The following is a 108,483-nucleotide window of genomic DNA, read 5'->3' as shown; positions in this document are numbered from 1 at the left end:
TGTACAAGAAGAAGGGCTGAGCGCATGGCCGCGAACCTCTCCGCCCTGCTCTACGTCGTCTCGGGCGTCCTCTTCATCATGGCCCTGCGCGGGCTGTCGCATCCGACGACCTCGCGCCAGGGCAATCTCTACGGCATGGTCGGCATGGCGATCGCCGTGCTGACCACGGTGATCTTCTATCCGCCGGCCGGCTTCTCCGGCTGGCTGCTCGTCATCCTCGGCATCGCCATCGGCGGCGGCATCGGCGCCTTCATGGCCAAGCGCGTGCAGATGACGCAGATGCCGCAGCTCGTCGCCTTCTTCCACTCGCTGGTCGGTCTCGCCGCCGTGCTGGTGGCGGCCGCCGCGCTCTATGCGCCCGAAGCCTTCGGTATCGGCCAGGTCGGCAAGATCAAGGGCGCCAGCCTGTTCGAGATGGGGCTCGGCGTCGCCATCGGCGCGATCACCTTCACCGGTTCGATCATCGCCTTCCTCAAGCTCGACGGGCGCATGAGCGGCAAGCCGATCATGCTGCCGCAGCGCCATGCCATCAATATCGGCCTCGGCATCGCGCTCGTGGTGATGCTGCTGATCTTCCTGCAGACGGAAAGCCATGTCCTGTTCTGGCTGATCGTGCTGGTCTCCTTCGCCCTCGGCATCCTGCTGATCATCCCGATCGGCGGCGCGGACATGCCGGTCGTCGTCTCGATGCTGAACTCCTATTCGGGTTGGGCGGCGGCGGGCATCGGCTTCACGCTCGGCAACATGGCGCTGATCATCACCGGCGCGCTGGTCGGCTCCTCCGGCGCGATCCTGTCCTACATCATGTGCAAGGCGATGAACCGGAGCTTCATCTCCGTCATCCTCGGGGGCTTCGGCGGCGACGATGCCGCGGCCGGTCCGGGTGGCGCGGTGGAAGCGCGCCCGGTCAAGCAGGGCTCGCCCGACGATGCCGCCTACATCATGAAGAATGCCGGCAAGGTCCTGATCGTTCCGGGCTATGGCATGGCGGTGGCGCAGGCCCAGCACGCGCTGCGCGAGATGGCGGACCTCCTCAAGAAGGAGGGCGTCGAGGTCAAGTACGCGATCCATCCGGTGGCGGGCCGCATGCCCGGCCATATGAACGTGCTGCTGGCGGAAGCCAATGTGCCCTATGACGAGGTCTTCGAGCTCGAGGACATCAACTCCGAGTTCGGCCAAGCCGACGTCGCCTTCGTCATCGGTGCCAACGACGTTACCAACCCGGCTGCCAAGACCGACAAGTCCTCGCCGATCTATGGCATGCCGATCCTCGACGTCGAGAAGGCCAAGACCGTGCTGTTCATCAAGCGCGGCATGGCGGCCGGCTATGCCGGCGTCGAGAACGAGCTGTTCTTCCGCCCCAATACGATGATGCTGTTCGGCGACGCCAAGAAGGTCACCGACGAGATCGTCAAGGCGATGGCGCACTGAGCGCCCGCCATAGCAATGACGCAAAGGGCCGGCTTCCATGCCGGCCCTTTTTTATTGGAAGCTCCATGCCTGAACTGCCGATCCGCTCTTTCGAACCGCAGGACCGCGAGGCGGTCATCGCCTTGCACTGGGAACTCAACCGCCATGAGCAGACCGTCTCCGGCGACCGTGCGCTCGAGCGGGAGGATGCCGTGGCCTGCCTCGCCGATGACGAGAAGCAGATGGCCAGCCGCGGCGGTGTGGCGCTGGTCGCGCTGATCGACGGCGCGGTCGCCGGCTATCTCTGCTGCGTCCTGACCAATGGCGGGCCGTTCCTGCGCGCCGAGCTGCGGCGGCAGGCCTATGTCACGACCCTGGTGGTCGGCGAGCCCTATCGCGGACGCGGCGTCGCCGCGGCGCTTCTGGGCGAGGCGGAGCGCTATGCGCGCGGGCAGGGCGTCGCGGCGCTGGGTGTCGGCGTGCTCGCGGGCAATGCGGGCGCTGAGCGGCTCTACCAGCGCTTCGGCTTCGCGCCGCATGCCGTCGAAATGGTCAAGCGGCTGCGATGAGGCGCCTCCTCGCCATCGTCGCGGTCGCCCTGGCCTGCGCCTATGCCGGCGTGCTGGGCCTGCTCTACGTCAAGCAGCGCGATCTGCTCTATCCGCGCAATCCGGCGCGTGCCGAAATCGCCGCGGCGAATCTGCCCGGCGTCGAGGAGGTCCGGCTGACCACGGCCGATGGCGAGACGCTGATCGCCTGGGTGGTGCCGCCGCGCGAGGGCAAGCCCGTGCTGCTGTTCTTCCATGGCAATGCCGGGAATTTCGGCGGGCCGGGACGGCAGGCACGCTTTCGGGCGCTGACGCAGGACGGGACCGGGCTGTTCGCAGTGAACTATCGCGGCTATGGCGGCTCGACGGGCGCGCCGAGCGAGGCGGGGCTGGAGCAGGACGCGCTCGCCGCCTATGACGCCGCCATGGCCCGCTTCGGCGCCGACAAGCTGGTCGGATATGGCGAATCGCTCGGTACCGGGGTGATTCTCAAGCTCGCCGCCAGCAAAGCGCTCAGGGCCGTGATTCTCGAGGCGCCCTACATGTCGACCGCCGCGGTGGCGCAGCAGATCTATCCCTATGTGCCGGTCGCGCTGCTGATGCACGACCAGTTCCGCTCGGACCTGGCGATCGGCAAGGTGCGTGGGCCGGTGCTGGTCCTGCATGGCGTGCGCGACACCGTGATCCCCTACAGCCAGGGCGAGGCGCTGTTTGCGCTGGCGAATGCGCCGAAGCGCTTCGTCCGCTTCCCGGAAGGAAACCACGGAAATCTGGTTTCGCAGGGCTCGGTGCCGGAAATCCGGCGCTTCCTGGCCGATGCCGCGGCCGGCGCGCTGGCCGGCAGCGAGATTCTGGTCGCCGCGACGCCTTAGATCGCCGCGCGTCCGTTGGGGCGCGGTCACGGCGATCGATCTGATCGTCATCGCATCGGAGTTTTCCGAAAAGGGGACTCCACTTTCCGGTCGGATGCTACAGGCCGGCGGCGGCCGACCTGGTGCCGCTACATCCGGAACAGGCCGCCGCCGCCGAGACGGCTCTGGCCGGCGCGGGCGGTCTGGTTGTTGCCGTCGAGGCCGAGCGCGCGCTGATAGGCCTCGCTGGCCTCTGTCTTCTTGCCGAGTTTCTCGAAGGCGAAGCCGCGGCCGGCCCAGGCGTCGGCGTTGCGGTTGTCGACGTTCAGCGCGGCGGTGAAGTCCTCGAGCGCCGATTCATACTTTCCGAGCGCGTTCAGGCTCTGGCCGCGCGCGATATAGGGCGGTGCGTTGTAAGGGTTGCGGTCGATCACCGAGTCGAAATCGGTGACGGCATGCTGGTGCTGACCCTCCTTCTGGTAGACCAGCCCGCGCGCATGGAATGCCTCGGCCGATTCCGGATTGAGGCGGATCGCGGTGTTCAGATCGGCCAGCGCCTGCTGGCTGTTGCCCTGAGCGCGCAGCAGATTGGCGCGGCCGATATAGGCCGGGCTGTAATTCGGATTAGCGGTGGTGGCGCGGTTGAAATCCTGCAGGGCGCCGTCGTTGCGGCCGGTCTGGCGCAGGGCCAGCGCGCGATTGGTGAAAGCCGGCGCGAAGTTCGGGTCGAGCTGGGTCGCCTTGCCGAAATCGGAGATCGCGTCCGAATAGCGGCCGATGCGAGCATAGGCGGCGCCCCGGGTATTATACGCCTGCGGATCGTTCGGGTTGCGGTTGATGACTTCGGTCAGCGAGCCGATGTTGACGCTTGCCGTTTCCGTGTTCTCGGTCTGCAGCTCGGCGATCCCGGCGCCGGAATTCATGCTGACCGTGTCGCAGCCGGCCAGTGCGGTGGCGAGGCCCATAGCGACCAGCCAGTTCCGGCCTCGGAAGATGCTCTGTCTCATCACTCTCGGCTCATGTCCCTTCTTGTGCCGCCCGCTCCCGGCGCAGCGCTGATCCGCGATCAAACGCCGAAAGCGTGACAACTTTTGGTTAACGCGGCCCGAAAAAGCAACAACGCCCGCGAAAGCGGGCGAAGGTCGGATGACGGATCAGGACTGTTTCGGCCGCAGCCGGCGCCGGACTGTTGGGGCCGCTCAGGGGCGCTTCGGCTTCACCGGCGCGGGCAGCAGGCCCTCGCGCTGGAGCTTCTTGCGGATCAGTTTGCGGGCGCGGCGGACGGCCTCGGCCTGCTCGCGTGCCTTCTTCTCGGAGGGCTTCTCATAGTGCCCGCGGAGCTTCATCTCGCGGAAGATGCCTTCGCGCTGCATCTTCTTCTTCAGCGCGCGCAGCGCCTGGTCGACATTATTGTCCCGAACGAGAACCTGCACGTCTTTGGTCCGTGGTTATTGGGTTGGCCGGAATAGTGGGCGGCTGGCCTTCGACGAAAACCTGCCAGAACGGCCGTGCCGATATCAGAATTCCTAGACCCTGTCCACGCCGCAACGCCACGGAAATCGGATGATGACGCCGGATTATCGGGCCTTTCCGAGGCCGTTCAATCGACCGCGGGGATGATGCGCGTGACATGCCCCATCTTGCGGCCCGGCCGTGCCTCGCGCTTGCCATAAAGGTGCAGATGCGCGTTCGGCTCGGCCAGAATGGCGCGCCAGTCATGGACCCGGTCGCCGATCAGGTTCTCCATCGTGACATGGCCGCGCCGTGTCGTGGCGCCGAGCGGGAAACCGCAGACGGCGCGGATATGCTGGTGGAATTGTGAGGTCTGTGCGCCCTCGCTGGTCCAGTGGCCGGAATTATGGACGCGCGGGGCGATCTCGTTGACCACGACCTGCTCGCCGGAGCTGGTCTCGACGAGGAAGAACTCGACGGCGAAGACACCGACATAGCCGAGGGCCTCGCCGATCTGCCTCGCTGCATCGATCGCGGTTGCGGCTGCTGCGGTGCCGAGGCGCGCCGGTACGCTGGTCAGCGCCAGGATGTGATCGCGGTGCTCGTTCTCGCAGACGTCGAAGGCGGCGAAGCTGCCGTCGAGCCCGCGGGCCGCGACGACCGAGACCTCGCGGACGAAGCTGACGAAGCCTTCGAGAATGGCCGGGAAATGCCCGATCTCTTCCCAGGCCTGAGCGAGATCGGTGTCGGCGCCGATCTTGACCTGGCCCTTGCCGTCATAGCCGAAGCGGCGCGTCTTCAGCACGCTCGGCCGGCCGAGCGCGGCGACGGCCTGCTCGAGCTCGGCCAGCGAATCGACCGGGCGGAAAGGCGCGACGGCGAGCCCGAGCTCGGAGACGAAGCGCTTCTCGCTGAGGCGGTCCTGCGTCACCGCGAGCGCCCGGGCGCCGGGGTGCAGCGGGGTGCGCGCCGCGAGGAAGGCGGCGGTGGCCGCCGGAACGTTCTCGAACTCGTAGGTCACCACATCGACCGCGTCGGCGAAGGTCGCCAGTGCCGCCTCGTCCTCATAGGCGCCGATGGTGTGGCGGGCCGCGACCTCATAGGCCGGGCTGTCAGGCTCGGGTGCGAAGATATGGGCGCGGACGCCTAGATCGGCCGCGGCCAGCGCCAGCATCCGGGCGAGCTGGCCGCCGCCGAGGATGCCGAGCACGGCGCCGGGGGCAAGTCCGCTGGAATCGGGGCGTTTCATTGGCCGTCCACCGGCTGGAGCGCGACGGCCTCGCTCTGGCGCCGGCGCCAGGCATCGAGGCGCTCCGCGAGGGGGGCGTCGTTGAGGGCCAGAACGGCGGCAGCGAGGAGGGCGGCGTTGACGGCGCCGGCGCGGCCGATGGCGAGCGTTCCGACGGGGATGCCGGCCGGCATCTGCACGATCGAGAGCAGGCTGTCCTGGCCGGAAAGCGCCTTGGATTCGACAGGCACGCCGAAGACCGGCAGCGGCGTCAGTGAAGCCGCCATGCCGGGCAGGTGGGCGGCGCCGCCGGCACCGGCGATCACGACCTTGTAGCCCCTGGCCTTGGCGCCCTTGGCGAAGTCGAACAGGCGCTCCGGCGTGCGATGCGCCGAGACGATCAGCGCCTCATGCCCGATCTCAAGCGCCGTGAGGGTCTCGGCGGCGTGACGCATGGTCGCCCAGTCGGACTGGCTGCCCATGATGATGGCGACGGGAGGGGTCGGATCGGCCATGAAATGCTCGCTTCCCGGAAGGGAGGGGAAGGGGGCGATCTAGACCGGCGGGGCCGCTGCAAGCAAGGGCGGAATCGGCGGCAGGGCCGAATCCTTCCAGATCAGGCGATGATGTCGGGGGTGAGCTGGTCCTCGAGATGGGCGATGCGGTCGCGCAGATAGAGCTTGCGCTTCTTCAGGCGCTGGACCTGGATCTGGTTGATGGCGCCGAGCCGTTCCAGCGCGTCGATGGCGCTGTCGAGGTCGCGGTGCTCGTCGCGCAGCCGCACCAGCTCGGCCATCAGGACCTCGATCTCCTCGGCGCTCAACTCGAATCCCATAAGCCGTCTCAACATCGCCGCGATCGCTGCCGACTATGCGCAGGCCGGAGCGGCGCGGCAAGAGCGCCGCGACGGTGACGCAGGGTGGTCCGCTTCGAATCATCGGCTTTGGAAGAAGCCAGGAAGGGATCACGAAAACTCATGTTGCGCTGCACGGCTGCCCCGCAGACGTGAAGCCGGCTCTGTGTCAGAGTTGTCTTGCCAGAACGCTCATCAGGAGGATCCAGATGTCGCTGCAGACCCATCTCGCCGAGCTCGAACGCAAGCATCGCCAGCTCGAGGAGGCCATCGCCCAGGCGGTCGCCAGTCCCTCGTCCGACGATCTCGGCGTGGCCGAACTCAAGCGAAAGAAGCTGCTGCTGAAGGATGAGATCGAGCGCGTGCGGCAAACCATGCCGACACCGACGTTGCATTGAATTCCGGGCGGGCCGCCGGTCCGCATCAATCCCGCGCTCAGGCGCGATCACCGGCCCCGCAAGGGGCCGGCTTTTTTGTGCGGGCATGCTGTCCGGTCGGCTCCGGGCCTCACAATGCGTCCGCTCTGCCTGACGTCGTCAGAGCGCCCGCGCCATCTCGCGCAGCTTGAACTTCTGGATCTTGCCGGTCGAGGTCTTCGGAACTTCGGTGAAGACCACGGTGCGCGGGCATTTGAACGAGGCGAGCAGGGTCTTGCACCAGGCGACGATCTCGTCCTGCGTGGCCGTTTGCCCCGGCTTCAGCTCGACGAAGGCGCAGGGCGTCTCGCCCCATTTCTCGTCGGGACGGGCGATGACGGCGGCGGCCTGCACAGCCGGGTGCTTGTAGAGCGCGTCCTCGACCTCGATCGAGGAGATGTTCTCGCCGCCGGAGATGATGATGTCCTTGGAGCGGTCCTTGAGCTGGATATAGCCGTCGGGATGGACGACGCCGAGATCGCCGGAGTGGAACCAGCCACCCTCGAAGGCGGCCCTGGTCGATTTCGGGTTCTTCAGATAGCCCTTCATCACGACATTGCCGCGGAACATTACCTCGCCGAGGCTCTGGCCGTCGCGCGGGACCGGCTTCATCGTCTCGGGGTCGAGCACGTCGAGCCCTTCCAGCGCCGGATAGCGCACGCCCTGGCGTGCCTTGAGGGCCGCCTGCTCGGAGCCGGGCAGCGCGTCCCAGGCGCCGTTCCACTCGTTGACCACGGCCGGGCCGTAAACTTCGGTCAGCCCGTAGAGATGGACGACCTGGAAGCCCGCCTGCGCCATGCCGGCGAGCACCGCCTCCGGCGGCGGCGCGGCGGCGGTGAAGAAGTTCACCTTCTGGGGGAAGCTGCGGCGCTCGGCATCGGGCGCGTTGAGCAGCGTCGACATCACGATCGGCGCGCCGCACATATGGGTGACGCCATGGTCGGCGAGCGCGTCGTACATCGCCTTGGCCCGGACCTGACGCAGGCAGACATGGGTGCCGGCGAGCAGCGAGATCGTCCAGGGGAAGCACCAGCCATTGCAGTGGAACATCGGCAAGGTCCAGAGATAGACCGGGTGCCGGCCCATGCCGCCCGTCAGCACGTTCGAGGTCGCCAGGAGATTGGCGCCGCGATGGTGGTAGACTACGCCCTTGGGGTCGCCGGTGGTGCCGGAGGTGTAGTTCAGCGCGATCGCGTCCCATTCGTCACCCGGCAGCAGCCAGTCGAAATCGGGATCGCCCTTGGCGAGGAAGTCCTCGTATTCGACGCTGCCGAGGCGCTCGCCCGGGCCGTCAAAGACCGGGTCATCATAGTCGATTACCAGCGGCTTCACCTTGCAGAGCGCCAGCGCCTCCTTGACCGTCTTCGAGAATTCCCGGTCGGCGATCAACACCTTGGCGCCGCCATGATCGAGCGAGAAGGCAATGATCGCCGCGTCGAGCCTGGTGTTCAGCGTGTTGAGGACGGCGCCGCACATCGGCACGCCGTAATGGCATTCGAGCATGGCCGGGGTGTTCGGCAGCATCGCCGCGACGGTGTCGTTCTTGCCGATGCCGTGCTGCGCCAGCGCCGAGGCGAGCCGGCGGGTGCGGGCATAGAGCTCGGCATAATTGCGGCGCAGCGGGCCGTGGATCACGGCGATCTGCTGCGGGAAGACGGCGGCGGCGCGCTCGAGGAAGGGCAATGGCGAGAGCGGCTGGAAATTCGCGGGGTTGCGGTCGAGATCGGTATCGTAGGGCGATGCGGTCATCGGGGCGCTCTTCTGCCGGAATGTTGCCGCAGCTTTAACCATCGAGGCGCGGCCCTGTAATTCATCCCTTTTGCCGATGCGGCGCAATGTCCGGCCGGGAAGGGGGCGGGCGCGGCTCAGCCGAGGAGCGGCCGCAGCCCCTCATAGATCAGCTTCAGCCCGACTGCGACCAGCAGCCAGTAGATCAGCGTGTAGAAGCGCTCGGCCGGGACGCGCCGCACCAGCCAGACGCCGGCGAGCGTCGAGAGGATCGCGACCGGGAAGAGCACGGCCGAGGCGGTGAGGTTCTGCGGGCTGAACTGGCCGAGGATGAAATAGGGCAGCACCTTGATCCAGTTCATCAGCGCGAAGAACAGCGCACCGGTGCCGACGAAGACGGCCGGCGGCAGGCGCTGCGGCATCACATAGATCTGGAAGGGCGGCCCGCCGGCGTGGGCGATCATGCTGGTGAAGCCGCAGACCACGCCCCAGAAGGTGCCGGCCGAATAGTTCGCCTTGGTCACCGGGGCCGCGGTGGCTTTGCCGCCGAGCAGGCGGCGCAGCGCGAAGCCGATCGAGATCACCCCGACCGCGAACCCGACCGCGGCGTCGGAGACCTTCGCCGCCAGGAGATAGCCGGCAAGCACGCCGAGCAGCATGCCGGGGATCAGGGTCGCGAGGTTCCGTCGGTCGAATTCGCGGCGATAGGACCAGACGGTGACGACATCCTGCACGATCAGGATCGGCAGCATGATCGCCGCCGCCTGCACCGGCGAGACGATCAGCGCCATCAGCGGCAGGGAGAGCAGGCCGAGCCCCGAGAACCCGCCCTTGGAGAGGCCCATCAGCACGACGGCCGGGACCATGACGGCAAAGAAGGTGAGATCGAAGTTCATGGCCCATCACGGCTGCGGCCGGGCGGCCGGCGGGTGCGGCGCCTCCCATACGGGCTGCGCTGAAAGTCTGACATGCGGACGCTTGCGCCGAAGGGGAGAGAGTGGGCACGATCCAACGCGCCAAATCCGGCCCCCAGACGGCCCGCCCGGAGCCAAGCTCTAGGCCGAAAATCCGGCGAAGAGGAACGCATTTCATGACTGCCAGCCATGCAAGCCGCTACAGCGAAACCTATTCCGCCTGGCGGCGCGATCCGGAGGCCTATTGGGGCGAGATCGCTGGGGGTATCGAGTGGATCAGACCACCGCAGCGGATCTTCGACGGTGAGGCCGGCATCTACGGGCGCTGGTTCCCGGATGCGAGCTGCAACACCTGCTTCAATGCGCTCGACCGGCATGTCCGCGATGGCAGGGGTGAGCAGGCGGCGCTGATCTACGACAGCCCGGTCACCGGCACCAAGGCGGCTTACAGCTACGCGCAAATGCTCGACGAGGTCGCGACGCTCGCCGCCGTGCTGCAGGAATTCGGCGTCGGCAAGGGTGACCGCGTCATCATCTACATGCCGATGATCCCGGAGGCGGCCTTCGCCATGCTGGCCTGCGCCCGCATCGGGGCGGTGCATTCGGTGGTGTTCGGCGGCTTTGCCGCCAAGGAGCTGGCGACGCGGATCGACGACGCCAAGCCTAAGCTGATCCTGACCGCGTCCTGCGGCATCGAGCCGAGCCGCATCGTCGAGTACAAGCCGCTGCTCGACGGCGCGATCGATCTCGCCAGCCACAAGCCGCAGGCCTGCCTCGTGCTACAGCGGCCGCAGGCCGAGGCCTCGATGCATGCCTCGCGTGACCGCAACTGGCGCGCCATGGTCGGCGCCGCCCGGGCCAATGGTCGCAAGGCGGAGTGCGTCGAGGTCGCGGCGACCGATCCGCTCTATGTGCTCTACACCTCGGGCACGACCGGCAAACCCAAGGGCGTGGTCCGCGACAATGGCGGCCACATGGTCGCGCTGCTCGCGACGATGAGCCAACTCTATGATATCCGCCCCGGCGAGGTGATGTTTACCGCTTCCGACGTCGGCTGGGTCGTCGGCCACAGCTACATCGTCTACGGGCCGCTGATCCAGGGCGCGACCTCGATCCTCTATGAGGGCAAGCCGGTCGGCACGCCCGATCCCGGTGCCTTCTGGCGGGTGATCTCGGAATACAAGGTGGCGGCGATGTTTACCGCGCCGACCGCCTTCCGCGCCATCCGCAAGGAGGATCCTGAGGCGAAGCATCTTGCCGCCTATGACCTCTCGCATTTCCGCACGCTCTTCCTCGCCGGCGAGCGGGCCGATCCCGATACGCTGAAATGGGCGGAGGATGTGTTGAAGGTGCCGGTGGTCGACCATTGGTGGCAGACCGAGACCGGCTCCTGCATCGTCGGCAATCCGGTCGGCCTCGGCCTGCTGCCGATCAAGCACGGTTCGCCGAGCGTGCCGCTGCCGGGCTATGACGTGCAGTGCCTCGACGAGGGCGGAAGGCCGGTCGCGGCGGGGACGATGGGCGCGATCGTGCTGAAGCTGCCGCTGCCGCCCGGCGCGCTGCCGACGCTGTGGAACGACGATGCCCGCTTCCGCAGCGCCTATCTCGAGGCCTATCCCGGCTACTACAACACTTCGGATGCGGGCTTCATCGACGAGGACGGCTACGTCTTCATCATGGGGCGCACCGACGACATCATCAATGTCGCCGGCCACCGGCTCTCGACCGGCGGCATGGAGGAGGTGCTGGCCTCGCATCCGGCCGTCGCCGAATGCGCGGTCGTCGGCATCAAGGACGCCCTCAAGGGCGAGCAGCCCTGCGGCTTCGTCGTGCTCAAGGCCGGGGTGACGCAGGCGCCGGACCAGGTCGAGAAGGAGCTGGTCGGGCTGGTGCGCGACAAGATCGGCCCGGTCGCCGCGTTCAAGATCGCGATCACCGTCGGGCGCCTGCCGAAGACGCGCTCCGGCAAGATCCTGCGCGCGACGATGAAGAAGATCGCCGATGGCGAGGACTACGCGGTGCCGGCGACGATCGAGGACATCGCGGTGCTGGGCGAGATCGGCATTGCGCTGAAGGGCAGGGGGCTGGGCTGACGCCGCGCCGAAAAGTCTGGACCGTAGACGCTCTCGTCATTCCGACCGTAGCGCAGCGAAGCGCCGGAATCCATCGTTGGGAACAGCGCTCTATGATGGATTCCGGGTCTGCGCCGCGTCCGCGGCTTGCCGGGAATGACGGAGAGCTTGCCAGTCGCGAGTGATCAAAAGCCGATCGTCGCGCCGTTCCAGCGCAGCAGGCGGCCCGGCAGTTCCAGCCGCATCAGATCCTCGCCGATGATCAGCGGGCCGGCATAGCCGCCGGCACGGATCTCGCCGGCGAGGGCGGCTGTGTCGGCGCCGGGCGGGACGAGATGGGTCAGGGCCAGGGCTCCGGCGCCGGAGCGTAGCGCGAGCCCTGCCACGACCGCCGGGGTCATGTGATAGCTCTGCACAGAAGCGACGGTTTGCGCCGAGCGCACCCCGGCGACGACCGGCATCTGGCTGTCGATGAAGATCTCGCAGACCAGGAGGTCGCAGCCTTGCGCCGCCCGCTCCAGCGAAGGCGTCAGGCGGGTGTCGCCGGAGAAGACGATGCGGCTGCCATTGGCCGACAGTTCGAGCCCGAAGGCGGGTTCGACCGGGCGGTGGTCGACGAGGAAGGCTTTGACTTGGAGGGCGTCCAGTCCGGCGACGGGACCCTCGTGCAACTCCTCGAAGATGACTTCCAGGCCCGTGGCGTCGGGCCGCTTCTCGAAGGCGACACGCAGGGCGCGCTCGCGGGCGAAGGCCTCGTACTGCCCGCGCATATTGGCGAGCGCGGGGGCAGGGGCCAGCACGCGCCAGGGGCGGTCTCGGCCCTGATGCCAGGACGAAACCACCAACTGGTAGAAATCGACCAGATGGTCGGAATGTTCATGGGTGACGATCAGCGCGTCGATCCTGGCGCCGGCATGGCCGGCGGCGATGAGGCGCTGGCTGACACCCGAGCCGCAATCGATCAGGACGCTGGTGCCGCCGGCCTCGACGAGATGCGCCGGGCCGGCCCGGCGCAGGCTGACCGGCGGCGCACCGGTCCCCAGGAAGGTGAAGGCGAGATCGGCTGCGGACGGCGTCATCACCAAAGATTGGCAAAGCGAGGGAGCCTCGGCAAGCCGGATGAGGCCGGCTTGCCGGTCATGGTCGGTGCTTTTCCGGTTGGCGTTTGTGTAGTTCAAATACTATAAGTATTCTAGTTATGATTTCTATATATACGCTAGAATTGCTTCGTTCATGATCCTATTCTGCGGTCTCTTCGCAGGAAAGGAATTTGCTCATGAATGCCAGTCGCAGGGACCTCGTTCTCGCTTCGGCCGGGCTCCTCGCAGCCACGGTGCTGCCGCGGGCGACGGCGGCCGCCGAGCCGCAAGCGGCGGCGGTGGATGCCGGTCTCGCCTATTTCCGCAAGCGCAACGCCGAGCAGAAGCCGCTGGTGGCGGCGCTGACCAAAGCCCTGTCGGGCAGCGATCGCGCGGCTGCCGAGGCGGCTTATGTCGCCTCTCGTGCGCCCTACGAGGAGATCGAGGTGCTGGCGGCGAATTTCGAGGAGATCGACAAGGACATCGACTCCCGCGCCTATGCTCATGATCTCGGCGATACCGATCCGGGCTTCAAGGGCTTCCACAAGATCGAGGCGCTGTTGTTCGGTGAGGGCGATCTCGCGGCCGCGCTGCCGCTGGCGCGTGGGCTGGAAGCCTCGGTCGCAGCGCTCGACAAGGCGCTGAACGAGCGCGAGCGCTTCTCGGCCAAGGACAGTTTCAAGGGCATGATCGCGCTCGCGAACGAGATCGGCGCCAAGAAGATCTCGGGCGAGGAGGAAACCTGGTCGGACCGCAGCCTGCTGATCTTCCGCTACAATCTCGCGGGCATCGAGAGCCAGTACCGTCCCTTCGCCGTGAGCGTCGCGGCGAAGAAGCCGGCGCTGGCGCAGGAGGTCGACAAGAGCTTCGCGGCGGCGAAGGCGGTGGTCGATGCGCTCTATGGCGGCGAGCCCGGCGGGGCCGCCTATAGCCGGGTCGGCGCGCGCGAGCGCCGGGGCATCGTCAAGTCGTCCGTCGCCGTGCGCGACGGTCTGATTGCTGCAAGCGAGGAACTCGGGGCGGCCTGACGACCGCTCCGATCCTGTCCCGGCGCCGGGGAGGGCGACTCAGAACTCGTCGTCCTCTTCGACCGGGCGCTTCATCTGCTTGAGCTTGGCGAAGACGGAGTCGACGTCGATCGCCGCCTCTTCCTCGCGCTTCGGCTTGCTCATATCGGCGAAGGGCTGGCTGGCCGGTACGGGCTCCGGAGCCGTGGTCTCCTCGGCCGAGAGTAGGGTCGAGCCGGTCTCCGCCGCGAGCGCGGCCGGGCGATCCTTGGCGGCGCGGGCGACTTCGAAATCGAGGTCGATCTGCGAGGAGAGGCCGAGGCTGACCGGGTCGACCGGCGTCAGGGTCTGAGTGTTCCAGTGGGTGCGATCGCGGATCTGCGCGATGGTCGACTTGGTGGTGCCGACGAGGCGGATGATCTGCGCGTCCTTGAGCTCGGGATGATTGCGCAGCAGCCAGAGGATGGCGTTCGGCCGGTCCTGGCGCTTCGACACCGGGGTGTAGCGCGGCCCCTTGGCACGCTTGATCTCCGGTACCTTGACCTTGCGCTCGGCGAGCCTGAGATGGTGGTTCGGGTTCTTGGCGGCGCGCTCGAGTTCCTCGCGGGTGAGCTGGCCGGAGGTGATCGGGTCGAGCCCCTTGATGCCGGCGGCGACTTCGCCATCGGCGATGCCACGCACCTCGAGCGGGTGGAGTTTGCAGAACTCGGCGATCTGCTCGAAGGTCAGCGAGGTGTTTTCGACCAGCCAGACCGCGGTGGCTTTCGGCATCAGCGGCGATGTAGACACGGGCTCGTCTCCTGAAGTGTCGCGGGCAAAAGCTCTCATGCGCCGACCGGCCGCCCCGGCCGGTCATCCAAATCATCGACGATGAGGAGGATCGCGGCGTTATAGGCGAACAGCCGGCGACTGTCCACGGCGAGCCGCTTTCTTCTGCTGTTTTCGATCGACCGCCCGGTCTATCGTTTCAGCCTGCGATCGACCGAGAGCGAGCCCGGCCCTCCCGACATGATCGCGAGCGCCATGGCTGCCCAGGTCAGATGCAGCGGCCAGCCATCGGGGATGGTCAGCTGAATGATCGCGGTCATCAAAAGCAGGCAGAAGGCCGCGAAGCGTGTCGCGAGACCAAGGACGAGCAGACAGGGCAGCGCCAGCTCGGCGATTCCCGAGAGAATCGCCATGAGCACCGGCGCGGGGAAGGGGTAGGGGCCGCCCGGCAGATGAAGCATGAATTCATCGGTGAAGAACGTTACGGCGGTGTCGCCGATCTGGAGGAAGCCGTCCCATTTCAGTATGCCGGAACGCCAGAACGGCACGGCCAGGGCAAGGCGCAGTGTCAGTTGCACGAGAACATGGGGCGTCATTGCGCGGATCGCCGCATTGGCCATCTCGTTCAGAGTTGGGCTGCGTCCGTTTCTCGCGTCGATGGGCTTCGGCTCCGGCAAAGGAGTCATCGGGCGTCTCCGGGAGATAGGGCGGTGACGGCGCCAGCCTCGACGATGCCGGCAAGGGCCGCGGCGATATCGAAGTGGGGGTCGGAAGCGAGGACGGTCGCCATCGCCACGCCGAGCGTGAGGCCGGCGGCCAAGGCCTCGATGAGCGCCGCACCGCCGGCCGGAAGGCGTGTGACGATCACGTCGAGGTCCGGCCGGGTTATCAGCCCTTCTTCCGCTTCGGCGGCGTTGATCGCCCCGACCGGCTCGGGGGAGCGGTTGGCGGCGAAGATCGTGAGAGCCGCGTAGCGCGAGCGCACCACCCGTGTCGACGGATGAAGCGCGACCGAGACATCAGCCAGGCTTTCGGGCGGTATGGAGGCGAAGGCGCCCGGCGGCAGGGGCTCGGCATCCGCCGCGTGATAGGCATCGAGCCAGGCCCGCTCGATCCGGGCCGTGTCGGCCAGCCAGGGCATCGCTTCCGCATATGCGTAACCTGCGATGAAGTCGGGGAAATCGCGACCGTAATCGAAGAGGAGCGGCGATTTCGGTGGTGTCTGCCGGATGTGGAAGCGCGCCATGGCGCGGAAAAACTCATCCCCGGTGATGCGCCGTGTCGCGGGGTAGATCGCGGCCAGTGCGTCGATCAGGCCGACGGTCACGTTGTTGCGATAGACATTGTAGCGTTTGACCGCCTTCTTGCCGCCCGGACCGGAAACGAGCGCCGGGGTCTGGCGCTCGGGATCGTTCAAGCCGGGTGCGAAGGCCGAGGCATAGGAGCCGTCGTTCCCGGCGGACGGGCCGATGCGGATATCAGACCGCATGGCGCAAGCTCGCCTGGCCGGCATGGCGATCCAGCAGGCGCTGGGCCGCCATCGCCTCGGCCTTGAGTATGGGCCAATCCGGAATCTTGCTGTCCCACTCGATCAGCGTCGGGCGCGGGCCGCAGCGACCGAGCACGATCTCGTAGAGCCGCCAGACGCCGTCGGGCACCGGCCCGTCATGGCTGTCGATCAGCAGCAGGGCGTTCTCGTCGTCGCTCTGCTCGGCATGGCCGGCGAGATGAATCTCGCCGACATGGGCGAGCGGAAAATCGGCGAGATAGTCCAGCGCCGACGTGCCGTGATTGGTCGCCGAGACGAAGACGTTGCTGACGTCGAGCAACAGGCCGCAGCCGGTGCGCGCGACGATCGCCCGGATGAACTCGGTCTCGCTCATCGTCGATTCCTCGAAAATCAGATAGGTTGACGGGTTTTCGAGCAGGATCGTCCGGCCGATCGCCTCCTGCATCTGGTCTATATGGTCGCAGACCCAGGCCAGGCTCTCCGCCGTGTAGGGCAGCGGCAGGAGGTCGTTGAAGAACGTCGCCTCATGGGTCGACCAGGCGAGATGCTCCGATACCAGCGCAGGCTCGTAGCGCTCGACCAGCGATCTGAAGCCCGCCAGATGCTCCCGATCGAGCGGCTGGGGGCCGCCGAGCGACATGCAGACGCCGTGCAGAGACAATGGATTGTCCCTGCGTATGGCTTCCAGGGCGCGGTGCGGCGGCCCGCCCGCGCCCATATAGTTCTCGGCATGGACTTCGAAGAAGCCCCTTGGCCCCCTTTCGCTCAGGATGCTGCGAAGATGCTCGGGTTTGAAGCTCGTGCCCGCCAGGCCGGAGACGCCATGTTCCGGAAAGCGGAGAGGGTGGGCCGCGGGTGCGGGCCCGGATGCGAGATCTGCCGTCATGACGTCCTCTGCGCTTTCCGGTTCGTGGAGACAGCGATCAGAGCGGCTTCAGCGAGCCCTGCTTGCCGTTCGGCAGGGTGATCGAGGCGCAGGTGCCGCCGCGGACGAACTTCCAGGCATTGCCCTGGAAATCGACGGTGGAGGAACCCTGGCAGGTGGTGCCGGGGCCGGCGGCACAGTCATTCTGGCCCTTCAGGGCGACGCCGTAGCACTTCTCCTTCTTGGCCGCGACGGCGGCCTCGCCTTCGGCTTTGCTCAGCGGTGCGGCGCTCGCAAGCGAAGCCAGCGCCGTCGCCATGGCGCTTGCGAGAAGGGCGGAGCTGACGGCAGACTTGACGGTCATGGGAATTCTCCGACTAGAGTTGCAATCGTGCCCATGGAGCCGGACACAAAGCCTATACGCAGGGCGGGGACCGGCTGTTACAGCGCCGGGAGCTTTTCTGATCGCGTGCTCCGCAATCTCGGACGGGTGACAAATCGGAGGCGCGCGGACGAGCGCTTTCGGGCCCGGGGCTGCGACGGCCCCGGCCATATGCGACCGATCAAGGCGGCCGCCGTCGGCGATGGATGTAACAAGTTGCGACCCTGCTTCGTAGGAAGCGGAGAATGAACTCGTCGCTGCGCGAAAATGACTGGGCCATGTGGCTCCGCTTGGCCATGGCTGGCGATGCGGATGCCTATCGACGATTTCTGCAGGCAATCGCCCCGTTCGTCAGAACGGTCGTCCGTTCCGGCTGCCGTGGCTCGGGAAACGAAAGCGAGATCGAGGACGTCGTGCAGGAAGCGTTGCTGGCCATCCATCTCAAGCGCGGGACCTGGGATCCCGCGCGGCCGGTCGTGCCTTGGATCGCAGCGGTTGCCCGGCACAAGCTCATCGATACGATGCGCAGGCGAGGGCGGCACGTCAGCGTTCCGATCGAGGATGTCGCGGATCGTCTGCCGCTCGACGACACTGCGCCGGAGCTCAGTGCGAGTGAGATCGACAGGCTGCTTGCAGAGCTCAAGCCGGCGCAGGAAGAGATTGTCCGGTCGATCTCGATCGAGGGCGTTTCCATCCGGGAAACGGCCGGGCGCTTGCGAATGACGGAAGGGGCGGTCCGCGTCGCCCTGCATCGCGCGCTCAAGACGCTGGGCGCTCTTTACCGGGATCGCTTACGTGAAGACTGATGATCTCATCGCAATGCTGGCGAACGATGCCGGCCCGATCCGGCCGTTCCGCTCCGTCCTGGCGCTATCGTTCGGCGCTGCGGTCGTCGCGGCGGCGATCCTGTTCTTCGTCGCGATCGGTGTGCGGCCCGATTTTCAGGAGGCGATGCAGAGCGGGCGTTTCCTGTTCAAATTCGTCGTCACGGCCGCGCTGGCGAGCACGGCCCTGTGGAGCGTGTTCCGGTTGAGCCGCCCTGGCCTCGCCCGGTCCTATCCGGGGCTCCTGATGATGCTCGCGCCGGCGTTGCTTCTCGGCGCCGTGGCCGTCGAGCTGACGCGAATTCCCGAAGAGCAGTGGCTGCCCAGCCTGATCGGCGAGAACGCAATGTTCTGTCTGACCCTTATCCCGCTGCTCTCCGCGGGGCCGCTCGCCTGCATACTTGCCGGCTTGCGGCAGGGCGCACCGTCCGATCCGGGTCTGGCAGGCGCCCTGGCGGGACTTGTGGCGAGCGGTATCGGAGCGAGCTTCTATGCGGCGAACTGCACCGACGACAGCCCGCTCTTCGTGCTGGCCTGGTATCCGATCGCGGCTTCGATCGTGACCGGCGCCGGTTTTCTGATCGGGCGAAGGCTGCTGCGCTGGTGAGGCTTTCCAGGCAGGCGCGGGTCGCACCGGCCGTTCAGATCGTCAGCACGATCTTGCCGATATGGGCGTTGCTCTCCATCAGCGCATGCGCCTCCGCCGCCTGCGCCAGCGGGAAGCGGGCATGGATCACCGGCTTGCAGCGCCCCTGCGCCAGCAGGGGCCAGACCTTGGCTTCCAGCTCGGCTGCGATCGCAGCCTTCTCGGCGATGGTCCGCGGGCGCAGCGTCGAGCCGGTATGGGTCAGGCGCTTCATCATCAGACGGCGGAAATCGACCTCGGCCTTCGGCCCGTTGAGGAAGGCGATCTGGACGATGCGGCCGCTCTCGGCCGCGGCCTCGTAATTGCGCGCGATATAGTCGCCGCCGACCATGTCGAGGATCAGATCGACGCCGCGCTTGCCCGTCGCGACCTTGGCGGCGGCGACGAAATCCTCGCTGCGGTAGTTGATGGCGTGGTCGGCACCGAGATCGCGGCAGGCCCGGCATTTTTCGTCCGATCCCGCGGTTGCCAGAACCGTCGCGCCGAAGGCCTTGGCGAGCTGGATCGCCGTGGTGCCGATGCCGGATGTGCCGCCATGAACCATGAAGCTCTCGCCGCTCTTCAAGGCGCCGCGCTGGAAGACGTTGCTCCAGACGGTGAAATAGGTCTCCGGAATGGCGCCGGCCTCTTCCAGCGAAAGGCCGGCGGGAATCGGCAGGGCATTGCTCTCGTGGACGACGAGGTACTCGGCATAGCCGCCACCGGCGACGAGGCCGCAGATCTGCTCGCCCTGCCGGTAGCGCGAGACGCCTTCGCCGAGGCCGACCACGGTGCCGGCGAATTCGAGGCCCGGAATATCGGAAGCGCCGGGCGGAGGCGCATAGCCGCCCATGCGCTGCAGCACGTCCGGCCGGTTGATGCCGGCGAAGGCGACCGCGACCAGCACCTCGCCCGGGCCGGGCTGCGGCACCGCCCGCTGCTGCGGCTTCAGGACGTCGGGGCCGCCGGGGGCCTCGAAACCGATCGCGGTCATGGTCTGGGGCAGGGTGGTCATGGCGCTCTCCTGGCGAGGGGCGGTCGGCGCGCGGCGCGCGGCTGTGACCACCGAACCGGCATCCACTTTTCTGGACGATGCTTTAGTCTGCCCGTCGCAACCGTTGCAAGGCGAGGCTGCCATGGCTGGATTTATCGAGGACGATCGCCCGGCGCCCAAGCGCGTCCATGAGATCGGGCAGGATCTTTCGCAGCTTTCCGTGGCGGAGATCGATGAGCGGGTGGCCCTGCTGGAGGCCGAGATCGCCAGGCTGGGCGAGGCGCGCCTCAAGAAGACCGCTTCGCGCTCGGCGGCCGACGCCTTTTTCCGGAAGCGGGATTGAGCGGGGCGCGACGCGGCGGCGCTTCGATGTCGCTGTCTCCGGCGCCGAGGGCGCTACGTTCCGATATCTGACGATACTGTGCAGGATTGGTCAGTCGCTGTCGGGCGCGAGCGCCGGCCGCCCGTAGGCGGGCAGCGCCGCGGCTGAGATCACCGGAAGCAGCTCTCGTCCTGGCGGTGGCGGCCGCGTTGCGCGGCGGGCCCGGCGCTCCGTTCCGGGCAGGCTCGCGCTTGATGTCAGCCGCGGCGCCGGACGCCGCGGCCCGTCCCGGGGCGGATTTGACAGAGCGCGTGCCAGTTTCGGCGCGCACTTCGCCCACCGAGCAAAATACGGGAGGAATCAATGCCCTCGGACGCGGCGTTAACGGGCTCTTAACGATTCTAAATTATGAATCTGATCATCCAGTTTGTCTGGATGTCGAGTGGCTCCTGCCCACTCTGTTTGACGCCTCCCTGTTGACCTTCGAGCCGCCTCGGGCGGCTCTTTTTTTGGTTCGGAGGAGGTCCGCGGCGCGATCCGCATCGGCGCCGTCAACCTGCCATTATTAAGGTTAACGAAGCCTTGCCGCGGCAACGACAATGCTATGGCTTTATCTTTGCGGGGCTTCCGGCATGAAACGGCGCTGCGTCTCGCACACGCACGCCCTTGTGCCGAATGGAGACGTGCGATGAGCGATTTTCCGACGCTGAGGCTGGCGGTCGAGGATGGAGCGATCTCGTTCGCGCGCACCTTCGTCAAGTCGGAGGCCTTCATGCAGCTCTTTCGCGAAGGCATGGGCCTGGTGGAGCTGACCGCGAATTATCTCGACGGCGAAGGGCGCTCGGAATCAGCGGCGCTGCCGCGCGAGGTTTCGCTGGTCTATGCGACCGAAAGCATGCGCCTGACCACACGGCTGATGCAGATCGCCTCCTGGCTGCTGGTGCAGCGCGCCGTGGCCGAGGGCGAAATGACGGCGGAGCAGGCGCGTGCCGAGAAGAACAAGGTCCGCATCGCCGAGCCGATGCTGCAGCCGACCAGCGCCGAGGCGGCCCGCCTGCCCCTGCGCCTGCGTGAGCTGATCGCCCATTCGATCCGGCTGCAGGAGCGGATCGGCCATCTCGAGAACCAGATGTCGGAGGCTTTCGCTCCGGTCGCCGCCGTCAATCCGGTACGCGGGCAGCTCGCGAACCTGCAGGCGCGGCTCGGCGCCCTGGCCTGATCGGGGAGGGCGCTGCCCCATGCCGGGGCCGGAGCGCGAGCGCGGCCTGCGGTCGCGGCAGAGCCGGCCGCAGCGCCGGTCCTTGTGCGTGATCGCTTCTGAAAGCGCAGTATTCTTCCGCGGCCATTCGTCGCCGCGATGCAAAAAGCCCGGCCGTGAGGCCGGGCTTTTCGATTTCGGGCATCCGGCCCCGTAGGGCCCGAAAAGCCGGGAATTACTTCTTGCCGAGGGCGCCGAGCGCACCGAAGCGCGAATTGAAGCGCGAGACGCGGCCGCCGCGGTCCAGCATGTGCTGGGTGCCGCCGGTCCAGGCCGGGTGGGTCTTCGGATCGATGTCGAGGTTCAGCGTGTCGCCCTCCTTGCCGAGGGTCGAACGCGTGAAGTATTCGGTGCCATCGGTCATGACGACCTTGATGGTGTGGTAATCAGGATGAATGCCGGTCTTCATGGCGAATTCCTCAAGTTTCGAAAAGCGGGCGGCCGGAACGCGGCGCGCATCGCCGGCTCTTCGAACAATTCGTACGAGCCTGTCGTGAAGTCGCGTGGCCATAGCGCAGCCTTGGCTGCGGTGCAAGCTTTTCGGGATATGTGAGAGTGGCGAAAGAACTGGTGGAAGACCGCAAGCAGCGCCCGGATTTCAGCGCGCTGCGCTCGTTCTGGCCCTATGCAAAGGCGCAGAAGCGGCGGATCGCCTTCGCTCTGCTGGCTTTGGTCGTCGCATCGGGGGCGACCCTGGCGCTGCCTCTGGCGGTGCGCCGGGTCATCGATGCCGGCTTCTCGGGTGGCGAACAGCAGCTCGCCAACTCCTATTTCGCCCTGCTGATCGGCGTTGTCGCCGTGCTGGCGCTGGCAAGCTCGGCGCGATTCTACCTCGTCATGACGGTCGGCGAGCGCATCGTCTCGAATCTGCGCGCCGATGTGTTCGGCCATCTGACCCGGCTCGAACCGGCCTTCTTCGACGCCAGCCGGGCGGGCGATCTCGTCTCGCGGCTGACCGCCGATACCACCCAGATCAAGTCGACCTTCGCCTCGACGGCCTCGATCGCGCTGCGCAACGCCATCATGTTCCTCGGCGCGCTCGCCATGATGGTCGCGACCAGCCCGCGCCTGTCGGCGATCGTGATCGGCGCGATCCCGCTGGTCGTGCTGCCGCTGGTGTTCTCGGGCCGCAGCGTGCGCAAGCGCTCGCGGGCGGCGCAGGATCGGCTGGCCGACGCCTCGGCCTTCGCCTCGGAAGCGGTCGGCGCGATTCGCACCATGCAGTCCTTCGGGGCCGAGCGCGATACGGCGCGGCGCTTCCAGAATGCCTCCGAGGAGGCCTATGCCGCCTCGCGCGACGCGACGCGCTCGCGGGCCTGGCTCTCGGGCTTCGCGATCTTCCTGGTCAGCGCCAGCGTCGTCATGGTCCTGTGGGCCGGTGCGACCGAGGTCTTCGCCGGGCGGATGAGCGGCGGGCGGCTGTCGCAGTTCGTGCTCTATGCGGTGCTGGCGGCGAGCTCGCTCGGCCAGCTCTCCGAGGTCTATGGCGATATCTCTGCCGCGGCGGGCGCGGCCGGGCGGCTCGGCGAGATCCTGGCGACGAGGCCGGCGATCGCGGCTCCCACCCATCCCAGGCCGATGCCGCAGCCCGCAGCCGGAGCGTTGTCCTTCGAGAACGTCTCTTTCCGCTATCCCGGGCGGACGAACCTCGCCTTGGCGGATCTCGACATCGCCGTCCGGCCCGGCGAGCGCATTGCGCTGGTCGGTCCGTCCGGTGCCGGCAAGAGCACGGTGCTGCAATTGGCGCTGCGTTTCTACGATCCCTTCGCCGGGCGCGTCGTCGTCGACGGCGTCGCCGGGCCGGAGGCCGACCCGACCGATTGGCGCAGCCGTTTCGCGCTGGTGCCGCAGGAGCCGACCGTGTTCGGCGTCTCGGTCGCCGACAACATCGCCTATGGCCGCCCCGGCGCCAGCCGGGCCGAGATCGAGGAGGCAGCGAAGCTCGCCGCGGCCGATGATTTCATCCGCGCCTTGCCGGAGGGCTACGACACGGTGATCGGCGAGCGCGGCGTGACGCTCTCCGGCGGCCAGCGCCAGCGCCTCGCGATCGCGCGGGCGGTGCTGAAGGACGCGCCGATCCTGTTGCTCGACGAGGCGACCTCGGCGCTCGATTCCGAGAGCGAGCGGGCGGTGCAGGACGCGCTCGACCGGCTGATGCAGGGCCGCACCACTTTGGTCGTCGCCCATCGGCTCGCCACCATTCTCTCGGCCGACCGCATCCTGGTGATGGAGGAGGGCCGGGTCGTCGAGGAGGGCACCCATGCCGCTCTCGTCGCCAAGGGCGGGCTCTATGCGAGGCTGGCGGCGCTGCAATTCGGGCGCGAGGCGGCGTAGGGGCGGTCTCGATCTGAGCGAACCGATACAGTCATCAGCCCTTGTCCCGGGCGAGCGCCGCGAGGCCCGGGACCCATGTCTGCGCCTCGATCCGCAAAGGTCAGGCGTGGGCGAAAGCGGGCCTCCCGCCATGGCTTGCCCCCGGGATGGCTGGCGATCGGTCGCTCGGCCGTGCGGGCAGCGTGACGCGGCCTGAGGTGGCGCAGCGGAAACGGGGTGTTCAACAATTGCTGCCATGCCAACAGGCATGACTGCTTCCATGCGCAGGATCGTCGTCAAGGCGTCGATCGCGACCGTTCTTTCCATCGCCGCTTCACTGGGGCTCGCGATGAGCATCATTCCGCTATTGGGCGGCGTGGTGGACGGCAACGCCTGGCTGATGACGGTGCTGTGCCCGCTGCTGATCGCCTTTCCGGCAAGCGCCTACCAGTTCTGGCAGCACGAGCGGCTGCGCACGGCCCGTGACGAGATCGGCCGGCTGCATGGAGAACTGACGAGGGCCCATGCGGCCCTGGCCCAGCGGGCGCGGCGTGACGGCATGACGGGCCTGCTGAACCGGGAGAGTTTCTTCGGCGACGCCTCGCGCCTGTCCGCACAGGACGAGGGTGGCGCGCTGCTGGTCGTCGATGCGGATCACTTCAAGACGATCAATGACCGGTTCGGACATCCGGCCGGCGATGCTGCGTTGCTCGCGATCACCGCGGCGATGAAGGGCGTGCTGCGCAAGGGTGATCTCTGTGGCCGGATCGGCGGCGAGGAGTTCGCGATCTACCTGCCCGGCACGACCGATGCTGAGACGCGGGTGATCGCGGAAAGGCTGCGCGCGGCCGTCGCAGCCGTCCGGTTCGAGGCGCCGGACGGCACCCAGGTTCCCTTGAGTGTCAGCATCGGTGGTGCGCGGGCCGGTCCGGGGCGCAATTTCGAACAGGTGATGACCGAGGCCGACCGGCTGCTCTACAAGGCAAAGCGGCGCGGCCGCGACCGGGTGGCGTTCGCGGGCCGGGTGGCGCAGGCCGCTTGAGGGCGGCGAACCGCGCCTGTCATTCCGTAACGGCGGGAGCGCGAACAACCACTGGCCGACGTATCGAGGCTCCGGTCGTCATCGCCGCGGCAAGGCGTGCGCTCCGGGTTGATGCCTGCGGCAGAGCCTCAAGACGGAGGAAAGGCGCTATTCGGCGGCAGGGCTGAAGGCGGCGTCGGGGACGGCGATGAGGGCGACGACATTTTGCGCCATGTCGGCTGCGATTTCGGGAACGGCTTTCAATTGGCTCGGTGTGCGTGGAGCGGGGGGGGCGCGGCCTTCTTGCTCCGCATCTTCCAGCCAGAGCGCCAGCGCTTCGGGCGCATTCGCCATCGCCTCGTCCAGCGTGTCGCCGGCCGAAAAGCAGCCGGGCAGGTCCGGGAACCAGACGCCAACGGCGTGGTTTGGTCCTGCATCCTCGATGATGGCGACGTAGTGGGTCATCTCAATCGCGCGGCCAGCCTGCCTGCTTGTAAATCTTCAGCACGAGACCGGGTCCGAGAGCCTTCTTCGGATGCGGCACGACGATAGTGTCACGGATGCCGGACTTTTTGAAGACGTGGTGAGAGCCGGCGACCCGAACACATTGCCAGCCTTCGCGTTCGAGGCGGCGAATGATGTCGGCGCTGTTGTTGAGCATGTCCGTGATCTCCACGGACAAACTACATTTCCATAGCGCCGGCATTCTCAAGCGGGTGCGCTTGTCTCGCGCATCGTCTGTCGCAGTGCTGAACGTTCAATTCATTGTTTTGAAACAGGCGTGTTACCGAGCCGAGGAATATGCTCCTGGGGATAAATTGAACCGCTCGATCAGACGCTACCCCGCCTTCTGAACAAAACTATCCAGCACCATCTTCCGGCCGGCCTTGTCGAAATCCACCGTCAGCTTGTTGCCGTCGACGCTGGCGACCGAGCCGGGGCCGAACTTGACGTGGAAGACGCGGGCGCCGGGCTCATAGGCCGAGCCGCCGGTCGATTTCGCCGTCAGCTCTCCCTCGATCATCAGCGGGCCGCGCTTGCCGCCGCCGAAGCCGCGCTGGCCGGCATCGGAGAAGCCCGAGCCGCCGCCCGAGCCAAACTTCGCCTTGTTCTCCTGGGCGCGTTGCCAGCCCGGCGTCTGGTAGGAGGAGCCGAAGCTCTCCATGCGCTCGAAGCGCGAGGCGCCATAGCCGCCCTGGCCGTAGGCGGTCGGCGCCTGGACGACCTCGACATGGTCCTCCGGCAATTCGTCGATGAAGCGCGAGGGCAGGCTCGACTGCCAGAGACCGTGGATGCGCCGGTTCGAGGCGAAATAGAGTTTCAGCCGCTTGCGGGCGCGGGTCAGGCCGACATGGGCGAGGCGGCGCTCCTCCTCCAGACCGGCGCGGCCGCTCTCGTCGAGGGCGCGCTGGTTGGGGAACAATCCTTCCTCCCAGCCGGGCAGGAAGACGGTGTCGAACTCCAGCCCCTTGGCGGCGTGCAGAGTCATGATCGAGACGCGGGCGCCGGATTCGCCGCCATCGGCGTCCATGACCAGCGAGACGTGCTCGAGGAAGGCCGGAAGATCGGGGAACTCGTCGAGCGAACGGACCAGTTCCTTCAAGTTCTCGAGCCGACCGGCGGCGTCGGCCGAGCGGTCCTTCTGCCACATCTCGGTGTAGCCGCTCTCCTCCAGCACCAGTTCCGCGAGTTCGCCCTGCCGCATGCTCTCGGTCCGCGCCGACCAGCGGGCGAAGGCCTCGACCAGTTCGCGGAGCGCGGTTCGGGCCTTGGGCTTCAGCTCCTCGGTCTCGACCACGGCCCGCGCCGACTGCATCAGCGAGAAGCCGGTGGCCCTCGCATGGTTGTGCAGGAGCTGGATGGTAGCGTCGCCGAGGCCGCGCTTCGGGACATTGACGATGCGCTCGAAGGCGAGGTCGTCGGTGGCTGAGACGACGCAGCGCAGATAGGCCATGGCGTCGCGGATCTCGGCGCGCTCGTAGAAGCGCGGGCCGCCGATGACGCGATAGGGCACGCCGACATGGATCAGCCGCTCCTCGATCTCGCGCATCTGCGCGGAGATGCGCACCAGGATCGCGACCTCGCCGAGATTTTCGCCCTTGGACTGCATCGCCTCGATCTCGTCCGAGATCAGGCGCGCCTCCTCCTGGCTGTCCCAGGCGCCGGTGATGGTGACCTTCTCGCCGGCCTCGTCCTCGGTGCGCAGCGTCTTGCCGAGCCGGCCCTCATTGCGGGCGATCAGCTTGGCGGCGGTGGCGAGGATATGGCCGGTCGAGCGGTAATTGCGTTCGAGGCGCACCACGACCGCGCCCGGAAAATCGTTCTCGAAACGCAGGATGTTGTCGACCTCGGCGCCGCGCCAGCCATAGATCGACTGGTCGTCGTCGCCGACGCAGGCGATGTTGCGGCGGCCCTGCGCTAGGAGGCGCAGCCAGAGATACTGGGCGACGTTGGTGTCCTGGTACTCGTCGACCAGGATATAGCGGAAGCGCTCGTGATAGCTCGCGAGCACGTCGGGGTTTTCGCGGAACAGCGTCAGGCAGTGCAGCAGCAGATCGCCGAAATCGACGGCGTTCAGCGTCTTCAGCCGGTCCTGGTAGGCAGCATAGAGCTTGCCGCCCTTGCCGTTGGCGAAGACGCCGGCCTCGCCGGGCGGCACGTCCTTGGGGCTGAGGCCGCGGTTCTTCCAGCTGTCGATGAAGCCCGCCAGCATGCGGCCCGGCCAGCGCTTCTCGTCGATCCCCTCTGCCTGGATCACCTGCTTCATCAGCCGGATCTGGTCGTCGGTGTCGAGGATGGTGAAGTCCGAGCGCAGGTCGAGCAGCTCGGCATGGCGACGTAAAAGCTTGGCCGAGATCGAGTGGAAGGTGCCGAGCCAGGGCATGCCTTCGGCGACCGGGCCGACGAGGTTCGCGACACGCTCCTTCATCTCGCGCGCCGCCTTGTTGGTGAAGGTCACCGACAGGATCTGCGAGGGAAAGGCGCGGCCGGTCGCGATCAGATGGGCGATGCGGGTGGTCAGAACACGGGTCTTGCCGGTGCCGGCGCCGGCCAGCACCAGCACGGGACCGTCGGTCGCCTCGACCGCCTGGCGCTGCTCCGGGTTGAGGCCTTGCAGATAGCCGGCCGCAGGCTGCGCGGCGGCGCGCGCGGCGAGGCCGCCGGGGCGGGGCAGGGGGGCGGAGGTGAACTGGTCTGACAAGGGGCTGGCTTGGGTTTTCTGCGTGATCGTGATTCGTTCACGGTCAATATAGGGGCAGGCGGTCTGGATTGCTCGCCGCCGCGGAGGGTTTTCCGCGACGGCGTCTGGGGCACCCTAAACCCTCCCGTTCAGCGCGCTGGCAGGAGATGTTTCAGGCCTTGCGTGAAGCCGCGCGGCGCGATTGAGAGGTGATCCTCGTCGTCGAGGACCACCGATTTCCGGCTCAGATTGGGGTATTTTCGGCCGCGCAGCGCCGTCTCCAGGGTCCGGTTGTCGGCGACCATGTCGACGTTCTGGCTGTAGCGCCGGTCGCCTTTGCGCAGCGCCTCGTACTTGCCGACATAGAGATAGACCTTGGCCGGCAGATCGCGGTTCTGGGCGGCATAGCTCGCTTCAAGGCCCAGAGCGTGACGCTTGTCGTACCAGAGCGACGGGCTGCCGAGGATGTAGCCGCTGAACAGGCCGGGCTCGGTGAAGAGGATCTGCGCTCCCAGCAATGACCCGTAGGAGTGGCCGAGGAAGAGCGCCCGGGCCGGATGGGCGCGATAGCGGGCGGCGATGAACGGCTTCACCTGATCGCGCAGATAGGTCTGGTAGGCCCGTCCCTGGCCATGAACTGTGCCGGCCGGCGCACTGCTCGGCCCGTTCGGTGTCGGGGTGTAATCGCGCCGGCGGCTGGCCGCGCCATCCTCGCCCTTGGCATAGGACAGGCCGACCAGAATGAATTCCTCAAGTTTGGGGCCGTCGAGGTTCAGGCGGCGGCTGATCTGCCGGATGATCGGGAAGGCGTAGTCGGCATCGGTGACATAAAGCACCGGATATTTCCGCTGCGGCTCCCTGGCATAGGAAGGCGGCAGGGCGACGAAGACCTGATAGCCACGGCCGGAGACCGGATCGGGCACGTCCCAGACCTCGCTGTCGGCGACCTCGTAGGGTCGGCCTTCGCCCGGCTGAACCTTCGCGGCCGATTGGGGCTGGGCTTTCGCCGGAATGGTGACGAGCGCGAAGCCGGCGGCAAGGGGGATCAGCAGGGTACTCAGGACGCGTCGCAGCACGTGAAGGCTCTCTCATAGGCCCGCGCCGGTCATGGCGCGCGCGGCGAGGTGCCGGGCAAACTCGGGCGGCAATCGGGCAGGTTCGCAATTCCGGGGCGCCGGCATAATCTGGTGGTTAATCACGGGGCGGTTTGCGGATCGGAAGGGAAGCCCATGGCCCAGGTGTCGCACGCCCACCAGGTCACCAATCAGGTGCCGCCGCTGGCCGATTATGACGCCTATGCCGCCGATCCCGTATTGAAGGCGGCGGTCAGGGCTTTCGACGCCGGCTGGGCTGATGAGCGGCTGCACGAGGCCGGGCGGACGGTCGGCGCGGCCGAGACGATCGAGATGGCGCGGCTCGCCAACCGGTACGGGCCGGAATTGCGCAGCCATGACCGCTTCGGCAACCGCATCGACGAGATCCTATTCCATCCGGCCTGGCATGCGCTGATGGCCCGGGCCATCGGTCAGGAGACGCATGCGCTGGCCTGGAACAAGCCCGGCCCGGGGGCGCAGGTGGCGCGGGCCGGTCTGCAATATCTCTGGTATGGCTGCGAGAGCGGCATCTGCTGCCCGATCTCGATGACCTATTCCGCCATTCCCGTGCTCAGGCAGGACCGGGCGCGCTGGGCGGAATGGGGCGGGCTGATCTCCTCGAAAAGCTATGATGGCAGGCAAGGGCCGGCGGCGGGCAAGACGGGCGCCACTGTCGGCATGGCGATGACCGAGACGCAGGGGGGCTCGGATCTGCGCCAGACCCAGACCATCGCCTATGACAATCGCGACGGAACCTATTCGCTGCATGGCAGCAAATGGTTCTTCTCGGTGCCGCATTCCGACGTCTTCCTGACGCTGGCGAAGACGGAGGAGGGGATTTCCTGCTTCGTGGTGCCGGGCTGGCTGCCCGATGGCGTGCGCAACGGCATCGCGATCCAGCGCCTGAAGGACAAATGCGGCAACCGCTCGAACGCCTCGTCCGAGATCGAGTTCCGCGGCGCCATCGGCCATATGCTCGGCGATCCCGGCCGGGGCCTGCGGACCGGGCTTTCGATGAACCACAATACAAGGCTCGACATCGCCGCCGCCTCCGCCGGGTTGATGCGGCAGGCGGTTGCGCTCGCCGCGCATCATGCCCGGCACCGCACCGCCTTCCAGCGCCTCTTGATCGACCAGCCGATCATGCAGAACGTCATCGCCGACCTCGCGATCGAGGCGGAAGCCGCCGCCTGGCTCGCCTTTCGGCTGTTCGCGGCGGTCGACCGGCAGGAGCGCTCGGAGAGCGAGAAGTTGCTGGCGCGGATCGGCGCGCCCCTGGCCAAATACTGGGTGGCGAAGCGCACGCCCGCCGTGGTGGTCGAGGCGCTGGAATGCCATGGCGGCAACGGCTTCATCGAGGAGAACCCGATGGCACGGCATTATCGCGAGGCACCGCTCAACTCGGTCTGGGAAGGCTCGGGCAATGTCATCTGCCTCGATGTGCTGCGCTCGCTCGAACGTGAGCCCGGCTCATTGCAGGCACTGCTCAAGGAGCTGCATGCGGCCTCGGGGCAGGACAGGCGCTATGATGCGGCGCTACAGGCGCTGGAGGGCGACCTGCCCGAGCTCATCCGCCACGAGGGCCAGGCAAGGCGGCTGACCGAGCGGCTGGCGCTGATGCTGCAGGGCGCCCTACTTATCCGCCACGCGCCGCATGCGGTGGCGGACGCCTTCGTCGCGACGCGGCTCGCCGGGCGCTGGTCGGGCCATTTCGGCGATCTGCCGCATGGCGTCGACGCGGCGGCGCTGGCGCGACGGGCGGTGCCGGAACTGGCCTAGTCTCATCCGTCATGCTCGCCCTTGTGGCGAGCATCCACGTCTTGAACACCGCATTGCAGGAGGGAAGACGTGGATGGTCGGGACAAGCCCGACCATGACGGCGAGCGTGCTCACCCCACTTCAGGGGCGAAATCCATCGCGACGCCGTTGATGCAGTAGCGCAGGCCGGTCGGGGGCGGGCCGTCGGGGAAGACATGGCCGAGATGGCCGCCGCAATTGGCGCAGTGGACCTCGATCCGATGCATGCCGAAGCTGTAATCCTCGCTGGTCTCGACGGCGCCTTCCAGCGGCTGGTCGAAGCTCGGCCAGCCGGTGCCGCTCTCGAACTTCTTGTGCGAGCGGAACAGGGGCTGGTCGCAGCCGACGCAGGAGAAGGTTCCGGCACGCTTCTCGAAATTCAGGGCGCAGGAGCCGGCGCGCTCGGTGCCGTGGTTGCGCAGCACGTGATACTGCTCCGGCGTCAGTTTCGACCGCCATTCGGCGTCGGAGAGCTGGAACGGGAAGTCGTGATCCTGCTTCTTCTGCTTGGCGAACATGCTCGTCAGGCCCATGGTGATGCTCCTTTCTGCGCGGCTTGCTCCGGTCCGCCGGTATATGGCGATCGGCGAGGGCGATTGCAGCCTGCGGCAAGCCTACTCCCGATCACAAAGGCGTCGAGAGGCGGTGGCGCCGCAGCCTTGCCGCGTCACCCAACCGTCACGCGACTCCTCTAGTCGGCTCGCCATCGCAATCATGACATCGAGGCAGGCGTGACGCAGACGGTCAGGGCGGTCAAGCGCAACACCAGCCTCGGGCTCAACAGCGCGGTCCATCGCAGCAAGGCGCTGTCGCGCGCCGGTCTGCTGGAGCGGATGTTCACGCTCGCCTTCTCCGGCCTGGTCTATCCGCAGATCTGGGAGGATCCGGTCGTCGACATGGAGGCGCTGGCGCTGCAGCCGGGCGACCATCTGGTCGCGATCGCCTCGGGCTCCTGCAACATCCTGTCCTATCTCACCGCCGACCCGGCGAGGATCAGCGCCGTCGATCTCAACGGTGCCCATATCGCGCTCGGTCATCTCAAGCTCGCGGCACTGGCCGAGATCGACGATCAGCCGACCTTCCGGCGCTTCTTCGGCGAGGCGCAATCGCGGGCGAATGTCGAGACCTATGACCGGCTGATCGCGCCCCGGCTCGATGCGCTCTCGCGCGCCTACTGGGAAGGGCGGAGCCTGATCGGGCGGCGGCGGATCGAGGCCTTCGCCCGCAATTTCTACCGCCACGGCCTGCTCGGCCGCTTCATCGGTGCCGGGCATTTCCTCGGGCGCCGGCTCGGCTGCGATCCGCGGATCATGCTGCAGGCGAAGACGATGGAGGAGCAGCGGGCATTGTTCGATGCCCATCTCGCGCCGGTCTTCGAGAAGAAGCTGGTGCGCTGGCTGGTGCGCCAGCCGGCCTCGCTCTACGGGCTCGGCATCCCACCGGCGCAATACGAGGCTCTGGCGGCCGATGGCGATGCCGGAATTCTCGGCGTGCTGCGCCACCGGCTGGAACGGCTGGCCTGCGGCTTCGACCTGCAATCCAATTATTTCGCCTGGCAGGCCTTCGGCCGCGGCTATGGCCCCGGTCCCGAGGCTTCCGTGCCGCCCTATCTCGAGCCGCGCCATTTCGAGACGGTGCGGGCACGTGCCAGCCGGGTCGGCTACCATCAGGGCTCGGTCACGGCCTATCTTGCGCAGCAGCCCGCGGCGAGCTGCCATGGCTATGTCCTGCTCGATGCGCAGGACTGGATGAACGATGCCGAGCTGACGGCGCTATGGACGCAAATCACCCGGACGGCAGCGCCCGGGGGCCGCGTGATCTTCCGCACCGCCGCCGATGAGCGTCTGCTGCCGGGGCGGGTGCCGGAGGCGATCCTGGCGCAATGGCAGTACCATGAAGCCCGCAGCCGCGAACTCGGCGCGCGCGACCGCTCCTCGATCTACGGCGCCTTCCACCTCTACACGCAGGGCGGGGTGAAGGCGTGAGCGAGGTCCGGCAAAGCGATGATGCCGCCGGGCTGATGGACCGGATGTACCGCTTCCAGCGGCACATCTACGACGCCACCCGGAAATTCTACCTGCTCGGCCGTGATGAGCTGGTCGACAGCCTGCAGCCGCCGACGGGCGGCAGCGTGCTCGAGGTCGGCTGCGGGACGGGGCGAAACCTGATCAAGATAGCGCGCGCCTATCCGCAGGCGCGCTGCTACGGGCTCGACGTCTCCGAGGAGATGCTGGCGACGGCGCGCCGGGCGGTTGCGAGAGCGGGGCTTTCCGGCCGCATCACCCTGAGGCAGGCCGATGCGACGAGTTTCGAGCCGGAAGCGCTGTTCGGCCGGGCCGATTTCGACCGGGTCGTGATCTCCTATGCCCTGTCGATGATCCCGCCCTGGCGCGCCGTGCTGGCGCGGGCGCTCGCGACGCTGGCGCCGGGCGGTTCCCTCCATATCGTCGACTTTGGCGATCAGGCGCATCTGCCGGGGCCGTTCCGGGCTGTGCTCAATCGCTGGCTGGCGCTGTTCCAGGTCACGCCGCGGCCGGAGCTCGGAGCCGAACTGGAGCGGCTCTGCGCCGAAGCCGAGGCGAGCAGCGGCACGCGCCGGCTCTATGGCGGCTATGCTGTGCAAGGGCTCGCAACCCGGCGAGGCTGAGCCATCTGGACGGCGCGGCCCTTCGGCTGATACGCCATCCAGATGAGCGAAACGCAGGATCAGGCTGGGCCGTCGGAGCGTTTCGAGCGCACCTGCGATCGCCTGCGCCAGCTCTATCACGGCCGCACCCCGGCGGCGCTGCGCTTCCAGTTCGCGACCCTGATCGTCGATCTTCTGATCATCGGCTTCTTCATCGCGACGCCGCTGCTGCGCGACCGGCCGGCCTTTCTCTGGCTCGACTATACGGTCGCCACCATCGTGCTGATCGAGATCGTCGCGCGGATGCTGGCCGCCTCCAACATCCCGCGGCTGTTGCGGCAGCCCAGTATGCTGCTCGACCTCTTCATCCTGGCGACGCTGCTGGCCCCGCAATGGCTGGAGAATTTCGGCTTCCTGCGCATCCTGCGGCTCTGGTCGCTGTCGCAGCGCGGGTTGATCTGGTCGCAGCTGCGCGAGACCCGCTATCGCGAATGGGAGAATGTCGCGAGGGCGCTGATCAACCTCGTCACCTTCCTCTTCGTGGTCACCGGCTTCGTCTACACCTTCTTCTTCATGGGCCGGCCCGGCATCGATGGCTATGTCGAGGCGCTCTATTTCACCGTCGCTACGGTGACGACGACCGGCTTCGGCGACATCACCCTGCCAGGCATCGGCGGCAAGCTGACCTCGATCGTGGTGATGATCGTCGGCATCTCGCTGTTCGTGCGGCTGGCCCAGGCGGTGTTCCGGCCGCAGAAGGTGACCTTTCCCTGCCCGCAATGCGCCCTCCAGCGCCATGAGCCGGACGCGGTGCATTGCAAGGCCTGCGGCCATATCCTGAAAATTCCGGACCATGACGACTGAGGCGTCCGCTGCCCCTGTTCCTGTTCCTGTTCCTGGCCCGGCCGGTGCGGCAGCGGCGGGGCAGGGCGGCGGCCTCTACCGGGGTGCGAATGTCGAGGTCAGAAGCTCGCTCAGACCCGACCACAGGATCTGCACGCCGAGACAGAACAGGATGAAGGCGGAGAGCCGGACGGCGATTTCCGTGCCGCCTCTCCCGAGCAGTTTCTGCACGCGCACGGCATAGGCGAAGCAGAACCAGATGCTGAGCGCGATCACGAAGATCGCCAGCAGGCTCGCCAGCACGAAGAGGAGCTCGCCGGAGCCGCCGGTGAAGGTCACGCGCGACAGCCCGATGCTGATCGTGACGGCGATCGTGCCGGGGCCCGTCGTCAGCGGCAGGGTCAGCGGGTAGAAGGCCTGGGACATCAGGTCCGTGCGGGCGACATCGCCGGCGGACGCCTCGATATCCTTCTGGCTGCCTTCGTTGAGCAGCTTCCAGCCGGAGACGGCGACGATCAGCCCGCCGGCCACGCGCAGGATGGGGATCGAGATTCCGTAGAACTGGAGCACGAGCGAGCCGAGAAGGAACGAGCCCATCAGCACGAAGAGCGAGTTCACGGCGATGCGGCGGGCGAGAACGCGCCTGGTTTCGGCAGTCGCGCCCCGCGTCAGCCCGAGGAAGACGAGGGCCGAGCCCGGTGGGTTGACCACGGGAAAAATGGCCGCGAGCACGATCAGGAATGTGTTGACCGCAGCCGGCATGCGAACCTGCCCAAGATCGACAATCCCGGGATTATTGCACGCCGGGAGCGTCCTGCCGAATTCCCGGTCGCGCCCGTCGAGCGAGAGCGACGAGCGCCTGTCGAAAGCTCACGGCTAGTGGCGCGTCTCCCGCTCGCGCTCGCCGCTCATCGCCTCGACCGTGATCGCGGTCTTTACCGGCATGCCGATCATCCGGCCGATGATGGCCGGCAGCGGCATGCGGGCATGGGCGGCTTTCATCAAGGCGAGGCCGGCGAGGATATCGGCCGGGAAGGGCGTGACCTTGCGGCTCGCCATGTCGACATGCAGCGAGAGGTTTTCGGAGGTCGCCGCCAGCCAGCCCTCGCTGGCATGGCGCATCTCGAGATAAAAGTGCAGCCGCTTCTGGTCGAAGGCGATCAACTGGGCGGTGACGCGAACCTGGTCGCTCTCGGTCAGCTCGCGTTTGTAGAGGATGTGGCACTCGGCCGCGAAGACCGAGGCATTGCGCGTCTCGACATAGTCCTGGTTGAGGCCGATGAGCGAAAACAACTCGTCCACGGCCCGGTCGAACAGGACGTGGTAATAGGCCATGTTGAGATGGCCGTTGTAATCGATCCATTGCGGCTCGACCCGCATGTTCGACGAGACAAAGGGCGCGAAGAAAAGAGCGGTCGTGCGGGGTTCGTCATGCATGGGCGCCTCCTCTTGCTCTCGCTTCGTAACTCGCGAGTCCGCCCCGGAGCCCTGCGTCACAGACCTGCCCGGCTTCGCAGCTTGGCACTTGCCGTCGCTCACGGCGCGCGGGAAAACAGCGCCATGGCGGCTGCTCGAAAGCCGAACGATTCCAGACTAGGCGATCCTTTCAGGTTATGACAATGCACTCTCCCGACGCGATGGCTCAGACCCCCCCTGTCCCTGCCGCAGAGCTGCCGCCTTCAGCGCAGGCGATCGCCGCCGTCACCCAGGATCTCGCTGCCCGCTTCGGTAACCGTCTGGTAACCAGCCTGGCGGTTCGTCAGCAGCACGGGCACACGCTGACCTGGATTCCGAACCAGCCGCCGGACGCGGTGGTCTTCCCGCAGAGCACCGAAGAGGTCTCCGCCATCGTGAAACTTTGTGCGGCGCACGGTGTTCCGGTGATCGCGTTCGGAACCGGCACCTCGCTCGAAGGCCATGTCAACGCGCCCTATGGCGGCGTCTGCATCGACATGAGCCAGATGAAGAAGGTCGTGGCCGTCCATGCCGAGGATCTCGACTGCGTCGTCGAGGCGGGCGTGACGCGCAAGGAACTGAACGAGCATCTGCGCGACCAGGGCCTGTTCTTCCCGATCGATCCCGGCGCCGACGCCTCGATCGGTGGCATGGCGGCGACGCGCGCCTCCGGTACGAACGCCGTGCGCTACGGCACGATGAAGGACAATGTGGTCGCCCTGACGGCGGTGATGGCCGATGGCGCGATCGTGAAGACGTCGAGCCGGGCCCGCAAGACCTCGGCCGGCTACGATCTGACGCGGCTGCTCGTCGGCTCGGAGGGCACGCTCGGCATCATCACCGAGGTGACGCTGAAGCTGCACGGCATCCCCGAGGCGATCTCGGCCGGCGTCTGCCCGTTCCCGTCGGTCAAGGCGGCGTGCGATGCGACCATCGTCACCATCCAGTCCGGCTTGCCGGTGGCGCGGATCGAGCTCGTCGACGACGTGATGATGCGCGGCGTCAACCTGCACTCCAAGCTCGGCCTGCCGGAGACGACGATGCTGTTCGTCGAGTTCCACGGCTCGGACGAGGGCGTGAAGGAGCAGGCCGAGCGCTTCGGCGAGATCGCCGCCGAGTTCGGCGGCGGACCGTTCGACTGGGCGACCAAGGCCGAGGACCGCTCGAAGCTCTGGCAGGCAAGGCACGACGCCTACTGGGCGGCGCGCACGCTCCGGCCGGGCGCTGAATCGGTCGCGACCGATGTCTGTGTGCCGATCTCGCGGTTGGCGGACTGCGTCGAGGAGACCAAGCGCGACATCGAGGCGCTCGGGCTGATCGCGCCGATCGTCGGCCATGTCGGCGACGGCAATTTCCATACCCAGCCGATGGTCGACCTTTCCAACCCCGAGGAGGTGGCGGTCTGCCAGGACTTCATCGACCGTCTGGTCAAGCGCGCGCTCGCCATGGGCGGCACCTGCACCGGCGAGCATGGCGTCGGCCAGAAGAAGATGAAGTACCTCGAGGCCGAGCATGGCGCGCCCGCGCTCGCCGTCATGCGCCTGTTGAAGCGCTCGCTCGACCCGCAGAACATCCTCAATCCCGGCAAGATCGTCACGCTGTGAGATTATCTTTGGCGGCAGGAGGGTTATTTCTTCAGGGAGGTCGTGATCCCGCCGCGACTTGGGTGCATGATCACGCGCGTGATGAACGGAATGTTGCAAGAGCGTGCGTGAGGCCCTGACCTTCCTGGCCGGGCTTTTGGTGGCGGCGTTGCTGGCGGCGCTGCTCGGGCCCGGCTTTGTCGATTGGCGGGAGTATCGTGGCCATTTCGAGCAGCGGATCGGCGCGGCGCTCGGGCTGGAGACGCGCATTGCCGGCGATATCGGCCTGCGCCTGCTGCCTTCGCCGCGCCTGACGCTGCGGGCGGTGAAGCTCGGTGCGGCCGATGGTGAAAGCAGCGCCGCGACGATCGAACGCCTGACGGTCGAGCTCGCCCTGGCGGCGCTGGCGCGCGGCGATTTCCGCCTGACCGAGGCGGAAGCCGACGGCATGGCCCTGACCCTGATCGGCGATGCCGACGGGGCGGTGTCGATGCCGCCACGCCACGGTACGGGGTTGCCGGCGGCGACGGCGATCGACCGCTTCGCCATTCGTCGCTCGGCGATCATCTGGCGCGAGGCCGGCAAGCCGGCGAAGGTGCTCGCGCCGATTTCGGTCGATCTCGCCGCCGCCGGCCTCGGCGGCCCCTGGCGGATCGAGGGCGAGGTGGCGGGAGCTTCGCTGCGGTTCGCCACCGGTGAGGCCGAGGCCGATGGCCGCCTGCGTGCCAAGATCTTCGTCACCGGCGAGCAGAACCAGCTGTCCTTCGATGGCGCGCTCTCCCTGCCGATGGCTGGAGGGCGGCTGCAGCCGTCGCTCCAGGGGGCCTTCACACTGACGCCGGGCGGTGCGCTCAGCCTGTCCGGTACGGTCGGTGGGGGGGCTCGGCAGCTCGATTTCAGCAGCCTCGCGATTGAGATAGCCGGCGGGGCCGCCCGGCTCGAGGGCGAGGGCCACGTGCTTCCGGCGACGGGCTCCGGCGGGTTTCAACTGCGCGCGCGCCGCCTCGACGCCGACGCGCTGATCGAGGCGCTGGATCAGCGCCCGGGCTTCGAGCGCGCGCTGCAGGCCCTGCCTGGCGCCCTCGATCTCTCGCTCGATCTCGACCAGATCGCCTGGCGAGGCGAGGATCTCAGCGGCTTTTCCTTGCGCGGTCGCCTGGACCAGTCCGGTGTTTCGGGCGCGCGTGCCGGCCTCCGCATCGCCAATGCGACGCTGCAGGCGAGCGGCGACCTCGGTGAGGCCGGTTTTCGTGGAGAGCTTTCGCTGAAGGCCCCGGATGCACGGCGGGCGGCGCTGGCCCTGGCCCGGCTCGGCGTCGAGCCGGCGCTGGCAGATGGCTTCGCCGCCTTCCGCGAGTTCGAAGGCGCCGCGACGCTCGACTGGCGCAGCGGGCAGCTCGGCGTCGAGCGCCTGTCGGTCAAGACCGGCTCCGGCCAGCGCCTCGAGGGCTCGGCGGCGGTCACTCCCGGCAAGCTCGAAGCGAAGCTGCGGCTGGACGGGCTCGACCTCGCCAATCTGCCGCCGGGCGAGAGCCTGACCGGCCTTGCCGGCGGCCGCGATCTCGCGCTCGACCTGACGCTCGGCGGCGTGCGCTACCGGGCCACGGCGCCGGGTTCGGCCCGGCTCGCCTTGACGCGGCAGGGCAGTGACTGGCGGCTCAGCCGTTTGTCGGTCGAGGGCTTCGGCGGCGTGCGCGTCGAGGGCCAGGGCGCCCTGCTGCCGGATGGCGGCGAGATCAGCGGCCGGGTGCGTGCGCCACGTTTTGCTGCGCTGGCCGCTCTGGCCGGCGCGCTGCTGCCCGACCAGGCCCGGCGCATCCTGCCGCGCATCGAGGACGGGCTGGCCGGGCTCGACAGCAGCTTCAGATTGACCCGCGCCAGCAGCGGCGAGACCGGCCTCGTCGCGGAGGGAACGGCGCAGGCCGGAAAGCTCAGCCTGAACGCCGGTCTCGGTCGGACAGGAGACTGGACCGGCGGAGAGCTGCGCCTGGCGCTCGATGATCGCCGCCGGGCTTTTGCCGCCTTCGGCCTGCCGCGGCCGGCGCAGGGCGGGCCGGGCGAGCTCAGGCTCGATTTCGGCGCCGGCGGCCCGGCCGGTTCGCTGAGCGGCCCCGGGCTGGCTATGGTTCTGGAAGGAGCGGGGGAAGGCGTGAGGCTGAACCTGCAGGCCGAGGCACCCGGGCTGCTGATGCCCGAAGGGCTGGCGCGCCTGTTGCCCCAGGGCGTGATCGACGCTTCCGGAAAAATCCGGTTCGGCGAGGAGAGCATGCTCGAAGATCTCGTCGTCAACAGCGGCGGGCGCACGGCGCGCGGTGCGCTGGCGCTCGGCGCCGATGGCGCGATCGGGGGAAAGCTGGCGCTGCCGGCTTTCGCCTTGCAGCCGCTGCTGACGGCCACGCTCGGCAGCGCGTCGCCGGTACCGGGCAGCGTCTGGTCGCCGGCGCGCTTCCAGGCGGCGCCCGGGCTCGGAGAGATCAGGCTTGCGATTACGACGGAGCGGCTCGCGGTGAGCGAGCAGTTCGCGCTCGACAAGGCCGCGTTCCAGCTCGCGACCGGGATTGACGGGCTCTCGATCAGCGATCTGAGCGGGCGCCATGCCGGCGGCGAGGTTAGCGGTGGACTCTCGATCCGCCGCGAAGGCGGGCTGGCACAGCTCTCGGGCCGGCTCGGGCTGGCGGGACTCGACCTGGCGACGCTGACTGGGGGGGCGCTCACCGGCAAGCTCTCGGGCCGGTTCGAGGCCGGCGGCTCGGGCGAAAGCCCGGCGCGCCTGATCGCCGGGCTCGGCGGTGCCGGCTCGATCAGCGTCAGCGGTGCCGGGATGAGCCGCTTCGATCCGGCTGCTTTGTCTCGGGTGATCGCAGCCACGGGGGAAGACGCGTCCGAAAGCGAGACCGAACGGTTGCAGGACCGGATCGCAACGGCGCTGGAGCAGGCGAACTGGCCGCTCGGTGATGTGACGGTGCCGTTCACCCAGGCGGGTGGCGTGCTGCGTGTCCAGCCGGTCACCTTCGAGCGGGCCGGGCTACGCGCCGAGGCGAGCGGTACGGTCGACTGGCGGGCGATGAATCTCGACCTCAGGCTGGCATTGCGTCCGCTTTCCGCGCCGCCGAAGGACTGGCCGCAGCAATTGCCGCAGGTCGGCTTCGCCTGGCGCGGTCCGATCGCGGCGCCACGCCGCGAGGCCGATGTCGCGGCCTTGTCGAATGTCGTCGCGGCACGGGCGCTTGCCAAGGAGATCGAACGGGTCGAGGCCTTCGAGGCCGATCAGCGCGAGCGTGCCTTCTTCTCGCGGCGGCTCCGGGCCGAGCGCGAGATGCGCGAGAACGAGCGCAAGCTCGCCGAGTTCCTGAAAGCCGAGGAGGAGCGGCGTCTCGCCGAGGAGAAGCGGGCCGAGGAGGCGCGCAAGCTCGAGGAAGCCCGGCTCGCCGAAGATGCCCGCAAGGCCGAACTCGCAAGACGCGCCGAAGAGGCGCGGCAGGCCGAGGAGGCACGCCGGGCCGAGATCGCCCGAAGGCTGGAGGAGGCGCGGCTCGCGGAGGAGGCGCGCAAGCTGGAGTTGACGAAGCGACAGGAGGAAGCGCGCAAGGCCGAGGAAGAGCGACGCAGGGTCGAAGCCGAGGAACGGGCCAGGCAAGCGGCGATCCGGGCCGCGATCGAGGGCCGGTCCGGGCCGATGATCCTGCAGGGAGCGCCGCCCTCCTACATTCCGGGCGACCCCTATGTCAGGCCGCGTGGTGAAGCGCCGCCGCTTGCGCCGCCACTGGATATCCAGCCGGTGCCGCGTCCGCTGTCGCGCTCGCCAAACTGATTCAGCTCGCCGGGACGTCGATTCAAGCGCGCATCCAGTCCTTCTGGATTGCTTCGCCGCGCCCGCAATGACGGAGGGTCGAGAGGCGATCAGACGCCCCGCAGCAGTTTGAAGGCGATCGCCCACATGGTGGCGGCGACGATGCCGTCGAGAATGCGCCAGGCCGCCGGGTTGGCGAAGAGCGGGCGCAGCCAGCGCGCGCCATAGCCGAGCCCGAAGAAGAACAGGAAGGAGGCGGTCATCGCGCCGGCGGCGAAGATCAGCTCCTGCCCGGGAAACTGGCTGGCGATGCTGCCGATCAGCAGGACCGTGTCGAGATAGACATGCGGGTTGAGCCAGGTCAGGGCGGCGCAGGTCGCGAGGCTCGCCGACAGGCTGGCGCCGCCGGCGGTGCCGACCGCCAGGGCCTCGGAGGAACGCAAGGCCGAAAGCAGGCTGCGGGCGCCGTACCAGACCAGGAAGGCGGCGCCGCCATAGCGCAGGGCCGGCTCCAGCATTGGCAGCATCGCCGTCGCCTGCCGCAGGCCGACGACGCCGAGGAGGATCAGCACCGCATCGGAGAGGGCGCAGGTCAGGCAGACCGCGAAGACGTGCTGGTTGCGCAGGCCCTGGCGCAGCACGAAGCTGTTCTGGGCGCCGATGGCGACGATCAGGCTGAGGCCCATGGTGAAGCCGGTGACATAGACGGAGAGGGGCATCGGCGCGGTTTCCGGTTGGTGAGGTTCCGCCTAGGCTCGATACCGGCATTAGTGTAGTTAAATTTGATTATGCGAATTAAGCTCAGCTAAGGTCATGCTCGATTATCCGGCCATGCAGGCCGTATCCCTGGTGGTGCGGACCGGCAGTTTCGAGAAGGCTGCGCAGGCCCTGAACGTAACGCCCTCTGCCGTCTCGCAGCGCGTCAAGCTGCTCGAGGAGCGGATGGGCACCGTGCTGGTCATCAGGGGGCAGCCCTGCACCGCGACCGAAAGGGGCGAATGGCTCTGCCGCCATATGGAGCAACTCGGTCTGCTCGAAGAGGAGCTGATGGCCCGGTTGCCGGCGCTGGCCGAGCCGGATCAGCCCCAGCGACGCGCCACGCTGCGGATCGCCACCAATGCGGACAGCCTCGGGACCTGGTTCCTCGGCGCGGTCGCGGCCTTCGCCCGGCGCAGCACGCATCTTCTCGACATCGCCGTCGACGATCAGGACCATACGGCCGAGTGGCTGCGGCGGGGGCGCGTGCTCGCCGCGGTCACGGCGCTAGCCAAGCCCATTCAAGGCTGCCGCGTCACACCGCTCGGCTCGCTGCGCTATCTGGCGACGGCGAGCCCGGAGTTCATCGTGCGGCATTTCCCCGGGGGCGTGACGCTGGAGGCGCTCTCACAGGCGCCCTCGCTGGTCTTCAACCAGAAGGACCGGCTGCAGCGCCAGTGGATGCAGCTCGCCTTCGGCGCGAGTCCGGATCACCCCGTCCACTGGGTTCCTTCGACGCAGGGCTTCGTCGATGCGAGCCTTCTGGGCATCGGCTGGTGCGTCAATCCCGAACTGCTGGTGCGGGACCATATCGCGACCGGACGGCTGCATGAACTCGTGCCCGGCACATCGCTCGACATTCCGCTGTTCTGGCAGGTCAACCGGATCGCCTCGGACCGGCTCGCGGACCTGACGCACGCCATGGTCGAGACGGCACGCCAGGTTCTCGTCAATCCGCAGGGCTGAGCGGCGCAGCTCCGGCGCGGGCGCGGTAATGTGCGAGGACATGCAGGCGCAGGGCGGAGGAGAGATTGGCTTCGCCGCGGGCGAGATCGATTTCGGCGACCAGGCCGGCGAGCGGCCGGCCTTCGGCAGCGGCGATCTCCTTCAGCGCTTCCCAGAACGGTTCTTCGAGAGAGACGCTGGTTCGATGGCCGGCAATGGCGAGCGAGCGCTTGTGCAGGCCGCTCATGCCTCGCCCTTGTCGTCCTTCGTCGCGTCGAGGCGGTGCCCGTCGAGACGGGTCGCCTGCAACGTCTTTTCCGCCGCTGTCAGTTTGCGCTCGGCCTTGGTGCGGCCGAATTCGATCCGGTTCTGCGCGGCCTGCGCCTCGGCCGTCGCACGGTCGCGGGCCTTGCGGGCGCGCCGGAGATTGATGATCTCCGCCATGCCTCAGGCCGGGCCGAGCATGTGTCCGGGCACGACCGTACGGTCGAACAGCGCCGCCTCGACGCCGGCGCGCAGAGCCTCCTCGCGCAGCGTCGTGCCGTTGTGATGGGCCGCCTTGGCGATGGCGGCGGCCTTGTCATAGCCGATCGCCGGGGCGAGCGCGGTGACCAGCATCAGCGAGCGCGAGAGCAGTTCTTCCAGCCGCTCGCGATTGGGCTCGATGCCCTCGACGCAGTTGAGGCGGAAGCTCTCTGCCGCATCGGCCAGCAGCCGGGCGGATTGCAGAAAAGCCTGGGCGATCACCGGCTTGAAGACGTTGAGCTCGAAATGACCCTGGCTGGCGGCGAAGGCGATGGTCGCCTGGTTGCCGTGCACGCGGGTCGCGACCATGGTCAAGGCCTCGGCCTGGGTCGGGTTGACCTTGCCCGGCATGATCGAGGAACCCGGCTCGTTCTCGGGCAGGCTGAGCTCGCCGAGGCCCGAGCGCGGGCCCGAGCCCATCAGGCGGATGTCGTTGGCGATCTTGAACAGGTCCATGGCGAGCGCGGTCAGCGCGCCATGGCTGTAGGTCATCGCGCCATGGCTCGCCAGCGCCTCGAAGAGATTGTCTGCGGTGCGGAAGGGCAGGCCGGTCAGACGGGCGATCTCGGCCGAGAAGGCCTTGGCGAAATCGGGATGGGCGTTGAGGCCGGTGCCGACCGCAGTGCCGCCCTGGGCGAGGGCCAGCAGGCCGGGCAGGGTCTGATCGATCCGGGCGATGCCGAGCTCGATCTGGGCGACATAGCCGGAGAATTCCTGGCCGAGCGTGACCGGGGTCGCGTCCTGAAGATGGGTGCGGCCGATCTTGACGAGGTCGGCATAGGACTTGGCCTTGGCGTCGAGCGCGTCCTTCAGCCGGGTCAGGGCCGGCAGCAAGTCCCGCGAGACGGCAAGCGCCGCGGCGATATGGATCGCCGTCGGGAAGCTGTCATTGGAGGACTGGCCCTTGTTGACATGGTCATTGGGGTGCACCGGGCTCTTGGCCCCGAGGCCCGCGCCGAGGATCTCGTTGGCGCGGTTGGCCAGCACCTCGTTGGCGTTCATGTTGGACTGGGTGCCGGAGCCGGTCTGCCAGACCACCAGCGGGAAATGGTCGTCGAAGCGGCCGGAAAGCGCTTCGTCGGCCGCCTGGACGATGGCGGCCTCCAGCTTGTGATCGAGCAGGCCGAGGCGGGCGTTGACGATGGCGGCGGCCTTCTTGACCAGCACAAGCGCGTGCACGAGCGGCAAGGGCAGGCGCTCGGCCGGGCCGCCGATGCGGAAATTCTCGAGGGAGCGCTGGGTCTGCGCCGCCCAGTAGCGGTCGGCAGCGACGGAAATCGGACCGAAGGAATCGGTTTCGCTGCGATATTCGGTCATGGCCGGCTCAGGTCTTCTTGCGGAAGGCGTCGAGGCTGAGAACCTGCGCGCCACCTTCCCCCTCGGCCTCGGTTTCCTTGTCTTCGGCCTGCGCCTCGCCGGTTTCGCTGGCGGGCTTCGCGGCGGGGGGCGGCGTCGGCTTCGGCTTGCCGGCAAGCGCCAGGGCTGCCGGGGCGGCGTTCGGCTCGGTGCCGACGGCGCGCGGCCCCTTCGGAGCCTCCTGGGCATCCGGGGCGGCCTCGGCCTGCGCGTCCTGGGTCTCGAATTTCAGGCCGAACTGCACTGAGGGATCGAAGAAGGTGGTGATCGCATCATAGGGGATCAGCAGCCGTTCAGGCACACCCGAGAAAGACAGCCCGACCTCGAAGGCGTGTTCGCTGACGTTCAGGTCCCAGAACTGGTGCTGGAGCACGATCGTCATCTCGTCCGGGTGCTTCTCGCGCAGGCGCTGCGACAGGCGCACGCCCGGCGCCGTGGTCCGGAAGGTGATGTAGAAATGATGATCGCCCGGCAAACCGTCGCGGCCGGCCTCGGACAGGATCTTGCGTACCACGCCCTTGAGCGCGTCCTGTACCATCAGGTCGTAGCGGAGAATGTCCTTCGTCATCGCGTCCGGATTCCGTTTCGATCATGTCCTGCATGCCCGGACGCCGGGCATCCGGCACATGCATAAGAGGGCATGCCGCCCTTCATCAAAAAAAGTGGAGGCTTCTGTTGCCAGGCGCCTCCGAGCCCCGCCTTACGCGGCTAAGCGCAAGGGCTTTGGTTTGGGAACCAGCACCGCTTACGCGGCGACAGCAACCCGAGCATTGTTGTCGTTGGCAACTATGCTTTGGCCCGATAACGGCGGAACCATGCCGAGCAAAAGAACGACCTTTACACCCTCGTCGATCCTATTTCGCCCCCGCCGCAGCCCTGCAGCTTCGAGGCTGCAAGTTTCCTGCTGCTCGCGCCGCAGGGCTGGGGTGGAGGCGCCGGGTACCGCCCCCGGGTCCGAAAGGCTTATTCCGACGTCCGTTTATCGCCATAGCCGTTCTTGCGAGCGGCATGGCGAATATAGGCACTGTGATCGCGGGGGGAAAGAGAGCAGGAGGGTTTTCCGGCTCAATAATCGCCCGGCGGCACAAACATGGCCAAATGAAGCGCAACCTGCCGGAAAATCGGCGGAAACGGGCTCAGCGCAGCAGCGTTCCGTCATGCGCATTGATGTCGATGACGCGCTCGTCGCCCGATCGGTCGCGTCCGGCGAGCTCCCACCGGCCTTCGAGCAGCGCGATTTCCTCGACATGGACGAGGCCGGTATCGAAGGCGATGGCGCGGGCCTGCGCCTCGCTGATCCCCTCGATGGCGGCGGTCTTGGTTTCCCGTGGTTCGGCGGCGGCGCCAAGCGCCCCATTGGCCATGAAGGCCGCGACGGCCAAGGCAGCCAGCAACTTCGTTCTGCTCATGATTCAATCCTCATCAGCACGGGCCGATTTTGCGCAGGCCCGAAGCGCCCCTTGTCTGTCATCGGGCTCTCAGATTGGGGCGCGGGTCCGGCAATGCAGCGGAGCAGGGCGTCACAGACGATGCCGTTTTCGTGAGCGCCTGCGCGGGGCTGCGGGGCGGCATGCGCAAACGTCTCTGGACGGCGCCGCCACGGCTCTTTTGGAGCGGGCTCGAATCCGGCTAGATGCCGGCATGCGCCAGTATCACGACCTCCTGAAACGCGTTCTCGACGAGGGTGTCCGCAAGGACGACCGCACCGGTACCGGCACGCTCGCCGTGTTCGGCCATCAGATGCGCTTCGACCTCGCAGCCGGCTTCCCGCTGGTGACGACCAAGAAGCTGCATCTGAAATCTATCATCCACGAGCTGATCTGGTTCCTGCGCGGCGACACCAATGTGCGCTATCTCCAGGAGAACGGCGTCACGATCTGGGACGAGTGGGCCGATGCGAATGGCGATCTCGGCCCGGTCTATGGCCGGCAGTGGCGCTCCTGGCCGGCGCCCGACGGGCAGACCATCGACCAGATCGCCTGGCTGGTCGATGAGATCCGCCGCAACCCGGATTCGCGCCGCCTGATCGTCTCGGCCTGGAATCCGGCCGACATCCCGAAAATGGCGCTGGCGCCCTGCCATTGCCTGTTCCAGTTCTTCGTCGCGGACGGGAAGCTCTCCTGCCAGCTTTACCAGCGCTCGGCGGACGTCTTCCTCGGCGTGCCGTTCAATGTCGCGAGCTATGCGCTTTTGACCCATATGGTGGCGCAGGTGACGGGGCTCGGCGTCGGCGAGTTCGTCCACTCCTTCGGTGACACCCATCTCTATGTGAACCATCTCGACCAAGCGAAGCTGCAGCTCTCGCGCGAGCCGCGGGCGCTGCCGACGCTGAAGCTCAATCCGGCGGTGACGAAGCTCGAGGAGTTCCGCTTCGAGGACATCGCGATCGAGGGCTATGATCCGCATCCCGGCATCAAGGCGCCGATCGCGGTATGACGCTCTCCATTCGCCCCGCCCGGCCCGAGGACGCCGGCCTCGTGCTCGGCTTCATCCGCGAGCTCGCAGAATACGAGAAGCTGCTGCACGAGGTGGTGGCGAGCGAGGCCGACATCGCCAGGGCGCTGTTCGAGCCCGAGCCGAAGGTCTTCTGCGACATCGCGGAATGGGACGGGAAGCCCGCCGGCTTCGCGATCTGGTTCTACACCTATTCGACCTTCACCGGCCGGCACGGCATCTGGCTCGAGGACCTCTATGTGCAGCCCGAGTATCGCGGCCGGGGTATCGGCAAGGCGCTGATGGTCCGCCTCGCCCGGCGCTGCGTCGACGAGGGGCTGTCGCGCTTCGCCTGGTGGGTGCTGAACTGGAACGAGCCTTCGCGGGTCTTCTACCGCTCGATCGGCGCCGTCGCGCAGGATGAGTGGACGGTGAAGCGGCTCGACGGCGAGGCGCTGGCGAGGCTGGCGCAAGGTGGCTGAGTCGATGTCCGCAGACGCAGCGCAGCTGCCCGTCGTCCTGGTCGCGGCGATTGCCGACAATGGCGTGATCGGCAGCGAGAACAGCCTGATCTGGCGGCTGAAGACCGATCTGCGACGTTTCCGCGCGCTGACCATGGGCTGCCCGATCATCATGGGCCGCAAGACCTTCCTTTCGATCGGCAAGCCGCTGCCGGGCCGCGAGACGGTGGTGCTGACGCGCGATCCGGACTTCCGGGCCGAAGGCGTCGCGGTCGCGACCTCGCTGGAGGAGGCGCTCGCGATCGCGCAGCGGCTCGGGACGCAGAAGGGCGCCGGTGCCGTGATCATCGGCGGTGGTAGCGAGATCTACGCTCTCGCCCTGCCGCTGGTCGACCGGATGGAACTCACCTTCGTCCATGCTGCCCCGGCAGGCGACGCGGTGTTTCCGGCTTGGGACCGTGCCGCCTTCAGCGAGACTGCGCGCAGCGAGCATCCCGCCTCGGCCGATGACGAGCATGCCTTCAGCTTCGCCAGCTTCGAGCGGCGCATTTGAGCCCATTCGAGTGCCCACGCGACAAATGACTTACGTCGAAAGGGGCTTGCGTCGTTGACGAATCCGTGGCCGATGCCCAAGTCACAGCCCATCGCGCCGCCCGGCGCTGACAATGAACTGCCGTTCGGTTATTGCACGGTCGGTATTTAAAGTGAGGAACGGCTGAAGAATGCCTTGGAGCAACCAGAGCGGCGGTAGCGGGGGAAGCGGCGGCGGAGGTGGTCCCTGGGGCCAGCGCGGCGGCGGCAATGGCGGCGGTCCCTGGGGCGGCGGTCCATCGGGCGGCAATACGCCCCCCGATCTCGAGGAGATCATCCGGCGCGGCCAGGACCGGCTGAAGAATTTCATGCCCGGCGGCAATCTCGGTGGCCGTGGCGCGCTCGTGATCGGCCTCGGCCTCGTCCTCGTTTGGCTGGCGACCGGCATCTACACGGTGCGCCCGAACGAGGTCGGCCTCAACCTGATCTTCGGCAAATATGTTGGCAAGACCGGGCAGGGTCTGAACTACAACCTGCCTTATCCGATCGGCAGCGTGATCAAGCCGCAGGTCACCAACGTCATCACCACCGAGGTCGGCTTCCGGACCGTCGAATCCGTGCGCGCCTCGCGCCAGAGCGACGTGCCCGAGGAAAGCCTGATGCTGACCGGCGACGAGAACATCGTCGACATCGACGTGATCGTGCAGTGGCAGATCGATCCCGGCGCGCCTGAAGCCTATGTCTTCAACATTCAGGATCCGCCCGGAACGGTGAAGGCCGTGGCCGAGAGCGCGATGCGCGAGGTCATCGGCCGGCGCAACATCCAGCCGGTGCTGACCACCGACCGTGCCCAGATCGAGACCGAGGTGCGCCAGCTGATGCAGGACACGCTCAACTCCTATCGGGCGGGCGTGCAGATCAGGCTGGTCCAGCTCCAGAAGGTCGACCCGCCGCAGCAGGTCATCGACGCCTTCCGCGACGTCCAGGCGGCGCGCGCCGACCAGGAGCGCCTGCGCAACGAGGCCGAGACCTATGCCAATCGGGTCGTGCCGGAATCGCGCGGTCGCTCGGCTCAGCTGATCCAGTCCGCCGAAGCCTTCAAGGACCAGACGGTCAATGAGGCACTCGGCCAGATCAGCCGCTTCACCGCTGTCTACGAGCAGTACAAGAACGCACCGGACGTGACCCGCGAGCGTCTCTTCATCGAAACCATGGAGCGTGTCCTCGGCGGCATGGACAAGATCATCCTCGATCAGAACAAGTCCGGCAGCGGCGTCGTCCCCTATCTGCCTCTCTCCGAACTTGGTCAGCCCCGTCGTCCGGCCGGCCAGGCCCAGCAGCAGCAGGGAGCGGTGCGATGAACGGCTTCCTTCGCGTCGGCGCGCTCGCGCTGATCGGCATTGCGGCCGTCGTGTTCTACGTCGCGACCTTCGTGGTGCAGCAGACCCAGTCGGCCATCGTACTGCGCTTCGGCGCGGTGCGCAGCGTCGTCACCGCGCCCGGCCTCTATTTCAAGCTGCCGGCGCCGTTCGAGCAGGTGGTCTATCTCGACAACCGCATCCTCGACCTCGACCTGCCGGCGCAGGAAATCATCGCCGCCGACCAGAAGCGTCTCGTGGTCGACGCCTTCACGCGCTACCGGATCTCCGATCCGCTGCGCTTCTATCAGGCGGTCAACAACATCCCGCGCGCCAATTCGCAGCTGGCCTCGATCGTCAACGGTAACGTCCGTTCGGTGCTGGCCGAGGCGACCTTCACCTCGATGGTCCGCAATGACCGCTCGCGGCTGATGAACCGCATCCGCGACGACGTGAACCGCGAGGCGGCGCGCTTCGGCATGACCGTGGTCGATGTCCGCTTGCGCCGGGTCGACCTGCCGCAGGCCAACTCGCAAGCGGTGTTCCAGCGCATGCAGACCGAGCGTCAGCGCGAGGCTGCCGAAGCCCGCGCGCTCGGTGCCCAGCAGGCGCAGGAGATCCGGGCCCGGGCCGAGCGCGAGGCGACGATCATCGTCGCTGAGGCGCAGCGCAAGTCGGACGAGATCCGCGGCCAGGGCGAAGGCGAACGCAACCGCATCTTCGCCGAAGGTTTCGGCAAGGATCCGGAGTTCTTCGCCTTCTACCGCTCGATGCAGGCCTATGAAGCAAGCCTGAAGGCGGGCGATACGCGCATGCTGCTCTCGCCGGATTCGCCGTTCTTCCGCTTCTTCAACGATCCGGCCGGCGGCAAGCAGGGAGCGGCGCCTGCCGCTTCCGGCGCTGCTCCGGCGGCCGGCGCGGCCCGGCCCTGATCTCAAGCGGGCGTCGGGGCGGCATGACGGATTTCCTCGCGGCATTGGGCCTGGTCTTCGCCATCGAGGGGATATTGTTCGCCGCGATCCCGCATCTCGCCAAGGACGCGCTGCGCAGTGCCGCCGAGACGCCGCCCGATCGGATGCGGCTGATCGGCATCGTCTCGGCGATCATCGGCGTGCTGCTGGTCTGGCTGGTGCGCGGCTAGCGCCGGCAAGGCATATTACCGATCGGGCCGGCTCGGCCCGATCGGATTTTTTCCGGGGACGGCTGCCCTGCGCCCGCAGCTTTCCGCAGCCACGAGAAGCGGCGCCGGCCTCGCCGATCACGCGATCGCGTGATCTTGCGTCGCCCTTCCGCCGTATTTTGGCGTTCTGAGTTGCGTTCGGATTTCGGCTGCGCTGCAATGCCGGCAAGGCGCGACCTTCTCACGAGGACATCGATGGCAAGCAAATTCTCCCATGCCTCCCGCCTGACCCGTATCGCGCTCGTCGCCGGCGTTGCGCTCGGCGTTCCGCTTGCGGCGCCGGCTCTCGGTCAGGCGGCCTCGCCGCAGGTGCAGGGGCAGATCTCGCTGGCCGATCTCGCCGAGCGGGTGATGCCGGCCGTGGTCAACATCGCGGCGGTGACGACGAGCGAGACCCGCGGGCGCACGCTGCCGCAATTGCCGCAGCTCGGCCCCGACACCCCGTTCGGCGATCTGTTCGAGGAATTCTTCAACCGCCGCGGCCAGGGCGGGCAGCAGGGCGAGCGTCAGGCGCCGCAGCAGCGCCGCTCGCAATCGGCCGGCTCGGGCTTCGTGATCGATCCGTCAGGCATCGTCGTCACCAATAATCACGTGATCGGCGACGCCAACGAGATCACGGTGGTGTTCGGCGACGGGCTGCGCCTCAAGGCCGAAGTGGTCGGCAAGGACACCAAGGTCGACCTCGCCGTGCTGCGTGTGAAGCACGACAAGCCGCTGCCCTTCGTCAAGTTCGGCGATTCCGACAAGATGCGGATCGGCGACCCGGTGATGGCGATCGGCAACCCGTTCGGCCTCGGCGGCTCGGTCTCGTCGGGCATCGTCTCGGCCCGCAACCGCGACATCAACCAGGGCCCCTACGACACCTATATCCAGACCGACGCAGCCATCAACAAGGGCAATTCGGGCGGTCCGCTGTTCAACATGGCCGGTGAAGTCATCGGCATCAACACCGCGATCCTGTCGCCCACCGGCGGCTCGGTCGGCATCGGCTTCGCCGTGCCGTCCTCGCTGGCGATGAACGTCGTCGACCAGCTCAAGGAGTTCGGCGAGACCCGCCGCGGCTGGCTCGGCGTGCGCATCCAGAATGTCGACGAGGCGACCGCCGAGGCGCTCGGCCTCGGCACGGCGCGCGGCGCGCTCGTCGCCGGCGTCGACGACAAGGGCCCGGCCAAGCCGGCCGGCCTCGAGATCGGCGACGTGATCGTCAAGTTCGACGGCAAGGACGTCAAGGATTCGCGCGACCTGCCGCGCATCGTCGCGGCGACGCCGGTCGGCAAAGACGTGCCGATGCAGGTGATGCGCAAGGGCAAGGAAGTCACCAAGACGGTCAAGCTCGGCCGGCTCGAGGATGGCGAGAAGGTCCAGCAGGCCTCGGCCAACAACAAGCCGGCCGAAGCCGCCAAGCCCGCCGTGACCTCGGCGCTCGGCCTCGAGCTTTCGGCCCAGAGCGAGGAACTGCGCAAGCGCTACTCGATCAAGGACGGGCTCAAGGGCGTGGTGATCACCAAGGTCGACAGCAACTCGAACGCCGCCGACAAGCGCATCCTGGTCGGCGAGCTCGTGGTCGAGGTCGGCCAGGAGGCGGTGAACTCGCCCGAGGACGTGACCAAGCGCCTCGACGCCCTCAAGAAGGAGGGCAAGAAGTCGGCTCTGCTGCTGGTCTCGAACGCCCAGGGCGAAGTCCGCTTCGTCGCGGTCTCGATGAACTGATCACGGCTCTCGCCGGAAAATCGCAAAGGGGCGGGCGGAAGTCCGCCCCTTTTGCTTGGCCGGCTGGCGTGATCGCCCTATTGCAACGGTGCAGGGCGCGGGCAGAGGCGGAGATTCCGGCCGCTGCGGGAGGAACATGGCATGCGGATGAGCGAAATTCCCTTCGGGACGACCGACTGGTCGGACATCGAGCCGGAATACCATGCCGGGGAGCAGGGCCAGGCGAGCTGGCGCACCCGCCGCTTCGGGCCGCAGGACAATGCGATCCGGGTGCGGATGGTCGAGTATTCGCCGGGCTATGTCTCCGACCATTGGTGCGAGAAGGGGCATATCCTGCTCTGCCTCGAGGGTGAGCTCGAGACCACGTTGGCGGACGGGCGCGTCATGCTGCTGCGCGCCGGCATGAGCTATCAGGTCGCAGACAATGCCGAACCGCATCGCTCGCGGGCGCCGAAGGGCGCGCGGCTCTTCATCGTCGACTAGCGCTGATCGATTTCGCGCGGCAGTTCCGCGTCATTCCGGGGCGGCCGGCAGGGCCGAGCCCGGAACCCATGAACATCGCGCGCGTCCAGCGGAGCGCTGTATCTGCGGCACTCTGACCGGCTTGTTCAGTGTTCATGGGTTCCGGGCTCTTCGCATCGCGAAGCCCCGGAAAGACGGCGTGTTCAGCCGCCTTCAGTCCCTGACGATCTCATCGCCGCGATAGCCCTGGGCGTAGAGCAGGGCGGAGAGGTCGGCATGGTCGAGCCGGGCATCGGCCGCGGCGGCGACGGCCGGCTTGGCGCGATAGGCGGCACCGAGCCCGGCCTCGCCGAGCATGGCGAGGTCGTTGGCACCGTCGCCGACGGCGAGTGTCGCCTCATCGGGCAGGCCGAAGCGGCTGCGCAGCTCGACCAGCGTGTCGAGCTTGGCCTGCTTACCGAGGATCGGCTCGGCGACCGCTCCGCTCAGCGCCGAGCCGCTGCTGAGCAAGGTGTTGGACCGGTCCTCGTTGAAGCCGATCATGCGGCCGATCGGGCCGGTGAAGACGGTGAAGCCACCGGAGACCAGTGCCGTGTAATGGCCATGAGCCCGCATCGTCCGCACCAGGGCGCTGCCGCCCGGGGTCAGCGTGATGCGTTCGCGGATGATCTCGTCGACGACGGCGAGCGGAATCCCCTTGAGCAGCGCGACACGCTCGCGCAGCGCCGGCTCGAATTCGAGCTCGCCGCGCATGGCCCGCTCGGTGATGGCCGAGACCTTCTCCTTCAGCCCGACATAGGCGGCGAGCTCGTCGATGCATTCCTGGCCGATCATCGTCGAATCCATGTCGGCAAGGAACAGGCGCTTGCGGCGCGTCGCCGCCGGCTGGACGATGATGTCGACCGGGGCGCCGTCGAGTGCGGGGCGCAGCGCGGCTTCGAGCTTGCGCGCATCGTCCGCTTCCGCGAAGAGATCGGCCGCGATCTCGCCATCCAGGCGTTCGATCCGGGCCGGGGCGGGGGCGGCGTCGCGCAGGCGGGCGAGCAGCGCCTCGCCGAGCAGGGCCTGACCATGGGCGGAGACGAAGGTGGCAACGAGCGTCATGAGGGAGCCGGGCAGGAGGTGAGGTACAGCGCGGTGCTCATCGCAGGTCCGACGGCGAGCGGCAAGTCGGCACTGGCCGTCGCGCTGGCGCAGCGCTTCGGCGGTGTCGTGATCAATGCCGATTCGATGCAGGTCTATCGCGACCTCTCGGTGATCACGGCGCGGCCGACCCGGGAGGAGATGGGAGACGTCCCGCACGATCTCTACGGCCATGTCAACGGCGCCAGGAACCATTCGGTCGCGGCTTATGTCGCCGAGGCGGCGGCGCTGCTCGCGGAGTTGGCGACACAGGGCCGCCTGCCCGTGCTGGTCGGCGGCACCGGCCTCTATTTCAAGGCGCTGACCGAGGGCCTGTCCGCAATTCCGCCGGTTCCCGAGGCGGTCCGTGCCGATTTCCGGGCCCATGCCGCTGGGCGTACGACTGGTGAATTGCACGACGAGCTTGCGGTGCGGGACCCGGAGATGGCAGCAAGGCTGCGTCCCAGCGACCGGCTGCGGGTGATGCGGGCCCTGGAGGTGCTGGCCGCGACCGGTCGCTCGCTCTCAAGCTTTCAGGGCGAGCGCCAGCCGGGGCCGCTCGCAGGTCAAAAGCTGTTGCAGATTTTCCTGGCTCCGGAACGGGAGCTGGTGCGGGAGCGGATCGACCGGCGTTTCGACGCGATGATGGCGGCAGGCGCGCTGGACGAGGTCTCGGCGTTGCGGGACAGGCGGCTCGATCCGCTGTTGCCGGTGATGCGCGCCCATGGCGTGCCCGGGCTGATCGCTTATCTCGACGGCCAGCTTTCGCTCGCAGAGGCCGTGGTGCGCGGCAAGGCGGATACGCGCGCCTATGCCAAGCGGCAGGTGACCTGGTTCCGCCATCAAATGGCGGGCTGGCACGCCGTCGCGCCGGAGGCCGGCCTCGCCTTCGCCTTGGCGGAGCTGGCCCTTCGGGACTGAGCTGCGCTTAAGCGGCGGCCGCGATCTCGTCCTCGGCGCAGCGAATGCAGTCGCGGCCTTCGTCCTTGGCCCGGTAGAGCTGCTTGTCGGCGCGAGCGACCAGAGCGCCGAAATCCTCGTCGGCGCGGCGCGTGGCGACGCCGATGCTGGCCGTCACCTGGAGATCGAGCGTCTCGGAGACCGGCAGATGGCTGCGGCGCAGGCATTTATGCAGGCGCTCGGCGAAGCGCCGCGCCTCTCTGGCGCCCGTGCGTGGCAGCAGCACGGCGAACTCCTCGCCGCCGAGCCGGCCGACGAGATCGTGCCCGGCGCGCATCTGTCCGAGCAGCAGATCGGCGAAGGCGCGGATGACGGCGTCGCCGGCCGGATGGCCATGCGTGTCGTTGACCCGCTTGAAATGGTCGATGTCGATGATGAAGAGCGAGGTCTCGTGCCCTAAGGCGGCTGCGGCCCGGATTTCGGCGTTGGCCTTCTCGATCATCGAGCGGCGGTTGAGTAGGGTGGTCAGCGGATCGGTCTCGGCGAGCCGACGCAGCTCCTGCTCGCGCTCCTCGCGCTGGCCGAGCTCGTGCGAGAGAGCCCGCCGGGTCGCGCGTTCCTTGCCTATCTCCAGGGCCAGCGTCGCGGCCCGGCTCTGCAGGGTGAGGTTGGCGAGCTTGAGCTCGGTGATGTCGGACAGCGTCATCACGAGTCCGTCGCCGAGCGGTGCCAGCGCGACCTGCAGCCAGAGATCGCGCCCGTCGACGGTGTAGGACGCCTCGAACATATCGTTGCGGCGGAGTTCCATGACATAGAGGCAGCGGCGCCAGATCGTCTCGTCGGCTAGGAAGGGCAGCGCCTGGCGGCCCTCGCGGTCGACCAGCGCATCTCCGGCCAGGCCGGCCATGGCGGCGGCGCGCCGGTTGGCGGTGATGATGACGGTGCGATCGATATTGCCGTCCTCGTCGCGCAGGGCGCGCAGGGCGACGATGCCCGCCGGCGAGGTGTCGAGCACGGTTGTCAGAAGTTCTTCGTGAAATTGCAAGGGCTTGCTGAAGACGATCAGCCGGCGCTGGCCATCGGCGCAGGTGGTCGGCAGCACCAGCCGCTCCCACAGGCTGACGCGGACGGTCTTGACGGCGCGATGGATGGAATAGAGCGGCTTGCCGCTGGAGAGAGCCTCGTCATAGCAGGCGATGGTGAAGCGAGCGACCGCCGGGCGCATCTGGGTGACGTGACCGCCGGTGCGGTCGCAGCCGACAAAGCGGATGATGTCTTGGCCGAAATGCTCGTAGCGGTAGTCGCCCGTTCCGGTCGGCGCCATGATCATCAGGTCACGGGCGCAGAAGGAGAGAAGCTCGCTGCTCAGCGCCTCGAAGGAGGCGCCGGCGAAGTCGGGCAGCGCTCTGCGATCGAACCGGCCCAGCAGGTCGGCGACTTCGGGCGCGTAGGCTCGCTCGACGATGTTGTGGGTATGGACTTCCTGATGCATCGGGCCCGGCTTCCGTCTCCGGGATCGCTATCAGCCTGATCTTGAGAAAGTGTTCCCTTGGGGCAACGAATCCGCTGGCAATTGCCCGGCAGCCCGAAAATCCGTAGCGCAATCTGCTTGACCGGCCGGCGGCGCTCGTCTAGCGTCCGCCAAATTCTTTCACTGCAAGGGCGCGACATGCGCAAGCTCATTCTCGTAAAGGTGCGCTGGTAGGGGCCGGTTTAACAAACCGGGTGTCCCCAACGCCAGCGCACGCCCAGGCCCCTCAGAGGGCCTTTTTTATTGCCTTTTTTCCAGCTGAACTCGAAAAGACAGATCGCGCAGGAGACCGTTATGAGCGAGATGATGACTGGCGCCGAAATGGTCGTTCGCGCACTTCAGGATCAGGGCGTCGAGCATCTCTTCGGCTATCCCGGCGGTGCGGTGCTGCCGATCTATGACGCGCTCTTCCAGCAGGAGAAGGTCAAGCATGTGCTCGTTCGGCACGAGCAGGGTGCGGTCCATGCGGCCGAGGGCTATGCCCGCTCCGGCGCCGGCAAGGTCGGCTGCGTCCTCGTCACCTCGGGCCCCGGGGCGACCAATGCGGTCACCGGCCTGACCGATGCGCTGCTCGACTCGATCCCGCTCGTCGTCATCACCGGCCAGGTCCCGACCCATCTGATCGGCTCGGACGCCTTCCAGGAATGCGACACGGTCGGCATCACCCGCTCCTGCACCAAGCACAACTATCTGGTGAAGAGCATCGCCGACCTGCCGCGCATCCTGCATGAGGCCTTCTATGTCGCGGCAAACGGCCGGCCCGGCCCGGTCGTGATCGACATCCCCAAGGACATCCAGTTCGCGACGGGCGCTTATAGCCGGCCGCGCGACAACCAGCACAAGACCTATCGGCCGACGGTCAAGGGCGACCTCGGCAAGATCAAGGCTGCGGTCGAGCTGATCGCCAAGGCCAAGAAGCCGGTGTTCTACACCGGCGGCGGCGTCATCAATTCCGGGCCGCACGCCTCGGCGCTGCTGCGCGAGCTGGCGCGGCTGACCGGCTATCCTGTGACCTCGACGCTGATGGGCCTCGGTGCCTTCCCGGCGGCCGACAAGCAGTGGCTCGGCATGCTCGGCATGCACGGCACCTACGAAGCCAATCTCGCCATGCATGACTGCGACGTCATGATCAATATCGGTGCGCGCTTCGACGACCGCATCACCGGCCGGCTCGATGCCTTCTCGCCGCGCTCGAAGAAGATCCACATCGATATCGACCCGTCCTCGATCAACAAGAACGTCAAGGTCGATATCGGCATCGTCGGCGACTGCGCCCATGTGCTCGAAGACATGGTCCGGATCTGGCGCGAAACCTCGCCGCAGATCGACAAGACGGCGCTGACCGCCTGGTGGACGCAGATCGATGGCTGGCGCGCGCGCAACAGCCTCGGCTACAAGCAGTCCGGCTCGGTGATCAAGCCGCAATATGCGATCGAGCGCCTCTATGAGCTGAGCAAGGATCGCAACACCTACATCACCACCGAAGTCGGCCAGCATCAGATGTGGGCGGCCCAGTATTTCCGCTTCCAGGAGCCGAACCGCTGGATGACCTCGGGCGGGCTCGGCACCATGGGCTATGGCCTGCCGGCGGCGATCGGCGCGCAGATGAAGAACCCGGACGCGCTCGTCATCGACATCGCTGGCGAGGCTTCGATCCTGATGAACATGCAGGAGATGTCGACCGCGGTTCAGTACCGGCTGCCGGTCAAGATCTTCATCCTCAACAACGAGTACATGGGCATGGTGCGCCAGTGGCAGGAACTGCTGCATGGCGGGCGCTATTCGGAGAGCTACTCCGCCTCGCTGCCGGACTTCGTCAAGCTGGCGGAGGCCTATGGTGGCAAGGGCATCCGCTGCTCCGACCCGGCCGAGCTCGACGCCGCGATCATGCAGATGATCGAGACGCCCGGCCCGGTGATCTTCGACTGCCTCGTTGCCAAGGAGGAGAACTGCTTCCCGATGATCCCGTCCGGCAAGGCGCATAACGAGATGATCCTGCCCGATTTCGAGGGCGACACCGGCGACATCATCGACGCCAAGGGCAAGCAGCTGGTTTGATGGTGCACTGTCATGCTCGGGCCTGGCCCGAGTATCTCAGGCAGGGAGAGGCGCCGACCAGCCCCTTCTCGCCGGGAGATTCTCGGATCTGCGCTTCGCCGCGCCCGAGAATGACGGCGTCGGCACGATAGGGGGGACCACATGGCGACCATCGGCCTGATCGGCGGGATGAGCTGGGAATCGACGGCGGTCTATTACCGGCTGCTGAACGAGGGGGTGCGGCGGCGCCAAGGCGGGCTGCACTCGGCCGATATCCTCCTGCATTCTGTCGATTTCTCGCCGATCGCCGAAATGCAGGCGGCCGGGGATTGGGCGTCTGCCGGCGCGGCGATGGCCAACAGCGCGCGTCGCCTGGAAAGCGGTGGTGCCTCCTGCATCGTGCTGGCGACCAACACCATGCACAAGCTCGCCGACCAGATCACCCAGGCGACGAACCTGCCTTTCCTGCATCTCGCCGACGTCACCGCCAAGGCGATCCGCAAGACGCAGAGCCGCCGGCCGCTGCTGCTGGCGACGCGCTTCACCATGGAGCAGCGCTTCTATCGCGATAGGCTGGCCGCCTTCGGCGTCGAGGCACTCGTGCCGGACGAGACGGAGCGGGGTGAGGTCCATCGCATCATCTATGAGGAACTCTGTCGCGGCCGGGTCGAGCCGGTATCGAAGGCGCGCTATCGCGAGATCGTCGATCGGGTGGTCCGGGAGGAGGGCGCCGACGGCGTGATTCTGGGCTGCACCGAGATCACGCTGCTGCTCTCACAGTCCGATTTCGCCCAGCCGGTGTTCGACACGACGGCGCTGCACGTCGATGCCGCTCTCGATTTCGCTGCTGACCTGTCGGAGCAGGTCGCGGCATGAAACTGGTCATCGCCAACAAGACCTACTCGTCCTGGTCGCTGCGGCCCTGGCTGCTGCTAACCGAGCTCGGCATCCCTTTCGAGGAGGTCCTGATCCCGTTCGGGCAGACCTTCGACGATCCCGAATGGAAGCGCGCGATCTCGGCCTTCACTCCGGCCGGCAAGGTGCCGGCGCTGCTCGACGGCGAGATCCAGGTCTGGGAAACGCTGGCGATCATGGACCATGTCGCCGAACTCAGGCCCGAGCTGCCGGTCTGGCCGCGCGAGCGGGCGGCACGCGCCATGGCGCGTTCGATCGCGGCCGAAATGCATGCCGGCTTCGCGGCCCTGCGCGGCGCCTGCCCGATGAATCTGGGGCGCGGGTTCCACGCGCGCGACCGCGGCCCCAGCGTCGCCGCCGATGTGGCGCGCATCACCGCGATCTGGCGGGACGCCAGGGCTCGGTTCGGGGAGGGTGGGCCCTTCCTGTTCGGTGCCTTCGGCGCCGCGGACGCGATGTTCGCGCCGGTCGTGGCGCGCTTCGCCGGTTACGGCATCGGGCTCGACCCCGTCAGTGCCGCCTATGCCGAGGCGGTACAGGCGACGCGCGGCTACAAGTCCTGGCGCACGGCCGCGCTCGCCGAACCCTGGATCATCGAGGAGGACGAGGCCGACGAGCCGGTCCTCGAGGATTTTCGCCCCCATCTCAGCCGCAGCAAGGCCCAATGATGAACACGACGCATTATCCGACCGCCCCGACCGCCCAGCCGATCGCCCGTCACACGCTGGCGGTGATCGTCGACAACGAACCCGGCGTCCTGGCCCGGATCGCCGGGCTGTTCTCCGGCCGTGGCTACAATATCGAGAGCCTGACCGTCTCCGAGACCGAGCATGAGAAGCACATCTCGCGCATCACGGTGGTGACCTCCGGCACGGCGAGCGTCATCGACCAGATCAAGGCGCATCTCGACCGGCTGGTGCCGGTGCACCGCGTCGTTGACCTGACCCTGCAGGGCGAGGCGCTGGAGCGCGAGCTCTGCCTGCTCAAGGTCGTCGGCAAGGGCGATCACCGCGTCGAGGCGATGCGTCTCGCCTCGGCCTTCGGCGCCCGCACCCTCGATGCCTCGCTGACCTCCTTCGTCTTCGAGCTGACTGGCTCGACCGAGGAAATCGAGCGCTTCATCAAGCTGATGACCGTGGTCGGCCTGACCGAGGTGTCGCGCACCGGCATCGCCGCGATGAGCCGCGGCCCGGATGCGATGTGAGATCGGCCAGCGCGATGAAGGAGCCCCCGCATGGTTGATGGATACGGCCTTTCGGCCTTCGCGGCCGGGAGGGTTGGCGCATGATGATGGGGTTGGAACAGTTCGCGCTCGGCCTCGGCATCCTCGGCCTCGCCTGCTTTACCTGGCCGATCCTGCAGCGGCTTTCGGGCCGGGCCCAGCCCGAGCCTCTCGGCAGCGGCAGGAGCCTGCGCTCGCCGCTGTGGTGGGCCGGGTTCGGTCTGACCGTCATCGCGATCTTCCTGCAGCGGCTTGCGGCTCAGCAGGGCGGCGGCTGAGCCGCGACAAGTAGCCCTTGATCGTGCGCGGTGTTCGGCGGCAAATGGGCCGCATGATCCCTCGCCGGTGCGCAAGCGATGTCGATCCAACTCGAAATCCGCAGCTATCGTGGCGCCGACCGCCATAGCCACGACTACGCTCAGATTCTGCTGCCCATGCAGGGTGCGATGCGGCTCGATGTCGAGGGGCACCGCAGTGTCGTCTCGAGCAATTGCGTCGCGGTCATTCCGCGCGACCACGCGCATGATTTCGAGCCGACCGCCGATTGCAGCATGCTCATCCTCGATGTCGAGGCGAACGCGTTCGCGGGCGAGGCCGCTCCGGCGCTGCTGCGCGACCCCGCGCCGTCGCTGACGCGGGTCGAGCCCTGGCTGTGGCGGATGTTCCGCCAGCTCGGCGCCGAGGTCGAGGCCGGGGCCTGCCGGGCAGGCGATGCGGCGCGCATGGCGTTGGCAGGGCTGCAATTGCTCGAGCCGCAGACATTTTCGCGGCCGTTGTCACGCGCGGAAGGCCGCGTGCTCGAGGTCGCTCATGAGACGCGGCCAGGAAGCGTCTCGCAGATGGCGAAGGCGGCGGGCCTCGGTCAGAGCCGCTTCCACGAGCTGTTCCGGGCGACGACCGGGCAGTCGCCGAGACAGGCGCAATTGACGCTGCTGTTCGACGAGGCGGCCGACCGGCTGGTTACGACGGCGCTGCCGATCTCCGAGATCGCCTACGGGCTCGGCTATCAGAACGCCTCCTCCTTCAATCGGCAGTTCAAGCGGCGCTTCGGCCTGACGCCATCGGAGTTCCGCGCGGCGACCCGGCGAGGCGGCTAGTCCCTCACAGCCCTCATCCTGAGGAGCAGCCGTCAGGCTGCATCTCGAAGGATGCTTCAGCTGTCTCAGGAGCCTCCTGGATCATCCTTCGAGGCGGCCGCTCACGCGGCCTCCTCAGGATGAGGACCTGGGAGAGCGGATGAAGAAGCGCAGTTTCGGTCAAGCCGTTCGGAGCTTTGCCTCATCACAGCTTGCCGGGCCCTCGCTACGGTCGACGCGACCCAAGGCCATGAGGAACAACCGCGATGAAACTCACTGATTTCAAGGTCCTGACCTTCGATTGCTACGGCACGCTGATCGACTGGGAGACCGGCATCTGGAACGCGCTGCAGCCGCTGATCAGCGCCGGCCGGCTCGATCTTGGACGCGAAGACGCGCTGGCGCGCTTCAGTCGTATCGAGAGCGAGCTCGAGGAGGCGGCGCCGTCGCTGCGCTATTCGACGTTGCTCGCCGCTGTCCATGCCCGTCTCGCCAAAGATCTGGGCGTCGCCATCCACGCCGATCTGAACGAGCGCTTCGGCGGCTCGGTGCCGGACTGGCCGGCCTTCCCGGATTCCGCCGGGGCGCTCGCCTATCTCAAGCGGCACTACCGGCTGGTGATCCTCTCCAATGTCGACCGGGTGAGCTTCGCCGCCAGCAATCGCAAGCTCGGCGTCGCATTCGACGCGATCTATACCGCGGAGGATATCGGCTCCTACAAGCCCGATCCACGCAACTTCGCCCATCTGCTCGCGCATCTGGAGGCCGATCTCGGCCTTGAGGCCGGGGAGGTGCTGCACACCGCGCAGAGCCTGTTCCACGACCATGTCCCGGCCGAGCGAGCCGGGCTGGCGCGCGCCTGGATCGACCGGCGCTTCGGCATGGCGGGCAGCGGCGCGACGCAAGATCCCGCGACGCGGCCGCATGTCGATTTCCATTTCAAGAGCCTGGCCGAGCTGGCGCAGGCGCATCGAGAGGAGGTGGGCGGCTGAGCTTCAGCCGCTGAAGCCGCCATCGTCGAGGAAACGCCGCTCCTCGGCCGAGCTCTGCCGGCCGAGGACGGGATTGCGATGCGGAAAACGGCCGAAATCGCGGATGATGTCGCGATGGATCACCGCGAATTTCACGCCCTCCGGGTCGTCGGCGGCCTCGCAGAGCGCGATGCAGCGCTGCTGGTCGGCGAGGTCCTCCGAATGCATGAACGGCATGTAGATGAAGCGCCGTTCCGGGTTCTCGAATGCCTGGTCGAAGCCGCGCGCGACGGCGCGCTCGGCTACTGCGAGAGCCAACGGGTCGGCGGCGAAGGCCTGCGACGAGCCGCGATAGAGATTGCGTGGGAACTGGTCGAGCAGGAGCAGCAGGGCATAGACGCCTTCCGGCGTCTCTTCCCAGGCGCTCAGCTCGCCACGGGCGGCGGCCTCGACCTCGGCGAGGAAGCGCCGGCGGATCAGCGCGTCGAAGGCATCGTCCTTGGCGAACCATTTCTCCGGCCCGGCCTCGCGCCAGAAATCGAGGATCGCGGTAGCGGCAGGCGGGGTCATCGGCAGGCTCCGTCGGGTTTCGGCAATGTGGTCGGCTCTGCGCCTATATAGGCCGTGGCGCGCCGCAGGGTAGGCCGGCATTCCCCCGCCGCTTTCCGCTTGCACGCCCGCGGGCCCTGGGATAGATCACGGAACCGTAACGTACGGTACTGTTCCCGACCATGGTCGATTCCGCCACCGAAACCCAGGCAGAGGCGCTGACACCGCGACAGCTCGCGGTGCTCGATGCCGTGCTCGGGCTGATGGTGGAGAAGGGCGACCAGCTGACCATGGCCGCCGTGGCGCGGCGGGCGAGCTGCTCGAAGGAGACGCTCTACAAATGGTTCGGCGACCGCGACGGCCTCCTGACCGCGACGGTGCAATGGCAGGCCTCCAAGGTCCGCGCCGGCAATTACGACCGCCAGAAGCTCGACGCGCTGTCGCTGCGCGACAGCCTGATCAGCTTCGCCGCCAACTGGCTGCAAGTGATTTCGAGCCCGACCTCGATCGCCCTCAACCGGCTCGCCATCAGCCATGCCGCGACGCATGAGAGCAATCTCGGCGGCATCGTGCTCGCCAATGGGCGTTTCGCGATCGGCGAGCGGCTGCGGCCGTTGCTGGAGGACGGGCGTGCGACCGGACTGCTCGATTTCGACGATGCCGAGACGGCATTCCGGACCTTTTTCGGCCTGGTCGGCCGCGATGTGCAGATTCGCCTGCTGCTCGGCGACGCGTTGAAGCTCAGTGTCACCGAGATCGAGCGCGATGCGGCGCGTGCCGCCGACCAGTTCCTCGCACTTCACGGGCGGGCGAAACCCGCACCGAAAGCCTGAAGCAAAGAACCCAACCCAAGGAAGGACGCATCCAATGCGCGTTTATTACGACCGTGACGCCGACATCAATCTGATCAAGGGCAAGAAGGTCTGCATCGTCGGCTACGGCTCGCAGGGCCATGCGCACGCGCTCAACCTGCGCGATTCCGGCGTCAAGGAGATCATCATCGCCCTGAAGGCCGGCTCGGCCACCCGCAAGAAGGCCGAGGATGCCGGCTTCAAGGTCATGACCCCGTCCGAGGCCGCCAAGGTCTCCGACATCATGATGATGCTGACCCCCGACGAGCTGCAGGGCGACATCTATCGCGACGAGCTGCATGGCAACATGAAGGAGGGCGCCGCCCTCCTGTTCGCGCACGGCCTCAACGTCCACTTCAACCTGATCGAGCCGCGCAAGGACCTCGACGTGCTGATGGTCGCCCCGAAGGGCCCCGGCCACACCGTCCGTTCCGAGTATCAGCGCGGCGGCGGCGTGCCGACCCTGATCGCGATCCACCAGGACGCGACCGGCAACGCCCATGACCTCGGCCTCTCCTACGCCTCGGCCAATGGCGGCGGACGCGCCGGCATCATCGAGACCACCTTCAAGGAAGAGTGCGAGACCGACCTGTTCGGTGAGCAGGTCGTGCTCTGCGGCGGCCTGGTCGAGCTGATCAAGGCTGGCTACGAGACCCTGACCGAGGCCGGCTACGCTCCGGAAATGGCCTATTTCGAGTGCCTGCACGAAGTGAAGCTGATCGTCGACCTGATCTATGAGGGCGGCATCGCGAACATGAACTACTCGATCTCGAACACGGCCGAGTATGGCGAGTACGTCACCGGCCCGCGGATCATCACGTCCGAGACCAAGGCCGAGATGAAGCGCGTGCTGGCCGACATCCAGTCGGGCAAGTTCACCCGCGACTGGATGCTGGAGAACAAGGTCAACCAGACCTCGTTCAAGGCGACCCGCGCCCGCTATGCCGCGCATCCGATCGAGGAAGTCGGCGCCAAGCTCCGCGACATGATGCCGTGGATCAAGGCCAAGGCCCTGGTCGACAAGACCAAGAACTGATCCGGAGGAGGGTGGCGGGGCCGATTGCGGCTTCGCTTCCAGCCCATGGAAGATCAGGAACGGGCGCCCGCGAGGGTGCCCGTTTTACGTTTCGGGAGCGTCTCTGGAACCGGGCTGCCTCGCCGGCGTTGATGCTGCAGTCACAACAGCAGGAGCGTCCGATGATCCACGAGGAGACGCTGACGCAGCGGGCCGCCAGGCACGGCCGCCGACACCACCATGCGGGCCATGGGAGTTCCCATGCGGCCCATCCGATCTCGCGGCAGGAGCGGCTCTTTCTCGCTCTGCTCGGCGGCTGTCTCGGGCTCACGCTGCTCGCGAGCGCGATGTTGCAGCTGGTAAACGGCTGAATGCGTCCCGGCTGAACGCGGCCTTCGGGCACCGAGAAGGGAGACGGCAATGGAACAGGATGTCAGGGAGCGCGAGTCCCGGATTCCGAGGGAAGGCGGTCAGCCGATTCCGCCGATGCGGGCCGATACGCATTCCGATACCGATCCGGCGGTGGAAACGCCGGTCGAAGCGCGCCAGGGGTTCCTCGGCAGGCCGGTGCTGATGGTGCTGGTCTGGGGACTGATCCTCGCGGTCGTTGCCTGGATCGCGGTCGAGATGATCGCATACTGAGACGGCGCGGCCGGCGCGGCTTCAGAAAAGAAACGGAGATACGGCGAACGAAACGGCTTTCAACAGATGGAGGCGACCATGGAACCGGTGAGAACGCTGCATGAGTCACATGGCCTTCAACTCGGCCTTTCGCATCTGGCGTTGGGCGCCTCTTTCGCCCTGCTCGTGATGATCGTGATCGGTCTGCTGTAGAAGGCCAATTCTCCGGCATCGGAGAAATACGAGGCCGGCCGCTTTCGCAGCGGCCGGCCTCGCTCAGTTTCAGAAAGTGATCTTGTCCTTGATGTCGGCCTCGACATTGGCCGGCAGGACGTTGCGCTTCACCAGATCGTCGAAATTCTTGAACTTCGCCTTGGCGCGCTCCTCGATGATCTTCTTCGAGCGGGCCTCGCCAATGCCCTTCAGCGTGTCGAGCTCGGCGGCGCTGGCGGTGTTGATGTTGATCTTCTTGGCCTGGGCCTGCGTCGCGGCGGGCGCTGCGGGTTTCGCGGCCGGAGCGGCGGGTGTCGTCATCGGGGCCGCCGGCTTGGCCGGGGTCGCAGGTTGGGTCGCGGTCTGCGCGAGGGCCGGGCCGGCGGCGAGGGCGAGCGCGGCGAGGCCGGTGGCGAAGCGGGAGAGGGTCATGGCATGGACTCCTGTTAAGTCCTGCCCGGAGGATTTCGAGCCGCGCGGATGCCGGGCCGTCCGCGCCGCCGCGTCGGTTGCGAACCGGGTAGGCCGGTCTCGACGCGATGGCCGGACTTTCGGCCGGACAGCCTGAACGGGGTCTGAGACCTCCGTTCAGCTGGCGTTGTGTTTCGGCGGAACGTTTCGGAGGGGCGCCGTCGCTATTTGCCGGTGAACTGCATCATCATCTCCGTCGCGCGTCCGGCGCCATAGAGCAGGCCGAAGCCCCAGGCGAAGGAGGCGACGAAATTGGCGAGCTGGAAGAGCCAGAACGGCATCTGCACGATGCCGGCGACCAGCGCGATCACCGCCCGCACGGGCCCGACGAAATGGCCGATGATGATGCCGAGAAAACCCCATTTCTCGAAGAAGTCGTGGCCCTTGCGCAGCAGATTGGGATTGTCGCGCAGCGGCCAGTAGTCGTCGACACGCGGGCCGAGCCGGAGGCCGACCCAGTAGGACAGCCAGAAGCCGAAGGCCGCGCCGAGCGAGGCGGCGAACGAAAGCGGGATCAGGTCGAGGCCGGAGGCGCCGGCGACCGCGCCGAAGGCGGTGAAGAAGAGCGTGGCCGGCACCAGCCAGGAAAAGATCGCGACACATTCGGCGAAGGCGACAAAGAAGACGATCGGCAGCGCCCATTGCTGGTTGGTGCGCATGAACTCGACGAGAGCCTGAATCCATAGGTCGAGTTGCGCGGTCACCGGCCGGTCTCCTTCAAGGGAATGCAGCGATACAACAGAAGCTTCGGCGTTTCGCTAGCTGGCCGGCGTTAAAAAACTGCCGCGGCGCTCTGCTATCGTACGGGTTGCCTTCGCCGGATGATCGCCTACTCTCGCCGCCGACGGGAAAAATCGACCGGGGCAGCCGGTGCCTGCAAGGCGCGGCGCTGTACTCGGCGGGGGAAACGACACTGATGCAGTCTGAAGACAGCCCGCCGGGTGCGGCGGGCGCGGGGAGTGCCGCCTCGGCACCAGCGGTCCGCCTGAGCGGGCTGGACATCACCTTCCATCTCAAGGGCGGGACGCGCTACCAGGCGGTGAAGGCGATCGACCTCAGCGTCGCCAGCGGCGAGTTCGTCTCGGTGGTCGGACCGACCGGCTGCGGCAAGTCGACCCTGCTCAACGCCGCTGCCGGGCTGCTGACCCCTTCGGCCGGCAAGGTCGACATCTTCGGCAAGCCGCTCGTCGGGCTCAACCGGCGCGCCGGCTATCTCTTCCAGCAGGACGCGCTGATGCCGTGGAAGACGGCGCTCGACAACGTCAAGGTGGCGCTGGAGCCGATGGGCGTCTCCGACGCCGAGGCCGACAAGCGGGCCCGCGACTGGCTGGCCCGCGTCGGCCTGCGCGCCTTCACCGAGCGCTACCCGCACATGTTGTCGGGTGGCCAGCGCAAGCGCGTGGCGCTGGCGCAGATGCTGATCCGCGACCCCGAGATCCTCCTGATGGACGAGCCGTTCGGCCCGCTCGATGCGCAGACCCGCCAGATCATGGGCAATCTCCTGCTCGACCTCTGGTCGAGGGATCGCAAGGCGCTGATCTTCGTCACCCATGATCTCGAGGAGGCGATCGCGCTTTCCGACCGCGTCGTGGTGATGTCGGCCGGCCCTGCCGCCGGCATCGTCGCCGACTACAAGGTGCCGCTGCCGCGCCCGCGCGACATCGCCGAGATCAGGCTGGAGAAGGCCTTCCATGAGATCCATCGCGACATCTGGTCGTCGCTGAGGATCGAGGTGCAGAAGGCCTATGCCATGGGCGAGGGCAAGGAACTGGTCGGGGAGGGAAGCCCGTGAGCCGACTCAAGCTGCTCTTGCTGCAGATCCTGGTGATGGTCGTCGTCCTGACGATCTGGCACGTGATCAGCAATTTCCCGATCTTCGGCGACGTCAAGACGATCCGCTTCTTCTTTTCGACGCCGTTCGACGTGCTGGCGCGGACCTGGAAGCAGCTCACCGGTGCCGAGATCTACTGGCATCTCAGCATCACCCTGACCGAGACCGTGCTCGCCTTCGTCATCGGCTCGGCCGCCGGTGTCTTCTTCGGCTTCGCCTTCGCCAGGAATGCGCTGCTGGCGGCGGTGTTCGATCCCTATATCAAGGCGGCGAACGCCCTGCCGCGCGTCGTGCTGGCGCCGATCTTCGCGCTCTGGTTCGGGCTCGGCATCTGGTCGAAGGTGGCGCTCGGCTTCACGCTGGTGTTCTTCATCGTCTTCTTCAACGTCTACCAGGGCGTGAAGGAGGTCTCACCGACCGTGCTCGCCAATGCCCGCATGCTCGGCATGAACGAGCGCCAGCTCTTCCGCCATGTCTATTGGCCCTCGGCCCTGACCTGGATGTTTTCCTCCCTGCACACTTCGGTCGGATTCGCGCTGGTCGGCGCGGTGGTCGGCGAATATCTCGGCTCCTCGGCCGGGCTCGGCTACAAGATCCACGAGGCCGAAAGCGTCTTCGACGTCACCGGGGTGTTCTCGGGCATGCTGATCCTGGCGCTGTTCGTGATCCTGATCGACTCGCTGGTGACCATGGTCGAGAACCGGCTCCTGGTCTGGCGCCCCGGGCAGAGCTCGACGACGACCTGAACGGAGACGGAGGCGAGACGAAGGGCCGGTGGCCTTCGGGAATTGCACGCTGCGTGACCGCGGCCTAGGTTTTGGACAAGGGGCGGGGTCGCAAAAAGCTCCGGCCGGACAAGAAGATTTGGCAGGGAAGGAAACCAAATGAACCGCAGACATCTGATCGCTGCCGGCCTGGCACTGGCGGTATTCTCCACGCCGACCTTCGCCCAGAACGCCGAGAAGCCGAAGCTGACGCTCGGCGTCGGCGGCAAGCCGCTGCTCTATTATCTGCCGCTGACGGTCGCCGAGAAGAAGGGCTACTTCAAGGAGCAGGGGCTCGACGTCGAGATCAATGATTTCGGCGGCGGTGCCAAGTCGCTGCAGGCCCTGGTCGGCGGCTCGGTCGACGTCGTCACCGGCGCGTATGAGCATACCATCCGGATGCAGGCCAAGGGCCAGGACATCCGCGCGGTGATCGAACTCGGCCGCTTCCCGGGCATCGTCATCGCGGCGCGCAAGGACCTGGCCGGTAAGGTCAAGTCGGCCGCCGATTTCAAGGGCCTGAAGATCGGCGTCACCGCGCCGGGGTCCTCGACGGCGCTGACCGCGCAATACGCCATGGTCAAGGCCGGGCTGAAGGCGACGGATGCGCCGATCATCGGTGTCGGCGGTGGCGCCAGCGCGGTCGCGGCGATGAAGCAGGGACAGGTCGACCTGATCTCGCATCTCGACCCGGTGATCTCCAAGCTGGAGGCCGATGGCGACATCACGACGCTGATCGATACGCGCACCGAGGCCGGCACGAAGGGCCTGTTCGGCGGCGCCAATCCGGCCGCGGTGCTCTATCTCAAGGCCGACTTCGCCGAGAAGAACCCGGTGACCACGCAGAAACTGGTCAACGCGCTGATGAAGTCGCTGAAATGGCTGGAGACGGCCAAACCCGAGGACGTCGCCGATCTCGTCCCGGCCGAATACCATCTCGGCGACAAGCCGCTCTATCTGCGCGCGGTCAAGAACTCGCTGGAGAGCTATTCGCGCACCGGCATCTCGACGCCCGATGCGATGAAGAGCATGTATGATTCGCTTAAGCTGCTCGATCCCGAGCTGGCGAAGTCGGATGTCGACCTGAGCAAGACCTTCATCGACAGCTTCGCCAAGAAGGCCGGGGCGGGTTCCTGATCCGGTAGGCATCGTCACCGGCGGCGAGCGGGAAGTCGCTTGCCGCCGGTCACGCGATGCTTTCAATAGGGAAGAAGCTTTCCCTTCGGCGACGCAGGTCGCCACTTCAGGTGATATTTGAACAGCGGCACGCGGTTTCTCGATGGTGGCGGCGCGATGGCGGCGGCCATCGCAGCTCATGACTGGACGACGACGCTCGGCCCGCCGGAGAACTGGCCAGCCGCCTTGCGGGTGGCGGTCGGAATGATGGTCAATTCGCATTTCCCGAAATGCATCGTCTGGGGTCCCGACCTCATCACCATCTACAACGACGCCTTCCGGCCGATCCTGGGGGATAAGCCGCCGGCGCTCGGCAAGCCGTTCAGCGAGGTCTGGGCCGAGGTCTGGCCGCAGATCGGTCCACTGGTCGAAAAGGCCTATGCTGGCGAGGCGACTTTCATCGAGGATTTCCCGCTCGTCATCGACCGCTATGGTCATCCCGAGCGCGTCTGGTTCACCTTCTGCTACAGCCCGATCCGCGACGAGAACGGCGCCGTCGTCGGGATGATCGACACCGTGGTCGAGACCACCGCCAAGATGCAGTCGGAGCGCAATTCGCGCCTGCTCAACGCCGAGCTGGCTCACCGGATGAAGAATGTGCTGGCGATGATCGGTGCGGTCGCCAACCAGACCTTCCGCTCGGCGAGCTCGCTCGACGAGGCGCAGGTGACCTTCGGCGAGCGGGTCGCCGCGCTCGGCGAGGCGCATACGATCCTGACCCAGTCGAGCTGGAGCGGCGCACCGATCCGTGCGGTGATCGAAGGCGCTCTGGCGCCGCACCGCATCGCTGCCGGGCGTGTCTTGCTCAGCGGCCCGGCCCTGGAACTCGGGGCCAAGCAGTCCCTGACGCTGGCGCTGGCGATCAACGAACTCGCGACCAATGCGATCAAATATGGTGCGCTGTCGGGTGAGGGCGGCCAGGTCGCGATCTCCTGGCGAATCGGTTCGCCGGAAAGCGAGGAGCTTTTCGCCTTCGGGTGGAGCGAGAGCGGCGGGCCACCGGTGAATACGCCGGCACGCAAAGGCTTCGGGTCGCGCCTGCTCGAGCGGGTCGTGGCGCTGGATTTCCAGGGCAGGGTCTCGCTGGACTATCGGCAGGAGGGCCTGCGCTACGCGCTGGAGACGACGATGTCGGCGATCGCAAATGCCGAGCCGGTCCATGCGAACTGAGCGCGTGGCGGCGCTGTCCCGGCGCCGGACCCGGAACTGGACTCTCCGCGGCGCGCGGAGCACAGTATCGCTCTGACGTTTGGGAATGTGCCATGAGCGAGCACGCCGCCGTCGCCGAACTGATCAGAAGCGCTTACGCGGCCCGCCATCGCGGCGACCTAGATGAGCTGATGGGCTATTTCCACGAGCAGTGCAGCTATCGCCTCGCGGGCGGCCCCACCGCTTCCGACGTCTTCGTCCAGCCGCAGGGGCATGCCGCCGTACGTGCGCAGATGGCCGCGCTGATCGCCACCTATGTCTTCAGCAACATCGAGGAACTCGCGCTGATGGTCGATGGCGATCGGGCAACGCTGCACTGGCGGGCCGATGTCCGATGCCTGCCGAGCGGCCGCACCGGCTCCTTCGAGATCATCGACCTGTTCACTTTCGCCGACGGCAAGCTGACCAGCGTGACGCAGTTCACCGACACGGCCGGCGTGGCCAGATTGTCGGCGTGAGGGGCGTGCAGGCACCCGCAAGATCGCTTTCGATTTGCGACGGGGCCGGGGAAGGCGCTAGACCATGCCCTCCTGCCACGAACCTGTCGTGCCCATGAACATCCTCTCGATCCAGTCGCATGTCGCCTATGGCCATGTCGGCAACGCCTCCGCCGCCTTCTGCATGCAGCGCCTCGGCGTCGAGGTCTGGCCGATCCATACCGTGCAGTTCTCGAACCATACCGGCTATGGCGACTGGAAGGGCCGGGTCTTCGATGGCGGCATGATCGACGAGGTGGTCGAGGGAATCGCCGAGCGCGGCGTGCTGCCCACCTGCGATGGCGTGCTCTCCGGCTATATGGGCTCGGCCGATATCGGCCATGCCATCCTCTCGGCCGTCGAGCGCGTGCGGGTCGCCAATCCCAAGGCGATGTATTGCTGCGATCCGGTGATCGGCGATGTCGGGCGCGGCATTTTCGTGCGGCCGGGGATTCCCGAATTCATGCGCGAGCAGGCGGTGCCGGCCGCCGATATCGTGACCCCGAACCAGTTCGAGCTGGAATTGCTGACCGATGTCGAGGTTCGCAATATCGGCGACGCCCACCGTGCCGTCGAGGCGCTGCGCGATGCCGGGCCGAAGGTCGTGCTGGTGACCTCACTGATCACCGACGAGACGCCGGACGATGCGATCGACCTGATGGCCGCCGATGCGCAGGGTGCGTTCCGGGTGCGCACCCCGAAGATCGACATCAGCGTCAACGGCGCCGGCGATGCCATCGCGGCCTTGTTCTATGTCCACTATCTGCGCGACGGCTCGGCGGCGAGCGCGCTCGCCAAGGCCTCGTCCTCGATCTATGGGCTGCTCAAGCGCACCAAGGATGCCGGCTCGCGCGAGATCCTGACCGTCGCGGCGCAGGACGAGTTCGTGGCGCCCTCGCACCAGTTCACGCCCGAGGCGGTCTGAACGGTGCTGTCCTCGCCCTCGGTCCTGATTCCGAGAAGCCGCCCTCGCGCCCAGCCTTGGGCTGGGCCTCTGGATGATTGCCGGCCTTGGCAGCAGCGGCATTCCGCGGACCTGCGATGAAGCTTCGCCTCGGCACCTTCAACGTCGAGAACCTGCTGACGCGCCACCGCTTCGAGGCTGGCGGCCGCACCGAGACGGCGGCGGCGATGTCCTTGTTCAATTTCCCGCGTGCCGATGAGCGCGATGCGGTCGAGCGTTCGCTCGCGGTCGCGCTGGAAGACGACAAGCGCCAGATGACGGCGCTTGCCCTCGCCGAGGCCAATGCCGACCTCTGGATGCTGCAGGAAGTCGATTCGCTCGCCAGCCTGCAGGCTTTCTTCGCCAACTATGTTCACCGCATCGCCGATCACCGCTATGGGCATTTCACGCTGATCGACGGCAATGACCGCCGCAGCATCGATATCGGCTTCGCCGCCCGGCGCGACCTGCTGGCGCCTTCGCAGGTTTCGGTCCACTCCTATCGTGAGCTCAGCTTCGCCGAGGCCGGAGCCTTTTCGCCCGCGGTCGCGGCTTTCGGCATCCGCCCGGGCGATCGGGTCTTCGCGCGCGATTGCCTGGTGATCGCGCTCGATTTCGGCGACCGCGAACTGACCCTGTTCGGCTGCCATTTCAAGTCGATGAACAATGGCCGCGACGATGGCAGGCAAGCGACGCTGCCGATCCGCCGGGCTGAAGCGCTGGCGGTGCGGCGCCTTGTGCAGGAGCGTTTCGGCGCTGGCTGGCGGCAGGCGAATTGGGCGATCCTCGGCGATCTCAACGGGTATCGCATCGGGCTCGGGCCTTTGGCGGAGCCGGTCGACGAGGGCGATAGCGGTCTCGAGCCGCTGCTGGATGATTTCGCCGTCGATCCGATGACGAGCCTGCCCGAGCATGAGCGCTGGACGCATTTCCGGCGCTACTGGTCGGATGCGCAGCAGAAGCTGCTCGAGAGCCACATGCCGCTCGACCATATCCTGCTGTCGCCGGCCTTGGCCGCGGCCAATCCGAAGCCCGTCATCCAGTTGATCCGGCGCGGTCTGCCTTATCGTGTGCCGCTCGATCCGCGCGAGGCCGATCGTTCGATGGGCAAGCTGGCCCTGACCAATGATCGCTATCCGCGCGTCGGCTGGGACCGGCCCAAGGCCTCGGATCATTGTCCCCTGACGATCGAGCTGACGATCCCGAAAGCGCAAGGAAGGTCATGATGCAGCGTCGCTTCGTCACGCTCGACGTCTTCGCCGCTCGCCCGCATGCCGGCAATCCGCTGGCGGTCGTGCTCGACGCCGACGGACTCGACGTCGCGGCGATGCAGGCGATCGCGCGCGAGTTCAATCTTTCGGAGACGGTCTTCGTCCTGCCGCCGACCGATCCTGCGCACCGGGCTGCGCTGCGCATCTTCACGCCGGAGCGCGAGCTGCCCTTCGCCGGACATCCGACCGTCGGCACCGCGGTGCTGCTGGCCCTGCGCGACGCTGCCGAGGGCCGACCCGCGGCGCTGCTCGTTCTGGAGGAGGAGGTCGGTTTCGTGCCCTGCGCCGTGGGCTGCGGTACGGCGCGCTCGGGCTATGCCACCTTCACCTTGCCGCGCCTGCCGGAGGAGGTCGAGCCGGCCGCGGCCTTGCCTCTGCTCGCCGGAGCGCTGGGGCTCGACCGGCGTGATATTGGCTTCGAAGCGCATGTGCCCAGTGTGTTCTCGGCCGGGCTCGGCTTCACGCTGGTGCCGGTGGCGACCCGCAAGGCGCTCGCGGAAATCCGCCTCGATACCAGCCTCTGGTCGCAGGCGATGCGACCGGTGGGCCAAGAGAACGCCTTCGCATATTGCCGCGAGACGGCCGAAGCGGGCCATCATTTCCATGCGCGCATGTTCGCACCAGGCATGGGGGTCGTCGAGGATCCGGCCACCGGCTCGGCCGTCGCCGCATTCGCAGGGGCGGTGATGTGCTTCGAGAGGCCGGGGGATGGCGAGCATCGCCTGGTGATCGAGCAGGGCTATGAGATTGGCCGACCCTCGCAGATCGAGCTCGGGTTGAGGGTCGTCGACGGTGCGCTGGTCTCGGCGACGATCGGCGGGATGGCGGTGGTGATGAGCGAGGGACACCTGCTGTGAGGAGACCGGGGCGGTGAACGGCGTCGAGGATGGCAATATTATCGCGCTCCGGGGGGTCGAAGCCCGGGTGGAGCCCTATGAATGGAGCTTCGCCAGCGAGCGAGCCGCGGAGATCGCCGAGCATTGGCGCAGTCTGACCGCGGACAAGCCGGCGATGTTCAATGGCCGCGTCCTGCTGCAGCATCGCGGCGCGATCGAGGACGGGGTCTTCCATGCCGGCTATTTCGGTGCCGATTATGCGGCGCTCCTGGCCTGGCGGAGCTTCGGACTGCCGCCTCCGGCGGTCCGCAACGGTTTCGGCATGGCGGCGCTGCGCGCGGCCGATGGCGGCTTCCTCCTCGGCCGGATGGGCGAGCACACCGCCAATGCCGGCAAGGTCTACTTCGCGGCCGGCACGCCCGATGCGGACGACATCCTGCCCGATGACACGCTCGATCTTGCCGGCAGCGTCACCCGCGAGCTCTGCGAGGAGACCGGGCTTTCGCTCGACGAGATCGCGGTGGCGGAGAGCTGGGACGCGGTGATCGTGCCCGGTCGCGTCGCCTTCATGCGCCCGGTTCGGATCGATCTGCCGGCCGAGGCGGCGCGGGCGCTGATCTTGGAGCGCATCGCCGCGCAGCAGGAGCCGGAGCTCGCCGACATGGTGATCGTCCGCGAACTGGCCGATTGCGGCGAGCATGACATGCCCCCCTTCATGATCGCCTATCTCGCCCATATCTTCGGGCGGGACTGATCCGCCCTGGGAGGCGCGGCCCTGCCGCGCCCGGGCGAGCTTTCCTTTCGATCGATGCAGAAGCGCTGAAAGACCCGTTCATGACCGCATCCGAAGCCCTGAACCTGCCGGCCGGCAATCCCTTCGCGCGGGTCTGGGAGACGCCTTTCGGTTTGCCGCCCTTCGCCGAGATCCGCCCGGAACATATCCATGAGGCCTATCCGGCGGCGCTGGACAGGCACCGGGCCGAGATCGAGGCGATCAAGGCCGAGAAGGCTGAGCCCGATTTCGCCAACACGATCGAGGCGCTGGAGCGTTCGGCCCGCGGGCTGAGTCGGCTCGGCGGCGTCTTCTACAATCTCGCCGGGGCGGACACGAACGAGGCTTTGCAGGCGATCGAACGCGAGATGTCGCCGGTGATGTCGCGTCACTGGTCCATGATCATGATGGACGAGGGGCTGTTCGCGCGGGTCGAGGCAGTTTTCCGTCGGCGCGAGAGCCTCGGCCTCGACGCCGAGCAGATGCGCTTGCTGGAGCGCACGCATCGCGGCTTCGTCCGCGCCGGCGCGCAGCTCGGGCCCGAGGACAAGGCGCGGCTCGCGGCGATCAACGAGCGGCTCGCCATGCTGGGCACCAGCTTCGGCCAGAACCTGCTCAAGGACGAGGCGGGCTATGCGCTGGTGCTGGAGAACGAGGCCGATCTCGTCGGTCTGCCGCCCTTCGTCGTCGCGGCGATGGCCCGGGCCGCGACCGATCGCGGCGAGGTAGGCAAGCATGCGGTGACCTTGTCGCGTTCGGTGATCGAGCCTTTCCTGACCTTCTCGAAGCGACGTGATCTGCGCGAGGAGAGCTTCGCCGCCTGGAGCAGGCGCGGCGAGAATGGCGGCGAGACCGACAACCGCGCCATCGTCGCCGAGATGGTCAAGCTGCGGGCCGCGAAGGCGCGCCTGCTCGGCTTTGCCACCTTCGCCGATTTCAAGCTCGACGACAGCATGGCGAAGACGCCGGCGCGCGTGCGCGAACTGCTGGAGCTGGTCTGGAAACCGGCCAAGGCGCGCGCCGCGCAGGAGGCCGCCGACCTCGCGGCACTCGCCCGGGAGGAGGGCGAGAACGGCCCGATCCGCCCTTCGGACTGGCGCTATTACTCGGAGAAGGTGCGGCAGAAGACCTATGCGCTCGACGAGGCGGTGCTGAAACCCTATCTCCAGCTCGACCGCATCATCGCCGCGGCCTTCGACACCGCCGGCAAGCTCTTCGGGCTCGCCTTCGCCGAGCGCAAGGACCTCGCCGGCTACCATCCCGACGTCCGCATCTGGGATGTCACGGAGGCGGCGAGCGGCCGGCATATCGGGCTCTTCCTCGGCGATTATTTCGCCCGCGCCTCGAAGCGTTCGGGCGCCTGGATGAGCGCCTATCGCGGCCAGCGCAATCTCGACGGCGAGGTCCGGCCGATCATCGTCAACGTCTGCAATTTCGCCAAGCCGGCGGAGGGCAAGCCGGCGCTGCTCTCGATCGACGACGCCCGTACGCTGTTCCACGAGTTCGGGCACGCTTTGCACGGCCTGCTCTCGGACGTGACCTATGGCTCGCTGGCGGGAACCTCGGTCTCCCGCGATTTCGTCGAACTGCCCTCGCAGCTCTATGAGCATTGGTTCCTGACCAGAGAGGTGATGCAGCGCTTCTGCCTGCATGCCGAGACCGGCGAGCCGATCCCCGACGCGCTGATCGAAAGGATCCGGAAGGCTCAAACCTTCAACCAGGGCTTCGCCACGGTGGAATACACCTCGTCGGCGCTGGTCGATCTCGCCTTCCACTCGCTGGAGCTGCCGGCAGAGGTCGATCCGCTCGCCTTCGAGGCGGCAGAGCTTGCCCGGATCGGCATGCCCGGCGAGATCACCATGCGCCACCGCACCCCGCATTTCAGCCATGTCTTCTCGGGTGACGGCTATTCTGCGGGCTATTACAGCTATCTCTGGTCCGAGGTGATGGACGCTGACGCCTTCAACGCCTTCATCGAGGCGGGCGATGTCTTCGCGCCGGAAGTGGCCGGGAAGCTGCGGCGCTACATCTATTCGGCCGGCGATACGCGCGACCCGGCCGAGGCCTACACGCTGTTCCGGGGCCGGCTGCCGACGCCGGACGCCCTGCTCGAGAAGCGCGGACTGGCGGGGTAGTCGGGAACTCGGGGCGTCATGGTCGGGCTTGTCCCGACCATCCGCGTCTTCGCTGGTCGCGTGTCGCTGCCCAAGACGTCGATGCTCGCCGCACTGGCGAGCAAGACGGCGGTTGTTCTCAGGGATAGCCGAATTTCGACTTGGTCGCGCGCAACTGGGACAGCGCTCCGGCCTCGTTGCCACCCGAACAGGTGGCGCGCGCCTTCTCGATCTCGGCGCTGACGCGGACATGGACATTGCGGGTGGTGTGGCCGGTCTGGACATCGTTGTCGACGACCGCCTGGAAGCGCTCGATCTCGCCGCCGCAGCCGCTGCCGGTCGGCATGCGGAAGGTGTTCGGGGTCACGCCGGTCGGCGCCTGCTCCGGCGAGGGGGCCGGCGGCGGGCCGGCGCTCTGGCAGGCGGCGAGCGCTAGGCAAAGGGCGGTTGCGAGAAGTCCAGCGCGCATGGTCGGCTCCGAAGCGGGATCGGCCACGAGCATGACCGATTCCGTGCCGCCAGCCAATCATGAGCGGCCTGTGGACACAGTCTCGTCACCGGATTGCCGGATGCTGCCGCCATGACCATCGAAGCCCAGATCGTGCTCGCCGTCTTCGCCGACTATTTCCAGTTCTTCGTCCAGGACGAAGCGGCCAATGAGGATTTCGGTCCGCTCTGGACCGATGAGGCGGTCGAGCGCCTGATCGCTGCCGGCGATTGCAGCGTCGGGATCGGGACGGTGCGCAACATGTCGGTACCGGTCGCGCTGACGATCCACGCGGACGAGCCGGAGGATGATTTCGATGAGTGGGACCTGGTCAACGAATGCTCCTTCACGGTGCGTTCGGGCCGGATCGCGATTCTCGGCTGTACGGATGCGCTGCCGGAGGCGGCGCGGATTTCGCTCGCGCCCGGCCCCTATCGGCTGCGGGTCTCCTATTCCGGCCTCGACAGCCTGAGCGAGGACGGGCTCGACGGCGACGACTTCTACCGGCTGCAGCTCTGGCCGGCTCCGCTGGCCGGATTGCGGACCTTGAAGGAGAAGGCTGGCGCGAGCCGCTGATCGCGCCTTGCACAGCGGCCCGGAAATCGGTTACACAGCCTCATTCGAAGAGGAACGCCCGTGGCCGCATCCGCCACCCATGCCCTGAAGACAGACCGCGCGACCGCGCGGAGCGACGGCATGCGCGCTTCCCTCGTTCTTGGTCAGCTTCTTCTCCTTATCAGCCCCTGAGGGCCGACCGGGCATGCATGCCTGGGCGCTCAGGGGAGTGACGAGAACCGAAATCCAGACCCTCCGCGCCGGATATCTCGCATAGCGGCGCGTTCCGAGCCAAGGAACAGCAGCATGACCGTCTCCAACAATGCTTCGTCGAAGGATCGCGTCCTGATCTTCGACACCACCCTGCGCGATGGCGAGCAGTGCCCCGGCGCGACCATGACCTTCGAGGAGAAGCTCGAGGTTGCCGACCTGCTGGACGCGATGGGCGTCGACGTGATCGAGGCCGGCTTCCCGATCGCCTCCGACGGCGATTTCGAGGCGGTCTCCGAGATCGCCCGGCGGATCAAGCGCGCCACCGTGGCCGGGCTCGCCCGCGCCATCACCGCCGACATCGCCCGCGCCGGCGAGGCGGTGCGCCATGCCGTGAAGCCGCGCATCCACACCTTCGTCTCGACCTCGCCGATCCATCTGCAGCACCAGATGCGCAAGACCGAGGACGAGGTGCTGGAGATCATCACCAAGACGGTGACGCAGGCCCGCAACCTGGTCGAGGACGTCGAATGGTCGGGCATGGACGCGACCCGTACGCCGATCGACTATCTGTGCCGGGCGGTCGAGACGGCGATCAAGGCCGGCGCGACGACGATCAACCTGCCGGACACGGTCGGCTATGCGACGCCGGACGAATACCGCGACATGTTCCGCCAGATCCGGGAGCGCGTGCCGAACGCCGACAAGGCGATCTTCTCGGCACATTGCCACAATGATCTCGGCCTCGCCGTCGCCAATTCGCTGGCGGCGATCGAGGGCGGTGCCCGCCAGGTCGAATGCACCATCAACGGCATCGGCGAGCGTGCCGGCAATGCCGCGCTGGAGGAGATCGTCATGGCGCTGCGGGTGCGCGGCGACGTGCTGCCCTACGATACCGGCATCGAGGCGAGCATGCTGACCCGCGCCTCCAAGGCGGTCTCGACCGCCTGCTCCTTCCCGGTGCAGTACAACAAGGCGATCGTCGGCCGGAACGCCTTCGCCCATGAGAGCGGCATCCATCAGGACGGCATGCTGAAGCATCAGCAGACCTACGAGATCATGACGCCGGAATCGGTCGGCGTGACCAAGACCTCGCTGGTGATGGGCAAGCACTCCGGCCGTGCCGCCTTCCGCTCCAAGCTGAAGGAGATGGGCTACGATCTCGGCGACAACCAGATGGAAGACGCCTTCACCCGCTTTAAGGCGCTGGCCGATCGCAAGAAGCATGTCTACGACGAGGATATCGAGGCGCTGGTCGACGAGAACATCGCCACCGCCCATGACCGCGTGAAGCTGCTCTCTTTGACCGTCATCGCCGGGACGCGCGGGCCGCAGCGCGCGCTGATGAAGCTCGATGTCGAAGGTCGCGCCGTCACCGAGGAGGCCGAGGGCAACGGGCCGATCGACGCCGTCTTCAATGCGATCAAGGCGATCGTGCCGCATGAGGCGCGCCTGGAGCTCTATGATGTCCACGCCGTGACCGAGGGCACGGATGCGCAGGCCGAGGTCTCGGTGCGGCTGTCGCAGGACGGAGCTTCCGTTACCGGTCGCGGTGCCGATCCCGATACGCTGGTCGCCTCGGCCAAGGCCTATCTGGTGGCGTTGAACAAGCTGATCGCGCGCGGCGCGCGCACGCACGCGCAGGCTGCCGCCGAATAGGGCGCCCACCGAGAGCATGCTCTCAAGGCCGGTGTGCCGCGCTGTGACCGGCGCGGCACACCGGCCTTTTTTCTGGCCGGGACCGGGAACAAATTCTGGATTCGCGAAACGGATGTCGCTCTCATGCTGCGGGGGGCCATCGCGAGACCTAGTTTCCCATGACGTCGCGACGCCTTGTTCTCTTGGGCGCGTTCGCCCTGTTTCAGGCCGCTCCGGCAACGGCCCATACGGCGTTGCCGCCGGTATCGCCGGTCGCGCAGTCCGAGGAATATGCGCAGATCTGCATGGGCGAGATCGAGGCGCCGGATGCGGAGCGCCGCAGCGCCTGCGACGCTGCCCTGCAGGTCGAGCTAGGCCGTGCCGACCGGGCGGATCTGCTCGCCAGCCGCGGCTGGCTGGAGCAGGGGCGAGGCCGCAGGCAAGCGGCGTTGCGCGCTTTCGAAACCGCGCTGCGGATCAACGCGGGCCACCTCGCCGCGCTGCGCGGGCGGGCGGCGGTGCTCTCCGAGCTCGGCCGGCATCGCGCGGCCGAGGCAATACTCGCCGCAGGTCTCGAGGCCGGTCAGGCGACCGCCAGCCTGCTGGTCGACCGGGCCAATCTGCGCGAGCGACGCGGTGACCTCGCCGGGGCGCGCAAGGATCTCGATCACGGCCTGCGGCTCGATCCGTCCAGCGCCTGGGCGCGGCTGGCGCGGGCGCGGCTGCTGCAGCGCATCGGCGAGGACGAAGGCGCTCTGGAGGATCTCGACATGGCGCTCGAGATCGAGCCCGCGGTCGCCTCGCATCACTATCGCCGCGGTCTGTCCTTGTCCGCACTGGGGCGTCCGGCCGAGGCGGTCCAGGCGTTCGAGCGCGCCCTGCGTCTCGAACCGGCGGTGGCGCGGGGCTGGGTCGAGCGCGGCCGGGCCTTCGAATCCCTGCGGCAGATGGAGGCGGCGCTCGCGAATTATGAGCAGGCGCTGCGGCTCGAGCCGCGCAACGAGACCGCCCTGGCGCGTCGCGCTCTGGTGCTGCAACGCAGCGGCAGGCCGCTCCAGGCGATCTCGGCCTATGGCACGCTGATCGCCGCCTATCCGGAGACGGTCTTCGCCTTCAACAACCGCGCTCTGCTGCTGATCGAGCAGGGGCGGCAGGCCGAGGCGCTGGCCGATCTCGATCGGGCGCTGGTGCTGGCGCCGCGAGACGGCAACGGCCTGCGCAATCGCGCCCGCCTGCTGCTGTCGCTCGGCCGCAATGCCGAGGCGCTGCGCGATCTCGACCTGGCCGGCCCCGGTCCCGATGCTTCCGGCTGGAACGCGCTGCGCGCCGATGCGCTGTTGGCGTCGGGTCGGGCGGAGGCGGCCAGGACGGCCTATGAGGCGGCCCTGCGCGCCGATCCGAAGGACGTGGCGCTTCGCTTCGGCCTGGCGCTGGCCGAGGAGATGCTCCGCGAGAGGCTGGCGGCGCTGGCGGCCTATGGTGCGGTGCTGGCGCTCGACCCGTCGCATGAAGGCGCGATCGCGCGGCGGGAGGTGCTGCTTCCGGCGCTCGGACGTTCCATCGAGGCCTGGCCGATGCGCCTGGCCGCCTTCGTCCATGCGGCCAAGATCCAGTTCGGGCGGGAGCGCGAGGCCTTCTGGCTCGCCTACAGCGCCGCCCGCACGCCGCCCGCCCCATCCGGTCGGAACGAGCTCGCCGAGCTCGATGCGGCTCTGGCGGTCGACGGGCTCGACCTGCAGCGCCTCGTGCGCCGCGCGCAATTCGGTATCGGCCAGCCACAACGCGAAGCGCAGGCGCGGGAGGATATCGCGACGGCGCTCGGGCTCGACCCCGGCCACCCTGTCGCCTTGGTGCTGCGGGCGCGGCTGCGTTTCCGTGAGGGCGTCTTCGCGGAGGCCCTCACCGACGCCGAGACCGCGCTGTTGCGGGCGCCGCGCTCGGTCGAGGCGCTGTTCCAGCGGGCCCGTGCACTGGAGGCGCGCGGGCAGGGCGCGGCGGCCTTGAAAGCCTATGACGATGTGCTCGCGGTTGCGCCCGCCAATCATGCCGCACTGCTCAATCGCGGCCAGCTCCTGCAGCGTTTCCGCCAGTTCCAGCGCGCGCTCGGCGATTTCGACGCGGCGCTCCGTATCGACCGCAGCGATGCCGATGGCTGGCTCTCGCGGGCCGGGATCCGGGTGGCGCTCGGCGAGCCCGAGGCCGCGATCGCCGATTACCGCGAAGCGCTGGCGCTGGCGCCGAACCGCATCGATGTCGCGCTCGGCCTGACCCAGGCGCTGGTCAGCGCCGAGCAGCCGAGCCTGGCCATCGACGAGCTCGGCCGGCTGATCAAGCGCTATCCCGAGCAGGCGGGCTTCTGGAACATGCGCTGTTTGATCCGCGCGGTCAGCGGGCAGGTGGCAGGCGCCCTGCCGGATTGCGAGGAGGCGCTGCGGCTTGCACCGAACCAGAGCGGCGTCCTGCATACGCGCGCGCTGGTCCAGCTCAAGCGCGGCGATCTCGACGGCGCCATCGCCGATTATGACCGGGCGCTCTCGCTGGACGCCCGATTGGGACAGGCCTGGTATGGCCGGGCGATCGCCCATCAGCGCCGCGGCGACGAGGCCGAGGCGGCGTCCGATTTCGCCCGGGCGCGCGCGCTAGATGGCAGCGCCGGCGAGCGCTATCGCGCCTATGGTGTGACGCCCTGAACGGCGCTGGGCGCGGGCCGCCGCCTCAGATCGGCCAGCCGCGATCCGGTTTGATCGTCGCCAGCACGAAGGAGGAGCGCATATCGGCGACGCCGGGAAGCGTCAGCAGGCGCTGCATGGCGAATTCGCCATAGGCTTCGATGTCGCTGGCGACGATGTGGACGAGCAGGTCGCATTCGCCGGTCATCGCCTGGCAGGAGATGACCTCGTCGAAAGCCTGCAACTGCTCGATCAGCCTGGTACGCCAATCCGGATCGGATTGGGCGAGCTTGACCAGGGCATAGGCCTCGACGCCGTGGCCGAGCCTGCGGCGGTCGATCAGCGCCCGATAGCCGGCGATTACGCCGTCTTCCTCCAGCGCCCTCAGGCGACGCAGGCAAGGCGAGGGGGCCATGCCGATTTCCTCGGCGAGGGCGGCATTGGTCAGCCGTCCATTGCGCTGCAAGGCGCGCAGGATGCGCCGGTCGGTCGCGTCGAGGCGTGACGAGAAATTCGCCGGATGGGGCATGATCGGACCTCTTGGCGAAGTCGGTGCGCATATTCTGACGCATCTCCGCGCTGACGCGCAACAGAAAGTCAGGATGTGACTGGAGGAGCGGCGCAATATGGGGCAGCATTGGGAGATGCGCCATGACAACCGACCCGCTCAGCCGCTCGGGCTTGAGGCCTGACCAGGTTCCGGCCGATTTCGTCGTCGATCAGGGCTTCGACCGCTACAGTGGCGCCGACCACGGCACCTGGGGCCGGCTCTACCGGCGCCAGCATGATCTGCTTCAGGGCCGGGTCTGCGAGCCGTTCTTCGCCGGACTCACGGCACTCGGCATCGCCGCCGATGCGATCCCGGATTTCCGCGAGATCAACCGCGTCCTCAAGGCAGCGACCGGCTGGGAGGTGGTCGCGGTGCCGGGCTTGGTACCAGATCGGGTCTTCTTCACCCATCTTGCTGCACGCCGGTTTCCGGCGGGGTTCTGGATCAGGCGGCCGGAGGAGTTCGACTATATCGAGGAGCCGGACATCTTCCACGACATCTTCGGCCATGTGCCGCTGCTGATGAACCGCTCCTACGCCGATTTCGTCGCGGCCTATGGCGCGGCCGGTTTGCGCTATGCCGATCCGGCCGATCTGGCGCGGCTGGCGCGGCTCTACTGGTACAGCGTCGAGTTCGGGCTGATCGAGACGGAGGCGGGCCTGCGCATTTTCGGTGCCGGCATCGCCTCTTCGCCCGGCGAAACGCTCTATGCGCTGGAGAGCGCCAAGCCCAACCGCATCCGTTTCGATCCGGTCCGGGTGATGCGGACGCGCTACAAGATCGACGACTTTCAGCAGAGCTATTTCGTCCTGCCGGGCTTCGAGGCGATGCCCGACCTCGCCCCGGAGCCGCTGGAGCAGGCGATGGTGCAGGCGCGGGCACTGCCCGATCTCGAGGCCGATGCCGTTATCGCAGGCGACAGGCTGGTCACGGCCGATGATCGGCAAAGGCGGCCGGCGGCCTGATCAGCAATGGCATTATTCGGAGTGCCCGACCGGGCAGTCGAGCGGGGGCTCCCTTCTATCTGCGCCGTCATTCCGGCTTCCGGATTTGCGCCGCTGCGCGACTTGCCCGCAATGACTACAGGGCCGAAGCGGATCTGCGCTCGCTGAAGCAGCTTTTGAGCCGGCGCCCTCGGAGCTCCCCCGGGCAGGTGCCGGGTTTTCGGCTGGTTTTGTAACGTTGCCCCCTGTTTGCGGTGGACGGCGCCGGCCACTCGCTTGGCGCCGGCCTGATTCTTGCCACTATTGCCTCCCGGTGCGCGCGGGCGCGATGGCTGGGAGCGGGCGAGATGGCTGGCTATTTTCCGAACTGGACTTTGAAGACCTCCGGCGACGTGATGCCGGACGAGCGCCTGCCGACCGGGCAGACCGTGATCGCCGGCTTGCAGCATGTCGTCGCCATGTTCGGCTCGACGGTGCTGGCGCCGATCCTGATGGGGTTCGACCCCAATGTCGCGATCTTCTTCTCGGGCATCGCGACGCTGCTGTTCTTCGTCATCACCGGCGGGCGGCTGCCGAGCTATCTCGGCTCCTCCTTCGCCTTCATCGGCGTCGTCATCGCCGCCACCGGCTATTCCGGCTCCGGTCCCAATCTCAACCTGCCTGTGGCGCTCGGCGGTATCATCGCCTGCGGCGCCGTCTATGCGCTGATCGGCCTGATCGTGCAGGGGGTCGGCACGCGCTGGATCGAGAAGCTGCTGCCGCCGGTCGTCACCGGCGCGGTGGTCGCCGCGATCGGTCTCAATCTGACCGCGGTCGCGATCAACATGATCTCGGCCAGCCCCTACACCAAATGGGTCGCGCTGTTCACCGTGGTCGCGGTCGCCATGATCGCCGTCTATGGTCGCGGCCTGGCCCAGCGGCTGCCCGTTCTGATCGGCGGCCTTGCCGCCTATATCCTCTATTCCGCGACGGCTTCCGCCTTCGGCGCGCCGCCGATCGATTTCGGCAAGGTCGCTGCCGCCGCCTGGTTCGGGCTGCCGAACTTCGTCGCGCCGGTCTTCGAGGCCAAGGCGATCGCCCTGATCGTGCCGGTCGCGATCATTCTGGTCGCCGAGAATCTCGGGCACATCAAAGGCATCTCGGTGATGACCGGGCGCAATCTCGACAATCTGATCGGGCGCGGCTTCTTCGCCGACGGCGTCGGCACGATGATCGCAGGTTCGGGCGGCGGCACCGGCGTCACCACCTATGCCGAGAACATGGGCGTGATGGCGGTGACGCGGGTCTATTCGACGCTGGTCTTCGTCGCTGCCGGCGTGATTGCGCTGCTGCTCGGCTTCTCGCCGAAGTTCGGCGCGGTGATCGGTACGATCCCCGTCGCGGTGCTGGGGGGGCTTGCGGTCGTCGTCTTCGGCTTGATCGCGGCGACTGCCGGCCGGATCTGGGTCGAGAACAAGGTGAACTTCGCCGACCCGAAGAATCTGCTCACCGTCGCGACGGCGCTGATTCTCGGTGCTGGCGACCTGAAGCTGCCGATCTTCGGCTATGAGCTCGGTGGCATCGGCACGGCGACCTTCGCGGCCATCGCGCTCTATCATCTTCTGGATCGCCGGAAGACTGCCTGATCACTGAAGAATGCAGCCGAAAACGGCCGAAAAATCGCTCCGGCGTGCCATCTGGCGGATTTGTCCCCAAGGCGTGCCGGAGCTCTTCAAAGAAGTTTGCATATTTCTGTCGTAGACGGGTGGACAGGGCAGGGGGTGTTTGCTACATCGCCGCCTGTCGGGACGCGGTCCACGCCTCGCCGACGACGTCTTCGTGGCGTATGGGTGATTAGCTCAGTTGGTAGAGCAGCTGACTCTTAATCAGCGGGTCGTAGGTTCGAGCCCTACATCACCCACCACGATCTCAAAGGCTTAGACGCCTGGGGCCGTCTGGCGTTTTCATGAAGCATCGCATTTGGCGCGGCGCTCGGCATCTGTACGCCGCCTTCTCTGCTTCGCCCGATCCTCCGTGAAGTCCAAAAAACGCCGGCGGTTGTCGTGCAGGGAAACCGGGCTGCAGATGGCGGCGCGGGCCTGGCTGCGTGGAAGCGCTATTGCCTTGCGATACCCGATTTTGTCTTCTGATTGTCGGAAGCAGCCATTCGTCAGATCGGGACAACACCATGCGCCTTATTGCCGTCGTGCTCATGGCGATTGCGAGTGGTGGCGCTGCTGCCGCCAGCTTCAAGGGCTATCAATGTTCCTCTGACTGCTCCGAGCATCAGGCAGGCTATAACTGGGCTTACAATAAGGGGCTCCGAAAGAGCGCCGAATGCCCGGTGGTCGTCTGGAGGCAGTCGTTCTATGAAGGCTGCTTGGCGGCCGTAAAGGAGAAGGCATCACGGAGCCGCCGTCCGAAGGGACCCTGAAACCGCGACATGGACAAGGGGCTGGATCGCCAGTTCGCCTCCGAGAGGATGCGCGGCGTTTCCGTGTGGGCAGGTCTCTCGCCCGCCGGCGCGCCGGTTATTTCCGCGACGCGTCGATCTCCTCGATCGACAGATCGAGGAAGACGAGCAGCATCGGATTGGGAGCGAACACGCCTCCCGCCTTCGGCCCCATCTGATCGTTCAACAGCTTCAGCTTTCGGCATGCCTCATCCCTTTAGGGCCTGCGGCAATCGCCGCAGCTCCGGCGACGTCTTCCGTTGCGTATGGGGGCTAGCTCAGCTGGCAGAGCAGCGAACTCTTAGTCGGCGGGTCGTAGGTTCAGCCCTTACATCACTCTCCACGGATCATCTAAGAAAATCCTAGGCTTAAGCTATTGAGTGGCACATGGCTGGCAGAGCATTTCGGGAACATGCGAGCTGATTTTGCCTTCGCACGGTTCGCGCGGGGCTCGACCTACTGATACTCCGGCTTGTCGGCTACGGTAATTCGGTTCTCCGTGTCGCCGTCTATGATTTGCGAGGCGATGTTTACTGCGTCGAAAACGCGCTTGAATTGGAGGGCATGTGGTCCCGACAGAATGATTCCACGTGCGGCCCCTCCCGTGAAGAACGCCTGTCCTAATCCCTCAACAGGCCTACCTGCGGCTCGAAAGGCTGTCGCGACTTGCTCGGCAAACTGCGCGCTTTCCGGCGTTCCGACGTGGTTGATCGAAAAGGAAATGTTGGGTGGCAGCTCATTGAGCGCAGCTACCATCCTATTCAGTTCCAACGTCGACATTCGCCGCGGCGACATTCGATCCTCTAGCCTCAGGCGTGCAGCCTTCTCCTGCTCGACCGACCTCTCAAGGATGAGGTTTTGCCGCCTCGTCTCTTCCATGGTCTTTTCGGCTTCCGCTGCCTTGAGGGACAATTCGGCGGTCTTTTGATCCGCATTGGTCTGGAAGGATTTGAGTTCGCGATCCTTGTCACCAGAAACGATACGTTGCAGCTCCGTCTGTCGATAGCCGATCACGAATGTCAGAGCGGCCACAATCGCTGCTGCGAGGGCCATCCAATTGCGAGCTGCGGTCCACAACGGCAGCTGCTCGGCCGGGCTTAGGTCCCAAAACCACACCTTCCGACCCCCTGCTGTTTCGCGACGCGTGTTCTCAGTCATGCCATTCCACTAGCTTCGCGATTGTGGTCCGCCAGTTCGAGGGGGCGCGCGAGATAATGTTCTAGGACGTCGGTGCTCGACTGTAGGCTGTGGCCCGTCACGCTCGCGATCTCGGGGATGTTGGTGCCGGCTATTGCGAGCCAGGTTACGGCTGTGTCGCGCAGGTCTTGGTGGCGAAAGCTGGCCAGTGGCGGCATAGGCCTAGTCAGACAGGGCACGTTAGCCAGTTTCATCTCCTCGCCCGGTATCGGGTTGCGCACGGTCCACAGATAATGCTTGGGCGGCGCGATCTCCTTGCCGCAGCACCACGCGCTGCCTGCCGACGAGTTTGGCCATGCCGTATGCCGCTGCGTCGCGGATGGCGAAAAAGATGTAGCGGTAGTCGTCGGGTTTGAAAGGCGTGCTGTCGCGCTCATCGCTGATCATCTCGATGTGGCGCACTGGCGTCAGCTTTTGCTCGCCGCGCGGGGCGGCATAGATCCCATTGCGGCGGCTGCGTACCTGGAAGAGCAGCGGCGCTTTCGGAATTGCGACCATCGCGCCGGTTATTTCCGCGACGCCAGGAGGCTTGCAGTCGATCTCCTCGATCGACAGATCGAGGAAGACGAGCAGCATCGGATTGGGAGCGAACACGCCTCCCGCCTTCGGCCCCATCTGATCGTTCAACAGCTTCAGCTTTCGGCATGCCTCATCCCTTTAGGGCCTGCGGCAATCGCCGCAGCAACCCCCATTCGGGTGATGAACGCCAGCGCCGACGGAAAGCCCCGCCGATGGCCGGGCCCGTGACGGCCACCCTGCGGACGGAGTCCCGACAAGACGGCGAGCTTCGCGCCGCTCTCTCTCTCCTGTGCGGGGCTCGCTGCGCGTCAGCCGCCACGATTCAGCGCTCCTATGGCGCTGGCCTGATGGCACGGCAGCGACTTGTCATCAGGGCAGGGCGGAGGGTGTGTAAAAGACTCGATCTCCAATCGAGACGTGGTGGCGTCATCGTTGTTTTCTTGAGCGTCGCCATTTTATTGATTTTACTTCAGTTTAGATGTTGTGGAGTCAAGTATAATCAGGTTTGACAGTCGAAATCTTCCTGTGCGACCTTTTGTTCATGGCGGCGCCGGGCGAGCTTGATCCGGATGCCAGTCATGGCCTTTCGGGAGACTGATCGATGGCGAGTTCGCTGCCTCGGGTGACCTATTCCAATATCGGCGTGGATTTCAGCGCGGTGTTCGCGCGACTCTCCACCAGTATCGAGACGGCGCTGGCAGCGCCGGCGGAACTCCATCCCAACCTGATCGGCGGCGCATGGGACCTGGCCGGTACGCAATACGAGGCGCGCAGCCCGATCGACGGCAAGTTGCTGGGCCGCTTCGTCGAGGCTGGACCGGCAGAGGTCGGTCGGGCCGTGGCAGCGGCACGCCAGGCCTGTCGCGGCTGGGCCGCGACGCCATGGCAGGAGCGTGTGGCTCTGCTCCGGCGCGTCGCGGAGCGGCTGGAAGCCCATAAGTTCGCGGTCGCTGCCGCCTGCCTGCGCGAGGTCGGAAAATCCTTTGGCGAGGCGATGGGCGAGGTCGAGGAAGCCGTCGATCTCGTGCGCTATTATTGCGACGAGATGGAGCGCAATGACGGTTTCCGACGGCCATTGCAGCGGGCCGTCGCGATCGAGGAAACCTCGGATGTGCTGCGCCCCTACGGCGTCTTCGCGGTCATCGTGCCGTTCAACTTCCCGGTTGCGCTCGGCATCGGCATGCTGACCGGGGCCTTGGTCGCCGGCAATGCGGTCGTGCTCAAGCCGAGCCCCTTTGCGGGATTGACCGGCGGCTGGCTCGCCCGGCTGTGCGAGGAGGCCGGGCTTCCCGCCGGGGTGCTCAACCTCGTCTGCGGCGGGGCCGTCACCGGCCAGGCTTTGGTCGATCATCCGGATGTCGCCGGCTATGCCTTCATCGGCTCGCATGCGGTGGGAACGAAAATCCTGCGCAGCGTCGCGGCCGGGCCGTTCAACCGTCCGGTGATCATCGAGATGGGCGGCAAGAATCCGAGCTATGTGACCGCCAGCGCCGATCTGGATGTTGCGGCCGAAGGCGTGATGCGTTCGGCCTTCGGGCTGCAGGGCCAGAAATGCTCGTCGGGCTCCAAGGTCTATGTCGCGCGGGCTGTCTATGACGACTTCATGTGGCGGCTGGTCGAGCGCACGGCCGCCCTGAAGATCGCCCCGCCGTTGCAGCCTGAGGTGTTCATGGGGCCGGTGATCGACGAGAACGCCGCGATGCGCTACCGGAAAGCCTGCGAGGAAGCCGGGCGCGACGGAAAGATCCGCTTCGGCGGGACGCGGCTCTCCGGCGGTGTCCATGATGGCGGCGCCTATCTGCAGCCGACGATCGTCGAAGGGCTCGCCCCGGGCCACAGGCTGAACAAGGACGAGCTGTTCCTGCCCTTCCTCTCGGTGCAGCCCTATGACCGGTTGGAGGATGCGATCGCCGACGGCAATGACGTCCTCTACGGCCTGACGGCGGGCGCCTATGCCACTGACGAGGCGGAGCTCGAGCTCTTCCTCGATCGGGCCGAGGCGGGCGCGCTCTATGCCAACCGCGCCAGCGGCGCGACCACCGGCGCCTGGCCGGGCGTGCAGACCTTCTGCGGCTGGAAGGGCTCGGGTGTCGCCGGCAAGGGTGGGCTCGGCCCCTATTATGTGCCGCAGTTCATGCGCGAACAGAGCCGGACCATCATGCGCTCCGGCAGCGGCAAATGACGGGCTAGATCGCCGCGCGTCCGTTCGGACGCGGTCACGGTGATCTATCTCAGTGTTATCGCATCGGAGTTTTCCGAAAAGAGGATTCCACTTTTCGGTCCGATGCTATGGGGGCGCGGCCGCCGATCTGGCGGCTCGCGCCCGCGAGCCGATCGCTCACTGCTTCTTGCCGTCCTTGCCGAACTGCTTGAGGAAGGCCGTCAGATCGCCGATCTCCTTGTCGTTCTTGATGCCGGCGAAGACCATCTTGGTGCCGGGGATCTTGGCCTTGGGGTCCTTGATGTATTCGGCGAAGATCGCCTCGTTCCAGGTGATGTCGGCGCTCTTGTTGGCGGTGGAGTAGCTGTAGCCTTCGACGGCGCCGGTATGCCGGCCGAACAGCCCGTTGAGATGCGGTCCAACGCCGTTCTTCGCGGTCTCGCCGATCTGGTGGCAGGCGCGGCACTTGTTCCAGGAACGCTCGCCGGCGGCGATGTCCTGGGCGTTCGCGGAGGTCGCGGCGAATGCCGCGGCAATCAGGGTCGCGCTGGTCAGAAATCGCATGCTTTGTCCTTGTCTCCGGGGGCTTGAAAAAAGAGGCCGCGCGGGGCGCGGCCTTCAGTCCGGCGCTGCGCGGGAGGTCGCGGCGCAGGTGTTCCTCGTCAGCTGAACATGTCGGCGGTGATGCCGGCATACCAGCCCATGTTTTCGGCCTGGTTCTCCTTGCGCAGCTCGGCGCTTTCGCCGGGCTTGGAGACGAAGGTCTCGGTCGCCGCGATCTTGCCGTCCTTGGGCTCGTAGCGGCCGCCGACCTTGATGGTGTCGTCGGGCGCGACCAGCGACCAGCAGGTGTTGACGTAGCGGGCCGGGAAGGTGCGGGCATTGGTCAGCTCGCCGCGGATCGTCATCGCCGCGACCTTGGCCTGGCTGTTGGCCGAGAAGGCGGATTTCGGCATGTCGCCGGCGATGCAGGCGTCGCCGAGCACGAAGATGTTCGGGTCGACGGTCGATTTCATCGTCGCGGCATCGATGGCGCAATAGCCGCCTGCGGGGGCCAGCCCGGCGCTGCGGGCGATCTCGCCGGCCATCTGCGCCGGGATGACGTTGACGAAGGCGCAATCCTTGTAGGTCTCGAAGCCGGTGACGACCGTGTTGGTCTTCGGGTCGACCGATTTGATCCCGTCATGGATCTTGGGGCCGAGCCATTCGATCATCGACCGGTAGCGCTTCTCCCAGTCGGCCTGGAAGACGCCCTGCTTGGAGAAACTCTCCTTGGGGTCGAGGATGATGATCTTGGCGTCCTTCTTGCCGGCCTGCTGCAGCACATGCGCGAACATCGAGGCGCGCTCATAGGGGCCGGGCGGGCAGCGATAGGGGTTCGGCGGGGCGATCATCACGATGGTGCCGCCATTGGGCACGGCATCGAGCCGCTGCTTGATCAGCTGGGTCTGGCGGCCGGGCTTCCAGCCATGCGGCATCTGCTCCTCGACCTCCTTCGACCAGCCGGGAACGGAATCGTATTTCAGGTCGATGCCCGGCGAGACGACGAGGCGATCATAGGGCAGGCGCTGCCCGGTCGAGAGCACGACCTCCTTCTTGTCGCGGTCGATCTGGGTCGCCCGCGCCCGTGCCAGCGTGATGCCGTGGTTCTTCGCCAGTGCATCGTAGCCGTGGACGATCTCCTCGTATTTGCGGAAGCCGCCGACATAGAGATTGGAGTGGAAGCAGGTCTGATAGCTCTCGTTCTCCTCGACCAGCGTCACCGCGATGGCGCCCTGGCTGTCCTTGGCGATGTAGCGCGCCGCCGTAGCGCCGCCGGCGCCGCCGCCGATCACCACGACGCGGGGCTTGGCCTGGCCGAGAACGCCCGGTGCTCCCAATGCGAAAGTTCCGGCTGCCGACAGGCCGGTCAGGACGACGGAGCGGCGATTGATCTGCATGTCTCTCTCCCCAGTGCTCGTTCGATCGACATCGTCCTGCGACATCGTCTTGTCGGTAGTCCCGGCGGCCTCTTGCGGACCTGACCGATCTTCATCCGCCCCAGTCGCGGCGCGCAATCGCACGCTCAACGGCTCGGCTTCAGGCTTTCATAATAGGCGGCGAGCGCATCCATCTCCTCGCGCGTCAGGCGTCCGGCGATGGTCTGCATCACCTGGTTGTCGCGCTGCTTGTCGCGATAGGTGATCATCAGCGCGATGAACTGGTCGGCCGGGTGGCCGATAATGGCCGGGATGCCGCCGACCTGCCGGCCGCTGCTCTGATGGCAGGTCGTGCATTCGGAGGAGAGATATTCTCCCAGGGCCTTGTCGCCTGTGGCGCTGGCCGGACCGGCCGACAGCGCGAGCGCCGTCGCGACCGAGCCGAGCCAGGCCGGAACCGGAAAGGTGCCCGCCATCAGTCGACCTTCGGCGCCGATTTCGAATCGGGCGTCACGTCCAGGACCACGGCGCGCCCCGTGATCTTCGCCTCGGTCTTGCAGTTCGTCATGCAGGGCTCCTTGCCCCAGAACGCCTTCTCGGTGGTCTCGCGATCATCGTCGTAGAATGCGGCGGCGTTGGGCAGCTTCACCGAGGTGAAGTTCTTGTCCGTGAGCTCGAACTCCTCATCCTTCACGATGTCGTTCAGGTAGAGCAGATAGGCCGTCAGGGCGTAGATCTCGTCGGGGCTCAGCGACTGGGCGTTGCCATAGGGCATGGCGCGCCGGATGTAGTCGTACACCGTCGAGAGATCGGGCCAGAACGAGCCGATGGTCTTCTCGGGCCGATCGGCCTTGAGCGAGCCCTGGCCGCCGGCGAGCACCGGCCAGCGGCCATTGCCCTGGCCGAACTCGCCATGGCAGCTCGCACATTGCGCCTGGAAGATCTCGTCGCCCTGCTTCACCGTGCCCTTGCCGGGCGGCAGGCCCTTGCCATCGGGACGCACGGCGATGTCCCAGGCCTTGATTTCCTCCGGCAGAGCCGGGCGGCCGAGGCCGAGCGCCGGCGTCTTGGCGGGCGAGGCGTGAGCAGGCGTGGCGGCAGGAACCTGCGGTTTGGCGGTCTGGGCGATCAGCGGGCCGGCGCCGATAATGGCGAGGCCGGCCAGGCCTGCGAGGAGAACCGGCTTAAGCGATCTCGACATTCTCGGTCTCCCCGTTCGCCTTCACATGCCAGGTCTGGATGCCGTTATTGTGGTAGATGGAGTTGACGCCCCGGACCTTGCGCAGTTCCTCCTTGGTCGGCTGAACATAGCCGGTGGAATCGATGGCTCGCGACTGGATCAGCAGCTCCTGGCCGGCCCAGTCGAAATCGACATAGAAGCGGGTCAGCGACTTATCGAGCACGGGCCCGTCGATCCTAGCCGATTGCCAGTTCCTGCCACCGTCGAGCGTGACGTCGACGCGCTTGATCGTGCCGCGCCCTGACCAGGCGAGGCCGGTGAGGACGTTGCGGCCCTTGTGCTTGAGCGGGGCCTGCGGCGAGGGATTGGTCACCACAGACTTGGCGTCCATGATGAAGGTGTAGCGGCGCGAGCGGCCATCGGCGAGCAGGTCGGTGTATTTCGAGGTCTCCTCGCGGGCCTGCCAGGGCATGTCGCCGACCTCGATCCGGCGCAGCCACTTCACCCAGATATTGCCTTCCCAGCCGGGCACCACGGCGCGCAGCGGGTAGCCCTGCTCGGGGCGCAGCGCCTCGCCGTTCATGGCGAAGGCGATCAGCACGTCGTCGAGTGCCTTCATCACCGGCAGGGAGCGGTTCATGCCGGAAGAATCGGCGCCTTCGAGCATCAGCCATTTGGCATTGGGCTTGAGCCCGGCCTCGGCGAGCAGCAGCTTCAGCGGCACGCCGGTGTACATGACGTTATGGATCATGCCGTGGGTGAACTGGCAGCCATTGAGCTGCGCCCCGCGCCATTCCATGCCGGAATTGGCGGCGCATTCCAGGAAGTGGACATGGTTCTGGCGTGGCATGCGCCTGAGGTCTTCCATGGTGAAGACCAGCGGCTTTTCGACCAGCCCATGGATCATCAGCCGGTGATTGGCCGGATCGATATCGGCGATGCCGCCATGATGGCGCTCGAAGCACAGCCCGGAAGGGGTGATGATGCCGTCGAGCTCGTGCAGCGGCGTGAAGTTGACCGAGGATTCGGGAGAGGCCGTCAGCCAGGAGACGTCGCGGCGCATGACATGCTTCTCGAAGCGCGAGGGCGTGCCATAGGGGCGCTTGTCGACGCCTTCGCCGAGATAGCGGTTCCAGTCCTGGACCTCGGTGATCAGCGGATCGGGAGCGGGCGCCTGGGCGCGCGCGGGCAGAGTGCTGGCGGCTAGGCCCGCGCCGGCCACCCCGGCTGCGCCGAGGAAGCGGCGGCGGCTGAGCGGCCCGGCCTGGTTTTCAGAGCTCATGGGCATACGTCCTGTTTGGGCGAGGGCAGGCGGCTCGAAAGACCGCGTCAGGCCCCGGTGACTTTGACGGCGTCGTTCGGCTTGATGGTGATCGTCTTGGTCGCGGCGACATGGTCGCGGACCACGTCCCAGATCGGCGGCCCCTGCGTGCCTTCGTTGACGCTGGCCCAGCCGGAGACCACGTATTTCTTCGCGGCCTCGATCGGCTGGCCGGACTTCAGATGCGTCAGGCCGGAGATGCGGCTGCCCATCGGCTTGCCGACATCGATCGCGTAGCCCATGCCACCGACGCGGACCATGTCGCCGCCGCCCTGGAAATAGGGGTCCGGGTGGAAGATGTTGTCGGCGACGTCCTCGAGGATCTCCTTGAGCTGAGCGCCGGTCATCTCCATGCGGTAGCAGTTGGGATAGGTGATCGCGGTGGCGTTGGTGATCGCCTCCCAGGTGATGGCGTCGCCCGGCAGCAGGCTGCCGCCCCAGCGGAAGCCCGGCGAGAGCGCGATCTCGGCGTCGCGTTGGCTCAGCATCGCGTCGCAGATCAGATCGTCGAAGGAGCCGTTGAAATTGCCGCGCCGGTAGAGCAGCGACTCCGTCCGGCCGATCTCCCTGGCGAGATCGGCGGCATAGGGCTCGCGGACCTTCCTGATCAGCGCCGCCATCTCGGCATCCGGGGCGATGGCGTCGGAGAAGACCGGCATCAGCTTGAAGCGGATATCGGAGACCTTGCCATCCTTCACGGCGATGTCGAGCCGCGACAGGAATTTGCCATGCGAGCCGGAGGCGACGAGCACGGTGTCGCCGACGCGGATCATCCCCGGCATCGCATCATGGGTGTGGGCGGTCAGGATGATGTCGAGGCCCTTGACCCGCGAAGCCAGCTTCTTGTCGACGTCGAAGCCGTCATGGGAGAGCAGCACGACGATGGCAGCGCCCTCGGCGCGGGCTTCCTCGACCTGCTTCTGGATTTCCTCCTCGCGGATGCCGAACTCCCAGTCCGGGAACATCCAGCGCGGATTGGCGATCGCGGTCCGGGGCAGGGCCTGGCCGATCACGGCGATCTTGACGCCGCCCCTCTCGAAGACCTTGCGCGGCGGGAAGACCGGCTCGTTCCATTCCTTGTCGCGGATGTTCTGGGCGAGGAAGGCGAAGGAGGCGCTCTCGGCGATCTCCTTGACGCGCTCGGCCCCGAGCGTGAACTCCCAATGGCCGACCATGGCGTCGGTCTTCAGCGCCGACATCACCTCGACCATGTCCTGGCCCTTGCTCTGAAGCGAGCTCCAGCTGCCCTGCCAGGTGTCGCCGCCGTCGAGCAGCAGAACCTTGTCGTCGCCGCGCTCGGCCCGGATCGCCTTGGCGAGCGTCGCGACGCGGTCGAGCCCGCCCATCCGGCCATAGGTCTTGGCCAGGCTGGTGAAATCATCGGAGGTCAGTGCGAAGGCGTCGGCCGAGCCGGCGGCGATCTTGAAATGCGCGCGGAACTCGGCGTCGACGAGATGCGGAGGCTGGCCCTTGGCCGGGCCGACGCCGAGATTGACCGAGGGCTCGCGGAAATGCAGCGGCATCAGCTGCGCATGGATGTCGGTGACATAAAGAAGCGTCACCGTGCCCAGCGGGTCGAAGCGCAGGATATCGGCCTGGGAGAGCTTCTGCTGCGCGGCTGCCCGGCCGAGCGGGCCGAGGCCGGAGGCCGTGGCAATCGCCGCCGCGGCCGCCGTCGCCTGAAGGAATTCGCGTCTCGAGATCATGACTCATCCTTTGGATGCGCGCACATCGCGATCCATGGGCTCTTCAAGTGGCGCTTGGGCCGTCATTGCGAGGAGCGAGGCGACGAAGCAGTCCAGGAGCGGCAGAGCTCTGAGAGACTGGATTGCTTCGCTAGCGCTCGCAATGACGAGAGGGCTCAGCCGACCGTGATCTTGTTCTTGGCGGTGTATTCGGAGCCGTCATCATCCTTCCAGGTGAAGGTGAACTCGCCGGATTCCGTCGCTTTGAAGAAGAAGGACTGATAGGGATTGGCGGAAATTGCCGGCTGCCAGTCGGCCGAGAAGACCGGCTTGCCGTTGAAGCTCGCGCTGAACTTGTTCAGGATCTTGCGCGGGATCGTCTTGCCCTGCGAATCCTTGCGCTGGCCCGATTCCATCTCGTGCGAAATCAGGGTCTTGATCTCGATCAGCTCGCCGGCGGCGGCCTTGGCCGGCACGCGCACGCGCGGGGTGGGCTTGGTGGTCATGGGAGCATCCTCACCTTGAAGCGTCGTTGTTCTCGTTGAAGCGGCGGCGAAATCAGCCGCCGCAGCCGCCGATCGTGACCTTGATGTTGGCCTTGGCCATGTGCAGCGAGCCGTTCGACATCTCGGCGACGCAGATGATGTTCTGGGTCTGGGCGAGGCGCATGCGGGTGGCGGCCGAGGCCTTGCCGCAGGCCGGCGTGAAGGTGTAGCTCACAATGCCCGGTAGCGGGTTGCCGTCGGCATAGATGTGGACGGCCTTGACGTAGTCGGCCTCGGTCATCGGGCTCTCGACCTCGACGTTCACGGGCACGACCAGGCCGTTCTCGGCGATCTCAGGCACGTCGAGCTTGATCTTGCCTTCGCCCAGCTTCTTGTCGCCATAGAGCTTCTTGATCTCGGCCTCGACGGCCTTCTCATCGGCGAAGGCGAGGCGCGAGCCCAGCAGGCTGGCGAAGGCGGCAATGGCGCCGGCCGTGATCGTGCTGCGGCGCGTAAGCCCTGAAGACATCGGGTTTCCTCCTTTGAAATGTTCTTGTTTCGCTCTTGACGGCGGGGCCGGCTCGCGATCATTCTCACGTATCGTGATATTGTTTTTTGTGAATGTAAAGCCCCTCCAAAGAGAGAGAGGCGTACAGCACGGGCCGCGAAAACGCGGTTGCCAGAGGGAACGAAAGGGCAAGGGATGAAGCTCCCCATGATCGGGGCGGCCGTGCTGGCTGCCGCCATGACAATGGCCGCAGGCCATCTGACCGCGCAGTCGCCACCGCTCGACGATAGCGAAAAGGAAATCGAGCGCTATCGCCAGATGCTGTCGGACCCGTTCTCCAATCCGGGCTTCCTGGCGGTCGACCGCGGCGAGGTGCTCTGGGCGGAGAAACGCGGCACCAAGAACGCTTCGCTGGAGGCCTGCGATCTCGGCGAGGGGCCGGGCAAGCTCGAAGGCGCCTTTGCCAAGCTGCCGCGCTATTTCGCCGATGCCGACAAGGTGATGGACACGGAGCAGCGCCTGCTCTGGTGCATGGACAAGATCCAGGGGCTCGACACCAGGGAAGTGGTGACGCGGCGCTTCTCCGGCCCGGCCCGGGCTTCCGACATGGAAGATCTCGTCGCCTTCATCGCCAACAAGTCGAGCGATATGAAGATCCAGCCGCAGCTTTCCCATGCCAAGGAAAAGGAGATGGCGGCGGTCGGCGAAGCGCTGTTCTACACCCGCGGCGGCGTCAACGATTTCTCCTGCGCCACCTGCCATGCCGAGGAAGGCAAGCGCATCCGCCTGCAGGGGCTGCCGAACCTTTCGGTGAAGGGAAAGCCCGCGCAGGAGACGATGGCTTCCTGGCCGACCTATCGCGTCTCGCAGAGCGCGCTGCGCACCATGCAGCACCGGCTCTGGGACTGCTATCGCCAGCAGCGCTGGCCGGTGCCCGGCTATGGCACCGACGCGCTGACCGCTCTCACCGTCTTCCTGCAGAAGCAGGCCGAAGGCGGCGAGATCAAGGTTCCGTCGATCAAGCGCTGAAGGGGCACGACATGATGAAGCACATCTTCGCCGGTGCCGCGCTGCTGCTTTCGGCCGGCGCGGCGCTTGCCGACGAGCGGCCGAGCCAGGCCGTGATCGACGCTTACCTTGCCGCGACCTTCGGCAAGGCGCCGCCGGAATGGCAGGCCCGGATCAAGCCGGACGAGTCGCTCGCCGTCTGCAACACGACCCGCAACAACCCGTCCTCGGCGCAGTCCGAGGCGATGTTGAAGCGCGAATCGGCGCGCGTCTCCTACCCCGCCGACGGAAAATTCCTCGGCGACTGGAAGAAGGGCTATCAGGTCGCCAATAACGGGCGCGGCGGCCAGTTCTCCGACGCGCCGAACACCGTCTCCGGCGGCAACTGCTTCGCCTGCCACCAGCTCGACCCGAAAGAGGTCAGCTTCGGCACGCTCGGTCCGAGTCTCGCCGCCTATGGCAAGGACCGGAAATACGATCCGGAGACGATCAAGGACGCCTATACCAAGATCTACAACTCGATGGCGGTGGTTCCCTGCTCGAACATGCCGCGCTTCGGCGTCAACAAGGTGCTCGACGAGCAGCAGATCAAGGATGTGATGGCCTATCTGTTCGACCCGGAATCGCCGGTGAACAAGTAGCGACAAAGGTGCAGGCGGGGGCGATCCGCTCTTGCGGCCGGGAATACGGTGAAGGCGGGTCGCATCTGCGGCCCGCCTTCTTCGTTTCGGCTCAGCCCGACTTGACCGGATTGCGCTTCAGCCAGTCGGGGAAGGGCGCGCTCTCATAGCCCTTCTCGCGGACATAACGGAACATCGCCAGGAATTGCGGTGGCTCGAGCAGGCCGGGCATGCGTGCGACTTCGCGGGCTTGTGGCTTGCGATCCTTCAGCCCGTCCGCATGTTCGGGCAGGAACTGGATCGTCGGGGTGAACCTGACCCCGTAGCGCTCGCCGAGCTGCTTCTCGCCGAGCTTGCCGCCGTCGAAATCGGTGACCTCGCGCGCGCCGATATGGTTGAGGTGCAGCACCTCGAAATTCGCCTTGATGTAGCCTTCGATGGCGGGGTCGGCGAGATGGACCTCGTGCATGCGGCGGCAGGCCGGGCAGCCCTTCAGCCCCCACATGATGGCGAGCCGCTTGCCGTTGGCGGTCGCGCCCTGCAGGTCCTCGGCGAGGTCGAGGAAGCTCTCGAGATACCAGTCGAGATGGTAGAGCCCGTCCTCGCCCAGGGTGGCGGCGGCCGCCGCCGGTTTGGCCAGCGTCGCCGCGAGGGCGGTGCCCAGCAGGATTCTGCGCGTCAGCATCAGCCTCTCTCTATCCGATCGTGCCGAGGGCCGGAAATGTCTGGAGCAGCCAGCCGGCCAGCACCGGCATGGTGCCGGTCATGAACAGCAGGCCGGTGACGACGAGGGCCGCGCCCATGGTCTTCTCGACCACCGGCATGTGGCGGCGGAACCGCGCCATCAGATTGAGGAACGGACCGGCGAACACGGCCGCGAGCAGGAAGGGCACGCCGATCCCCAGCGAATAGGCGGCGAGCAGGGTGGCGCCGCGGGCGGCGGTTCCTTCCGCCCCGGCGACCATCAGCACCGTCGCCAGCACCGGCCCGACGCAAGGGGTCCAGCCGAAGGCGAAGGCGAGGCCGACGAGATAGGCTCCGATCATGCTCGCCGGCTTGCGCTCGGTCTGGAAACGCGCCTCGCGATAGAGCAGGGGGATCCGCAGCCAGCCGAGGAAATGCAGGCCCATGATCAGGATCAGCGCGCCGGCGATGATCGAAAGCGTCTCGAAATAGGCGGTGACGACGGTGCCGATGGTCGAAGCGGTGGCGCCGAGCGCGACGAAGACGGTGGTGAAGCCGAGCACGAAGGCGCCGGCCATCATCACGATCCGGCGCGACTGGCGGGCCTCGAGCCTGCCGCTCGAACCGGACAATTCGCCGATGCCGACCCCGGCCAGGAAGCAGAGATAGGGCGGCACCAAAGGCAGCACGCAGGGGCTGAGGAAGGAGAGCAGCCCGGCCATGAAGGCACCTGCGATCGAGATGTCGAACACGCCCTGATCCTGCCTCTGGTTTATATATCTGAATACGACTATGTTAACGGGATGAATGCAACCGCCAATGTCATGCGTGCCTTGCTTGTCGCCTCTGCGCTGCTGCTGCCGGCCATGGCGGCGCGCGGTGCGGAACTCCTGATGTTCGAGCGCGCGGGCTGCGTCTGGTGCGAGCGCTGGGACCGCGAGGTCGCCCCTGGCTACGACAAGACGGCGGAGGGGCGGGCGGCACCGCTCCGGCGGATCGACCTCGGCAAGGGCGGCGCGCCTGAGCCAGGCCTCGCCAAGCCGGTGCGCTACACGCCGACCTTCGTGCTGGTTTCCGAGGGGTGCGAGATCGGCCGGATCACCGGCTATCTCAGCAACGACACGTTCTGGGGTTTGCTTGGCAAGATGCTTGCTGACATAGAAAAGTCGATAGAGCGAACGAGCGGCCTGTCCGCGACAATGGAAAAGCAATGAGCGCGATCGTTTCCAAGGCTCTCGAGACCGAGCTGCGCGACGGCGAGGAGTTCTCGCCCGAGCTCGATGTCCTGATGCGCAAGGCGCGCAAGGCGAGCGATTTCCTCAAGGCGCTCTCGCATGAGAACCGCTTGCTGCTGCTCTGCCTGCTCGCAGAACGCGAGCGCACGGTGACCGAGCTGGAGCATATCCTTTCGCTGCGTCAGCCCATGGTGTCTCAGCAATTGGCGCGGCTGCGGCTCGACCAGCTGGTGACGACGCGAAGGGATGGAAAGGCGATCTATTACAGCCTCGCCAACGACGATGTCAGGCGCGTGATCTCGGTGATCTACGACATTTTCTGTGGACCGCAGAAGCCGGCGAAAGAGGATTGACGACCGAAATGGTTCCCTCGCCTGTGCGCTGAGCCGTGGCGCCGCTCTCCCCTTGGGCTGTGACGCTGGTCGGCGTCGGGATCGGCGCCGCATGCGGCTTCACCGTGCGACGGGCGCGACTCTGCTCTTTCGGGGCGGTCGAGGATTTCTGGATCGGCGGCGATACCCGCAGGCTGCGGATATTCGGGCTGGCGCTCGCCATTGCGCTGTTTGGCACGCAGTTGATGATCTGGCGCGGTGATCTCTCGCCCGCGTTCTCGACCTATGTGCCGGGCGCGCTCGCCTGGTTCTCGATCCTCCTCGGCAGCACCTTGTTCGGTATCGGCATGGCGCTGGTCGGCACCTGCAGCTTCGGCTCGCTGATCCGGCTCGGTGCCGGCGATCTGCGCAGCCTGATCGTGATGATGGTCTTCGGCGCAGTGGCCTATGCGACGCTGCGCGGCATCCTGGCGCCGTTGCGGATCGACGTTCTGGAGCAGGTTGCGGTCGCCGTGCCGGGCTCGGTCCAGGGCGATCTGCCCTCGGTGCTGGAATGGCTGGGGCTCGGGGATCTGCGGCTCGCGCTCGGCATCGTTGCGCCGGCCTTGCTGATCGGCGCGGTCGTGATCGACCGGCGGCTGCGGCGCTCGCCACGCCTGTTGCTCGCGGGGGTGACGCTCGGGCTCGGCGTGGTCCTGGGCTGGTGGGCGACCGGAGTCGCCATCGACGAGTTCGCCCTCAACCCGCGCACGCAGAGCCTCACCTTCGTGTCGCCGGTCGGCCGCGCGCTCTATGCGGTGCTGACCACCCCGGTCGGGCTGTTCGATTTCGGCGTCGGCACGATCGTCGGCGTGATCTGCGGTTCCTTCGTCTCGGCGCTGTTCGACGCGGAGTTCCGCTGGGAGGCCTTCGACGACCATTACGAGATGCGCCGGCATCTCCTCGGCGCGGTGTTGATGGGTGGCGGCGGCGTGCTCGCCGGCGGCTGCACGATCGGGCAGGGCATCTCGGCGGGCTCGATGATGGCGTTGTCCTGGCCACTGGCGATCGGCGGCATGATGATCGGCGCCAGACTCGGTATCGCCTTCCTGATGGAAGGTTCGATCCGTAACCTCTTCATCTTCCGCCGCTGAGCGGAGCGCGTTCGGCGTCACCCTGCGGCGATATGCGCCAGCAGTGCATTCCAGGCGGCTGAAAGCTGCGGCGATCCGGCACGCCGTGCTGGCGACATACAGGGCGGAAGGCCTGAAAGCCCGGAAATCGCTGTCTTGTTTGATCGACATCATCGAACAGCGGCTCGATGGCTTGCACAATCATGGCCACGGACCAGCCATGCTGCATATCGGTCCTATTGACATTTTATAATTCAGATATATGAATATTAATATGTCATAACCATGGAGCGGGTCGATGAATGTCGGTGTCCTTGATCGCTGGGTGCGTTTCTTCGTCGGTATCGTGCTCGTCATGGCGGCCTTCGTCTCGCCGCTAGCCGAACTGGTCGCCGGCTGGGGCCAGTGGAAATACGCGCTGACGGCCTGGGGGCTGGTCATGCTGACGACGGCGCTGTTCCGCTTCTGCCCGGCCTATACGCTGCTCGGCATCCGCACCTGCCCGCACCAGTCACGCTGAGCGGCGCGGGCATAGCCGAGAACCGGTGAGGGATATCCGCATGAAACGCGAGATCGCCATCCTGTCGGCCATCGTCATGGCCGCCGCAGTCTCTTCCGCCTCGGCGCAGGCTCCGGCTGCCCCCGGCGCCGCGCCGGTGGCAGCCTCGGCCCAGGCTCAGGCCACCATCCCCAAGGCCAAGCAGACCTCTCTCGGCCTCTATATGCGGCCGCGCGAGGCGGCCGAGACGATGGGCCGGGAGGGGGCCCGCACCTTGTTCGTCGATGTGCGGACCCGGGCGGAGATGATGTTCACCGGCTGGGCACCGACGATCGACGGTCACGTCCCTTTCGTCGAGGTCACCGAGTTCTGGGACTGGGACGACAAGGAAGGGCGCTACAAGCTCGATGCCAATCCGGTCTTCAGCCGGGACGTGGAGCGGCTCCTGGCGGCCAAGGGCCTCACCAAGAACGACCGCGTCATCCTGATGTGCCGCTCCGGCGACCGTTCGGCCCGCGCCGTCGACAAGCTGGCAGAAGCCGGGTTCACCCAGGTCTACAGCCAGTATGAGGGCTTCGAGGGGGATGCTTCCCCTTACGGCCAGCGCACGGTCAACGGCTGGAAGAATGCCGGGCTGGCCTGGACCTACAAGCCCGACAAGGCGAAGTTCTACGCTGCGGGACGCTGAATTCGGGCGGCGCGCCGGCGAGACCGGCGTTGCCGCATGGTCCCGTCGCGCTCAGCCGCCGGAGACGAAGCGATAGGCGTTGCCGTCGCGCTCGACACGGCCGATGGCGCCATCGAGATGATAGCCGATTACCCGCGCCTTCTCGTTCGCGGCGCGGTCGAGCAGCCTGCGCCGGGTCGCAACCGCGAGGTCGGGGTCATGGTCGGAGGCCGGGCGCCATTCCGGATGGGCGAAGGAGGCGATCCTGTGCGTCAGCGCATCGCCGAGCACGAAGACCGGGCCGCTCGTATCCTTGAGTTCGAAGGAAACATGGCCGGGCGTATGGCCCGCCGTGTCGAAAGCGGCCACGCCCGGTGCCCATTCCGACCCGGCATCGTGCAGCTCCAGCGATTCTCCGAGCGCCTTGACGATGCGCTGCGCCCCGGCGGCGAAGGCGTGCCGATCCTCGGGCAGCTTGTCGTAGACCTTGGCGTCGGTCCAGAAGGCGACCTCGCGCCTGTCGGCATGCCAGCGGGCGTTCGGAAAGAGCGGCGTGTCGAAATCGTCGAGCGCCCCCCAGAAATGGTCGGGGTGGAGATGGGTGAAGAGCACATGGGTGACGCTGTCGGGCGCGATGCCGGCGGCTTCCAGGCTGGCGGCGAGCTTGCCGGTTCCGGGCAGGAAGTTGGCGCCCGAGCCGCAATCGAACACGACGACCTGATCGCCCTGCCTGAAGCAGGTCACGTTCAGCACGCTGACGGTCGGGCCGCTCGCCTTGGTCGCCTGGGCGATCGCGTCGAGCGGGACATCGCGCGCCAGCATCGATTGCGGCATCTCGAAGCTGCCGTCGCTGAGGATCGAGATCGCCCGCTCGCCCTGTCTGGCCGTGGCGACCACCTGGGAAACGGCGCCCGAAACGGAGCCGGCCAGCGCAGCGGCCGTGCCGCCGAGCAGGATGTCGCGACGGTTCAGCATATGACCTCCCCATGATCTTGTTAGATGTATCTTTATCTTTGAATATATCGCCTTTCCGGAGGCGGGCAAGTCGGGCTGCGGCCCTTGTCGCCGGGCGGGCGGCGTCCGGTTGGCTTCCGGCCCGCAGCCGGCCGCATTGACGTTGCTCCGGCGGCGGAAGATGGTCCGCGCCTCATCGGACGGTTGCGGCCATGGCGGCTGCGCCCTGGAGGCGGAATGTCGAAGGCGACACGGGCGACGAAGGCGCTGGAGCAGGCGGGCGTCGCCTTCACCGTCCACAGCTATGATTACGATCCCGGCGCCGACAAGGTCGGCCTGCAGGCGGCGGAGGCGCTGGGCGAGCCGCCGCAGCGCGTGCTCAAGACACTGATGGCGCTGGTCGACGGTAAGCCGGTCTGCGTGATCGTGCCCTCCGATCGCGAAGTCTCGATGAAGAAGCTCGCCGCGGCCTTCGGCGGCAAGTCGGCCCAGATGATGAAGCCGCCCGAGGCCGAGCGGCTGACCGGCTACAAGGTCGGCGGAATCAGCCCTTTCGGCCAGATGCGCCGGATTGCGACCGCGCTCGAGGAGCAGGCGCTGGCGCATGAGCTGGTCTATCTCAATGGCGGCCAGCGCGGATTGCAGCTTAGGATGCGGCCGGCCGATCTGGTCACGGCGCTGAACGCCATGACGGCACCGGTGATAGCCTGAAGCAGCCGAAAGCCGCGCTGTCCCAGCCCCGTACGGGGAGGGCGGATAGCTGAGCGCCGGGCTTGAGCATGGCCCGGATGCCAAGCATAGCCAATATCTATTTGCCAGCCACGCCCGTGCCTCAAACAATCACGGGCATATCTAGAAAACCGCATAGAGGGGTAAGAACCATGAAATTCGTCGGAATGACCGCGTTGGCGAAGGTCGCCGCGGTCCTCGGCTGTTTCGCCGCCGTGCCGGCCATGGCGCAGAACAAGGTCCAGATCCGGCTCGGCCATGTGCTCGCCGAGAGCCACAGCTGGAATGTCGCGGCCAAGGGCTTCGCCGAGGACGTCGCCAAGGCGACCGAGGGTCGCGTCACCATCCAGGTCTTCCCGTCGGGTCAGCTCGGCACCGAGAAGGACGTCGTCGAAGGCCTCCAGATCGGCACCATGCAGGGCGGCGTCATCGGCAGCGGCTCCTTCCAGCCGATCGAGCCGCGCATGGGCATCGTCGAGCTTCCCTATGCCTGGCCGACCCGAGAGAAGGCCTTCGCCGCCTTCGACGGCGAGATGGGCACCGAGCTCGCCAAGCTGCTCGCGGCCAAGAACATCGTCGTGCTGTCCTGGTGGGAGAACGGCTATCGCCACATCACCACCAAGAAGGCGCCGGTCAACAAGCCGGAAGACCTGAAGGGCGTGAAGATCCGCGTGACGCCCGACAAGGTCCGGCTCGACACCTTCCGCGCCCTCGGCGCGGAGCCGGCGCCGCTGGCCTTCGGCGAGCTCTATTCGGCGCTGCAGCAGGGCGTGTTCGACGCGCAGGAGAATCCGCTCTCGATCATCGATTCCTCGTCCTTCGCCGACGTCCAGAAATACGCCGCCCTGACCGGCCATGTCTGGGGTGCCGCCTGCCTCGTCGTCAGCAAGCGCATCTGGGATCAGGTCGGCCCGGCCGACAAGGATGCCGTGCTGGCCGCCGCCGCCAAATGGCGCGACGAGCAGCGCAAGATGGTCACCGCCTCCGACCAGCAGCTGGTCGAGAAGCTGACCGCCAAGGGCATGACCGTCAACAAGGTCGATCCGACGCCGTTCATCGCCGCGGTCCAGCCGGTCTGGAAGTCGCAGGAGGCCGTTTATGGCCCGGCCCTGATGGCGCTGCTCGACAAGTACCGCAAGTAAGTCCGCAATCGCGGACCGGCAGGACGCCGCCAGGCGAAGGCCTGGCGGCGTCTCGCCTTCCGGCGATCCCATTCCCGCCGAGGAGAGGCTCTCATGACCCCCGACTCATCGCCTGCCGCGTCAAAAGGCGCGCTCGCCCGTGCGGTCGACATCGTCGACCGGCTGACGTTGGGCGTGTCCTCCCTCGGCGTCGCGCTCTTCAGCGCCGTCGTGGTCTATGTCGCCCTCGGGCGCTATGTTTTCAGCACCACGCCCTATTGGTCCGAGGAGCTGCCGCGCAGCCTGCTGATCTGGAGCGTCTTCATCGGCCTCGTGCCGGCGACGGTGCGTGCCAGCCATCTCAATGCCGGCCTCTTGCCCCTGCTGGTGCGCAATGAACGCCGGCGGCGCGGGCTGGAGCTGGTTGCCCGGCTGTTGACGGCGCTGTTCTTCGTCATCCTCGCCTATACCGGCTGGCAGCTCACCGAAGCCGGCCTCGACAGCCTGACGACCGCGCTGCAGATCCCCAATGCCGTAGTCTACGTCGCGCTGCCGATCGGAGCCGGCCTCTCGGCCATCGTTATCCTTCTGCCCCTGTTCAAGGAGCGCGCCCCGTGACGCTCGGACTTGCCCTGCTGCTCGCCAGCTTCACCGTGCTGGTGGCGCTGGACGCACCGATCGCGGTCGCGCTCGGCCTCGCCTCTGTCGTCTATCTGCTCGTATCCGATCTTGCGCCGCTGATCGTCGTGGCGCAGCGCGTCATCGCCGGCATCGATTCATTCACCTTGCTCGCGATCCCGCTCTTCCTGCTCGCCGGCCTTTTGCTGCTGCACGGCGATCTGACGCCGCGCATCATCCGGCTTTGCAGCGCCTTGGTCGGGCGCGCACGCGGCGGACTCGCCATCGTGATGGTGATGGGCTGCATGCTGTTCGGCGCGCTGTCCGGCTCCGGCGTCGCCGACGTCGTGGCGATCGGCACGATGATGCTGCCGGCGATGAAGGAGCGCGGCTACGATACCGGCTTCTCCTGCTCGCTGCTCGGCTGCGCCGGCTCGCTCGGCACGGTGATTCCGCCCAGCATCGTGCTGATCGTCTATGGCACCGCGACCAACACCTCGATCGGCGCGCTCTTCGTCGCGGCCATCATCCCCGGCATTCTGACCGGCCTCGGCCTGATGATCGTCGCCTATGTCATCGCCCGCCGGAACGACTGGCGCGGTGGCGAGGCCTTCAACTGGGGCGAGCTCTGGCTGGCGCTGAAGGATTCCGCGCTCGCTCTGCTCGGTCCGGTGATCATCATCGGCGGCATTCGCGGCGGCATCTTCACGGCGACGGAAGCCGCCGGTATCGGCGTGCTCTATGCGCTGATCGTCGGCGGGCTGATCTATCGCAAGCTCACCGTCCCGCTGGTCTGGAACCTGGTGAGGCAGACAGCGGAAAGCTCGGCCTCGATCCTGTTCGTCATCGCCTGCGCCAGCATCTTCGGCTGGATCCTGGCTGCTGAGCAGGTGCCGCAGCTGATCGTCAACGCGATCTCCTCGGCGACCAGCAGCGCCACCGTCGCGCTCCTCATGATGATGGCCGTGCTGCTGGTCCTCGGCACCTTCATGGAGACGATCGCGATCATCCTGATCCTGGCGCCCGTCTTCAT

Annotated in this window: 115 protein-coding genes, 1 tRNA gene and 1 other RNA gene (2 of these 117 only partly in view); 68 read left to right on the top strand and 49 right to left on the bottom strand. The window is 66.9% G+C overall.

Annotated elements, in window-relative coordinates; all coding sequences use genetic code 11:
- From J0J10_RS13045 to J0J10_RS13030, 4 genes are all read left to right on the top strand, one after another.
- A protein-coding gene (locus tag J0J10_RS13045; protein WP_291636894.1) for an NAD(P) transhydrogenase subunit alpha part 2 crosses the window boundary here: on the top strand, positions 1–20 show its end. 412 nt of this gene lie to the left of the window's left edge; only the last 20 of its 432 coding nucleotides appear in the window; its start codon lies beyond the left edge, outside the window; the stop codon is at positions 18–20.
- A 4-nt stretch (positions 21–24) separates the two neighbouring features.
- Positions 25–1,431, top strand: a complete 1,407-nt coding sequence (locus J0J10_RS13040) for an NAD(P)(+) transhydrogenase (Re/Si-specific) subunit beta (protein ID WP_291636897.1) — start codon at positions 25–27, stop codon at positions 1,429–1,431.
- Between the two features lie 65 nt (positions 1,432–1,496).
- Positions 1,497–1,979, top strand: a complete 483-nt coding sequence (locus J0J10_RS13035; RefSeq protein ID WP_291646951.1) for a GNAT family N-acetyltransferase — start codon at positions 1,497–1,499, stop codon at positions 1,977–1,979.
- On the top strand, positions 1,976–2,830 hold the full coding sequence (locus tag J0J10_RS13030) for an alpha/beta hydrolase (protein ID WP_291646950.1): 855 nt from the start codon (positions 1,976–1,978) through the stop codon (positions 2,828–2,830). The genes J0J10_RS13035 and J0J10_RS13030 overlap by 4 nt, the downstream gene beginning before the upstream one ends.
- 128 nt (positions 2,831–2,958) lie before the next feature.
- Here the strand turns inward: J0J10_RS13030 and J0J10_RS13025 are convergent, their stop codons facing one another.
- From J0J10_RS13025 to J0J10_RS13005, 5 genes are all read right to left on the bottom strand, one after another.
- Positions 2,959–3,816, bottom strand: a complete 858-nt coding sequence (locus tag J0J10_RS13025) for a tetratricopeptide repeat protein (RefSeq protein WP_291636903.1) — start codon at positions 3,814–3,816, stop codon at positions 2,959–2,961.
- A gap of 192 nt (positions 3,817–4,008) precedes the next feature.
- Complete coding sequence (gene rpsU / locus J0J10_RS13020; RefSeq protein ID WP_291636905.1) at positions 4,009–4,242, bottom strand: 30S ribosomal protein S21; 234 nt, start codon at positions 4,240–4,242, stop codon at positions 4,009–4,011.
- A gap of 167 nt (positions 4,243–4,409) precedes the next feature.
- Complete coding sequence (locus J0J10_RS13015) at positions 4,410–5,510, bottom strand: 5-(carboxyamino)imidazole ribonucleotide synthase (protein ID WP_291646949.1); 1,101 nt, start codon at positions 5,508–5,510, stop codon at positions 4,410–4,412.
- The gene (purE, locus tag J0J10_RS13010; RefSeq protein ID WP_291636909.1) at positions 5,507–6,004 is read right to left on the bottom strand and encodes a 5-(carboxyamino)imidazole ribonucleotide mutase; all 498 of its coding nucleotides are present in this window, start codon (positions 6,002–6,004) and stop codon (positions 5,507–5,509) included. The genes J0J10_RS13015 and purE overlap by 4 nt, the downstream gene beginning before the upstream one ends.
- 101 nt (positions 6,005–6,105) lie before the next feature.
- On the bottom strand, positions 6,106–6,324 hold the full coding sequence (locus J0J10_RS13005) for a YdcH family protein (protein ID WP_291636911.1): 219 nt from the start codon (positions 6,322–6,324) through the stop codon (positions 6,106–6,108).
- A gap of 227 nt (positions 6,325–6,551) precedes the next feature.
- Here J0J10_RS13005 and J0J10_RS13000 point away from each other — a divergent pair, with 227 nt between their 5' ends.
- The gene (locus tag J0J10_RS13000) at positions 6,552–6,740 is read left to right on the top strand and encodes a YdcH family protein (RefSeq protein ID WP_291636913.1); all 189 of its coding nucleotides are present in this window, start codon (positions 6,552–6,554) and stop codon (positions 6,738–6,740) included.
- Positions 6,741–6,878: 138 nt separating this feature from the next.
- Here the strand turns inward: J0J10_RS13000 and J0J10_RS12995 are convergent, their stop codons facing one another.
- Together J0J10_RS12995 and J0J10_RS12990 are read right to left on the bottom strand one after the other, a co-directional pair.
- Positions 6,879–8,507: an acyl-CoA synthetase gene (locus J0J10_RS12995; protein WP_291646948.1), complete on the bottom strand. Its 1,629-nt coding sequence runs from the start codon at positions 8,505–8,507 to the stop codon at positions 6,879–6,881.
- Positions 8,508–8,623: 116 nt separating this feature from the next.
- Positions 8,624–9,382, bottom strand: a complete 759-nt coding sequence (locus J0J10_RS12990) for a sulfite exporter TauE/SafE family protein (protein ID WP_291636918.1) — start codon at positions 9,380–9,382, stop codon at positions 8,624–8,626.
- A 194-nt stretch (positions 9,383–9,576) separates the two neighbouring features.
- On the opposite strand from J0J10_RS12990, the gene J0J10_RS12985 reads away from it, so the two are divergent.
- The gene (locus J0J10_RS12985; RefSeq protein WP_291646947.1) at positions 9,577–11,493 is read left to right on the top strand and encodes a propionyl-CoA synthetase; all 1,917 of its coding nucleotides are present in this window, start codon (positions 9,577–9,579) and stop codon (positions 11,491–11,493) included.
- Between the two features lie 164 nt (positions 11,494–11,657).
- On the opposite strand, the gene J0J10_RS12980 is transcribed toward J0J10_RS12985, so the two are convergent.
- Positions 11,658–12,551 (bottom strand): MBL fold metallo-hydrolase, encoded by an 894-nt coding sequence (locus J0J10_RS12980; protein ID WP_291646946.1) that lies wholly within the window; start codon positions 12,549–12,551, stop codon positions 11,658–11,660.
- Between the two features lie 197 nt (positions 12,552–12,748).
- Between J0J10_RS12980 and J0J10_RS12975 the strand changes: the two genes are divergently transcribed.
- Complete coding sequence (locus J0J10_RS12975; protein WP_291646945.1) at positions 12,749–13,579, top strand: EfeM/EfeO family lipoprotein; 831 nt, start codon at positions 12,749–12,751, stop codon at positions 13,577–13,579.
- 39 nt (positions 13,580–13,618) lie between these two features.
- On the opposite strand, the gene J0J10_RS12970 is transcribed toward J0J10_RS12975, so the two are convergent.
- From J0J10_RS12970 to J0J10_RS12950, 5 genes are all read right to left on the bottom strand, one after another.
- On the bottom strand, positions 13,619–14,347 hold the full coding sequence (locus J0J10_RS12970; RefSeq protein ID WP_291646944.1) for a DUF1013 domain-containing protein: 729 nt from the start codon (positions 14,345–14,347) through the stop codon (positions 13,619–13,621).
- A 170-nt stretch (positions 14,348–14,517) separates the two neighbouring features.
- Positions 14,518–15,012, bottom strand: coding sequence for a DoxX family protein (locus J0J10_RS12965; protein ID WP_465247201.1), 495 nt, complete (start codon positions 15,010–15,012; stop codon positions 14,518–14,520).
- Positions 15,009–15,815: an HvfC/BufC N-terminal domain-containing protein gene (locus J0J10_RS12960; protein ID WP_291646943.1), complete on the bottom strand. Its 807-nt coding sequence runs from the start codon at positions 15,813–15,815 to the stop codon at positions 15,009–15,011. Before J0J10_RS12960 ends, J0J10_RS12965 begins: the two co-directional genes overlap by 4 nt.
- On the bottom strand, positions 15,805–16,722 hold the full coding sequence (gene bufB / locus J0J10_RS12955) for an MNIO family bufferin maturase (protein WP_291646942.1): 918 nt from the start codon (positions 16,720–16,722) through the stop codon (positions 15,805–15,807). The genes J0J10_RS12960 and bufB overlap by 11 nt, the downstream gene beginning before the upstream one ends.
- A 37-nt stretch (positions 16,723–16,759) precedes the next feature.
- Positions 16,760–17,065 (bottom strand): BufA1 family periplasmic bufferin-type metallophore, encoded by a 306-nt coding sequence (locus tag J0J10_RS12950; protein ID WP_291646941.1) that lies wholly within the window; start codon positions 17,063–17,065, stop codon positions 16,760–16,762.
- Positions 17,066–17,328: 263 nt separating this feature from the next.
- Between J0J10_RS12950 and J0J10_RS12945 the strand changes: the two genes are divergently transcribed.
- On the top strand, positions 17,329–17,889 hold the full coding sequence (locus tag J0J10_RS12945; RefSeq protein WP_291646940.1) for a sigma-70 family RNA polymerase sigma factor: 561 nt from the start codon (positions 17,329–17,331) through the stop codon (positions 17,887–17,889).
- Positions 17,879–18,514, top strand: a complete 636-nt coding sequence (locus tag J0J10_RS12940; RefSeq protein WP_291646939.1) for an NrsF family protein — start codon at positions 17,879–17,881, stop codon at positions 18,512–18,514. The genes J0J10_RS12945 and J0J10_RS12940 overlap by 11 nt, the downstream gene beginning before the upstream one ends.
- 34 nt (positions 18,515–18,548) lie before the next feature.
- On the opposite strand, the gene J0J10_RS12935 is transcribed toward J0J10_RS12940, so the two are convergent.
- On the bottom strand, positions 18,549–19,547 hold the full coding sequence (locus J0J10_RS12935; RefSeq protein WP_291646938.1) for an NAD(P)H-quinone oxidoreductase: 999 nt from the start codon (positions 19,545–19,547) through the stop codon (positions 18,549–18,551).
- On the opposite strand from J0J10_RS12935, the gene J0J10_RS27100 reads away from it, so the two are divergent.
- Together J0J10_RS27100 and rcdA are read left to right on the top strand one after the other, a co-directional pair.
- Positions 19,546–19,869: a DUF1192 domain-containing protein gene (locus tag J0J10_RS27100; protein ID WP_465247200.1), complete on the top strand. Its 324-nt coding sequence runs from the start codon at positions 19,546–19,548 to the stop codon at positions 19,867–19,869. The two genes, J0J10_RS12935 and J0J10_RS27100, sit on opposite strands and share 2 nt — an antisense overlap.
- Before the next feature lie 667 nt (positions 19,870–20,536).
- Positions 20,537–21,067, top strand: a complete 531-nt coding sequence (gene rcdA, locus J0J10_RS12925) for a protease adaptor protein RcdA (protein WP_291646937.1) — start codon at positions 20,537–20,539, stop codon at positions 21,065–21,067.
- A 214-nt stretch (positions 21,068–21,281) separates the two neighbouring features.
- On the opposite strand, the gene rpmE is transcribed toward rcdA, so the two are convergent.
- Positions 21,282–21,515, bottom strand: coding sequence for a 50S ribosomal protein L31 (gene rpmE / locus J0J10_RS12920; protein WP_066471911.1), 234 nt, complete (start codon positions 21,513–21,515; stop codon positions 21,282–21,284).
- Positions 21,516–21,661: 146 nt separating this feature from the next.
- On the opposite strand from rpmE, the gene J0J10_RS12915 reads away from it, so the two are divergent.
- Both J0J10_RS12915 and J0J10_RS12910 read left to right on the top strand, forming a co-directional pair.
- A complete protein-coding gene (locus tag J0J10_RS12915) occupies positions 21,662–23,440 on the top strand; it encodes an ABC transporter transmembrane domain-containing protein (RefSeq protein ID WP_291646936.1) in 1,779 nt (592 codons plus the stop codon).
- Between the two features lie 259 nt (positions 23,441–23,699).
- Complete coding sequence (locus J0J10_RS12910; RefSeq protein ID WP_291646935.1) at positions 23,700–24,461, top strand: GGDEF domain-containing protein; 762 nt, start codon at positions 23,700–23,702, stop codon at positions 24,459–24,461.
- A 147-nt stretch (positions 24,462–24,608) separates the two neighbouring features.
- On the opposite strand, the gene J0J10_RS12905 is transcribed toward J0J10_RS12910, so the two are convergent.
- The 4 genes from J0J10_RS12905 to J0J10_RS12890 form a co-directional block, all read right to left on the bottom strand.
- Positions 24,609–24,905, bottom strand: a complete 297-nt coding sequence (locus tag J0J10_RS12905; protein WP_291646934.1) for a type II toxin-antitoxin system HicB family antitoxin — start codon at positions 24,903–24,905, stop codon at positions 24,609–24,611.
- A gap of 1 nt (position 24,906) precedes the next feature.
- Positions 24,907–25,101, bottom strand: coding sequence for a type II toxin-antitoxin system HicA family toxin (locus tag J0J10_RS12900; protein ID WP_291646933.1), 195 nt, complete (start codon positions 25,099–25,101; stop codon positions 24,907–24,909).
- 177 nt (positions 25,102–25,278) lie between these two features.
- The gene (locus J0J10_RS12895; protein ID WP_465247199.1) at positions 25,279–27,642 is read right to left on the bottom strand and encodes a UvrD-helicase domain-containing protein; all 2,364 of its coding nucleotides are present in this window, start codon (positions 27,640–27,642) and stop codon (positions 25,279–25,281) included.
- A gap of 128 nt (positions 27,643–27,770) precedes the next feature.
- A complete protein-coding gene (locus J0J10_RS12890; protein WP_291646932.1) occupies positions 27,771–28,697 on the bottom strand; it encodes an alpha/beta hydrolase in 927 nt (308 codons plus the stop codon).
- A gap of 153 nt (positions 28,698–28,850) precedes the next feature.
- On the opposite strand from J0J10_RS12890, the gene J0J10_RS12885 reads away from it, so the two are divergent.
- Positions 28,851–30,494, top strand: a complete 1,644-nt coding sequence (locus J0J10_RS12885; protein ID WP_291646931.1) for an acyl-CoA dehydrogenase family protein — start codon at positions 28,851–28,853, stop codon at positions 30,492–30,494.
- A 110-nt stretch (positions 30,495–30,604) separates the two neighbouring features.
- Here the strand turns inward: J0J10_RS12885 and msrB are convergent, their stop codons facing one another.
- Entirely contained in the window at positions 30,605–31,045 is a 441-nt protein-coding gene (gene msrB, locus J0J10_RS12880; protein WP_465247198.1) for a peptide-methionine (R)-S-oxide reductase MsrB, read from the bottom strand.
- A gap of 198 nt (positions 31,046–31,243) precedes the next feature.
- Between msrB and J0J10_RS12875 the strand changes: the two genes are divergently transcribed.
- From J0J10_RS12875 to J0J10_RS12865, 3 genes are read left to right on the top strand one after another with little or no spacing between them, the layout of a single operon-like run.
- On the top strand, positions 31,244–32,497 hold the full coding sequence (locus J0J10_RS12875) for a BtaA family protein (RefSeq protein WP_291646930.1): 1,254 nt from the start codon (positions 31,244–31,246) through the stop codon (positions 32,495–32,497).
- A gap of 44 nt (positions 32,498–32,541) precedes the next feature.
- A complete protein-coding gene (locus J0J10_RS12870; RefSeq protein WP_291647046.1) occupies positions 32,542–33,159 on the top strand; it encodes a class I SAM-dependent methyltransferase in 618 nt (205 codons plus the stop codon).
- A gap of 42 nt (positions 33,160–33,201) precedes the next feature.
- Positions 33,202–34,002, top strand: a complete 801-nt coding sequence (locus tag J0J10_RS12865; protein ID WP_291646929.1) for a potassium channel family protein — start codon at positions 33,202–33,204, stop codon at positions 34,000–34,002.
- Between the two features lie 75 nt (positions 34,003–34,077).
- On the opposite strand, the gene J0J10_RS12860 is transcribed toward J0J10_RS12865, so the two are convergent.
- Both J0J10_RS12860 and J0J10_RS12855 read right to left on the bottom strand, forming a co-directional pair.
- Complete coding sequence (locus J0J10_RS12860) at positions 34,078–34,743, bottom strand: MarC family protein (RefSeq protein ID WP_291646928.1); 666 nt, start codon at positions 34,741–34,743, stop codon at positions 34,078–34,080.
- A gap of 114 nt (positions 34,744–34,857) precedes the next feature.
- Positions 34,858–35,418, bottom strand: a complete 561-nt coding sequence (locus tag J0J10_RS12855; protein WP_291646927.1) for a thioesterase family protein — start codon at positions 35,416–35,418, stop codon at positions 34,858–34,860.
- Between the two features lie 182 nt (positions 35,419–35,600).
- Here J0J10_RS12855 and J0J10_RS12850 point away from each other — a divergent pair, with 182 nt between their 5' ends.
- Positions 35,601–37,040 carry an FAD-binding oxidoreductase gene (locus tag J0J10_RS12850; protein WP_465247197.1) on the top strand — a complete coding sequence of 480 codons (1,440 nt, stop codon included), beginning with the start codon at positions 35,601–35,603 and terminating at the stop codon, positions 37,038–37,040.
- Positions 37,041–37,143: 103 nt separating this feature from the next.
- A complete protein-coding gene (locus tag J0J10_RS12845; protein WP_291646926.1) occupies positions 37,144–40,830 on the top strand; it encodes an AsmA family protein in 3,687 nt (1,228 codons plus the stop codon).
- An 89-nt stretch (positions 40,831–40,919) separates the two neighbouring features.
- Here J0J10_RS12845 and J0J10_RS12840 read toward each other — a convergent pair whose 3' ends face one another.
- A complete protein-coding gene (locus tag J0J10_RS12840) occupies positions 40,920–41,528 on the bottom strand; it encodes a LysE/ArgO family amino acid transporter (protein WP_291646925.1) in 609 nt (202 codons plus the stop codon).
- A gap of 94 nt (positions 41,529–41,622) precedes the next feature.
- Between J0J10_RS12840 and J0J10_RS12835 the strand changes: the two genes are divergently transcribed.
- Positions 41,623–42,531 carry a LysR family transcriptional regulator ArgP gene (locus J0J10_RS12835; RefSeq protein ID WP_291646924.1) on the top strand — a complete coding sequence of 303 codons (909 nt, stop codon included), beginning with the start codon at positions 41,623–41,625 and terminating at the stop codon, positions 42,529–42,531.
- Here the strand turns inward: J0J10_RS12835 and J0J10_RS12830 are convergent.
- The 6 genes from J0J10_RS12830 to J0J10_RS12805 form a co-directional block, all read right to left on the bottom strand.
- Entirely contained in the window at positions 42,515–42,757 is a 243-nt protein-coding gene (locus J0J10_RS12830) for a ribbon-helix-helix domain-containing protein (protein WP_291641168.1), read from the bottom strand. The two genes, J0J10_RS12835 and J0J10_RS12830, sit on opposite strands and share 17 nt — an antisense overlap.
- Entirely contained in the window at positions 42,754–42,954 is a 201-nt protein-coding gene (locus tag J0J10_RS12825; protein ID WP_291641170.1) for a DUF4169 family protein, read from the bottom strand. The genes J0J10_RS12830 and J0J10_RS12825 overlap by 4 nt, the downstream gene beginning before the upstream one ends.
- A gap of 3 nt (positions 42,955–42,957) precedes the next feature.
- Positions 42,958–44,352 (bottom strand): class II fumarate hydratase, encoded by a 1,395-nt coding sequence (fumC, locus tag J0J10_RS12820; protein WP_291646923.1) that lies wholly within the window; start codon positions 44,350–44,352, stop codon positions 42,958–42,960.
- A 7-nt stretch (positions 44,353–44,359) separates the two neighbouring features.
- The gene (locus tag J0J10_RS12815; protein WP_291646922.1) at positions 44,360–44,959 is read right to left on the bottom strand and encodes an SspB family protein; all 600 of its coding nucleotides are present in this window, start codon (positions 44,957–44,959) and stop codon (positions 44,360–44,362) included.
- A gap of 93 nt (positions 44,960–45,052) precedes the next feature.
- Positions 45,053–45,438, bottom strand: a transfer-messenger RNA (tmRNA) gene (gene ssrA / locus J0J10_RS12810).
- Positions 45,439–45,527: 89 nt separating this feature from the next.
- Complete coding sequence (locus tag J0J10_RS12805; protein ID WP_291646921.1) at positions 45,528–45,800, bottom strand: hypothetical protein; 273 nt, start codon at positions 45,798–45,800, stop codon at positions 45,528–45,530.
- 232 nt (positions 45,801–46,032) lie between these two features.
- On the opposite strand from J0J10_RS12805, the gene J0J10_RS12800 reads away from it, so the two are divergent.
- The 8 genes from J0J10_RS12800 to J0J10_RS12765 all read left to right on the top strand — a co-directional run bounded on the left by J0J10_RS12800 (position 46,033) and on the right by J0J10_RS12765 (position 52,547).
- Positions 46,033–46,827 (top strand): thymidylate synthase, encoded by a 795-nt coding sequence (locus J0J10_RS12800; protein ID WP_291646920.1) that lies wholly within the window; start codon positions 46,033–46,035, stop codon positions 46,825–46,827.
- Positions 46,824–47,306 (top strand): GNAT family N-acetyltransferase, encoded by a 483-nt coding sequence (locus J0J10_RS12795; RefSeq protein WP_291646919.1) that lies wholly within the window; start codon positions 46,824–46,826, stop codon positions 47,304–47,306. Before J0J10_RS12800 ends, J0J10_RS12795 begins: the two co-directional genes overlap by 4 nt.
- Positions 47,307–47,310: 4 nt before the next feature.
- Positions 47,311–47,838: a dihydrofolate reductase gene (locus J0J10_RS12790; protein ID WP_291646918.1), complete on the top strand. Its 528-nt coding sequence runs from the start codon at positions 47,311–47,313 to the stop codon at positions 47,836–47,838.
- Positions 47,839–48,007: 169 nt separating this feature from the next.
- Entirely contained in the window at positions 48,008–49,177 is a 1,170-nt protein-coding gene (gene hflK / locus J0J10_RS12785) for an FtsH protease activity modulator HflK (protein ID WP_291646917.1), read from the top strand.
- Positions 49,174–50,106, top strand: coding sequence for a protease modulator HflC (gene hflC, locus J0J10_RS12780; protein WP_291646916.1), 933 nt, complete (start codon positions 49,174–49,176; stop codon positions 50,104–50,106). Before hflK ends, hflC begins: the two co-directional genes overlap by 4 nt.
- Positions 50,107–50,129: 23 nt before the next feature.
- Entirely contained in the window at positions 50,130–50,315 is a 186-nt protein-coding gene (locus J0J10_RS12775; RefSeq protein ID WP_291635867.1) for a DUF2065 domain-containing protein, read from the top strand.
- A 234-nt stretch (positions 50,316–50,549) separates the two neighbouring features.
- Complete coding sequence (locus tag J0J10_RS12770) at positions 50,550–52,064, top strand: DegQ family serine endoprotease (protein WP_291635869.1); 1,515 nt, start codon at positions 50,550–50,552, stop codon at positions 52,062–52,064.
- Between the two features lie 141 nt (positions 52,065–52,205).
- Complete coding sequence (locus tag J0J10_RS12765; RefSeq protein WP_291635870.1) at positions 52,206–52,547, top strand: DHCW motif cupin fold protein; 342 nt, start codon at positions 52,206–52,208, stop codon at positions 52,545–52,547.
- Positions 52,548–52,739: 192 nt separating this feature from the next.
- Here J0J10_RS12765 and serB read toward each other — a convergent pair whose 3' ends face one another.
- Positions 52,740–53,630: a phosphoserine phosphatase SerB gene (gene serB, locus J0J10_RS12760; protein WP_291635872.1), complete on the bottom strand. Its 891-nt coding sequence runs from the start codon at positions 53,628–53,630 to the stop codon at positions 52,740–52,742.
- Here serB and miaA point away from each other — a divergent pair.
- On the top strand, positions 53,598–54,569 hold the full coding sequence (miaA, locus tag J0J10_RS12755) for a tRNA (adenosine(37)-N6)-dimethylallyltransferase MiaA (RefSeq protein ID WP_291646915.1): 972 nt from the start codon (positions 53,598–53,600) through the stop codon (positions 54,567–54,569). The two genes, serB and miaA, sit on opposite strands and share 33 nt — an antisense overlap.
- A gap of 7 nt (positions 54,570–54,576) precedes the next feature.
- Here the strand turns inward: miaA and J0J10_RS12750 are convergent, their stop codons facing one another.
- The gene (locus J0J10_RS12750) at positions 54,577–56,040 is read right to left on the bottom strand and encodes a GGDEF domain-containing protein (RefSeq protein ID WP_291646914.1); all 1,464 of its coding nucleotides are present in this window, start codon (positions 56,038–56,040) and stop codon (positions 54,577–54,579) included.
- A gap of 333 nt (positions 56,041–56,373) precedes the next feature.
- On the opposite strand from J0J10_RS12750, the gene J0J10_RS12745 reads away from it, so the two are divergent.
- The 7 genes from J0J10_RS12745 (at position 56,374) to J0J10_RS12715 (ending at position 62,321) form a co-directional block, all read left to right on the top strand.
- A complete protein-coding gene (locus J0J10_RS12745) occupies positions 56,374–58,137 on the top strand; it encodes an acetolactate synthase 3 large subunit (RefSeq protein ID WP_291646913.1) in 1,764 nt (587 codons plus the stop codon).
- A gap of 141 nt (positions 58,138–58,278) precedes the next feature.
- Positions 58,279–58,992, top strand: a complete 714-nt coding sequence (locus tag J0J10_RS12740; RefSeq protein ID WP_291646912.1) for an aspartate/glutamate racemase family protein — start codon at positions 58,279–58,281, stop codon at positions 58,990–58,992.
- Positions 58,989–59,699, top strand: a complete 711-nt coding sequence (locus J0J10_RS12735) for a glutathione S-transferase family protein (RefSeq protein WP_291646911.1) — start codon at positions 58,989–58,991, stop codon at positions 59,697–59,699. Before J0J10_RS12740 ends, J0J10_RS12735 begins: the two co-directional genes overlap by 4 nt.
- Entirely contained in the window at positions 59,699–60,235 is a 537-nt protein-coding gene (gene ilvN, locus J0J10_RS12730) for an acetolactate synthase small subunit (RefSeq protein WP_291646910.1), read from the top strand. The genes J0J10_RS12735 and ilvN overlap by 1 nt, the downstream gene beginning before the upstream one ends.
- A gap of 80 nt (positions 60,236–60,315) precedes the next feature.
- Positions 60,316–60,531, top strand: a complete 216-nt coding sequence (locus J0J10_RS12725; RefSeq protein WP_291646909.1) for a hypothetical protein — start codon at positions 60,316–60,318, stop codon at positions 60,529–60,531.
- A gap of 78 nt (positions 60,532–60,609) precedes the next feature.
- Positions 60,610–61,350 (top strand): helix-turn-helix domain-containing protein, encoded by a 741-nt coding sequence (locus tag J0J10_RS12720; RefSeq protein ID WP_291646908.1) that lies wholly within the window; start codon positions 60,610–60,612, stop codon positions 61,348–61,350.
- A gap of 245 nt (positions 61,351–61,595) precedes the next feature.
- Positions 61,596–62,321: a haloacid dehalogenase type II gene (locus J0J10_RS12715; RefSeq protein WP_291646907.1), complete on the top strand. Its 726-nt coding sequence runs from the start codon at positions 61,596–61,598 to the stop codon at positions 62,319–62,321.
- Positions 62,322–62,324: 3 nt separating this feature from the next.
- On the opposite strand, the gene J0J10_RS12710 is transcribed toward J0J10_RS12715, so the two are convergent.
- Positions 62,325–62,870: a DUF924 family protein gene (locus J0J10_RS12710; RefSeq protein ID WP_291646906.1), complete on the bottom strand. Its 546-nt coding sequence runs from the start codon at positions 62,868–62,870 to the stop codon at positions 62,325–62,327.
- A 161-nt stretch (positions 62,871–63,031) separates the two neighbouring features.
- Between J0J10_RS12710 and J0J10_RS12705 the strand changes: the two genes are divergently transcribed.
- From J0J10_RS12705 to J0J10_RS12690, 4 genes are all read left to right on the top strand, one after another.
- On the top strand, positions 63,032–63,682 hold the full coding sequence (locus tag J0J10_RS12705; protein WP_291646905.1) for a TetR/AcrR family transcriptional regulator C-terminal domain-containing protein: 651 nt from the start codon (positions 63,032–63,034) through the stop codon (positions 63,680–63,682).
- A 34-nt stretch (positions 63,683–63,716) separates the two neighbouring features.
- Positions 63,717–64,736 (top strand): ketol-acid reductoisomerase, encoded by a 1,020-nt coding sequence (ilvC, locus tag J0J10_RS12700; RefSeq protein WP_291646904.1) that lies wholly within the window; start codon positions 63,717–63,719, stop codon positions 64,734–64,736.
- Between the two features lie 161 nt (positions 64,737–64,897).
- Positions 64,898–65,086, top strand: coding sequence for a hypothetical protein (locus J0J10_RS12695; protein WP_291635898.1), 189 nt, complete (start codon positions 64,898–64,900; stop codon positions 65,084–65,086).
- Positions 65,087–65,135: 49 nt separating this feature from the next.
- Positions 65,136–65,357 (top strand): hypothetical protein, encoded by a 222-nt coding sequence (locus J0J10_RS12690; protein WP_291646903.1) that lies wholly within the window; start codon positions 65,136–65,138, stop codon positions 65,355–65,357.
- 261 nt (positions 65,358–65,618) lie between these two features.
- On the opposite strand, the gene J0J10_RS12685 is transcribed toward J0J10_RS12690, so the two are convergent.
- Positions 65,619–65,981 (bottom strand): ComEA family DNA-binding protein, encoded by a 363-nt coding sequence (locus J0J10_RS12685; RefSeq protein WP_291646902.1) that lies wholly within the window; start codon positions 65,979–65,981, stop codon positions 65,619–65,621.
- 203 nt (positions 65,982–66,184) lie between these two features.
- Positions 66,185–66,724 (bottom strand): DedA family protein, encoded by a 540-nt coding sequence (locus J0J10_RS12680; RefSeq protein ID WP_291635902.1) that lies wholly within the window; start codon positions 66,722–66,724, stop codon positions 66,185–66,187.
- 212 nt (positions 66,725–66,936) lie between these two features.
- On the opposite strand from J0J10_RS12680, the gene J0J10_RS12675 reads away from it, so the two are divergent.
- The 10 genes from J0J10_RS12675 to J0J10_RS12630 all read left to right on the top strand — a co-directional run bounded on the left by J0J10_RS12675 (position 66,937) and on the right by J0J10_RS12630 (position 77,433).
- Positions 66,937–67,812: an ABC transporter ATP-binding protein gene (locus J0J10_RS12675; RefSeq protein WP_291646901.1), complete on the top strand. Its 876-nt coding sequence runs from the start codon at positions 66,937–66,939 to the stop codon at positions 67,810–67,812.
- A complete protein-coding gene (locus J0J10_RS12670; protein ID WP_291646900.1) occupies positions 67,809–68,597 on the top strand; it encodes an ABC transporter permease in 789 nt (262 codons plus the stop codon). The genes J0J10_RS12675 and J0J10_RS12670 overlap by 4 nt, the downstream gene beginning before the upstream one ends.
- Before the next feature lie 138 nt (positions 68,598–68,735).
- On the top strand, positions 68,736–69,752 hold the full coding sequence (locus J0J10_RS12665) for an ABC transporter substrate-binding protein (protein ID WP_291646899.1): 1,017 nt from the start codon (positions 68,736–68,738) through the stop codon (positions 69,750–69,752).
- A 156-nt stretch (positions 69,753–69,908) separates the two neighbouring features.
- Positions 69,909–70,961 (top strand): sensor histidine kinase, encoded by a 1,053-nt coding sequence (locus J0J10_RS12660; protein WP_291646898.1) that lies wholly within the window; start codon positions 69,909–69,911, stop codon positions 70,959–70,961.
- Between the two features lie 92 nt (positions 70,962–71,053).
- Positions 71,054–71,458 carry a nuclear transport factor 2 family protein gene (locus tag J0J10_RS12655; protein WP_291646897.1) on the top strand — a complete coding sequence of 135 codons (405 nt, stop codon included), beginning with the start codon at positions 71,054–71,056 and terminating at the stop codon, positions 71,456–71,458.
- A gap of 94 nt (positions 71,459–71,552) precedes the next feature.
- Complete coding sequence (gene pdxY / locus J0J10_RS12650; RefSeq protein ID WP_291647044.1) at positions 71,553–72,401, top strand: pyridoxal kinase PdxY; 849 nt, start codon at positions 71,553–71,555, stop codon at positions 72,399–72,401.
- 116 nt (positions 72,402–72,517) lie between these two features.
- Entirely contained in the window at positions 72,518–73,645 is a 1,128-nt protein-coding gene (locus J0J10_RS12645; protein WP_291646896.1) for an endonuclease/exonuclease/phosphatase family protein, read from the top strand.
- Positions 73,642–74,547, top strand: a complete 906-nt coding sequence (locus J0J10_RS12640; RefSeq protein WP_291646895.1) for a PhzF family phenazine biosynthesis protein — start codon at positions 73,642–73,644, stop codon at positions 74,545–74,547. Before J0J10_RS12645 ends, J0J10_RS12640 begins: the two co-directional genes overlap by 4 nt.
- A 13-nt stretch (positions 74,548–74,560) precedes the next feature.
- On the top strand, positions 74,561–75,280 hold the full coding sequence (locus tag J0J10_RS12635; protein ID WP_291646894.1) for an NUDIX hydrolase: 720 nt from the start codon (positions 74,561–74,563) through the stop codon (positions 75,278–75,280).
- An 80-nt stretch (positions 75,281–75,360) separates the two neighbouring features.
- On the top strand, positions 75,361–77,433 hold the full coding sequence (locus J0J10_RS12630) for a M3 family metallopeptidase (RefSeq protein ID WP_291646893.1): 2,073 nt from the start codon (positions 75,361–75,363) through the stop codon (positions 77,431–77,433).
- A 118-nt stretch (positions 77,434–77,551) separates the two neighbouring features.
- Here J0J10_RS12630 and J0J10_RS12625 read toward each other — a convergent pair whose 3' ends face one another.
- Entirely contained in the window at positions 77,552–77,881 is a 330-nt protein-coding gene (locus tag J0J10_RS12625) for a hypothetical protein (protein WP_291635917.1), read from the bottom strand.
- A 111-nt stretch (positions 77,882–77,992) separates the two neighbouring features.
- Here J0J10_RS12625 and J0J10_RS12620 point away from each other — a divergent pair, with 111 nt between their 5' ends.
- From J0J10_RS12620 to J0J10_RS12610, 3 genes are all read left to right on the top strand, one after another.
- Positions 77,993–78,475 carry a hypothetical protein gene (locus J0J10_RS12620; protein ID WP_291646892.1) on the top strand — a complete coding sequence of 161 codons (483 nt, stop codon included), beginning with the start codon at positions 77,993–77,995 and terminating at the stop codon, positions 78,473–78,475.
- Between the two features lie 285 nt (positions 78,476–78,760).
- Positions 78,761–80,323: a 2-isopropylmalate synthase gene (locus tag J0J10_RS12615; RefSeq protein ID WP_291646891.1), complete on the top strand. Its 1,563-nt coding sequence runs from the start codon at positions 78,761–78,763 to the stop codon at positions 80,321–80,323.
- Between the two features lie 158 nt (positions 80,324–80,481).
- The gene (locus tag J0J10_RS12610) at positions 80,482–82,992 is read left to right on the top strand and encodes a tetratricopeptide repeat protein (RefSeq protein WP_291646890.1); all 2,511 of its coding nucleotides are present in this window, start codon (positions 80,482–80,484) and stop codon (positions 82,990–82,992) included.
- Positions 82,993–83,017: 25 nt separating this feature from the next.
- On the opposite strand, the gene J0J10_RS12605 is transcribed toward J0J10_RS12610, so the two are convergent.
- On the bottom strand, positions 83,018–83,500 hold the full coding sequence (locus tag J0J10_RS12605) for an Lrp/AsnC family transcriptional regulator (RefSeq protein ID WP_291635921.1): 483 nt from the start codon (positions 83,498–83,500) through the stop codon (positions 83,018–83,020).
- Positions 83,501–83,622: 122 nt separating this feature from the next.
- Between J0J10_RS12605 and phhA the strand changes: the two genes are divergently transcribed.
- From phhA to J0J10_RS12590, 3 genes are all read left to right on the top strand, one after another.
- Positions 83,623–84,486, top strand: coding sequence for a phenylalanine 4-monooxygenase (gene phhA / locus J0J10_RS12600; protein WP_291646889.1), 864 nt, complete (start codon positions 83,623–83,625; stop codon positions 84,484–84,486).
- A gap of 326 nt (positions 84,487–84,812) precedes the next feature.
- The gene (locus tag J0J10_RS12595; RefSeq protein WP_291646888.1) at positions 84,813–86,090 is read left to right on the top strand and encodes a solute carrier family 23 protein; all 1,278 of its coding nucleotides are present in this window, start codon (positions 84,813–84,815) and stop codon (positions 86,088–86,090) included.
- Between the two features lie 202 nt (positions 86,091–86,292).
- Positions 86,293–86,368 (top strand) — tRNA-Lys (locus tag J0J10_RS12590).
- 984 nt (positions 86,369–87,352) lie between these two features.
- Here the strand turns inward: J0J10_RS12590 and J0J10_RS12585 are convergent.
- On the bottom strand, positions 87,353–88,054 hold the full coding sequence (locus J0J10_RS12585) for a hypothetical protein (protein ID WP_291646887.1): 702 nt from the start codon (positions 88,052–88,054) through the stop codon (positions 87,353–87,355).
- 219 nt (positions 88,055–88,273) lie between these two features.
- On the bottom strand, positions 88,274–88,720 hold the full coding sequence (locus J0J10_RS12580; RefSeq protein ID WP_291646886.1) for a hypothetical protein: 447 nt from the start codon (positions 88,718–88,720) through the stop codon (positions 88,274–88,276).
- Positions 88,721–89,213: 493 nt separating this feature from the next.
- Between J0J10_RS12580 and J0J10_RS12575 the strand changes: the two genes are divergently transcribed.
- Positions 89,214–90,794 (top strand): aldehyde dehydrogenase family protein, encoded by a 1,581-nt coding sequence (locus J0J10_RS12575; protein ID WP_291646885.1) that lies wholly within the window; start codon positions 89,214–89,216, stop codon positions 90,792–90,794.
- Positions 90,795–90,950: 156 nt separating this feature from the next.
- Here J0J10_RS12575 and J0J10_RS12570 read toward each other — a convergent pair whose 3' ends face one another.
- The 8 genes from J0J10_RS12570 to soxY form a co-directional block, all read right to left on the bottom strand.
- Positions 90,951–91,337: a c-type cytochrome gene (locus tag J0J10_RS12570; protein ID WP_291635929.1), complete on the bottom strand. Its 387-nt coding sequence runs from the start codon at positions 91,335–91,337 to the stop codon at positions 90,951–90,953.
- Positions 91,338–91,435: 98 nt separating this feature from the next.
- Positions 91,436–92,713, bottom strand: coding sequence for an NAD(P)/FAD-dependent oxidoreductase (locus J0J10_RS12565; RefSeq protein ID WP_291646884.1), 1,278 nt, complete (start codon positions 92,711–92,713; stop codon positions 91,436–91,438).
- Positions 92,714–92,838: 125 nt separating this feature from the next.
- Positions 92,839–93,168 (bottom strand): c-type cytochrome, encoded by a 330-nt coding sequence (locus J0J10_RS12560; RefSeq protein WP_291635933.1) that lies wholly within the window; start codon positions 93,166–93,168, stop codon positions 92,839–92,841.
- Complete coding sequence (locus J0J10_RS12555; protein ID WP_291646883.1) at positions 93,168–93,893, bottom strand: c-type cytochrome; 726 nt, start codon at positions 93,891–93,893, stop codon at positions 93,168–93,170. Before J0J10_RS12555 ends, J0J10_RS12560 begins: the two co-directional genes overlap by 1 nt.
- Positions 93,877–95,154, bottom strand: a complete 1,278-nt coding sequence (gene soxC / locus J0J10_RS12550) for a sulfite dehydrogenase (RefSeq protein WP_291646882.1) — start codon at positions 95,152–95,154, stop codon at positions 93,877–93,879. Before soxC ends, J0J10_RS12555 begins: the two co-directional genes overlap by 17 nt.
- A gap of 47 nt (positions 95,155–95,201) precedes the next feature.
- A complete protein-coding gene (gene soxB, locus J0J10_RS12545; protein WP_291646881.1) occupies positions 95,202–96,899 on the bottom strand; it encodes a thiosulfohydrolase SoxB in 1,698 nt (565 codons plus the stop codon).
- A gap of 155 nt (positions 96,900–97,054) precedes the next feature.
- A complete protein-coding gene (gene soxZ, locus J0J10_RS12540) occupies positions 97,055–97,384 on the bottom strand; it encodes a thiosulfate oxidation carrier complex protein SoxZ (protein WP_291635940.1) in 330 nt (109 codons plus the stop codon).
- Between the two features lie 52 nt (positions 97,385–97,436).
- Positions 97,437–97,892 carry a thiosulfate oxidation carrier protein SoxY gene (gene soxY, locus J0J10_RS12535; RefSeq protein ID WP_291635942.1) on the bottom strand — a complete coding sequence of 152 codons (456 nt, stop codon included), beginning with the start codon at positions 97,890–97,892 and terminating at the stop codon, positions 97,437–97,439.
- A 216-nt stretch (positions 97,893–98,108) separates the two neighbouring features.
- On the opposite strand from soxY, the gene soxA reads away from it, so the two are divergent.
- Together soxA and soxX are read left to right on the top strand one after the other, a co-directional pair.
- Positions 98,109–98,900 carry a sulfur oxidation c-type cytochrome SoxA gene (gene soxA / locus J0J10_RS12530; protein WP_291647043.1) on the top strand — a complete coding sequence of 264 codons (792 nt, stop codon included), beginning with the start codon at positions 98,109–98,111 and terminating at the stop codon, positions 98,898–98,900.
- A 14-nt stretch (positions 98,901–98,914) separates the two neighbouring features.
- Positions 98,915–99,520 (top strand): sulfur oxidation c-type cytochrome SoxX, encoded by a 606-nt coding sequence (gene soxX, locus J0J10_RS12525; protein ID WP_291647042.1) that lies wholly within the window; start codon positions 98,915–98,917, stop codon positions 99,518–99,520.
- A gap of 91 nt (positions 99,521–99,611) precedes the next feature.
- Here soxX and J0J10_RS12520 read toward each other — a convergent pair whose 3' ends face one another.
- Together J0J10_RS12520 and J0J10_RS12515 are read right to left on the bottom strand one after the other, a co-directional pair.
- A complete protein-coding gene (locus J0J10_RS12520) occupies positions 99,612–100,184 on the bottom strand; it encodes a SoxW family protein (protein ID WP_291646880.1) in 573 nt (190 codons plus the stop codon).
- Positions 100,185–100,194: 10 nt separating this feature from the next.
- The gene (locus tag J0J10_RS12515) at positions 100,195–100,905 is read right to left on the bottom strand and encodes a cytochrome c biogenesis CcdA family protein (RefSeq protein ID WP_291647041.1); all 711 of its coding nucleotides are present in this window, start codon (positions 100,903–100,905) and stop codon (positions 100,195–100,197) included.
- 81 nt (positions 100,906–100,986) lie between these two features.
- Between J0J10_RS12515 and J0J10_RS12510 the strand changes: the two genes are divergently transcribed.
- From J0J10_RS12510 to J0J10_RS12490, 5 genes are all read left to right on the top strand, one after another.
- Positions 100,987–101,397: a thioredoxin domain-containing protein gene (locus J0J10_RS12510; protein WP_291646879.1), complete on the top strand. Its 411-nt coding sequence runs from the start codon at positions 100,987–100,989 to the stop codon at positions 101,395–101,397.
- Positions 101,394–101,771 carry an ArsR/SmtB family transcription factor gene (locus J0J10_RS12505; protein WP_291635949.1) on the top strand — a complete coding sequence of 126 codons (378 nt, stop codon included), beginning with the start codon at positions 101,394–101,396 and terminating at the stop codon, positions 101,769–101,771. Before J0J10_RS12510 ends, J0J10_RS12505 begins: the two co-directional genes overlap by 4 nt.
- Positions 101,772–101,806: 35 nt before the next feature.
- A complete protein-coding gene (locus J0J10_RS12500; RefSeq protein ID WP_291646878.1) occupies positions 101,807–102,883 on the top strand; it encodes a YeeE/YedE family protein in 1,077 nt (358 codons plus the stop codon).
- Between the two features lie 277 nt (positions 102,884–103,160).
- Complete coding sequence (locus J0J10_RS12495) at positions 103,161–103,382, top strand: YgaP family membrane protein (protein ID WP_291646877.1); 222 nt, start codon at positions 103,161–103,163, stop codon at positions 103,380–103,382.
- 40 nt (positions 103,383–103,422) lie between these two features.
- Positions 103,423–104,049, top strand: a complete 627-nt coding sequence (locus J0J10_RS12490; protein ID WP_291646876.1) for a rhodanese-like domain-containing protein — start codon at positions 103,423–103,425, stop codon at positions 104,047–104,049.
- 51 nt (positions 104,050–104,100) lie between these two features.
- Here the strand turns inward: J0J10_RS12490 and J0J10_RS12485 are convergent, their stop codons facing one another.
- Entirely contained in the window at positions 104,101–105,003 is a 903-nt protein-coding gene (locus tag J0J10_RS12485) for an MBL fold metallo-hydrolase (protein WP_291646875.1), read from the bottom strand.
- Positions 105,004–105,219: 216 nt separating this feature from the next.
- Between J0J10_RS12485 and ybaK the strand changes: the two genes are divergently transcribed.
- From ybaK to J0J10_RS12465, 4 genes are all read left to right on the top strand, one after another.
- Positions 105,220–105,693: a Cys-tRNA(Pro) deacylase gene (ybaK, locus tag J0J10_RS12480; protein WP_291646874.1), complete on the top strand. Its 474-nt coding sequence runs from the start codon at positions 105,220–105,222 to the stop codon at positions 105,691–105,693.
- 170 nt (positions 105,694–105,863) lie between these two features.
- Positions 105,864–106,853, top strand: a complete 990-nt coding sequence (locus tag J0J10_RS12475; protein ID WP_291646873.1) for a TRAP transporter substrate-binding protein — start codon at positions 105,864–105,866, stop codon at positions 106,851–106,853.
- 93 nt (positions 106,854–106,946) lie between these two features.
- Positions 106,947–107,450, top strand: a complete 504-nt coding sequence (locus J0J10_RS12470; protein WP_291646872.1) for a TRAP transporter small permease — start codon at positions 106,947–106,949, stop codon at positions 107,448–107,450.
- A protein-coding gene (locus tag J0J10_RS12465) for a TRAP transporter large permease (RefSeq protein ID WP_291646871.1) crosses the window boundary here: on the top strand, positions 107,447–108,483 show its 5' portion. The gene runs 250 nt beyond the window's last position; 1,037 of the gene's 1,287 nt are visible here — the first part of the coding sequence; the start codon lies at positions 107,447–107,449; the stop codon falls past the right edge of the window. Before J0J10_RS12470 ends, J0J10_RS12465 begins: the two co-directional genes overlap by 4 nt.

This window comes from Allobosea sp. (assembly GCF_017308075.1).
Lineage (GTDB): Bacteria > Pseudomonadota > Alphaproteobacteria > Rhizobiales > Beijerinckiaceae > Allobosea.
The sequence above is the reverse complement of the archived record's forward strand: the minus strand, read 5'-3'. Positions and strand labels throughout refer to the sequence as shown.

Excerpts from the sequence above, each read along its gene's own strand:
- J0J10_RS12975 (WP_291646945.1), top strand. The coding sequence starts at position 12,749 with ATGAATGCCAGTCGCAGGGACCTCGTTCTCGCTTCGGCCGGGCTCCTC.
- soxC (WP_291646882.1), bottom strand. The coding sequence starts at position 95,154 with ATGAGCTCTGAAAACCAGGCCGGGCCGCTCAGCCGCCGCCGCTTCCTC.
- J0J10_RS12985 (WP_291646947.1), top strand. The coding sequence starts at position 9,577 with ATGACTGCCAGCCATGCAAGCCGCTACAGCGAAACCTATTCCGCCTGG.
- J0J10_RS12990 (WP_291636918.1), bottom strand. The coding sequence starts at position 9,382 with ATGAACTTCGATCTCACCTTCTTTGCCGTCATGGTCCCGGCCGTCGTG.
- J0J10_RS13025 (WP_291636903.1), bottom strand. The coding sequence starts at position 3,816 with ATGAGACAGAGCATCTTCCGAGGCCGGAACTGGCTGGTCGCTATGGGC.
- J0J10_RS12855 (WP_291646927.1), bottom strand. The coding sequence starts at position 35,418 with ATGCATGACGAACCCCGCACGACCGCTCTTTTCTTCGCGCCCTTTGTC.
- J0J10_RS12475 (WP_291646873.1), top strand. The coding sequence starts at position 105,864 with ATGAAATTCGTCGGAATGACCGCGTTGGCGAAGGTCGCCGCGGTCCTC.
- J0J10_RS12865 (WP_291646929.1), top strand. The coding sequence starts at position 33,202 with ATGAGCGAAACGCAGGATCAGGCTGGGCCGTCGGAGCGTTTCGAGCGC.
- J0J10_RS12805 (WP_291646921.1), bottom strand. The coding sequence starts at position 45,800 with ATGAGCAGAACGAAGTTGCTGGCTGCCTTGGCCGTCGCGGCCTTCATG.
- fumC (WP_291646923.1), bottom strand. The coding sequence starts at position 44,352 with ATGACCGAATATCGCAGCGAAACCGATTCCTTCGGTCCGATTTCCGTC.
- J0J10_RS12960 (WP_291646943.1), bottom strand. The coding sequence starts at position 15,815 with ATGCGGTCTGATATCCGCATCGGCCCGTCCGCCGGGAACGACGGCTCC.
- J0J10_RS12740 (WP_291646912.1), top strand. The coding sequence starts at position 58,279 with ATGGCGACCATCGGCCTGATCGGCGGGATGAGCTGGGAATCGACGGCG.
- J0J10_RS12980 (WP_291646946.1), bottom strand. The coding sequence starts at position 12,551 with ATGACGCCGTCCGCAGCCGATCTCGCCTTCACCTTCCTGGGGACCGGT.
- J0J10_RS12885 (WP_291646931.1), top strand. The coding sequence starts at position 28,851 with ATGGCCCAGGTGTCGCACGCCCACCAGGTCACCAATCAGGTGCCGCCG.
- J0J10_RS12825 (WP_291641170.1), bottom strand. The coding sequence starts at position 42,954 with ATGGCGGAGATCATCAATCTCCGGCGCGCCCGCAAGGCCCGCGACCGT.
- hflC (WP_291646916.1), top strand. The coding sequence starts at position 49,174 with ATGAACGGCTTCCTTCGCGTCGGCGCGCTCGCGCTGATCGGCATTGCG.
- J0J10_RS12725 (WP_291646909.1), top strand. The coding sequence starts at position 60,316 with ATGATGATGGGGTTGGAACAGTTCGCGCTCGGCCTCGGCATCCTCGGC.
- soxZ (WP_291635940.1), bottom strand. The coding sequence starts at position 97,384 with ATGACCACCAAGCCCACCCCGCGCGTGCGCGTGCCGGCCAAGGCCGCC.
- soxY (WP_291635942.1), bottom strand. The coding sequence starts at position 97,892 with ATGTCTTCAGGGCTTACGCGCCGCAGCACGATCACGGCCGGCGCCATT.
- J0J10_RS12595 (WP_291646888.1), top strand. The coding sequence starts at position 84,813 with ATGGCTGGCTATTTTCCGAACTGGACTTTGAAGACCTCCGGCGACGTG.
- J0J10_RS12655 (WP_291646897.1), top strand. The coding sequence starts at position 71,054 with ATGAGCGAGCACGCCGCCGTCGCCGAACTGATCAGAAGCGCTTACGCG.
- hflK (WP_291646917.1), top strand. The coding sequence starts at position 48,008 with ATGCCTTGGAGCAACCAGAGCGGCGGTAGCGGGGGAAGCGGCGGCGGA.
- J0J10_RS13040 (WP_291636897.1), top strand. The coding sequence starts at position 25 with ATGGCCGCGAACCTCTCCGCCCTGCTCTACGTCGTCTCGGGCGTCCTC.
- J0J10_RS12965 (WP_465247201.1), bottom strand. The coding sequence starts at position 15,012 with ATGACTCCTTTGCCGGAGCCGAAGCCCATCGACGCGAGAAACGGACGC.
- J0J10_RS12745 (WP_291646913.1), top strand. The coding sequence starts at position 56,374 with ATGAGCGAGATGATGACTGGCGCCGAAATGGTCGTTCGCGCACTTCAG.
- J0J10_RS12625 (WP_291635917.1), bottom strand. The coding sequence starts at position 77,881 with ATGCGCGCTGGACTTCTCGCAACCGCCCTTTGCCTAGCGCTCGCCGCC.
- J0J10_RS12560 (WP_291635933.1), bottom strand. The coding sequence starts at position 93,168 with ATGGCGGGCACCTTTCCGGTTCCGGCCTGGCTCGGCTCGGTCGCGACG.
- serB (WP_291635872.1), bottom strand. The coding sequence starts at position 53,630 with ATGACGCTCGTTGCCACCTTCGTCTCCGCCCATGGTCAGGCCCTGCTC.
- J0J10_RS12710 (WP_291646906.1), bottom strand. The coding sequence starts at position 62,870 with ATGACCCCGCCTGCCGCTACCGCGATCCTCGATTTCTGGCGCGAGGCC.
- J0J10_RS12570 (WP_291635929.1), bottom strand. The coding sequence starts at position 91,337 with ATGCGATTTCTGACCAGCGCGACCCTGATTGCCGCGGCATTCGCCGCG.
- J0J10_RS12705 (WP_291646905.1), top strand. The coding sequence starts at position 63,032 with ATGGTCGATTCCGCCACCGAAACCCAGGCAGAGGCGCTGACACCGCGA.
- pdxY (WP_291647044.1), top strand. The coding sequence starts at position 71,553 with ATGAACATCCTCTCGATCCAGTCGCATGTCGCCTATGGCCATGTCGGC.
- miaA (WP_291646915.1), top strand. The coding sequence starts at position 53,598 with ATGGGCGGAGACGAAGGTGGCAACGAGCGTCATGAGGGAGCCGGGCAG.
- purE (WP_291636909.1), bottom strand. The coding sequence starts at position 6,004 with ATGGCCGATCCGACCCCTCCCGTCGCCATCATCATGGGCAGCCAGTCC.
- J0J10_RS12665 (WP_291646899.1), top strand. The coding sequence starts at position 68,736 with ATGAACCGCAGACATCTGATCGCTGCCGGCCTGGCACTGGCGGTATTC.
- J0J10_RS12555 (WP_291646883.1), bottom strand. The coding sequence starts at position 93,893 with ATGTCGAGATCGCTTAAGCCGGTTCTCCTCGCAGGCCTGGCCGGCCTC.
- J0J10_RS12585 (WP_291646887.1), bottom strand. The coding sequence starts at position 88,054 with ATGACTGAGAACACGCGTCGCGAAACAGCAGGGGGTCGGAAGGTGTGG.
- J0J10_RS12830 (WP_291641168.1), bottom strand. The coding sequence starts at position 42,757 with ATGAGCGGCCTGCACAAGCGCTCGCTCGCCATTGCCGGCCATCGAACC.
- soxX (WP_291647042.1), top strand. The coding sequence starts at position 98,915 with ATGAAGCACATCTTCGCCGGTGCCGCGCTGCTGCTTTCGGCCGGCGCG.
- J0J10_RS13015 (WP_291646949.1), bottom strand. The coding sequence starts at position 5,510 with ATGAAACGCCCCGATTCCAGCGGACTTGCCCCCGGCGCCGTGCTCGGC.
- soxA (WP_291647043.1), top strand. The coding sequence starts at position 98,109 with ATGACAATGGCCGCAGGCCATCTGACCGCGCAGTCGCCACCGCTCGAC.
- J0J10_RS12485 (WP_291646875.1), bottom strand. The coding sequence starts at position 105,003 with ATGCTGAACCGTCGCGACATCCTGCTCGGCGGCACGGCCGCTGCGCTG.
- J0J10_RS12575 (WP_291646885.1), top strand. The coding sequence starts at position 89,214 with ATGGCGAGTTCGCTGCCTCGGGTGACCTATTCCAATATCGGCGTGGAT.
- ybaK (WP_291646874.1), top strand. The coding sequence starts at position 105,220 with ATGTCGAAGGCGACACGGGCGACGAAGGCGCTGGAGCAGGCGGGCGTC.
- J0J10_RS12735 (WP_291646911.1), top strand. The coding sequence starts at position 58,989 with ATGAAACTGGTCATCGCCAACAAGACCTACTCGTCCTGGTCGCTGCGG.
- J0J10_RS13000 (WP_291636913.1), top strand. The coding sequence starts at position 6,552 with ATGTCGCTGCAGACCCATCTCGCCGAGCTCGAACGCAAGCATCGCCAG.
- J0J10_RS12470 (WP_291646872.1), top strand. The coding sequence starts at position 106,947 with ATGACCCCCGACTCATCGCCTGCCGCGTCAAAAGGCGCGCTCGCCCGT.
- J0J10_RS12790 (WP_291646918.1), top strand. The coding sequence starts at position 47,311 with ATGTCCGCAGACGCAGCGCAGCTGCCCGTCGTCCTGGTCGCGGCGATT.
- J0J10_RS13030 (WP_291646950.1), top strand. The coding sequence starts at position 1,976 with ATGAGGCGCCTCCTCGCCATCGTCGCGGTCGCCCTGGCCTGCGCCTAT.
- J0J10_RS12640 (WP_291646895.1), top strand. The coding sequence starts at position 73,642 with ATGATGCAGCGTCGCTTCGTCACGCTCGACGTCTTCGCCGCTCGCCCG.
- J0J10_RS12695 (WP_291635898.1), top strand. The coding sequence starts at position 64,898 with ATGATCCACGAGGAGACGCTGACGCAGCGGGCCGCCAGGCACGGCCGC.
- J0J10_RS12720 (WP_291646908.1), top strand. The coding sequence starts at position 60,610 with ATGTCGATCCAACTCGAAATCCGCAGCTATCGTGGCGCCGACCGCCAT.
- J0J10_RS12685 (WP_291646902.1), bottom strand. The coding sequence starts at position 65,981 with ATGACCCTCTCCCGCTTCGCCACCGGCCTCGCCGCGCTCGCCCTCGCC.
- J0J10_RS12505 (WP_291635949.1), top strand. The coding sequence starts at position 101,394 with ATGAGCGCGATCGTTTCCAAGGCTCTCGAGACCGAGCTGCGCGACGGC.
- J0J10_RS12840 (WP_291646925.1), bottom strand. The coding sequence starts at position 41,528 with ATGCCCCTCTCCGTCTATGTCACCGGCTTCACCATGGGCCTCAGCCTG.
- phhA (WP_291646889.1), top strand. The coding sequence starts at position 83,623 with ATGACAACCGACCCGCTCAGCCGCTCGGGCTTGAGGCCTGACCAGGTT.
- J0J10_RS27100 (WP_465247200.1), top strand. The coding sequence starts at position 19,546 with ATGGCGCTCTCCTGGCGAGGGGCGGTCGGCGCGCGGCGCGCGGCTGTG.
- soxB (WP_291646881.1), bottom strand. The coding sequence starts at position 96,899 with ATGATCTCGAGACGCGAATTCCTTCAGGCGACGGCGGCCGCGGCGGCG.
- J0J10_RS12605 (WP_291635921.1), bottom strand. The coding sequence starts at position 83,500 with ATGCCCCATCCGGCGAATTTCTCGTCACGCCTCGACGCGACCGACCGG.
- bufB (WP_291646942.1), bottom strand. The coding sequence starts at position 16,722 with ATGACGGCAGATCTCGCATCCGGGCCCGCACCCGCGGCCCACCCTCTC.
- J0J10_RS12775 (WP_291635867.1), top strand. The coding sequence starts at position 50,130 with ATGACGGATTTCCTCGCGGCATTGGGCCTGGTCTTCGCCATCGAGGGG.
- J0J10_RS12565 (WP_291646884.1), bottom strand. The coding sequence starts at position 92,713 with ATGCAGATCAATCGCCGCTCCGTCGTCCTGACCGGCCTGTCGGCAGCC.
- J0J10_RS12910 (WP_291646935.1), top strand. The coding sequence starts at position 23,700 with ATGCGCAGGATCGTCGTCAAGGCGTCGATCGCGACCGTTCTTTCCATC.
- J0J10_RS12630 (WP_291646893.1), top strand. The coding sequence starts at position 75,361 with ATGACCGCATCCGAAGCCCTGAACCTGCCGGCCGGCAATCCCTTCGCG.
- J0J10_RS12660 (WP_291646898.1), top strand. The coding sequence starts at position 69,909 with ATGGCGGCGGCCATCGCAGCTCATGACTGGACGACGACGCTCGGCCCG.
- J0J10_RS12815 (WP_291646922.1), bottom strand. The coding sequence starts at position 44,959 with ATGACGAAGGACATTCTCCGCTACGACCTGATGGTACAGGACGCGCTC.
- J0J10_RS12690 (WP_291646903.1), top strand. The coding sequence starts at position 65,136 with ATGGAACAGGATGTCAGGGAGCGCGAGTCCCGGATTCCGAGGGAAGGC.
- J0J10_RS12800 (WP_291646920.1), top strand. The coding sequence starts at position 46,033 with ATGCGCCAGTATCACGACCTCCTGAAACGCGTTCTCGACGAGGGTGTC.
- J0J10_RS12645 (WP_291646896.1), top strand. The coding sequence starts at position 72,518 with ATGAAGCTTCGCCTCGGCACCTTCAACGTCGAGAACCTGCTGACGCGC.
- J0J10_RS12520 (WP_291646880.1), bottom strand. The coding sequence starts at position 100,184 with ATGCTGACGCGCAGAATCCTGCTGGGCACCGCCCTCGCGGCGACGCTG.
- J0J10_RS12950 (WP_291646941.1), bottom strand. The coding sequence starts at position 17,065 with ATGACCGTCAAGTCTGCCGTCAGCTCCGCCCTTCTCGCAAGCGCCATG.
- J0J10_RS12795 (WP_291646919.1), top strand. The coding sequence starts at position 46,824 with ATGACGCTCTCCATTCGCCCCGCCCGGCCCGAGGACGCCGGCCTCGTG.
- J0J10_RS12945 (WP_291646940.1), top strand. The coding sequence starts at position 17,329 with ATGAACTCGTCGCTGCGCGAAAATGACTGGGCCATGTGGCTCCGCTTG.
- J0J10_RS12515 (WP_291647041.1), bottom strand. The coding sequence starts at position 100,905 with ATGGCCGGGCTGCTCTCCTTCCTCAGCCCCTGCGTGCTGCCTTTGGTG.
- J0J10_RS12495 (WP_291646877.1), top strand. The coding sequence starts at position 103,161 with ATGAATGTCGGTGTCCTTGATCGCTGGGTGCGTTTCTTCGTCGGTATC.
- J0J10_RS12905 (WP_291646934.1), bottom strand. The coding sequence starts at position 24,905 with ATGACCCACTACGTCGCCATCATCGAGGATGCAGGACCAAACCACGCC.
- J0J10_RS12675 (WP_291646901.1), top strand. The coding sequence starts at position 66,937 with ATGCAGTCTGAAGACAGCCCGCCGGGTGCGGCGGGCGCGGGGAGTGCC.
- ilvN (WP_291646910.1), top strand. The coding sequence starts at position 59,699 with ATGAACACGACGCATTATCCGACCGCCCCGACCGCCCAGCCGATCGCC.
- J0J10_RS12510 (WP_291646879.1), top strand. The coding sequence starts at position 100,987 with ATGAATGCAACCGCCAATGTCATGCGTGCCTTGCTTGTCGCCTCTGCG.
- J0J10_RS12610 (WP_291646890.1), top strand. The coding sequence starts at position 80,482 with ATGACGTCGCGACGCCTTGTTCTCTTGGGCGCGTTCGCCCTGTTTCAG.
- J0J10_RS12620 (WP_291646892.1), top strand. The coding sequence starts at position 77,993 with ATGACCATCGAAGCCCAGATCGTGCTCGCCGTCTTCGCCGACTATTTC.
- J0J10_RS12750 (WP_291646914.1), bottom strand. The coding sequence starts at position 56,040 with ATGCATCAGGAAGTCCATACCCACAACATCGTCGAGCGAGCCTACGCG.
- rcdA (WP_291646937.1), top strand. The coding sequence starts at position 20,537 with ATGAGCGATTTTCCGACGCTGAGGCTGGCGGTCGAGGATGGAGCGATC.
- J0J10_RS12860 (WP_291646928.1), bottom strand. The coding sequence starts at position 34,743 with ATGCCGGCTGCGGTCAACACATTCCTGATCGTGCTCGCGGCCATTTTT.
- J0J10_RS12490 (WP_291646876.1), top strand. The coding sequence starts at position 103,423 with ATGAAACGCGAGATCGCCATCCTGTCGGCCATCGTCATGGCCGCCGCA.
- J0J10_RS12715 (WP_291646907.1), top strand. The coding sequence starts at position 61,596 with ATGAAACTCACTGATTTCAAGGTCCTGACCTTCGATTGCTACGGCACG.
- ilvC (WP_291646904.1), top strand. The coding sequence starts at position 63,717 with ATGCGCGTTTATTACGACCGTGACGCCGACATCAATCTGATCAAGGGC.
- J0J10_RS12870 (WP_291647046.1), top strand. The coding sequence starts at position 32,542 with ATGTACCGCTTCCAGCGGCACATCTACGACGCCACCCGGAAATTCTAC.
- J0J10_RS12850 (WP_465247197.1), top strand. The coding sequence starts at position 35,601 with ATGCACTCTCCCGACGCGATGGCTCAGACCCCCCCTGTCCCTGCCGCA.
- J0J10_RS13005 (WP_291636911.1), bottom strand. The coding sequence starts at position 6,324 with ATGGGATTCGAGTTGAGCGCCGAGGAGATCGAGGTCCTGATGGCCGAG.
- J0J10_RS12765 (WP_291635870.1), top strand. The coding sequence starts at position 52,206 with ATGCGGATGAGCGAAATTCCCTTCGGGACGACCGACTGGTCGGACATC.
- J0J10_RS13035 (WP_291646951.1), top strand. The coding sequence starts at position 1,497 with ATGCCTGAACTGCCGATCCGCTCTTTCGAACCGCAGGACCGCGAGGCG.
- J0J10_RS12615 (WP_291646891.1), top strand. The coding sequence starts at position 78,761 with ATGACCGTCTCCAACAATGCTTCGTCGAAGGATCGCGTCCTGATCTTC.
- J0J10_RS12900 (WP_291646933.1), bottom strand. The coding sequence starts at position 25,101 with ATGCTCAACAACAGCGCCGACATCATTCGCCGCCTCGAACGCGAAGGC.
- J0J10_RS12770 (WP_291635869.1), top strand. The coding sequence starts at position 50,550 with ATGGCAAGCAAATTCTCCCATGCCTCCCGCCTGACCCGTATCGCGCTC.
- J0J10_RS12935 (WP_291646938.1), bottom strand. The coding sequence starts at position 19,547 with ATGACCACCCTGCCCCAGACCATGACCGCGATCGGTTTCGAGGCCCCC.
- J0J10_RS12835 (WP_291646924.1), top strand. The coding sequence starts at position 41,623 with ATGCTCGATTATCCGGCCATGCAGGCCGTATCCCTGGTGGTGCGGACC.
- J0J10_RS12995 (WP_291646948.1), bottom strand. The coding sequence starts at position 8,507 with ATGACCGCATCGCCCTACGATACCGATCTCGACCGCAACCCCGCGAAT.
- rpmE (WP_066471911.1), bottom strand. The coding sequence starts at position 21,515 with ATGAAGACCGGCATTCATCCTGATTACCACACCATCAAGGTCGTCATG.
- msrB (WP_465247198.1), bottom strand. The coding sequence starts at position 31,045 with ATGGGCCTGACGAGCATGTTCGCCAAGCAGAAGAAGCAGGATCACGAC.